The organism is Galbibacter kalidii (assembly GCF_026241135.1).
Lineage (GTDB): Bacteria > Bacteroidota > Bacteroidia > Flavobacteriales > Flavobacteriaceae > Galbibacter.
Map to the genome: position 1 here is coordinate 1 of NZ_JAPFGA010000014.1, position 115,343 is coordinate 115,343.

General features: G+C 38.2%; 103 protein-coding genes, 2 tRNA genes and 1 pseudogene (1 of these 106 running past the window's edge). 35 read left to right on the plus strand and 71 right to left on the minus strand.

Annotated elements, in window-relative coordinates:
• The 22 genes from OOZ15_RS13930 to OOZ15_RS14030 form a co-directional block, all read right to left on the minus strand.
• The coding region (locus OOZ15_RS13930; RefSeq protein ID WP_265957037.1) for an IgGFc-binding protein at positions 1–1,885 on the minus strand (1,885 nt) is incomplete at its 3' end.
• Between the two features lie 1,347 nt (positions 1,886–3,232).
• A complete protein-coding gene (locus OOZ15_RS13935) occupies positions 3,233–3,718 on the minus strand; it encodes a porin family protein (protein WP_265957038.1) in 486 nt (161 codons plus the stop codon).
• An 865-nt stretch (positions 3,719–4,583) separates the two neighbouring features.
• The gene (locus OOZ15_RS13940) at positions 4,584–5,039 is read right to left on the minus strand and encodes a hypothetical protein (RefSeq protein ID WP_265957039.1); all 456 of its coding nucleotides are present in this window, start codon (positions 5,037–5,039) and stop codon (positions 4,584–4,586) included.
• A gap of 1,207 nt (positions 5,040–6,246) precedes the next feature.
• The gene (locus tag OOZ15_RS13945) at positions 6,247–8,289 is read right to left on the minus strand and encodes a glycoside hydrolase family 172 protein (protein ID WP_265957040.1); all 2,043 of its coding nucleotides are present in this window, start codon (positions 8,287–8,289) and stop codon (positions 6,247–6,249) included.
• A gap of 686 nt (positions 8,290–8,975) precedes the next feature.
• Positions 8,976–9,836, minus strand: coding sequence for a nucleotidyl transferase AbiEii/AbiGii toxin family protein (locus tag OOZ15_RS13950; RefSeq protein WP_265957041.1), 861 nt, complete (start codon positions 9,834–9,836; stop codon positions 8,976–8,978).
• A complete protein-coding gene (locus OOZ15_RS13955; protein WP_265957042.1) occupies positions 9,837–10,640 on the minus strand; it encodes a type IV toxin-antitoxin system AbiEi family antitoxin domain-containing protein in 804 nt (267 codons plus the stop codon). It abuts the gene before it with no gap.
• A gap of 263 nt (positions 10,641–10,903) precedes the next feature.
• Positions 10,904–11,626, minus strand: coding sequence for a glycosyltransferase family protein (locus OOZ15_RS13960; RefSeq protein WP_265957043.1), 723 nt, complete (start codon positions 11,624–11,626; stop codon positions 10,904–10,906).
• Positions 11,627–11,843: 217 nt separating this feature from the next.
• The gene (locus OOZ15_RS13965) at positions 11,844–13,124 is read right to left on the minus strand and encodes a hypothetical protein (protein WP_265957044.1); all 1,281 of its coding nucleotides are present in this window, start codon (positions 13,122–13,124) and stop codon (positions 11,844–11,846) included.
• Positions 13,125–13,163: 39 nt separating this feature from the next.
• Positions 13,164–14,252, minus strand: coding sequence for an FRG domain-containing protein (locus OOZ15_RS13970; protein WP_265957045.1), 1,089 nt, complete (start codon positions 14,250–14,252; stop codon positions 13,164–13,166).
• 210 nt (positions 14,253–14,462) lie between these two features.
• Positions 14,463–14,876 (minus strand): hypothetical protein, encoded by a 414-nt coding sequence (locus tag OOZ15_RS13975; RefSeq protein ID WP_265957046.1) that lies wholly within the window; start codon positions 14,874–14,876, stop codon positions 14,463–14,465.
• Between the two features lie 88 nt (positions 14,877–14,964).
• Complete coding sequence (locus OOZ15_RS13980) at positions 14,965–15,762, minus strand: hypothetical protein (RefSeq protein ID WP_265957047.1); 798 nt, start codon at positions 15,760–15,762, stop codon at positions 14,965–14,967.
• 15 nt (positions 15,763–15,777) lie between these two features.
• On the minus strand, positions 15,778–16,299 hold the full coding sequence (locus OOZ15_RS13985; protein WP_265957048.1) for a hypothetical protein: 522 nt from the start codon (positions 16,297–16,299) through the stop codon (positions 15,778–15,780).
• 142 nt (positions 16,300–16,441) lie between these two features.
• The gene (locus OOZ15_RS13990) at positions 16,442–16,585 is read right to left on the minus strand and encodes a hypothetical protein (protein ID WP_265957049.1); all 144 of its coding nucleotides are present in this window, start codon (positions 16,583–16,585) and stop codon (positions 16,442–16,444) included.
• Positions 16,586–16,708: 123 nt separating this feature from the next.
• Positions 16,709–17,146, minus strand: coding sequence for a hypothetical protein (locus OOZ15_RS13995; RefSeq protein WP_265957050.1), 438 nt, complete (start codon positions 17,144–17,146; stop codon positions 16,709–16,711).
• Positions 17,147–17,522: 376 nt separating this feature from the next.
• A complete protein-coding gene (locus tag OOZ15_RS14000; protein ID WP_265957051.1) occupies positions 17,523–18,632 on the minus strand; it encodes a DUF4236 domain-containing protein in 1,110 nt (369 codons plus the stop codon).
• A gap of 549 nt (positions 18,633–19,181) precedes the next feature.
• Entirely contained in the window at positions 19,182–20,924 is a 1,743-nt protein-coding gene (locus tag OOZ15_RS14005; RefSeq protein WP_265957052.1) for a hypothetical protein, read from the minus strand.
• Between the two features lie 156 nt (positions 20,925–21,080).
• The gene (locus OOZ15_RS14010; RefSeq protein WP_265957053.1) at positions 21,081–22,373 is read right to left on the minus strand and encodes an SEC-C metal-binding domain-containing protein; all 1,293 of its coding nucleotides are present in this window, start codon (positions 22,371–22,373) and stop codon (positions 21,081–21,083) included.
• Positions 22,374–22,569: 196 nt separating this feature from the next.
• Positions 22,570–22,872: an HNH endonuclease gene (locus OOZ15_RS20455; protein ID WP_416337323.1), complete on the minus strand. Its 303-nt coding sequence runs from the start codon at positions 22,870–22,872 to the stop codon at positions 22,570–22,572.
• Between the two features lie 29 nt (positions 22,873–22,901).
• Positions 22,902–23,279: a substrate-binding domain-containing protein gene (locus OOZ15_RS14015; protein WP_265957054.1), complete on the minus strand. Its 378-nt coding sequence runs from the start codon at positions 23,277–23,279 to the stop codon at positions 22,902–22,904.
• 519 nt (positions 23,280–23,798) lie between these two features.
• Complete coding sequence (locus tag OOZ15_RS14020) at positions 23,799–24,452, minus strand: hypothetical protein (RefSeq protein ID WP_265957055.1); 654 nt, start codon at positions 24,450–24,452, stop codon at positions 23,799–23,801.
• Between the two features lie 150 nt (positions 24,453–24,602).
• Positions 24,603–25,430, minus strand: coding sequence for a hypothetical protein (locus tag OOZ15_RS14025; protein ID WP_265957056.1), 828 nt, complete (start codon positions 25,428–25,430; stop codon positions 24,603–24,605).
• Between the two features lie 372 nt (positions 25,431–25,802).
• Positions 25,803–26,120, minus strand: a complete 318-nt coding sequence (locus tag OOZ15_RS14030) for a transcriptional regulator (RefSeq protein ID WP_265957057.1) — start codon at positions 26,118–26,120, stop codon at positions 25,803–25,805.
• A gap of 362 nt (positions 26,121–26,482) precedes the next feature.
• On the opposite strand from OOZ15_RS14030, the gene OOZ15_RS14035 reads away from it, so the two are divergent.
• The 5 genes from OOZ15_RS14035 (at position 26,483) to OOZ15_RS14055 (ending at position 32,359) form a co-directional block, all read left to right on the plus strand.
• Positions 26,483–27,268, plus strand: a complete 786-nt coding sequence (locus tag OOZ15_RS14035) for an RNA polymerase sigma factor (RefSeq protein ID WP_265957058.1) — start codon at positions 26,483–26,485, stop codon at positions 27,266–27,268.
• 464 nt (positions 27,269–27,732) lie between these two features.
• Positions 27,733–28,830, plus strand: a complete 1,098-nt coding sequence (locus tag OOZ15_RS14040; RefSeq protein WP_265957059.1) for a transposase — start codon at positions 27,733–27,735, stop codon at positions 28,828–28,830.
• A gap of 1,474 nt (positions 28,831–30,304) precedes the next feature.
• Complete coding sequence (locus OOZ15_RS14045; protein ID WP_265957060.1) at positions 30,305–30,760, plus strand: helix-turn-helix domain-containing protein; 456 nt, start codon at positions 30,305–30,307, stop codon at positions 30,758–30,760.
• Positions 30,750–31,313 (plus strand): PIN domain-containing protein, encoded by a 564-nt coding sequence (locus tag OOZ15_RS14050; protein WP_265957061.1) that lies wholly within the window; start codon positions 30,750–30,752, stop codon positions 31,311–31,313. The genes OOZ15_RS14045 and OOZ15_RS14050 overlap by 11 nt, the downstream gene beginning before the upstream one ends.
• A gap of 776 nt (positions 31,314–32,089) precedes the next feature.
• Positions 32,090–32,359, plus strand: coding sequence for a hypothetical protein (locus OOZ15_RS14055; RefSeq protein ID WP_265957062.1), 270 nt, complete (start codon positions 32,090–32,092; stop codon positions 32,357–32,359).
• Positions 32,360–32,879: 520 nt separating this feature from the next.
• Here the strand turns inward: OOZ15_RS14055 and OOZ15_RS14060 are convergent.
• From OOZ15_RS14060 to OOZ15_RS14070, 3 genes are all read right to left on the minus strand, one after another.
• Positions 32,880–33,629 carry a hypothetical protein gene (locus tag OOZ15_RS14060; protein WP_265957063.1) on the minus strand — a complete coding sequence of 250 codons (750 nt, stop codon included), beginning with the start codon at positions 33,627–33,629 and terminating at the stop codon, positions 32,880–32,882.
• A 1,093-nt stretch (positions 33,630–34,722) separates the two neighbouring features.
• Positions 34,723–34,796 (minus strand) — tRNA-Asp (locus OOZ15_RS14065).
• Positions 34,797–34,881: 85 nt separating this feature from the next.
• On the minus strand, positions 34,882–35,811 hold the full coding sequence (locus tag OOZ15_RS14070; protein WP_265957064.1) for a DUF58 domain-containing protein: 930 nt from the start codon (positions 35,809–35,811) through the stop codon (positions 34,882–34,884).
• Positions 35,812–36,233: 422 nt separating this feature from the next.
• On the opposite strand from OOZ15_RS14070, the gene OOZ15_RS14075 reads away from it, so the two are divergent.
• The 6 genes from OOZ15_RS14075 (at position 36,234) to OOZ15_RS14100 (ending at position 40,481) form a co-directional block, all read left to right on the plus strand.
• Positions 36,234–37,112 carry a cell division protein FtsX gene (locus OOZ15_RS14075; protein ID WP_265957065.1) on the plus strand — a complete coding sequence of 293 codons (879 nt, stop codon included), beginning with the start codon at positions 36,234–36,236 and terminating at the stop codon, positions 37,110–37,112.
• Positions 37,113–37,122: 10 nt separating this feature from the next.
• Positions 37,123–37,395, plus strand: a complete 273-nt coding sequence (locus OOZ15_RS14080; protein WP_265957066.1) for a DUF3098 domain-containing protein — start codon at positions 37,123–37,125, stop codon at positions 37,393–37,395.
• A gap of 17 nt (positions 37,396–37,412) precedes the next feature.
• Positions 37,413–38,207 (plus strand): undecaprenyl-diphosphate phosphatase, encoded by a 795-nt coding sequence (locus OOZ15_RS14085; protein ID WP_265957067.1) that lies wholly within the window; start codon positions 37,413–37,415, stop codon positions 38,205–38,207.
• Between the two features lie 23 nt (positions 38,208–38,230).
• Positions 38,231–38,920 carry a tRNA pseudouridine(55) synthase TruB gene (truB, locus tag OOZ15_RS14090; RefSeq protein ID WP_265957068.1) on the plus strand — a complete coding sequence of 230 codons (690 nt, stop codon included), beginning with the start codon at positions 38,231–38,233 and terminating at the stop codon, positions 38,918–38,920.
• 49 nt (positions 38,921–38,969) lie between these two features.
• Complete coding sequence (locus tag OOZ15_RS14095; RefSeq protein ID WP_265957069.1) at positions 38,970–39,743, plus strand: hypothetical protein; 774 nt, start codon at positions 38,970–38,972, stop codon at positions 39,741–39,743.
• A 180-nt stretch (positions 39,744–39,923) separates the two neighbouring features.
• Positions 39,924–40,481, plus strand: a complete 558-nt coding sequence (locus tag OOZ15_RS14100) for a DNA-3-methyladenine glycosylase I (protein WP_265957070.1) — start codon at positions 39,924–39,926, stop codon at positions 40,479–40,481.
• A 244-nt stretch (positions 40,482–40,725) separates the two neighbouring features.
• Here OOZ15_RS14100 and OOZ15_RS14105 read toward each other — a convergent pair whose 3' ends face one another.
• The 4 genes from OOZ15_RS14105 to OOZ15_RS14120 form a co-directional block, all read right to left on the minus strand.
• Positions 40,726–43,005 carry a S9 family peptidase gene (locus OOZ15_RS14105; RefSeq protein ID WP_265957071.1) on the minus strand — a complete coding sequence of 760 codons (2,280 nt, stop codon included), beginning with the start codon at positions 43,003–43,005 and terminating at the stop codon, positions 40,726–40,728.
• A gap of 261 nt (positions 43,006–43,266) precedes the next feature.
• Positions 43,267–43,908, minus strand: coding sequence for a leucyl/phenylalanyl-tRNA--protein transferase (aat, locus tag OOZ15_RS14110; protein ID WP_265957072.1), 642 nt, complete (start codon positions 43,906–43,908; stop codon positions 43,267–43,269).
• A gap of 304 nt (positions 43,909–44,212) precedes the next feature.
• Positions 44,213–44,590, minus strand: a complete 378-nt coding sequence (locus OOZ15_RS14115; protein ID WP_265957073.1) for a DUF3127 domain-containing protein — start codon at positions 44,588–44,590, stop codon at positions 44,213–44,215.
• 29 nt (positions 44,591–44,619) lie between these two features.
• Positions 44,620–45,495: a flavin reductase family protein gene (locus OOZ15_RS14120; protein ID WP_265957074.1), complete on the minus strand. Its 876-nt coding sequence runs from the start codon at positions 45,493–45,495 to the stop codon at positions 44,620–44,622.
• A gap of 284 nt (positions 45,496–45,779) precedes the next feature.
• On the opposite strand from OOZ15_RS14120, the gene OOZ15_RS14125 reads away from it, so the two are divergent.
• Positions 45,780–46,925 carry a sensor histidine kinase gene (locus OOZ15_RS14125; protein WP_265957075.1) on the plus strand — a complete coding sequence of 382 codons (1,146 nt, stop codon included), beginning with the start codon at positions 45,780–45,782 and terminating at the stop codon, positions 46,923–46,925.
• Between the two features lie 286 nt (positions 46,926–47,211).
• Positions 47,212–47,577 carry a hypothetical protein gene (locus OOZ15_RS14130; protein WP_265957076.1) on the plus strand — a complete coding sequence of 122 codons (366 nt, stop codon included), beginning with the start codon at positions 47,212–47,214 and terminating at the stop codon, positions 47,575–47,577.
• Here OOZ15_RS14130 and OOZ15_RS14135 read toward each other — a convergent pair.
• Positions 47,561–47,950, minus strand: a complete 390-nt coding sequence (locus OOZ15_RS14135) for an HIT family protein (RefSeq protein ID WP_265957077.1) — start codon at positions 47,948–47,950, stop codon at positions 47,561–47,563. The genes OOZ15_RS14130 and OOZ15_RS14135 overlap by 17 nt on opposite strands.
• A 93-nt stretch (positions 47,951–48,043) precedes the next feature.
• Entirely contained in the window at positions 48,044–48,361 is a 318-nt protein-coding gene (gene trxA / locus OOZ15_RS14140; RefSeq protein ID WP_265957078.1) for a thioredoxin, read from the minus strand.
• A 183-nt stretch (positions 48,362–48,544) separates the two neighbouring features.
• Between trxA and OOZ15_RS14145 the strand changes: the two genes are divergently transcribed.
• A complete protein-coding gene (locus tag OOZ15_RS14145; protein ID WP_265957079.1) occupies positions 48,545–48,982 on the plus strand; it encodes a 3D domain-containing protein in 438 nt (145 codons plus the stop codon).
• 41 nt (positions 48,983–49,023) lie between these two features.
• Here OOZ15_RS14145 and dnaE read toward each other — a convergent pair whose 3' ends face one another.
• A complete protein-coding gene (gene dnaE / locus OOZ15_RS14150) occupies positions 49,024–53,406 on the minus strand; it encodes a DNA polymerase III subunit alpha (RefSeq protein WP_265957080.1) in 4,383 nt (1,460 codons plus the stop codon).
• 439 nt (positions 53,407–53,845) lie between these two features.
• Between dnaE and OOZ15_RS14155 the strand changes: the two genes are divergently transcribed.
• Together OOZ15_RS14155 and OOZ15_RS14160 are read left to right on the plus strand one after the other, a co-directional pair.
• A complete protein-coding gene (locus OOZ15_RS14155; RefSeq protein ID WP_265957081.1) occupies positions 53,846–54,277 on the plus strand; it encodes a tellurite resistance TerB family protein in 432 nt (143 codons plus the stop codon).
• A gap of 143 nt (positions 54,278–54,420) precedes the next feature.
• Positions 54,421–54,750: a zinc-ribbon domain-containing protein gene (locus OOZ15_RS14160; protein ID WP_265957082.1), complete on the plus strand. Its 330-nt coding sequence runs from the start codon at positions 54,421–54,423 to the stop codon at positions 54,748–54,750.
• A gap of 147 nt (positions 54,751–54,897) precedes the next feature.
• Here OOZ15_RS14160 and fbp read toward each other — a convergent pair whose 3' ends face one another.
• Positions 54,898–55,905 carry a class 1 fructose-bisphosphatase gene (gene fbp / locus OOZ15_RS14165; protein WP_265957083.1) on the minus strand — a complete coding sequence of 336 codons (1,008 nt, stop codon included), beginning with the start codon at positions 55,903–55,905 and terminating at the stop codon, positions 54,898–54,900.
• A 109-nt stretch (positions 55,906–56,014) separates the two neighbouring features.
• Here fbp and OOZ15_RS14170 point away from each other — a divergent pair, with 109 nt between their 5' ends.
• The 4 genes from OOZ15_RS14170 to OOZ15_RS14185 all read left to right on the plus strand — a co-directional run bounded on the left by OOZ15_RS14170 (position 56,015) and on the right by OOZ15_RS14185 (position 60,891).
• Positions 56,015–56,500: a GNAT family N-acetyltransferase gene (locus OOZ15_RS14170; protein WP_265957084.1), complete on the plus strand. Its 486-nt coding sequence runs from the start codon at positions 56,015–56,017 to the stop codon at positions 56,498–56,500.
• A gap of 3 nt (positions 56,501–56,503) precedes the next feature.
• A complete protein-coding gene (locus tag OOZ15_RS14175) occupies positions 56,504–57,754 on the plus strand; it encodes an aspartate kinase (RefSeq protein ID WP_265957163.1) in 1,251 nt (416 codons plus the stop codon).
• A 185-nt stretch (positions 57,755–57,939) separates the two neighbouring features.
• The gene (locus OOZ15_RS14180) at positions 57,940–59,763 is read left to right on the plus strand and encodes a GNAT family N-acyltransferase (RefSeq protein WP_265957085.1); all 1,824 of its coding nucleotides are present in this window, start codon (positions 57,940–57,942) and stop codon (positions 59,761–59,763) included.
• 159 nt (positions 59,764–59,922) lie between these two features.
• A complete protein-coding gene (locus OOZ15_RS14185; protein WP_265957086.1) occupies positions 59,923–60,891 on the plus strand; it encodes a DUF6807 domain-containing protein in 969 nt (322 codons plus the stop codon).
• A gap of 191 nt (positions 60,892–61,082) precedes the next feature.
• Here the strand turns inward: OOZ15_RS14185 and OOZ15_RS14190 are convergent, their stop codons facing one another.
• From OOZ15_RS14190 to OOZ15_RS14265, 16 genes are all read right to left on the minus strand, one after another.
• Entirely contained in the window at positions 61,083–63,524 is a 2,442-nt protein-coding gene (locus tag OOZ15_RS14190) for a TonB-dependent receptor (RefSeq protein WP_265957164.1), read from the minus strand.
• Positions 63,505–64,872 (minus strand): HTTM domain-containing protein, encoded by a 1,368-nt coding sequence (locus OOZ15_RS14195; protein WP_265957087.1) that lies wholly within the window; start codon positions 64,870–64,872, stop codon positions 63,505–63,507. Before OOZ15_RS14195 ends, OOZ15_RS14190 begins: the two co-directional genes overlap by 20 nt.
• Before the next feature lie 3 nt (positions 64,873–64,875).
• Positions 64,876–66,030, minus strand: a complete 1,155-nt coding sequence (locus OOZ15_RS14200) for an imelysin family protein (protein ID WP_265957088.1) — start codon at positions 66,028–66,030, stop codon at positions 64,876–64,878.
• A gap of 128 nt (positions 66,031–66,158) precedes the next feature.
• Positions 66,159–67,367, minus strand: a complete 1,209-nt coding sequence (locus OOZ15_RS14205; protein WP_265957089.1) for a DUF4856 domain-containing protein — start codon at positions 67,365–67,367, stop codon at positions 66,159–66,161.
• A gap of 346 nt (positions 67,368–67,713) precedes the next feature.
• Positions 67,714–68,130 carry an arsenate reductase ArsC gene (locus OOZ15_RS14210; protein ID WP_265957090.1) on the minus strand — a complete coding sequence of 139 codons (417 nt, stop codon included), beginning with the start codon at positions 68,128–68,130 and terminating at the stop codon, positions 67,714–67,716.
• Between the two features lie 289 nt (positions 68,131–68,419).
• Positions 68,420–68,731, minus strand: coding sequence for an ArsR/SmtB family transcription factor (locus OOZ15_RS14215; protein WP_265957091.1), 312 nt, complete (start codon positions 68,729–68,731; stop codon positions 68,420–68,422).
• A gap of 72 nt (positions 68,732–68,803) precedes the next feature.
• Positions 68,804–69,184 (minus strand): TM2 domain-containing protein, encoded by a 381-nt coding sequence (locus OOZ15_RS14220; protein ID WP_265957092.1) that lies wholly within the window; start codon positions 69,182–69,184, stop codon positions 68,804–68,806.
• An 81-nt stretch (positions 69,185–69,265) separates the two neighbouring features.
• Positions 69,266–70,207 (minus strand): 2-hydroxyacid dehydrogenase, encoded by a 942-nt coding sequence (locus tag OOZ15_RS14225; protein ID WP_265957093.1) that lies wholly within the window; start codon positions 70,205–70,207, stop codon positions 69,266–69,268.
• A gap of 232 nt (positions 70,208–70,439) precedes the next feature.
• Complete coding sequence (locus tag OOZ15_RS14230) at positions 70,440–70,895, minus strand: hypothetical protein (RefSeq protein WP_265957094.1); 456 nt, start codon at positions 70,893–70,895, stop codon at positions 70,440–70,442.
• 151 nt (positions 70,896–71,046) lie between these two features.
• Positions 71,047–72,402, minus strand: coding sequence for a magnesium transporter (mgtE, locus tag OOZ15_RS14235; protein WP_265957095.1), 1,356 nt, complete (start codon positions 72,400–72,402; stop codon positions 71,047–71,049).
• A 102-nt stretch (positions 72,403–72,504) separates the two neighbouring features.
• Positions 72,505–73,368, minus strand: coding sequence for a 16S rRNA (adenine(1518)-N(6)/adenine(1519)-N(6))-dimethyltransferase RsmA (gene rsmA, locus OOZ15_RS14240; protein WP_265957096.1), 864 nt, complete (start codon positions 73,366–73,368; stop codon positions 72,505–72,507).
• Positions 73,369–73,392: 24 nt separating this feature from the next.
• Positions 73,393–73,704, minus strand: coding sequence for a DUF4286 family protein (locus tag OOZ15_RS14245; protein WP_265957097.1), 312 nt, complete (start codon positions 73,702–73,704; stop codon positions 73,393–73,395).
• Positions 73,705–73,749: 45 nt separating this feature from the next.
• Positions 73,750–75,516 (minus strand): tetratricopeptide repeat protein, encoded by a 1,767-nt coding sequence (locus OOZ15_RS14250; protein ID WP_265957098.1) that lies wholly within the window; start codon positions 75,514–75,516, stop codon positions 73,750–73,752.
• Positions 75,517–75,787: 271 nt separating this feature from the next.
• The gene (serS, locus tag OOZ15_RS14255; protein WP_265957099.1) at positions 75,788–77,059 is read right to left on the minus strand and encodes a serine--tRNA ligase; all 1,272 of its coding nucleotides are present in this window, start codon (positions 77,057–77,059) and stop codon (positions 75,788–75,790) included.
• Between the two features lie 62 nt (positions 77,060–77,121).
• Positions 77,122–78,447: an HTTM domain-containing protein gene (locus OOZ15_RS14260; RefSeq protein ID WP_265957100.1), complete on the minus strand. Its 1,326-nt coding sequence runs from the start codon at positions 78,445–78,447 to the stop codon at positions 77,122–77,124.
• The gene (locus OOZ15_RS14265) at positions 78,437–79,375 is read right to left on the minus strand and encodes a bifunctional riboflavin kinase/FAD synthetase (RefSeq protein ID WP_265957101.1); all 939 of its coding nucleotides are present in this window, start codon (positions 79,373–79,375) and stop codon (positions 78,437–78,439) included. Before OOZ15_RS14265 ends, OOZ15_RS14260 begins: the two co-directional genes overlap by 11 nt.
• Before the next feature lie 382 nt (positions 79,376–79,757).
• Here OOZ15_RS14265 and OOZ15_RS14270 point away from each other — a divergent pair, with 382 nt between their 5' ends.
• Both OOZ15_RS14270 and OOZ15_RS14275 read left to right on the plus strand, forming a co-directional pair.
• Entirely contained in the window at positions 79,758–83,576 is a 3,819-nt protein-coding gene (locus OOZ15_RS14270) for a reprolysin-like metallopeptidase (protein WP_265957102.1), read from the plus strand.
• 2 nt (positions 83,577–83,578) lie between these two features.
• Entirely contained in the window at positions 83,579–84,292 is a 714-nt protein-coding gene (locus OOZ15_RS14275; protein ID WP_265957103.1) for a fibronectin type III domain-containing protein, read from the plus strand.
• A gap of 19 nt (positions 84,293–84,311) precedes the next feature.
• On the opposite strand, the gene pth is transcribed toward OOZ15_RS14275, so the two are convergent.
• From pth to OOZ15_RS14290, 3 genes are all read right to left on the minus strand, one after another.
• Positions 84,312–84,935 carry an aminoacyl-tRNA hydrolase gene (pth, locus tag OOZ15_RS14280; protein WP_265957104.1) on the minus strand — a complete coding sequence of 208 codons (624 nt, stop codon included), beginning with the start codon at positions 84,933–84,935 and terminating at the stop codon, positions 84,312–84,314.
• Between the two features lie 92 nt (positions 84,936–85,027).
• On the minus strand, positions 85,028–85,681 hold the full coding sequence (locus OOZ15_RS14285; RefSeq protein ID WP_265957105.1) for a 50S ribosomal protein L25/general stress protein Ctc: 654 nt from the start codon (positions 85,679–85,681) through the stop codon (positions 85,028–85,030).
• A 20-nt stretch (positions 85,682–85,701) separates the two neighbouring features.
• Complete coding sequence (locus tag OOZ15_RS14290) at positions 85,702–86,643, minus strand: ribose-phosphate pyrophosphokinase (RefSeq protein ID WP_265957106.1); 942 nt, start codon at positions 86,641–86,643, stop codon at positions 85,702–85,704.
• Positions 86,644–86,932: 289 nt separating this feature from the next.
• On the opposite strand from OOZ15_RS14290, the gene OOZ15_RS14295 reads away from it, so the two are divergent.
• Complete coding sequence (locus OOZ15_RS14295; RefSeq protein WP_265957107.1) at positions 86,933–87,127, plus strand: GIY-YIG nuclease family protein; 195 nt, start codon at positions 86,933–86,935, stop codon at positions 87,125–87,127.
• 11 nt (positions 87,128–87,138) lie between these two features.
• Positions 87,139–87,220 (plus strand) — tRNA-Leu (locus OOZ15_RS14300).
• A gap of 37 nt (positions 87,221–87,257) precedes the next feature.
• Here the strand turns inward: OOZ15_RS14300 and OOZ15_RS14305 are convergent.
• Complete coding sequence (locus OOZ15_RS14305; protein ID WP_265957108.1) at positions 87,258–87,929, minus strand: bifunctional 4-hydroxy-2-oxoglutarate aldolase/2-dehydro-3-deoxy-phosphogluconate aldolase; 672 nt, start codon at positions 87,927–87,929, stop codon at positions 87,258–87,260.
• Between the two features lie 22 nt (positions 87,930–87,951).
• Positions 87,952–88,956, minus strand: coding sequence for a sugar kinase (locus OOZ15_RS14310; RefSeq protein WP_265957109.1), 1,005 nt, complete (start codon positions 88,954–88,956; stop codon positions 87,952–87,954).
• Positions 88,957–89,272: 316 nt separating this feature from the next.
• Here OOZ15_RS14310 and OOZ15_RS20315 point away from each other — a divergent pair, with 316 nt between their 5' ends.
• Positions 89,273–89,464, plus strand: a complete 192-nt coding sequence (locus OOZ15_RS20315; RefSeq protein WP_265957110.1) for a hypothetical protein — start codon at positions 89,273–89,275, stop codon at positions 89,462–89,464.
• Between the two features lie 145 nt (positions 89,465–89,609).
• Here the strand turns inward: OOZ15_RS20315 and OOZ15_RS20320 are convergent, their stop codons facing one another.
• The 4 genes from OOZ15_RS20320 to OOZ15_RS14335 all read right to left on the minus strand — a co-directional run bounded on the left by OOZ15_RS20320 (position 89,610) and on the right by OOZ15_RS14335 (position 94,922).
• Positions 89,610–89,771 (minus strand): DUF1328 domain-containing protein, encoded by a 162-nt coding sequence (locus OOZ15_RS20320; protein WP_265957111.1) that lies wholly within the window; start codon positions 89,769–89,771, stop codon positions 89,610–89,612.
• A gap of 122 nt (positions 89,772–89,893) precedes the next feature.
• Positions 89,894–90,769: an ACP S-malonyltransferase gene (gene fabD / locus OOZ15_RS14325; protein ID WP_265957112.1), complete on the minus strand. Its 876-nt coding sequence runs from the start codon at positions 90,767–90,769 to the stop codon at positions 89,894–89,896.
• 158 nt (positions 90,770–90,927) lie between these two features.
• Positions 90,928–92,541 (minus strand): carboxylesterase/lipase family protein, encoded by a 1,614-nt coding sequence (locus OOZ15_RS14330; RefSeq protein WP_265957113.1) that lies wholly within the window; start codon positions 92,539–92,541, stop codon positions 90,928–90,930.
• A gap of 113 nt (positions 92,542–92,654) precedes the next feature.
• Positions 92,655–94,922: a TonB-dependent receptor gene (locus OOZ15_RS14335; protein ID WP_265957114.1), complete on the minus strand. Its 2,268-nt coding sequence runs from the start codon at positions 94,920–94,922 to the stop codon at positions 92,655–92,657.
• A 188-nt stretch (positions 94,923–95,110) separates the two neighbouring features.
• Here OOZ15_RS14335 and OOZ15_RS20525 point away from each other — a divergent pair.
• Positions 95,111–95,296 (plus strand): annotated as a pseudogene (locus OOZ15_RS20525) (IS1182 family transposase); the annotation flags it as partial.
• Positions 95,297–95,383: 87 nt separating this feature from the next.
• Here OOZ15_RS20525 and OOZ15_RS14340 read toward each other — a convergent pair.
• The 5 genes from OOZ15_RS14340 to OOZ15_RS14360 form a co-directional block, all read right to left on the minus strand.
• Complete coding sequence (locus tag OOZ15_RS14340; RefSeq protein WP_265957115.1) at positions 95,384–96,079, minus strand: NAD(P)-dependent oxidoreductase; 696 nt, start codon at positions 96,077–96,079, stop codon at positions 95,384–95,386.
• Between the two features lie 13 nt (positions 96,080–96,092).
• Complete coding sequence (locus OOZ15_RS14345) at positions 96,093–96,800, minus strand: DUF4386 domain-containing protein (protein WP_265957116.1); 708 nt, start codon at positions 96,798–96,800, stop codon at positions 96,093–96,095.
• A 23-nt stretch (positions 96,801–96,823) separates the two neighbouring features.
• Complete coding sequence (locus tag OOZ15_RS14350) at positions 96,824–97,567, minus strand: DUF3108 domain-containing protein (RefSeq protein WP_265957117.1); 744 nt, start codon at positions 97,565–97,567, stop codon at positions 96,824–96,826.
• 157 nt (positions 97,568–97,724) lie between these two features.
• The gene (locus tag OOZ15_RS14355) at positions 97,725–98,315 is read right to left on the minus strand and encodes a hypothetical protein (protein ID WP_265957118.1); all 591 of its coding nucleotides are present in this window, start codon (positions 98,313–98,315) and stop codon (positions 97,725–97,727) included.
• Positions 98,316–98,455: 140 nt separating this feature from the next.
• Positions 98,456–99,589 (minus strand): helix-turn-helix domain-containing protein, encoded by a 1,134-nt coding sequence (locus OOZ15_RS14360; RefSeq protein ID WP_265957119.1) that lies wholly within the window; start codon positions 99,587–99,589, stop codon positions 98,456–98,458.
• A 302-nt stretch (positions 99,590–99,891) separates the two neighbouring features.
• Between OOZ15_RS14360 and OOZ15_RS20460 the strand changes: the two genes are divergently transcribed.
• A complete protein-coding gene (locus tag OOZ15_RS20460; protein WP_416337324.1) occupies positions 99,892–100,152 on the plus strand; it encodes a DUF4386 family protein in 261 nt (86 codons plus the stop codon).
• A 452-nt stretch (positions 100,153–100,604) separates the two neighbouring features.
• On the opposite strand, the gene OOZ15_RS14365 is transcribed toward OOZ15_RS20460, so the two are convergent.
• From OOZ15_RS14365 to OOZ15_RS14380, 4 genes are all read right to left on the minus strand, one after another.
• Positions 100,605–100,811 carry a hypothetical protein gene (locus tag OOZ15_RS14365; protein WP_265957120.1) on the minus strand — a complete coding sequence of 69 codons (207 nt, stop codon included), beginning with the start codon at positions 100,809–100,811 and terminating at the stop codon, positions 100,605–100,607.
• A gap of 197 nt (positions 100,812–101,008) precedes the next feature.
• Entirely contained in the window at positions 101,009–102,262 is a 1,254-nt protein-coding gene (locus tag OOZ15_RS14370; RefSeq protein ID WP_323053912.1) for an RNA polymerase sigma factor, read from the minus strand.
• A 2-nt stretch (positions 102,263–102,264) separates the two neighbouring features.
• Positions 102,265–102,606 (minus strand): YciI family protein, encoded by a 342-nt coding sequence (locus tag OOZ15_RS14375; RefSeq protein ID WP_265957121.1) that lies wholly within the window; start codon positions 102,604–102,606, stop codon positions 102,265–102,267.
• A gap of 64 nt (positions 102,607–102,670) precedes the next feature.
• Positions 102,671–103,024, minus strand: coding sequence for an iron chaperone (locus OOZ15_RS14380; RefSeq protein WP_265957122.1), 354 nt, complete (start codon positions 103,022–103,024; stop codon positions 102,671–102,673).
• 156 nt (positions 103,025–103,180) lie between these two features.
• Here OOZ15_RS14380 and OOZ15_RS14385 point away from each other — a divergent pair, with 156 nt between their 5' ends.
• Both OOZ15_RS14385 and OOZ15_RS14390 read left to right on the plus strand, forming a co-directional pair.
• Positions 103,181–103,741 (plus strand): sigma-70 family RNA polymerase sigma factor, encoded by a 561-nt coding sequence (locus OOZ15_RS14385; RefSeq protein WP_265957123.1) that lies wholly within the window; start codon positions 103,181–103,183, stop codon positions 103,739–103,741.
• Entirely contained in the window at positions 103,738–103,995 is a 258-nt protein-coding gene (locus tag OOZ15_RS14390; protein WP_265957124.1) for a hypothetical protein, read from the plus strand. Before OOZ15_RS14385 ends, OOZ15_RS14390 begins: the two co-directional genes overlap by 4 nt.
• On the opposite strand, the gene OOZ15_RS14395 is transcribed toward OOZ15_RS14390, so the two are convergent.
• Positions 103,992–104,807 carry a UbiA prenyltransferase family protein gene (locus OOZ15_RS14395; protein WP_265957125.1) on the minus strand — a complete coding sequence of 272 codons (816 nt, stop codon included), beginning with the start codon at positions 104,805–104,807 and terminating at the stop codon, positions 103,992–103,994. The two genes, OOZ15_RS14390 and OOZ15_RS14395, sit on opposite strands and share 4 nt — an antisense overlap.
• A 227-nt stretch (positions 104,808–105,034) precedes the next feature.
• Between OOZ15_RS14395 and gcvP the strand changes: the two genes are divergently transcribed.
• The 4 genes from gcvP to OOZ15_RS14415 all read left to right on the plus strand — a co-directional run bounded on the left by gcvP (position 105,035) and on the right by OOZ15_RS14415 (position 110,620).
• Positions 105,035–107,884: an aminomethyl-transferring glycine dehydrogenase gene (gcvP, locus tag OOZ15_RS14400; protein ID WP_265957126.1), complete on the plus strand. Its 2,850-nt coding sequence runs from the start codon at positions 105,035–105,037 to the stop codon at positions 107,882–107,884.
• Positions 107,885–108,160: 276 nt separating this feature from the next.
• On the plus strand, positions 108,161–109,219 hold the full coding sequence (locus OOZ15_RS14405; protein ID WP_265957127.1) for a 3-oxoacyl-ACP synthase III family protein: 1,059 nt from the start codon (positions 108,161–108,163) through the stop codon (positions 109,217–109,219).
• 1 nt (position 109,220) lies between these two features.
• Complete coding sequence (locus OOZ15_RS14410) at positions 109,221–109,748, plus strand: methyltransferase domain-containing protein (protein ID WP_265957128.1); 528 nt, start codon at positions 109,221–109,223, stop codon at positions 109,746–109,748.
• A gap of 20 nt (positions 109,749–109,768) precedes the next feature.
• On the plus strand, positions 109,769–110,620 hold the full coding sequence (locus OOZ15_RS14415) for a glycosyltransferase family 2 protein (RefSeq protein ID WP_265957129.1): 852 nt from the start codon (positions 109,769–109,771) through the stop codon (positions 110,618–110,620).
• 56 nt (positions 110,621–110,676) lie between these two features.
• On the opposite strand, the gene pafA is transcribed toward OOZ15_RS14415, so the two are convergent.
• Entirely contained in the window at positions 110,677–112,326 is a 1,650-nt protein-coding gene (pafA, locus tag OOZ15_RS14420) for an alkaline phosphatase PafA (RefSeq protein WP_265957130.1), read from the minus strand.
• A 137-nt stretch (positions 112,327–112,463) separates the two neighbouring features.
• Between pafA and OOZ15_RS14425 the strand changes: the two genes are divergently transcribed.
• Together OOZ15_RS14425 and OOZ15_RS14430 are read left to right on the plus strand one after the other, a co-directional pair.
• Positions 112,464–113,201 carry an MlaE family ABC transporter permease gene (locus OOZ15_RS14425; protein WP_265957131.1) on the plus strand — a complete coding sequence of 246 codons (738 nt, stop codon included), beginning with the start codon at positions 112,464–112,466 and terminating at the stop codon, positions 113,199–113,201.
• Positions 113,201–113,968, plus strand: a complete 768-nt coding sequence (locus OOZ15_RS14430) for an ABC transporter ATP-binding protein (protein WP_265957132.1) — start codon at positions 113,201–113,203, stop codon at positions 113,966–113,968. The genes OOZ15_RS14425 and OOZ15_RS14430 overlap by 1 nt, the downstream gene beginning before the upstream one ends.
• 5 nt (positions 113,969–113,973) lie before the next feature.
• On the opposite strand, the gene OOZ15_RS14435 is transcribed toward OOZ15_RS14430, so the two are convergent.
• Together OOZ15_RS14435 and OOZ15_RS14440 are read right to left on the minus strand one after the other, a co-directional pair.
• Entirely contained in the window at positions 113,974–114,183 is a 210-nt protein-coding gene (locus tag OOZ15_RS14435) for a hypothetical protein (protein WP_265957133.1), read from the minus strand.
• Positions 114,180–115,343: the 3' portion of a radical SAM protein gene (locus OOZ15_RS14440; protein ID WP_265957134.1), read on the minus strand. The gene runs 231 nt beyond the window's last position; only the last 1,164 of its 1,395 coding nucleotides appear in the window; the start codon falls outside the window, past its right edge; its stop codon occupies positions 114,180–114,182. The genes OOZ15_RS14435 and OOZ15_RS14440 overlap by 4 nt, the downstream gene beginning before the upstream one ends.

Here is a 115,343-nt window from a genome sequence, read left to right on the forward strand (position 1 = left end):
CGTTGCCCCCGGAGTCCAGCTCCACATAGGCCCCGTAGTACCACGTGTCGTGCGCCAGGGCCGTCCCCGGCGCCAAACGGTTGCCAGGGTCCGGCAGTACGCTGTCCTCCTCCGTCTGGTGGTCGTACCACACCAGCTCGTAGTCCGCCCCGGGGGCGATCAGCTCCTCCACCGAAAGGTCCGAAAGCGTCGGGCCGTCCTCCGCACAGAAGTCCTGGCGGCCCTCCCCCTCCGGGACAGGCACCGCGTCCACCGTTACCGTGTTCGACTGGACCGACTCGCAGCCGCCGATGTCGCCGATCACGTAATAGTCGCCACCGTCCGTCACCGCATAGGTCGGGCCGTCCGCACCCTCGATCTGTACGTTGTTGCGGAACCAGCGGTAACCGTCGAAAAGGTCGTCACCGACGTCCAATACCTGCGGCAGACAGGCCGCATCGTCGATGCGAAGGTTGATCGTCGGGGTGAAGCCCGAATAAAAACCGCCATAGCTTCCACGAAAATTTTCCCAACCATTTATACCGCAATACAGGTCCCGGGTGGACTCTACCAAAATATCTCCCGTTATGGCAGTTCCCCTTAACTTATAAGTAACATAGTTTTCTGTTCCGTCTATATGATGCCCGTTGATATCGTTGGTACCATAATTGGTAATGGTTCCCGCCGTCAAATAATCCTGTAAAGGGGCGCCGTTGATAAATAACTCGGCATCAGAACGGGTTGTGATATGTAATGCTGCAGTAAAGGCGGAACCTCTAATCTCGTCCACATTAGGAATCAATACCTTTCTTGGTACCGTACAGAGAAACGGAGGAACAACCCACCATCCCATTTCCGGAGAAGCACTAGTATCGGATGAAACCTGATACACATATGCCGGATTAGTGGTACGGACATACATGTTGTCGCTTGACGTGAAGTTTGATTGGTCCAACTTAATATATTCCCCTGCTTCCAAATCGGCAATAGGAGACACCTCGCCGTTGACAAAAACAAAGGTGTTATTGGTATGGGCATAAATGTAAACATATTCCCCAGTTGTCCCTGTTGCTTCCGACTTGTTGATTACATGTTCTGTCCCTATTTGAGAAACCGGGATGGCCTGATCAGCAAAAAGATCGTAAGCAGTATCTGTATCAGTTGCACGACCATGGTTCACCCCTGTGGTCAATACTATATCCTGATCGGCTTCTACAAGCGCCCCAAGCATTCCAATATCACTTCCGGTAAGCCCCGTGGTAGTACCCGTGGTAAGCATAGTATATGTTTCCCCTCTATCCAACGTGATGGTCTCCACATGACCTACAGGGATCGTATTTCCTCCATTAACCCCGATAATGGTACGTCCTGTCGTAAATCCGGATACATTGATGGTAGTACCGTCAACCGTGGCCATAATAGAAGCAAAATCACTTCGGTTCTGCCCATCTCGCATCAGGTCATGGACAGCCACCCGGAAGCTTCCCCCCAAGGCATTTGCACCTTTAGATACCACTATGTCCATCCAGTTTCCAGAAAGGAAAAGTTGACGGTAATCTACTGAAACAGGAAGATCGGATACAAGATGGTATCCCCGATCAGCTGTTACATTTCCCAGAGAAGCATCCTCGGTAATCATATCATTATTACCTACTCCCCCAAGATCATGTGTAATCCTTTGTCCCGCAGGAACTGTAAGTGTAGTGATGGCGGTTAAATCGGTTCCTCTAAATATTTGTACCGTAGCGTCGGTTGTATTTAGGTTTGTGATATTTACCTCTCCCCGATCATCAGTAGTATCGGATCTGGAAATAGGCGCCAACCAATGTTCTAAACTTCCCTGGGCTTGCACAGAAGCAACCCAGCCCAACAATAACACAAACAGTAATAGTAATTTTTTTAACATAATTGATCGTTTTAGATTCGTAATGAACAGGCATTAAACCTGAAAAAACCAAAATCAGGGACCATAATAAAACTACATCAACTTTAGCTGTGTTTCATCCACTATGTAACAAACGGTATAAACAATGAAACAAACGGATGGATTTTTTAAATAATGGTTATTGGTTATTGGTTGTTGGTTGTTAGTTGTTGGTTGTTGGTTGTTGGTTGTTGGTTGTTGGTTGTTGGTTGTTGGTTGTTGGGTTTTGAGGTTGAGAGGTAGAAGTAAGTCTTCAATTAAGATTGTTCATTCTTCATTAAAATCATCTACTTCTACTCTTTCTGTGTGCCACCCGGAGCGTAAAGAGGGTGTCTAAAAAGACTTTTTTGCACATATTGTCAGTCTGAGCTCCTGTGCTGAACATAGCTTCAGTATGTCGAAGACGATTTGATTTTCGCATTACATTACACTTCGACAGAGCCTGTACTGAGTTTATCGAAGTACTCAGTGTGACAAAGGTTTTCAAGTCTTTTTAGACACCCTCTAGCGATGGAGCCAGCCGGTGCATAGAAGTTTTTCGCCTCAATCAAAAAAACTTAAACAGAAAACAAGGGTTGTTAATTGACAGACCGTCTATATCCGGATATCGGAGGTGGTATCATATGAATTGTAAGAATCCATGGAAAAGAGCAAGCCCCACTTACTAAAGACTTGATAATCAAAAGTGCAAGAAGATTGTATTTAAACTTTATTGATGCTTTAGATATCAGCCTACAGTTGAAAAAAGTTAGTCTTGAGAGAAATAATAAATGCATACCTCTCGCAAAGTCGTAAAGAAACTACTATTATCCATCTATAATTAACCATAAATTTTAAGTGTATAACCAATTCTGTCCTAAATAAATTTTTATCTGTTCATTTTTTCCATTGATGAAAAAACGAACCAAAAAAATCTAGGCTGACGATAAAAACATAAGAAAATACTACGGAATCCCCAGCCACAGATAAAAATAACTCATTCCGCCTTCGGGCGGAACTCAAACAGATTTTTATCTTTAACCCACCGCTGCTTCCTTGATTTTCAATATTTTTATCGTAGGCCCGAACCAAACCACAAACGTTGAAATTTCATCAAAACCTCAGCAGATTCAGTATGTTTAAAAAATTCAATAAAAACGTTTTGGACGCTATTAGTGTATATCCCAAAAATTTTAAAAGGGTTCAAGAAACCCTCCTACAGAGGGCATAATTTTTTCTTGAACCCTTAGACTGTCCACTTTAACATTAAGAAGTAATTTAAAGTGTTCTTAATTAGCTATAAAAAATCATATCATAATTTGATTAATATGATTCCTGTTTATAATATTTTTACAGAAAGCGGTAGCCTAAACCAATAGTAAAGGTGTTTATATTAACATTATCAATATCCCGGATAATCTCAAAGCCGTAACGTGCCTCGGCAAAGAACTGTTCTGTGATATTAAAGCCTGCTCCGGCGGCCAAATCTATCCCAAACTTCCCATCACCCTCACCATCTTCAACTATCCAGTTAACTTGTGGACCTGCCTGGATATTGAACTTTTCAGAAACTTTATACTTGCCCATCACAGGAATATATATCGCATTGAGGTCATCAACAAAACTATAAAGAAGGGACGGCTCAATATCAAATTTATCATCCAAAACAAAATTGTAACCGGCTCCAACAAATAACCCTCCTTCACTTTCCGACCCAAAACCATCCACGTCAATATTCACTGAGTTGTAACCTGCTTTTACACTAAACCCTTCCTGTGCCCTGGAAACAAATACAACTCCCATAAAGGCCATAATAATTAATAGTAATTTTCTCATCTTTATATAAATTTAAGGTTTCATAAAAAGGTTTTATGAATTGAAAACATGCCCATTTACAAATACATTAACTTCATAAATAGGTGATACAATTTGACCTAAGCCAAATAAAACAGGTCATATCACAATCCACAAAACTAGTCCTGAAATTACATATACCCGCTCTATGGTGAGAGTGTAAAGTAATATTTAGCCACAACTACGATATATTCGGGAACATTATGAGCATGCCTGTATATAAATGCACCTTCTCGATTAACTAAACTACTATGGATTTTAACATAGGAACTCAGGTTATTTTATAAAAACATAGCTGTAGGTTTTATAGACATCTTTTTTGTAAATAGGGTCTTCACCTATCGATTGTTACATAATCCCTTACGAATATTACGTTAGGATTGGATAGAAAATCCATTTTAACCATTTTGCATCTGAACAAGAGGTTCACTGCAGCCCTTCGATACTTCGTCAATCCTTCGACAAGCTCAGGATGACATTGCTAAGTACAGCCCTTCGGCATACTGAAGCCATGTTCAGCACAGGAGCTCAGGATGACATTGCTCAGGGTGACATATCAAATTCACCAAGGGCTTTTTAGACAGCCTCTTTTTCGACAACTACTTAAAAATAAATACTCAAAAAATCTTTATTATAAGAAATGGCCCCACTCCCAAACTTTACAGCACATGGGCACTATAAGTTCATGTGCTGTATTATTTTGCCCCACCCAGCTTAGGCGGAAGTGGTGAATTCGGATACGAGCAAAGCGAACTGGCGAAGCAAACCCCGAGGCAGAGCCTCGAAGAATTCTTTAGATTGAATAATAAATATGGTTTCAATAGCTTTAAGCACTATACGATCGTTGTCAAATAACGATACTGGTTAAGATATCTAACCAACCTATAGGTTTTTCTTCTGAAGGTGTTTTCTTTTTATAAAACTTTGTGTTGATCATACCCAAGTAACTATCCAGTTCCTCCATGGATTCTTGATTAATCAGCGTTGTCCGGATGTATAATTTTTCTTTAGCTGTTTTTAAAATATATCTTCCTCTTGATTTTTTGACCTCGATGATTTCATGAAGTGCAATCATTTTAGGGGACAGGATGGAATTTTTAATTAGAAGGCCATTTTCTATAGTCAAATACAAGGAAGTGCTCTCAAAAATAAAATTTATCTGAAAATAAAGACCGGCAAGTATACATCCATAAATCAAAAAAGTATTAAAATTTTCATAAATACCTACAATTCCCAATAATAATAAAGAATTTCCTATAAATATTTGGAAAATAAGTCTGTATGTTTTATACCGGATCAGCATAGGTTGGCCATTTAAAGCGAGTATCCATAGCTAAAGATACAACTATTTGTATAAAAAAGGAGTTTTAAAGTAAAAAAAATATCCTCAGTAGAAAATTTATAAAAGAGGAAACAAATAATTTTAATGTCTTTTGACTTTCGAAAAATTCCTGTTAAGTGTAATTTTACCCCTTCTCGTATGTGTCTATATATCTCTCTTTTATATATGGTATCTCATGTTTATTCATATTAATTAATACGTAAATACTGTCATATATGAAAAAATCAGCCACCATCTACTTTTCACCACTTGCTTATTGTGTTGATGGTTATTGTATTCCTTTCTCTGCTATAGATTCCTTTATGAATTCTTTTGGTTTCCCTGCTATCATAATTCAGTGGAGATTATAATATCATTGTTTATAAAAACCAATTTATGGCAATTCTGACAGTCAATAGCATGAAACTAAAATTGATAAATGAGTTTAATATTAGAAATCATATGTGACCATTTCTTGTATTCTGTGTCTAAAAAATAAAGGAGCACTAACTAAAGAATTTCAGAAGGTATGAACATATTGATTTTTCTTGAGGGTTTGATATCAGTCATTTTATTGGTAATACTTTGTATGATGTGGCTGGATTATAGAAAATCCAAAATGGAATATAAAGAGTTTGATAAGATTGAAAGGGTAGATAGAGAAGACTTCAGACCGTTTAATTAATCTATTAAAATTTCTTGAAACTGACTATCCTCGAGGCATCCAGATAGCTATCGGGGTCGAGGAACTCTTTAGATTAAACATGGGGGGGCAGCTCTAGTCCTTTAAATTCTTATGGTTTCTTTACGAAAATATCTTTAAACATATCAAATACATCTTAATTCGCATCGAATATTACTTTGCTGTTTGTTTGTAATAAATGAAAGGGTATCTTTAGTCTAAAGAATAACTCAAATAGCAATATGGATAAATAAAGGCTCCAGTGGGTTGGATTCTTTGATTTTGAGTTGACCAAATAGGCGAGGACATTGGAGCCTTTTACTCCGTTTGCATTTTTTTATCCTTGAACTCTTAGGCATTGAATAATGTTTCTATTATATAATGATGCGCTTTTAATTATCTAGTAGAGGTTGTGAAAAATCCCAGCCACTGCCAGTTTGTAACTAATGGAAACCCTAGCATTTCACTCATCCTCACAACTCCTTTAAAAGGATATAAAATGTTGCATTATTGTTTCACCAACTTTATATAATCCAATTTCATGTTTTTCCCTTCATCAGCCGTTCCTATCCATTCGATTTTTAGGTTTTGAAGGCCCGGACTTATTTCTACCACTCCTAAGGTTACTTTTTCTGTAATTCCGGGATCTTTATCTGCCTGGAAATTAAGTTTGCCCAGTTCCTTTTTGTTTAATATGAAATGGAACCTTCCTCCATTTTTCGATTTGATAATGTTGGCTTCCACCAGATAACTTCCCTCTTCCGGCCATTCAAATCCGAGGTTTAATTCGTTCTCTTTTTGAGGCTTGGCATTCCATACTAAAACCTTGTGTCCGCTAACTTCTTTAAAAAGGTCTTCATGGGCCCAGGTATTGGTAGAAGCCCAGCCTCCGGAGTTTTCTTTGATTTTTAGGCTCTCCCCCTCGACGACGTCCTCTTCACGATAAACTTCATAGGGGGTTTCGTAGCCATATCTTTCCTCCACAGGAACTATTCCAAGGGGATCGGTCCCACCGGGTTCCAGATACCAATATACCACAGTTGCATACTGGGTGGGCCAATGATTAGGGAAATATTTCTCCAAATATCCATCAAATGATTTTTGGAAAGGAATATTATCAATAATATGCCAGCGGTTTACAGGTTGATATCCCATATTATCATTGTCCTGGGTCTGACTGTGAAAAGCGTGTTCAAAAACAGATGGAATACACCAGGCATATCCAAAATAATCTTCCGTGCCGGTTCCAAAGGTTGAAGGGAAATCTTCCCCATCTATAAAGAATTTTTCATCACCTTCACCCCACCAGTAATGTCCCGGACCTCCTAATGTGCAGCTTCCACCTTTTGGACTCCAAACCAGTAAGTGGGTTCCCACATACCTTCCTTTTCCTTTTGTTTCCAGTAGAGTCCAGTCCGGCCAACGTTCTTTCTCTAAAGGTTCAAGGTCACGATGCCATTTGGCGTGGAACCTACCAAGGTTTTCGGTCTCCTCCAAAGCTTCATGTACAATTTCCATTTCTATATCCAGAGCTTCTTCATATTCATTGTGGATCAGGATCTCGGCGCCATCGGCAAAAGGCATATACCAGTAACTGTACATCCATTCAGCAGTCATTCCCATTGGCAAAGTTCTGTACTCATTCCACCCGGGGGATGTCCCAAAAAAATCACCTAATGGTGACCATACTGCGGCTTCCTCTTCTCCATCCCATTTTATTTGCAGGACAGCCTTTCTTAAAATCTCTTCCAGTTTTGTACTGTCATTAATATTCACCCTCACCTTTAGGGAAGAAATAGCTCCGGCACCATTACGTTTAAACATTTGCTTTTTCTCTCCGGCAGCAACGGTTTCCGAAATTCGGGTTGTTTCACCTTCAGTTTTATACGGTAATTCTCCCATGTTTTCAGCAAACATCTTATTTACTTTTTCCAAAGCTCCTTTATCGGCCTCATCGGGGTTTGGGTCAAATGATCCTACTTTAGTACCCTCGGGAAAACTGATATAATTAAAGTGATAGTACTGACCCCATCCCGGTTCGGCCACTATCTTACAAGATTTTTGATAGGTGATAGGGATATAATTATTAAAGCCCCTGGCATTGGTTTCGTATACCAGTTCTGGGAAATCGAAAGCGGAAATACTTGGTTTAAAATAATCTATAAAGGGCTGGTCTATTAATGGTTGTTCCTTACCATCAATATATATTTTCACTTTGCCATCCCGCGGACTTGCAGACCAAATCCGGACTATTGCTCCGGGGCCTTCCATTTCTGCCAGAACCTCATTGTCTCCTTCTTTTCGAATATATTGGGGTTGAAATCCGTCATTATTGGCTTCCCAATTCAAAAATTCCCCTGTTTTGGGATCAATTTTACTTTTGCGGTCATAACTGGACCACATAGCACTCTCTTCACCGGGCTCAGGTAGTGTAGCCAAGGTTTTGAGATCTGTCAATCGTTCTACTACTTCAGGATATGTTATTTCCTTATCTCCCTTTTGACAGGAAAACAAAATAAAAACAACAGCTAAAAGACTTAATTTCTTCATAAAACTCTGTATCTCATTAAAATTAATAAGAAAAAGAGGATTCCTGAAGGGATGATGGTTTTTATTTATGGGGAAGCACTGATTAAAAAACCGGATTGGAGTGGAAATGTTTTTTTTGATTTGAGGTATTTGCCCTCGCGCCGGCTGGCTCCTTCACTAAAACAGTCCACCGGACTGTTTCTTAACGCTCGGCCCTCCTCTTTAGACGAACCTGCCTGCCGGCAAAGGCAGGGAGGGGAATGAATCCGCCAACGGCGGAGAAAGGGGTGTTTTGATAGCCCATGCTTTTTGGTTTTAGTAGCAAATGTTTGCTTTTATCCCCGTGGCTTGGGTTTTCAGAACCCTGACGCTTCGGTCAGGACAGGCCCTCCGTCTTCATACAATTCTTACCTATTCGGAAATCTGCTTCAATTCGCCCGCCAGCCATCTGGCCCGTCGCTAAAATAACCCACCGGGTTATTTTTTTACGCTCCGTCCTATCTAAAGGGAGGAGCTGTGTTTTTTGCTTTATTGTTTATTTATAGATTGCTTTACCTCACACACCAGCTCGCCTGCCTCTGAATAATCATACCCTTTTAAACGGATGCTACGCCTGTTGTGGTTGTTTGGGGTGTATTTGTTCTTTTTCTTTTTTTATTAATTCCAAATCCACTCAAAGTTTTTATGGACTTTTATTTACAATAAAATTATTTGCCATTGGGTAAATATGTTTTAATCTGTTTTGCTACTGTTCCTATAATCTCATCTGCCTCTGGTTGATCACCTTCTGTAATTTGATGTGCTACACTGGTTTTCCACGCTCGTTTTACGTTTATTAATTTAGATTCATCTATTAAATCCTCTGGGGATTGATACGCCAGATTTTTACGTTCCATTTTTTTAAGGAAAATAGGAAGAACCGTTTGCCAGTCTTCTTTGGTAAACTTTTTTGTTAAATGGTAAAGGTCGTAAAAATCTCTTGGGGCTGTGTATGACCGTTGTTTTAATGCCCTTAATTTTTCTGCTACCACTTCGGTAATGCTATAACAATTCCCTTTTTGATTGCCTGTTAACTCATCAGAATACGGATGCATAATTGACAGCGCCTCTGTGTCCAGCAACAACATCTCATCAGTACTGACTTCGAGTTTTATTTTGGTATGCCAACGATCGGGTGGCAATGGGCGTTGGTTTTTTGAATGATTGGCTCCCCAATATTTTATGTAAACCTGAAACCCTTTGGGTTCATCCTGAAATGTTAAGGGTTTGATTTTATCTACACTAAATTGTATTCCCGTATTAGCTTCGGTAATTCTGGCTATGCTTTGCAGCGTCTTTTGGTCTAATACAAAATTTTTATCCAAAGCCGTAAAATCCAAGTCTTCTGAAAACCGATAGTTTTCCATATAGCATTTGCGTAGACACGTTCCGCCTTTAAACACCAAATCGTCTTTGTAATGTGCTACAAAAACCGATAGAAAATGCCCCAACACATAGTCTTTATCTACCGTATCCGGTGGCACTTTCCATTCTTGAGCTTTTTTTACAATCTCTTTTTGTAGAATCATCTAATATTCATTTTGTGCCATTTGTAATAGGTTTTCTTTACTTGTGTTTAAGCGTAATTTCCATTCGCTTACAAACTCACCTTTTTCTATACCCCCTGCATCTATTAAGTTGTATCGCTTATTTACCTGTGTTTTTGCATAATTAATAAAACTTTGTAGTTTTTCTTTATGAAATAAGGTTGCTAAATACCCCATCCGTTTTATCAGGGCTATATTATTATAGGATTTTGTGTATTCTATTAGTTTATTATTGGTTAGTTTGGATGTAGCGAAAGCCTTTATTAAGTCTGCAAAACCACCTGCATAACGAGGTTGGTCAAAACAATCTACCAAGGTCATTTCCATATCGGTTATGGAAAAGCTGTCGTCACCGTATCCTTCCTGAATAGCACCTATATTTTTAGTTGATTTTACACTTACAAATTTTATGGTAGAACCCAATATTTGTGTCTCCCTTTTGCGTTGTGTGGTTTTTACAAATATTGTATTAGGAAATCGTTCTGTTAGCCCGTGATAGTATAAAGCGGACCAATAGGCAATACTACTGTTCTGGCTTATAAAAGTTGCCAATACGTTTACATTGTTATAATTAGGTTTAGCATACACCCCTCGCTCTATACGTACTAATAATTCTTTTTGGTAAAGGTTTTCTACCAACTCATTAACGTTGTTGGCTAGCTTTTCAGGAAGCTGTGAAGCCAAGTCCTTTAAATTAAAGTATAAGATTTCATAATCTTCCAAATACTTTAATAGCCCAATTTGGTTTTCGTTTAAACTTTCTGATATGTAGGTGCTTTTTGCCATTACCTTTTATGTTTCAACAGACCCTAAAAAATGGGGTCTATTGTTACACGAATGGTAAAGGTAATTTATTTGTTTTAAAAATCTCCACTTTTTATTAAAAAAGTACGGACGAATTGCGATTGGCATAATGATGTATTCGTGTAGGGCAACAGCCTTCTCAATTTGCCCGCGCGCCAGCTGGCTCCCCTCTTCAGAGGAAGAGGGGTGGCTCAGCTCAGGAACTGAGGTGAGACGGGGTGTTTTGATAGCCCATGCTTTTGGTTTTAGCAGCAAATGTTTGCTTTTATCCCGGAGACTTTGGTATACTCCGGGGCGGTGGCGCCATAGACACTTTTGACGTATTTTTTTACATCCAAGGCGATGTCGTACAGGCCGGTGTCCTCGGCATACAACAACTCGTTTCGCTCTATAAGTGCGGCGTTGAGCTCGGCTTCGGTTTGGTCTACGGCTTTGGTGCTTTCCACCATGGCTGTTTGATAGTTTTTTACTTCTTCCAATTTTAGCTCTTCTATATTGGGATTGTAGTTGGGTATGTTTTCCAACAGTTGTATCAATTTTGAAAAATTGTCTGCTAATTGTGTAAAGGATTGACGGGAAGTCGAAATCGTGACGGTCTCCACCTCTATTTCCTCTTCGCTGTCCTTCTTTATCTGCCTTTTGCCCTGAATCAGGTTGTTTAAGGACTTGGCCTGGGCAAAATCTCCTTCGGAAAGGTTCAGGATGTCCAGTTGGTTGATGATCCTTGTGGTGGTTGGCCTTAGGTCTTCATAGGCGTCCTGTCTGGCGTGAATGGCTTTTTTGTTGGTAGCGCGTTTTTCCTCCACCTTGTTTAAGACTTCCGTTGCCTTGGTGTACAATTGTTTGAGGTTTTCCGTTTTTAACACCTCTACTGCGGGGTTGTACGCTCCAAATACAGAAATTTGTTCAATCATTTTCTGTAGGTTGGCCACATTTATGGCATGGCCGGTTTCATAAGTTTGACTCATAATATATTATATTTTATAGTTATAGGATATAAATATATAGTATATAATGTTAATTTTCTGTGAAGAAGTTATTTTATCTTGTTAAATAGTGATTATAATAAGAAAACAAAACCTCTTTAAGGTTTAAAATTAAAGATTGGAAATTTGTTTTATTGGGTTTGTTGGAATGTTGACCCGCAAAGTCGGGAGACTTTGCGGAGCGGGTGCTTAGTACTTTTTATGTTCTTGGCCTGGCAACTTGACACACTTTAAACGTTTTAATTAATTGACCAATTTTCAAAACAGAATTATAAATGTCAAGTGTTTTATTTAAAAAATCTATATACTTTATTTGGTATTCTTCATCAGGTCTACGAGTTATTGGGTAGTAACTGATAATCTGTGTATTACTATCTACTTTCGTTTTAAAATGATTAATTCCATTGCGCAGTTTATTATCAAATGAGTTAACATATAAATCTTTTGGAATAGGGTCACTAGAAAGAATTAAAATATCAAGTCTATTTCCGTGATTTAATGCTTGAAAAGTTGATGCATCAGTTACATTTCTCGGTGTTCCGGCAGGTATATTATTTTGATTACCTCTCTCAAATAAGTTTTGTAATCTGAAGATTATATGACTTGTTCTTCCAATAAATTCAAAGCAATCACAGTAAAAGCTTTTAATTTTATTGAATTCTTGTGTTCCAGCAAAACTATCACTAGTTGTCTCTTTATTATATGCATAATATAAATTATCTTTAATCTTTGAAAATTGAATATTTAATAAACTGATTTCACTTCTTAATTTATTTATTTCTTCTTCTGTTACTATGTCTAAGTAAATAGTTTTGAAGTCTGTATTATTGATGTATTCTTCATTAAAAACCTTATCGTTTAGCCATTCTACAAATTGTGTGTGATTTTCAAAATCTATCCAAGGATATACAAGAAAATTAAGAACAAGAAAATATAATTGTTGATAGTCTAAATCGTGTTTACAATCAAAGATTTTTGAAGGATGTGTTTTTCCAATAATTCTCTTTGATAATTTTACTATTAGCGGTTTGTTCCAATTAGCGTATGCCTTATTTAAATCTTGAAAATTTTCCCAATCTTCATCATTGTGGAATTTTCTTTGGTCTTTTACTTGTTTTAATTTTTCTAACTTTCTAGGTGGCATACGCATAGTAGCCATATGAGTTTTATGTGGTGTTGTACTTGGTTTTTCCGTTGGCAGAGTATCACTAAACTCATAAAAATAATCTCCTTTGTCAAATTCTCCGTTGATAAGATTTCCTTTAATTACTTTGAAATCCCACGATGCCTTTTTAAAGTCAACAGTCAGTTCTGAATTTAGTAAGGATGAGCAATTTGGACATTCAAAGCTAATAGGAAGCTTTTCTTTTTCGGGTATTTGGACTCTAAGGTTAGTAACCTTTTCACAATTATTACATTCAATATGAAATCTTGTCCACATTTTTTTGGTATTAAGCACAACGGTTTGTGTATGGTGCATATCCCGCAGGGTATACACTATACATCGTGTTATGGGCTTTTATTTTATTTCTTTATTTAATTGTTGCAAAATCTCAATATTTCTCATTAATTCTTGATTTGAAATAGTTGTTGGTTTATGAACAACACTATTTCTAAACATTCTCATATAGTCAAACTCTTTGAGTAATCCATATTGCTCCTCTTCATTTCTCATTAGTGCATTTATAGCATTTCTAACATTGTGAACTTCCCTTTTATGTTTACGTGCTTTTCTTAAAATCTCTTGTTCTAACTCAGTCCATAATTGCAAGAATGTGCCTAAATTGGCTGGAGCTATTTCTGAACGTAATTCTAATTCTATCTCTTTACAAATTTCCTCGATTCTGTCGTTTTTAGGATAAAGTGCATTTTCTGGTATCCTGTCAAAATCTTTACCCCAAAAACTATCATTGTTAGGAATTTCAATTTTTGCGATTAAGCGGCTATTTAAATCAAGCTCTCCTTTGTATTCGTATTCGTTTGTAATGTCGTCAGTACCTACTAAAAAACCTTCTTGAAAGTAAGGTCTTAATGCTTGCGGTGGCGTAATACTTAAAAGCCTAATATTAACTAAATCGTGTTCTGAATTAGTTGAGATTCTATTTGAGTAATATGGTAAACCAAGAACGTATACAAATGCAGTCTCCTGGTCGTTTTTGTATTGAGCAAAAGAGCAGGCCACACGCAATGATTGAGTAATATCAATCAACGGGGTCTCGGTTACCTCATAATGTTGTAAAACACTCCATTGAATGAGCTTTTTTCTTCGAAATTCTGCTAACCCATCAACTTTATGCTTCTTAAAAAGATCAACTAATATTTTACTTGCACTATATAATTTATCAAATCGATAATCTAATTCTTGCTGTGTTAAATGTTCCCCACGATATATAGTTGGATAAAAAGTAGATTTATTTGCTTTGTTCCTATAGTCATTTTTCTGACCTCGAAAGAAAAGTAAATGGTCTTTATTCAAATATGAGAGTTTTGCAACTTGTTCGACTAATTCTCGGTAATTATTTACTGGAAACCCTGCATCTTTACCAACATCTTTTGGAGTAGTATGCTTGTAAAGTTCACTTGTTAATCTACCGTAAATTTGTCTCACTTATTGTTCTTGTTTTAATTATTTTTATGTGTAATAACCCAACATACCCCTATTAAAAATCGAGATATAAACAGGCTTTATATCTTTTTATTCCTCCCCGAAAATAATCAAATTTATGGGAAGTATCCTTGTAAGGTCCCGTAAAATGGGATGTTTATTATTTTTAAAATTTACAGGCTTGTGCAACAACTACCATTATTGTAGCACGTTTTATTTTCTTCGCGTAATTGCAAACATTGATATTTTTAAAGGGCAGTCCATAAATTTTTCGGTATTCAGCGAAATATCACCTTCCGACAATACCTTGTTGATTTTCCCTTTTATGTCCTCTTTATCTATTAATTTAATTCCATTATTGTCTAGTTGACCTATGAAACCACGTACTACACTTCTAACAGTTGGCTCAATTATCATAGAGTTCAGTTCCTCTTTTGATTCTACCAAACAATCTTGATTTTCCACTTGTTCAAATTCCACTGTGTATCCAATATTAAAATCAACAGGATTTTCATTTACATTAAGAGCGGTTACTTCGATGGCTGAAAGAAACTGTCCTTCGAATTCATTTTTAGATTTGCAGTTAAACAAAATCAATAGGATGAATAAAGGTATAATTTTTTTCATTTCGTAAGTTTTAAATGTGCTACAATGGTCTCGTATACCCGGACTGCAAATCCGCATTATCGAGGGGTTTGTCATTATCTTTATTGTTTTACTTCTGTGTATTTGGTTGTTTAGCTATAACTTCCTTAAAATCTTTTATCGATTCATTATTTATTTCCCTCCAATTTTCCACACTTGCCATTACGATTAAAGCATTTTCATCTTGAATGTCTGAAATTATATCAAACTCTTTTGGGATTGATTGTTTATTTGTATAAGTGTAAACTATAAAATCAACCAAAAAGAGCCCGAATGCATTTTCACCTATTTGATAAGTTGAAAAAGGACCTCTTGAGAATTCGTTTTTAACCTTGCACTTAAAAAAATAAGAATCTAAACCTGTATCGTCTTGTATTTCATTAAAGTTATTTATTAACCCTGAATGCGAAATAAATAAATTTGCATCCAGTATCCCTCTTAATTTTTCTTCATAAGATTCTGGGAGTTTATATTTTTCAAACAGAAAATGATTTGATATGCTTGCCCTCCAAACCAATGAGTAATTAAATAGTTTTAACGCATTATAAGATACTTTGAAACACTCCAAAATACTGTTGACACCACCTGAGTGAACCTTGAATTTATCTTTCTCGTTAGTATAATTATGTATGCTTGTTAGTTTCCTGGCAAAATAGGTCTCAAGTCTTTCAAATCGTTTTTCACAGTTTGAACAAAAAATAAAATCTTCTTTTGGGATACTTTGTATTTTGCTTTGTTTCCCGGTGATGTCAATTTGAATACCATGCCTTGGCTTAGCCTCAAAAAGTCTTTCTCCCATGAATTTTGGTATGATATGGGAATTTTTTTTATCGGCTTCTGCTTTTAAACAAAGTTTACATTTTGGCATCACCTATTTTTTTAACTATTTCGATTTATCCAATTTGATTTTAACTTCCTTGTTGCTAGTGTTTTTATAAGTTAAAAACCATTTGGAATTATATATTCGTTCAATGTCTTTATCGAGTGAGACAGATAGAATAAAGCTTTTAATTTCCTTTGGGTTTAAATTTAAGACCCTAAGCTTTCCAGTTTGCGTAGCAAAATTGGTTATATCGTTCACTTCATTATTGTACATCTTAATCACTAATTCTTTCCCGTTCTCAAAAGGACGAAATTTGATGCCACGCATTATCTTTCTTGAATATTCTGATGAATTAAATATATCCAACTTAACTCTTATAGCTAACTTTTCAGTTTCATTTGTTATAGAGTTCATGGACTTGAAACCTCCGGACGAGTTTCTTTTTAAAAAAGAATAATCTACTTCGTTGACAAACACCTTTATTTTACCCAGCCTTGCTATCCTATTTAGTAAAGCCCCTAAGACTACCCCTAGTAAAGTACCGACGACTCCTATTAAAGCTGAAAAATTATCTTCTATCAATTTTGTTATAGTCTGTAGCATTATATTTCTATTATTCCACCGTTTCTTTTTTCTCCTCAACCCTAACCCGCGTCATTATAGCAATAAGCAAGTTTTTTAACGACTCTAATATTTGATTTTCAATAATATTGTCCATAATCATTTACTTCTTAGGCTTTGACTTTTCCGATGTAGGAGTTTTAGATGCTTGAAATTGAGTTGATGGATGTTTAGGGGGCTTTGAAATAGTTCTTCCAAGCCCCACTGCCTTTCCTTTTTTCCCTTTAGGTTTATTGCCCTTTGCCATTACTATTTTTTTGGAGGTGTTTGTGACGGTTTTGAAAGGGGTGGTTTTGGAACCGTTCGTCCTTTATTTGCTCCATCCCGTCCCGGATTTGATGGATTTGTTTTCGGTCTTGAATTGCCTTTTTTAGCCATGTTTACTTAAATTTAAAATCGAAAAAATTAGAATTAAAAGAATGCCTAGCCCCAATAAAATAATGGAAGCCAAGTTTAAAATTGATATTTTATTATTTCGTCTGTCTATGTTGCACGATAGTTTTTCATAGGAAATATTGCTATCTAAATCCTGAACTGTTTTTTCATTATATCGACTGGAAAGGTAATGAGACAAAAGATTAACAAATAAAGTAATGGCTAAAGCAATCCAACCGGTTGCTATTATCCATAAACTAATGGACTTTTCTAAAGGTGAAATTTTGTCAAAAAATGTCATGGTTAACCCCAAAGCTCCTGAAGAGATATAGGTTATGTACTTTTCAAAATCATCATCACTTTTGCTTTTTTCTTCAAGAATAGACCTTCTATATTCTTTCCACTCGTTAATTTCTTCTTCGGATTTTTCCATATTATCCAACTTCAAACACACCAATTGCTTTGGCAGTTTAAATCAGTTAAATTTAGTTAAATCATAAAAATACTACGTAACCAAAACAATACCACCCTGTTTTTCAAAAAGTTATTATCGTGTTTTTAACAAGTGTTTAGACAGATAAATTGGGGGTAGTGGAATTGAGAATGGTGGGCTTACAGACTTCTCACCTATTCATCTCTCTACGAGTTAAAAACTTGCGAGAGCGGGGGCAACGGTTGACAATATGGCCAGTAAGGGATTTCGGGATTTTTTCCTATCAGGGTACACGAATCTTTGAAGCGGGCTACAAACCTTTGTATACTGCTGAAACCCTTATTGGCTATATTGTGTGTTGCCACCATGTGCTTTTTTATTTGATTATTTCTCGATATTGAATCATTGCCTGTGCGAACTTTTTCGACTTTTCATAACTGCTCAAAGAGTAGGCTTCATTCAGTCCTGTCTTGCTTGTCAGCTCGATTTCTCCGTATTGGCAAATCGGTATTTCATAGTTGTCCTTGAACCTTTTGTCAGGAGTGCCATTCTTATTGACTTTTGCCCATGTTTTGTCAACAACAGCAGCGTCTTTTGGAACCCTTTCCTCCTCTATGAAACGCTGTCCATGAAAATTAAAGTCTAATTCTCTGATGTCAACAAGACCGAATTTCTTGTGAGCGTCAACAATGGCAACAAATGCAGGATAGATGTATAAGTCTCCACCGTTAGCGTTCTCAAAGTGTAAAGCGTCATACTTGGATTTAATGATATCTATGTTTCCAAATCCAAATTTTACTGGTCTGCGAGTAACTGCTGTTGAAGCGGCTGAACGTGTTGTTTTTTGGTCAACCGCAACGGAGGATGTTATATCCCATATTTTCTCACAGGACAGTAATGTTTTGTAGTTTTCAAGTAAAGCGAGATATTTCTTGTCAAACTGTTCGTCAACGTCCATGTCTATATTAACGAAACAGTTTTCAAGCTGCTTTTTCAAGTCCTCTAAATATTCCTTTTTGTCTTTTTTGTTCTCCTTGAACCACTTAATGAAAAAGCCAAATATGAGAATGTAAGAGAAGACCATTAAAACTGTTGCAAATGTCAGTTTGCTTTTCGCTTTGATTATCTCTTTTTTGAGGTCGTTCCTTTCTTGGTAGCAATCAAGTAGAGTTTTCTTAAGTTCTTGCAGTCCTGCCGTTGTTGTCGCTTCTGCATGGTCTGTCTTGATAGCTCCAATTTCTTCATTTGAATACGTTTCTACAGGTGTTCCTGAGTCGGTTAATGGAGTTGTCTGTTTACCTTTCTTTCCTCCACCGATTTTCTGTCGGTCATAAATTCCTGTCCCAGGAATACCTGTGTTTAAATATGCTCCCTGTTTTCCAAGATTGATACTTGCTCCGGGCACTCCTATTGTCGTACTGATACCTGATTTGCTGAAGTTCAGATATACTCCGGGAAATAGTTTGGCTTTTCTTCTAAATCTCATGGTTTCTTATTTTATGCATTGGTGGCAACTTGATTATATACGCACTCTAATACCGTATATCTATATAAAAAGTCGAGATATATGTAGACTTTATATCTTTTTGTTTCCCCTGCAAATAATAAAACTCATTTCAATATTCCATACGGGATTCCGTAAAACGGGACTATTTATTTCCTTCTAAAGTATATTTTTCTGCCTAAAAGGAGAGTTTTTGTTGAGGTTTGGGGTTTCTTACCCATGCGCCAGCTGGCTCCATCGCTAAAAAGGTACACTGGACATTTTCTTTACGCTCTGTCCTGTTGTGAAAAGGGGGAAATCCGAAGTCAGGTTAGAATTGAAAGTTTTATATAGAATTTATCTTGCTTGCCATATCGCCACAAGTTAAAAACTCGCGGGAGCGGGGATCTTATAAAATGGTTTTTAAGGCCGCTTAATTACTCCAAGATTCTATACTGTTAAAAAACAAAACTGCCTTAAAAGGCAGCTATGGACGGCAATATTTTATTAATTATAGGCTTGTGCAACGGTTACCATTGTTGGGCATAGTTTTTAGTTTATTTCTTTTATAATTTTCTTTATCGTGAGATTCTCAAGTTTGCCTGAAATAGCGTCATCATTATTCTTGTAGTGCATTCCATCGTTATAAATTATTCCTAAAAGATAATATGTTTCGGGAATATCAATCCCTTTACTTTCGGCATATTTAAGTTTTTCTGATGTTCTATGTGTGAGAAGAAATTCTTGCTTAAAATCGATATCACCTATTTGGTCGTAAGCATATCTTTCAACTTTTTTTCTGATGAAACAACAAACAGCAAATGGGTCATACTCTTTCTCATCATTGGTGTATTTTTCGAACTCTTCGCTTAAATATACATCAAAAACGGAAGAATCTCCCCAAGTAGGCTTTAAATTTAAAGCTTCAAATTCTGGTCGAATGTTAATTGAATTTGAGTGATAGTGTAAATGATATTTTGATAAATTATCTTCAATTGTAGAATCTTCTCGATTAAGTAAGATTTTTTTGAAATGGGGATTTATTTGGGCTTCTTTTTTATCAATAAAATGAACTTTTTGCTTACTAAACGTAAAGTTTTTGAAGAAAAGAGGATTAAGGTGAGTTAAAATTAAAGGATAAAACTTTTTTCCTTTGCTTTTCATTTTTTCAATTAATTGAGTTATATAATACTGAACTGCAATTAGGTTAGCATCATCCAAATAGTCGAAAACTTCATCGATAATCAGAATGCAATTTTCTTTTTCAAGACTTAGTTCTGCTTTTTTTAATAGTGCTATAAAGCACATAACGTCTCTTTGACCATTAGAAATGAAAACTGTTTTTGGTACAGATATAATAAGTTTCCCATCCTTTTCCACTGGTTTGAAATCTTGCCAACTTGAATTAAAATCCTTAAAAACTTTATTGTATTTTGATTTCTCTAACTCATATATTTTTCTCTTGCAAGCAGATTTAAATTGATTTTGGTCTCTGTTGAAATCTATAGAAAGTTGTATAGCTGTTAGATAGTTATCTGCTTCAGTATCATAACCTAAATCAAAAGTAGATATAAAATTTGCGAGATTAGATAGATTATTAGTTGCATTCAAAAAGTCAAGTTCATTGTTGTCAATCCATTCTCTTAATCTATCTGCTGTATCATTTTGGGCATTAACTCTTTCAATAAAAGCTGAAATTCTATTTTGGAAAGTTTGTCCATTAATCCTTTGCAATGTTAAAAAATGTGAACTAAGCTTTTTTATAAATTTCTTGTTTTGATATAAGGCAGAAATATTTCTTAAAACTTTACCATTTGCTCCAAATTCTGCTTTTTGATTGTTTACAGAATATTCAAAATTTATATTTTCGGGTATTGAGTTTATAAGAATTATAGGTGGTGTTTCAAGAGATGCAGAAGCAATTACATTTCCACCTATTCTATTCTTTTTTGCCTTTGCAAAAAGTTGGTTGTTTATTACAAACCAATCAAAAGTTGGTCTGAATTGATTTGAATTTTCATCAGCTACTAAAGTGGTTTGGTTAACACCATTGTCTGAAAATGTTAATTCAATAACTGGTTTATTATTTTCATCTTTTTGATAGAAATCGTTTTTTTCTAAAACAATTTTTGTCGGACGAAGTCTATTAAATGCTGTAGCCAATGAACTTTTTCCAAAACCATTTGGTGCTACTAAAATATTGGGTTTGTTTGGTCTTAATTCAAACTCATATGTCGAATTAGCAGTATTGTTGCCTATACCTTTAATATTAGTTATCTGAATTCTTTCAATCATTTAGTTTAAATTATGCCCAACGGTTTGAATATGGGGCGTTTGGCATGTCAAAGCTCCATTCTATCAAACTGCTATATATTTTATTAATTGTACTCATTCCAAGATTTAGCACTATCCGCCAAATGACTTATATTTTTTGTTGTGTTTAGTTCATTATCAGGACTCTTCAAATACATACCTTTCCGAGAATTCATGTAATTTTTTTCTATACTCATCTATCTCTTTTTGTTTATTCTCTACAATCGACAAAACGCCTGTTTTTCCACTTTCCAGTAATTCTTCATGCAGTATTCTATAATTTAAAAGAATCGTCAAAAGTTCATCATGTGTTTTTTTCTTTTGAACAGGAACAACAACACTTTTAATTTTTTCTTCTTTATCTTTTATATGGTTTATAAGACCTTGAAGATTTGTCACCGATTTTGTAAGCTTCAATTGCTGGTTTGTTTCGTTAAGCACCTCTGGATCAGAATATGGTAAGTCTGGTTTTGGAAGCATAATTTCTTTTAATTGTATTTTCCAGTTATCTATTAAGTAAGTCGGTATTATTCCTGGATATTTGTCAGTTATTCCAAGAAGCATAAACTCATATATTATTTTAAGCCTATCCAAATGAATTACAGAAACATCTCGATTGTGAGCTTCCTCTCTTCTAATCTCATTTAACTCACCAATAAAGTTTTCAAACTCAATCTTATTTGCAAATAAATCAGAAAAGTCTTTCCAGTTCGTGAAGATTATTTTCTTTAACTGTAGAATAAATGTATACTCTATCAGAACATTACCATTTTCAATTTCTTCACCAAATTGATTTTCATAAGTTCCTTTGATATTTTCAAAGAGCTTCTTGCCTAATGATAATTTAAACCAATCTGGACCGTGCTTTGATGACAATCTATCTATAATAACTTTCCTTAGTGCATTTTCAATATCAGAAATTTGTCGTTTAGCAATTGCTAATCTGTAATCTTCTGTATTTTCTTGAAATATTGTAGATTTCATCCAATCAATTGCTTTCCCATTCCCAATCAAAGCCGCAGATTCCTTTGATGAAATAGCGTACATTATTTCAATATCTGATTTATCGTATGCTCTAACAGCATAATAATCAAGTCGAATATTCTTGAATGAATCATCCTTAAAAAAACCATGAAGAGCTCCCATTACAGAACTAATCTCAGCTTTAATATCTATTGAATTCTCCGCTTCTGCATAAAATTGACATTCTAATGTTTTTCCATTAAGTAACTTAATTTGCTTTACAGAAATATTTGAAACCTCACTGTTAACGGAATTAATATTTTTAAAGCCCATTTCCAGAAATGATATGATTTCATCTACCGAGAATTCCTTTTGGGGAACATCTGATGTTGAATCATTTTTCATACAGCACTTTTTGTATTTTAATCCACTCCCACATGGGCAAATATCATTTCTTCCAATTTTCATTTAGCAGAATGTTTCTCTGGATTAAACACAACTTGTTTATATCCCCATATTATTACTGTTTATCCCAATAATTTGGCTGGATATGCACAGGTTTTATCTGTTTTACTTCTCTCCGCAAATAACCAAATCCATTTTAATATTTCATACGGGATTCCGTAAAGCAGGGACGTTCGGCATTATTAGTACTTTATCTTAGTTAACGATGTTTGGCGTCATGACAAGACTTGCAAACTGAAACAAGCCATTTTATTGGTTCCTTTCCAATGTTCTTTTTTGCATATCTTTTATGGTGAACTTGGGTTGCACGTGCTCCACAGTATACGCAACGCCAATTATCTCGTTTAAGCACTACGTATCGTTTACGCTTCCATTCGCCTGATTTAAGATATACATTCCTATAATATTCACGTCTGCGTTTACGTTTCGTCTCAAACAGCAAACGGTTAAACACAGGTATTGCTATTACAACAATTAGTAAAATTAAAATCTGAAAATTCATTTAATTCAACGGGGTTTAAAATCTTCTCGTCACTCACATAACATTGTATCAAAATCTATATGGAGTTGAGTTGCTCCATCATCATTTACAGTAATCCATTTGTAACTGGTAAGTACATATGCATTACCTCCATCTAATTCTACCCATTCATCTATTCCTTTAGCACCATTCTTTAAATCATCTTTTACAGTAAATCCAATAGGAGCAACATAATTCCTCCCTTTAGTCAAATATTTACACTTATTTGTTTTTACAAGTTCTTCTGCTTGTGCCTGCGAAATGAACTTTGATTTAGTTAGTGTCGGCAAGGTATTGTTTACTTGAACTGGCGACATTGAAGTTGCACAAGAGGTAAGAAATAAAAATACCCCAATAATCAAGCAAGAAACTAGTCCACTTTTTTTCATTTTTTATCTGTATTAAAGTTCCTCAATGTCAGTACTGTTTTTGTTTATGCTGATGCACAACTCGTTTATATACATAACTCTAATTCACCACCCCCATTTAACAAGTCAGGATATCTGTAAGTTTTATATCTTTTACTCCTCCCCGCAAATAATCAAATCCATTTTAATATTCCATACGGGATTCCGTAAAACGGGACTATTTATTTCCTTCTAAAGTATGTTTTTTTCTCTTAATAGCAGAATTAATGTTGTGAAGTATGATTATTTTGTTGTGAGGTTGGAATTTCTTGCCTGCGCGCCACCTGGCTCCATCGCTAAAAAAGTACACTGTACCTTTTTTTTAACACTCGGCCCTGTTGTGAAAAGGGGAAAGTCGGGAGTCAGGTTAGAATTGAAAGTTTTATATAGCATTTATCTTGCTTACTGATATCGCCACGAATTAAAAACTCGCAGGAGTGGGGTTCATGTTTGGCCGTTCCGACCACACGAACGCTTAGCTATTGGTAGCAGTTTTTTATTTTAATTCCACTTATTAACGTCTTTATTTGATTCGGTCAAATACTTAAGAAAATCTACTCCGAGGATTGTGATATTCAAAATATTATTGTCCTCCCTTAGAAGAGTGTAGCTGAAGAGAAAGTCGAGATATTGCTCATAGCTATAATTTTCATAAAACTTTGGATTGTTCTTTTTGGCATTCTCGTAGAAGAATTTGACTGATTCTCTTGTCTGTCCAGCGTGAGAATTGATATGTTCTAAAATCCTTATTTGGGAACCAAATATGTCATTATATACAATGTCAAAGTGCCTCATAATATATAGCAGGCAACCATAATTAGTCAACCTCTCTATTTTTTCTTCTTGTGTCTTTAATGACTGAACTTCAGTTTCATTAGCAACGGCATCTTTGAAAGTATCTATTGTTTCAGGTCGAAAAATTCCAACTACACGATCGATATGAGAAACTTCTTCTGTTTTCTTTTCAGTCGCTGTGGCTTGCTGTTTTGCTTCAAGTGATTTGTTTCCATAACCAACCTTTGTCACTCTATTTATTAAGTCAACAAGCGGTTTCCTGAAAATCAAAATCAAAATCACTATAACTAAGGGCCATTTCAGAGTGTCCGCTAGGCTGATATAATCGAATACTTGTTCTATATTTTCTTTTTCGTCCATGTGTTTTTTAATTGCTACCGTGTTTGTATAAGATTAGTTGCGTGTTCAAGCACCTAATTTAGCAAATACAAACCGAATAGAAAATCCGCGAGGATTTTCGTAAGTAGGCTTGCACTAGCAATTAATTTTATAGGGTGTTGGCAACTGTTTTTATTTCAAATAATTCTTTATAAATTGAAAAAGGCGATAAATAAATAATCCGAATATCAAGTTTAAAAACCCAACTATTCCCAATATCACTATTGGTTTTAAGGATTCAGGAAAATAATATGATAGTAGAATGGTGGTTAGGACAAAAATAATCAGTCCGTAAGTAATCATTCCTATGCCGAGTTTTTTGTCCTCATCATATTTGTCATTTTCTTTGATTAATTTCAGTCCTTTATGTTTTATGTCAATTCCAATATTTGGTTGTTGTGCGTTATCGTTTTCTGCTAGGATGTTAAATTTAATTTCAGATTTTCGATTAAATACAGGTAGGTAGAACTTAGAATTTGTTTGGAAATATTCAATGTCATTTTCAAGTTTTACTGGGGTAATATGAGTCGGGTCTTCTTTCTTTTTTTCAATGTTTTCAGTATTCTGCTTGAGTACTTCCACTAGTCCATTATAGTGGTTTTTTTCCAATGGAATTGATTTTCCTGAGTCTACATAAAATCCGTTTTGCCCTTTTATAAACGAATTTTTATCAACCCAAATGTCGATGAAAATATCTTGGTAGTCTTTATTACTATCATTTTCGAGAATGATGGTCATAAAATTCAAATGATTAGTTTTCAGTCCATTGTAATAGACTTCAATATTTCCCCAATATTCATTTTGATTTGAGGTTGCCAATGGTTGAAATAGAATATTGTATTTTATGAAAGTAAGTCTGTTTTTGAATTTTTCAAGATATATTCCGATAGCAAGACTAACCAAGCCTGTTATAACAAGTGAGATTGTAGTAGGTGCGATGTCTTGTAAAAATTCAGTCATAGTTTTCGTTTTTCAAATAGTTGCCAACTTGTTTATATCCCCATATTTTTACTGCTTATCCCGAAAATTTGGTTGTATATACACAGGTTTTATATATCTTATTTCTCCCCGCAAATAATCAAATCCATTTTAATATTCCTTACTGGATTCCGTAAAACGGAGCTATTTATTTCCTTCTAAAGTATATTTTTTTCGCCTAAAAGGAGAATTTTTGTTGTGAAGTATGATTATTTTGTTGTGAAGTTGGGATTTCTTGCCTGTGCGCCACCTGGCCCGTTCACTAAATTAGTCCACCGGACTAATTCTTTACGCTCTGTCCTGTTGTGAAAAGGAGGATGACCGGTGACGGGAATAAAACTAGTGGTTTTAGAATTATTTGTATTCGTAACCATCATTCAAAAACTTTCCGTACTTCTTTTCTACCAATTTAAAAAAATCAGAAAGAGATATATTTCTAGATTCGCAGATTTTGTGAAGTGTTTCGACAGGAATGCGATACTCTTTGGGGGTTTTTATTTTTCTTACAATGCTTTCTTCTACATTATGATGATCTGCAAAAGATCTTTGAGATTTTTTAGAATTAAGCCAAGGTGTTAGCCATTCTTTCGTTATAAATTCACATATAATTTTATTAACCCCTATCATATAACAAAAAAATAGAATACTTGAAGAATGATTGCGCACGTTCATACGCAATAAGAAAAATTTTATTATATTTGTTTTGTAATATTATATTTGCGAAACTTCTTAGAGTAAAATATTAGAAGCATTCGCTTTGAAGCCTGATCTAAAAACTGGTAATTTTTAAACGACAGGGTGATAAGTGTAAATGCTCACGACCCGGGCGTGGGCTTACTTGTTGTCGTGCGGTATACCAGTACCTTAGATCGATAAGTTGAGTATCCACGCCTTTTTATTTATAGAAAAAGTGCATTCTTCTCAACCCTTTTCAAAGTTATCTTCTCTTTATAAGCTGTAAGAACTCGCATCAGCTATTTTATCAATCCAATTTAATTCCGGTGGAAGCTACCGCCGCTTTAAATGAGTTCGTTATGTCACACCGTAATTTTAAATTATTAAAAAACAGTGACCCCACTGCTTTGGTACAAATCCACGCGCAATACAGCAGAAGTATCTTTTGGATGGGCAAGCAATGGCTTGATGATGAATTTGTGGTAAAATCTTTAGTTCAGGATGTTTTTTTAAAATTATGGGTGCATAGGGACAAAATAGAATCTCCTAAGCATATTTTCTTTTTTTTACGGTTTGTCATGAAAAGGGAATGTATTTCATATTACAGCAAACCCAAAAACAGGTTTTTTAGAACGGTCAACTCCTTAGAGAATTACGGCAATTACCAAGATTATATGCTAGGTTATGATCCGGTAAATGATGATGAAAGTTTACGGGATCAGGAGTCGAAACAAAAAGCCTTCGACCAAATCAAAAAGGTATTGCCCTTGTTAAGTGCAAAAAGGAGACACTTGATAGAGCTCTGTTTAAAATACGGCTTTCAATATAAAGCGATTGCCGAGGTTATGGGAAAGGGTATCACCGAAACCAGCAACGAGGTAAAACGGGCTATTGAGGACATAAAGAATATGGTCGATCAGGGAAACAGGCTTGGCAACGACCAAAAACGGCTTACCCGTATAAAAGTGCAGGGAACCATGACCGAAGAGCAGTCCACGGTATTAAAACTTAGGTGTGAAAAGAAGTTTTCTTTTGCGGCTATCGCCAGGGAACTCAACCTGTCTGAAAAGGAAGTGCATAAAGAATTTATGGCCGCGTATAAACTCATGCAGGAGAAACATACGGAACAATTAGAATCAGCTTAGACATGAAATGAGCATAAACAAATTTCATCATTATATACCAACTGATATGATTAAATTTTTTAAACATACTGAATTTGTTAAGGTTTTGATGAAATCTCAATGTTTGTGGTTTGGTTCCGGCCTACGATAGGACCAAGCGTTAAAAAAACATCCAGTGGATGTTTTTAGCGACGGGGCCAGCCGGCGCGAAGGAATAATGACTCAGGCGGAATGAGTTTTTTTTCATCTGTGGCTGGGGATTCCGTAGTATTTTCTTATGTTTTTATCGTCAGCCTAGACTTTTTTGGTTCTTTTTTGGGCAATGCAAAAAAGAACAGATGAAAATTTATTTAGGACGGAATTGATGCGAAACAGAAGGTTCACGAACACTATTTATATAATAAGAGTTAAGTGAGTAATTCCTGAATGTGCAGAAATTTTTAGTTTTTTCATCCGCCGTTGGCGGACTATAAAATTTTAAACAGATGAAAAATTCAACACTCAAACTCACCCGAAAGATCCAGCTTTTGGTCGATCTGCCCACTCAAGAGGAACGAAAGGAGGCGCTGGACAAGCTTTACCGGTGGCAAAACCGCTGTTACAGGGCGGCCAACCTTATTGTTTCCCATTTGTATGTACAGGAAATGATCAAAGACTTCTTTTATCTTTCTGAAGGAATCAGGTATAAACTGGCCGATGAAAAAAAAGATGAAGATGGCATTTTACAATGTTATCGTCTCAACGCAACCTATCGTGTTATATCGAATCGCTTTAAAGGTGAAATCCCAACCAATATTTTGTTAAGTTTAAACAAAACTTTAGTTTCTACTTTTTATAAAAAAAAGTCTGAATATTGGAAGGGTATGCGTTCACTGGATAACTTTAAAAGTGATATGGCATTTCCATTTTTACCGATAAACATAAGAAAATTACACTATGAGGAACAGAAAAAGGCATTTTGTTTTCGATTGTTTAAAATCCCATTTAAGACGTATTTAGGGAGGGATTTTAATGACAAACGAAAACTATTGGAACGTTTTGTAAATGGAGATATTAAGCTATGTGCTTCGCATATTAAACTAAAAGGCAAAAAAACCTTTTGGCTGGCGACCTTTGAAATTGAAAAGGAAAAGCATGACCTGAAGCCCGAGGTCGTAGCAGAGGCCTCACTCTCTCTTGAATATCCTATGATTGTAAAAATTGGAAGTACAAGGCTCAGTATCGGCACTAGGGAAGAGTTTCTGTATAGAAGGTTGGCGATACAGGCAGCCCGGAAAAGGACTCTTGAAGGTATTGCTTACTGTAAATCAGGTAAAGGACGTAAACGAAAACTTAAAGCAGTGGACAAGTTCCACAACACAGAAAGTAATTATGTAGACCACCGACTGCATGTATACAGTAGAAAACTCATTGATTTTTGTGTGAAACATCAGGCCGGAACGCTTATTTTATTAAACCAGGAGGACAAGATCGCGATTGCAAAAGAGGAAGAATTTGTACTTAGAAACTGGAGCTATTATGAACTGATGACTAAAATAAAATACAAGGCTGAAAAAGCGGGTATTGAACTTATTATAGGTTAAGGAATTTATCGAGGGTGCTTGTACACCCATAGGGTGAGGTTTAATAACGCTCACTAAATGCGGATAGCATATACAACCCCTCCAATCTTTAAAATCGATGAGGTTAATATCATTCATTAAATGCAAACTGAATATTAAATTAATGTCTATAAAAATACAAATCCCAAAGCTAGGTATTGATCTTATTACGGATTAATAGCTTGATTTTAAGGATGCTTGCACACCCGTAAGGTGAGGTTACTTACGAACGCTCACTAAATGTGAACAGCATATACAACGGCGTGGGTTCTCTTATTTTGACATCCCTTAATTAGAGGGGCAAGAAACAAAGTAATGTCACCCTGAAAGGCATTGTCCCCTTGAGGGGACTTTAGGGGTGTTATGACGGTATGCCAAAAGAATTTATCACACTCTCTTGGACAAGCAAAGAAATCGAAGATTCATGGACACCTATTAAAAAAACAGAAAGGTTCGTGAATAAATGAACAAAAGCCTATGAAAATGTCGGGAACAATGTCACCCTGAGTAATGTTGTCATGCTGAGCTTGTCGAAGCACAGTCGAAGGGCTGCACTGAGCAATGCCACCCTGAGCTCCTGTGCTGAACATGGTTTCAGTATGTCGAAGGATTGACGAAGTATCGAAGCACAATCAAAACACCAAAAGAGAACGTTCATTTTAAAACCAGCAGTAATCAAAACCCGCCCTAATTGTTTTTTTGTAGCAAATCAGGGACTATTTTGGCGATGGACGAAGCAGCAATGGTAATAGCATCCGACGCAGGAGGAGCGGCTACCATGCGGCGGATCAAAATAGTCACGTAGATTTCAAGAGGCATGAACGTTAAGAAAATTTCCGGTGGACATTTTTAGTGAACCTGCCTGTCGGCAGACAGGGGAGCCAGCCGGCGCAAGGGGAATTCAGGCTAGATTTTTTTGGCTTGGTTTATCCTGAGCGTAGCCGAAGGGTTTTTTCATCGATGGAAACCGACAACGGAGGTTCACGAACCCAAAATCAACTGCCTCGGGGCAAGCCCACGAGGTATTCAAACGAACAAACCTTAACCCATTTCGACGCAGAGCATCGGGGAATTAAAACCCATTTAATGGGATTAAAAATAGAAAAGGGCGTGAGCTAAAAAATGAACAAAAGCATGAAACAAAGACGAAATGACAAAACAATAACCAAAAGCCTATGAAAATGTCGGGAACAATGTCACCCTGAGTAATGTTGTCATGCTGAGCTTGTCGAAGCACAGTCGAAGGGCTGTACTGAGCAATGTCATCCTGAGCTCCTGTACTGAACATGGTTTCAGTATGTCGAAGGGCTGCACTGAGCAATGTCATCCTGAGCTTGTCGAAGGATTAACGAAGTATCGAAGCACAGTCGAAGGCTCATTGATTTTCAATTAACTTTCATATATTTCGTTTGTTTCGATTATTTCGATTAACTTTGCGATAAACCGTAAACTCAAAATGGAAGAATTAAAAGATATACGAAGACCTTCTAAGGAAGAGCAGACTACTGCCATTGCTTCTTATAATGCCCTGTCGGCTACTTTGGAGGAGCTAAAGGTTAAAAACCCTGAAATAGAAATAGAAGAAACTCAGGATAAAATTAAAATTCCTTTAAAGGCTTTAAGGTTATTGGCTACCATTCTAAAAGCTATGGGAGAAGGAAAGCCCATTTCCATAGTTCCGATGGCAACTGAAATGACTACTCAGTCGGCTGCAGAATTTTTAGGGTGCTCAAGGCCTCACCTTGTAAAGCTATTAGAGAAAGGTAAAATCCCTTTTACCAAAATAGGAAAGCACCGAAGGGTAAAGTTTGAAGATGTGGCCAATTATAAAGAGGCCATGAAAGAACAGCAAGAAGCATTACTCAAAAAAATGATGAAGTTGGACGAAGAATCCGGGTTGTATGATTCATAGTGTTCGTTTTACTTGTGTGTTAGACACTAATGTAATCTACCCGATTGATATCCGTGATTTGTTGTTTTGGTTTGCTGTTTATGAACTTTTTACACCTAAATGGAGTAAGCACATCTTTGATGAATGGGAATCGGTAATGAAGCGAAAAGGGGTTCCGGATGCTGAAATAAAAAAACGCATTAAAATGGCCAATGATGCATTTCCGGACGCTTTTGTCAATAATTATGAAGGCCTTATAGACGGTTTAACACTACCAGATGAAAAAGACAGGCATGTATTGGCAGCAGCTATTAAAACAAACGCCAATATCATTGTAACCAACAATCTCAAAGACTTTCCTAAAGAATATATAGTTACTTTTGGATTGAGCGCAAAAGGGGTCGATGATTTTTTAACCGATATTATTGATCTAAACCCGCAAAAAGCCATAGAAGCATTTCGTAAACTTGTTTTAAACAGAACAAATCCCGACCTGGATGAATTTGAAACGCTGGATAGATTTAGAAAATTAGGTTTAAACGATACAGCCAATTATTTGCATGCTCTTCTATAACTAAACTATTTGGAAATCCTGAACAGTTCAACAAGAAAGAAATCGAAGCCTGACTAGAAATAGACTTCGCTATAATCTTGATATGATAATATCTGTAGGCAGAGCCCTGACACTTCGAAGCGTCACCCCTGCCACCCTGAACTTAGCAATGTCATCCTGAGCTCCTGTGCTGAACATGGTTTCAGTATGTCGAAGCATCGAAATGCAAACAAAACGGTATGTCATGCTGAGCCTGTCGAAGCATCAAAAGAGAACGTTCATTTTAAAACCAGCAGTAATCAAAACCCGCCCTAATTGTTTTTTTGTAGCAAATCAGGGACTATTTTGGCGATGGACGAAGCAGCAATGGTAATAGCATCCGACGCAGGAGGAGCGGCTACCATGCGGCGGATCAAAATAGTCACGTAGATTTCAAAAAAAAAGAATTCAGGCTAGATTTTTTTGGTTCGTTTTTTCATCGATGGAAAAAATGAACAAAAGCATGAAACAAAGACGAAATGACAAAACAATAACCAAAAGCCTATGAAAATGTCGGGAACAATGTCACCCTAAGTAATGTTGTCATGCTGAGCTTGTCGAAGCACAGTCGAAGGGCTGCACTGAGCAATGCCACCCTGAGCTCCTGTGCTGAACACGGTTTCAGTATGTCGAAGGATTGACGAAGTATCGAAGCACAATCAAAACACCAAAAGAGAACGTTCATTTTAAAACCAGCAGTAATCAAAACCCGCCCTAATTGTTTTTTTAGGGCCGAGCGTTAAAAAAACATCCGGTGGATGTTTTTAGAGAACCTGCCTGTCGGCAGACAGGGGAGCCAGCCGGCGCAAGGGGAATTCAGGCTAGATTTTTTTGGCTTGGTTTATCCTGAGCGTAGCCGAAGGATTTTTTCATCGATGGAAACCGACAACGGAGGTTCACGAACCCAAATTAAAAATAGAAAAGGGCGTGAGCTAAAAAATGAACAAAAGCATAAAACAAAAACGTATGTCACCCTGAGCCTGCCGAAGGGCTGCACTGAGCAATGTCATCCTGAGCTCCTGTGCTGAACATGGTTTCAGTATGTCGAAGGATTGACGAAGTATCGAAGCACAATCAAAACACCAAAAGAGAACGTTCATTTTAAAACCAGCAGTAATCAAAACCCGCCCTAATTGTTTTTTTGTAGCAAATCAGGGACTATTTTGGCGATGGACGAAGCAGCAATGGTAATAGCATCCGACGCAGGAGGAGCGGCTACCATGCGGCGGATCAAAATAGTCACGTAGATTTCAAAAAAAAAGAATTCAGGCTAGATTTTTTTGGTTCGTTTTTTCATCGATGGAAAAAATGAACAAAAGCATGAAACAAAGTTGAAATGACAAAGCAATAACCAACATGCCTATGAAAGTGTCGAATACCACATTGGTAAATAAAACAAAATGTCACTCTGAGCTTAGCCTGCACTGAGCCTGCCGAAGTGTCGAAGGGCTATCGAAGCACAATAACTAAAAGGCTTTTTATCCTGACAGCCCTTCAAGGGTTTGAAACCCTTGAAGGGCTCTGGGACCAAGCAACATCTGGAATAATTTAAAAAACATCCAAAAGCTTTATCCCCGTAGCACCCTCAGCCTTTAAAATCTCTAGCGTCCCCGACACCTCCTGATAAAAACGGATACCCAAAAAGGCAAATTTCATACCACCATCTTTGGGGGTGTCTTCCGGTGCCAACACAATATGGTTATTGTCAAAATCCTTCCCTATGCTTACAGGAGCTGCCATATAGGTTGTCGAAGTCAAAACCTCAAAATCCATTCGCACAATGCCAAAGAGCAGTTCAAAATGGGTCGCATCCGGGTGAAACCTGAATTGCCCCATGTCAAAGCCAGATATATCGCACTTATAACTTTCCCTGTCAAAAGCAATGTCGGCCACAAGGGTGGTTTCCACATCCCTTTTGGGGGTAAAACTAAAATCCTTGAGCAATTGCCTCCCCCTATCGGTTTCCAAGCCCTTGCCCACTCTCCGTTTTCCTCTTTCGGATGCGGAGTCACAGGTCTTTATCTGCTGGAAAACCTTCATCATCCTGCCGTGCAATGTCGGATCTTTATGGTGTTGCAAAAAGGGGTACAGGCTATCCTTAAAAACTTTTTTTGTACGCGAACACAAGCCAAACTCACTGCTGTTCTCGCGCACCCGCTCCATCTTCGGGGATTTCTTGATCGCTTCCTTATTGAATCCACCACCGGCCTTTCGGGCCACGGGAACGCCCTTTCTATAATAAAAATTGACCCCGTCTATAGTCCCTGTAAACTTTACAATACTCTTTTGTTTTGCCATGGGTATTTAGAATAGGTGTTATTTGTTAATATTTATTGATTTTTATCGGTCAGATAATGCCCTGATTATCACGCTTGGTTTGATAAATCTTCTATGGGCATTCATAACTAAGATACAACAAAAACATAGATGACCCATATTTATAGCGTATATATAGCGTATATATGGCGTATATATAACGTGTTTATAGCGTATTTATAACGTATATAACATATATAAACAACATCCCACACCCATAGATTAACCAATAGGGTTAAGAGGGTGCTTGTACACCCGTAAGGTGAGGTCAATGACACTCACTAAATGCGAACAGCATATGCAACTAACTGACGACTACACTGACGTGGGTTCACTTATTTTGATAAACCTTAATTAGAGGGGGCAAGAAACAAAGGAATGTCACTCTGAAGGGGACGGAGCGTTTAAAAATAAAGGGGTTGTCTAAAAAGTAATTTAATCTGGATATGTCAGGTTGAGCGCAGTCGAAACCTCCTGATTTTCAACAGACGTTTAGTTCTCGACTGCGCCTGTCTGCCGACAAAGGCAGGCTCGAACTGACAAGAAACAATCTTTTTAGACAGCCTCGTTTTTCAATATTGTACATAATACTAAAAATCTTATTGATTGGATTTCTTTATCTTAGAGATAATCTTTTTACGGTACTCTTCTTTTTGCTCCATCATCTTTTTCAATGTAGCAACCGTCTTTTTATCTGGAGATATGTTAACTGTGACGAAGTGTCGAAGGGCTGCCGAAGCACAATAACTAAAAGACCTTCAAGGTTTTGAAAACCTTGAAGGTCTCACTAGAATAATTTAAAAAACACAGCTTCCAAGAGTTATGGGTGTTTTTTTAGTTGTGGGTTGGGGTTTGGTACTTGGAATTTGGGATTTATAGCCTGCCGGCTGGGCTATAAATCAAAAAAGCCTTCCATATTCCGATAAGAACCGGAAGGAAAGCCTTTCATTGGTTAAGTGCTCAACTTGGTTGGGCACCTCTACTAAACCTTCAGCAGTATTACTACCACTGAACAACACAACTATTTTTATGCCAAAAAAGCCCCAATTTATTGATTGAAGCTTTTTGCTTTTCGCGGTCTGGACGGGATTCGAACCCGCGACCCCATGCGTGACAGGCATGTATTCTAACCAGCTGAACTACCAGACCTTTCCTGATTGCGGATGCAAATATACGCCCCATTTTTAATTACACAAACGTTTTCCTTAAAAAAATTAAATAAAAAACCAACCGGCTAAATAAACTTTTGACGCTCAACAAGGTAAGTGGTTAAAATTTTGTTGATATCCTGCTGTACATCAGCTTCAACGTACTTTATTTTATACTGCATACACTGCAATTTCAAACTGTCGAGATATTTTTTCATTCGCTCTTCGTAGCCAAGTTGTACATTTTCAGCAAACAGGTTGATGGCTTCCCCGGTTTCGACATCGACAAATCGCTTTGGGGTGTTCTCAAAATTGAAATTGAATTCCTTTTCCTTGTCCATCACATGAAAAAGGATCACCTCGTGTTTGTTGTACTTTAAATGCTGAAGGGCCCGAAACAAAGCTTTATCATCGGTTTCGGTCTGGAACATATCGGTAAACAGAAAAATAAGGCTTCTACGGTGTATTTTTTCTGCTATTTGATGCAGATAGGTATAGGTTTTTGTGCCACTGGCTTTTACCGTTGTGTTTACCACTCCTTCCAAAGTATCCAACAAAAGGTGGCGATGGCGCTCACTCCCCTTTTCGGGTGCGTAAAAATCGTAGGCGTCTGAATAGATGCTCATCCCTACGGCATCCCTCTGTTTTTTCAATAGTTTCATCAGGGCTGCGGAGGCCAATACGGAAAATCCTATTTTGTTTAACCGGTCAACCGACTGTGTTTTTAGCGACGGATAGTGCATGGAAGCCGAGTTGTCAATAATAATATGACACCTCAAGTTGGTTTCTTCGTCGTATTTTTTGGTGTAGAGCTTGTCCGTTTTGGCAAAAAGTTTCCAATCGATATGCCGGGTGCTTTCGCCTTGATTGTAAATTTTATGTTCGGCAAATTCTGATGAGAACCCGTGAAACGGACTCTTGTGCATTCCACTGATAAAGCCTTCTACTACTTGTCCTGCCAATAGGTCCAGGTTATCGGATAGCTGTAATTTGTTTAATGTTTGCCTTAATTTCATTTTTTTTATTATTCAATGTCAGTTTTGTTCTAAATAAATTTCACCTGTTCTTTTTTGCATTGCCCAAAAAAGAACCAAAAAAGTCTAGGCTGATGATAAAAACATAAGAAAATACTACGGAATCCCCAGCCACAGATAAAAATAACTCATTCCGCCTTGAGGGCGGAACTCAAACAGATTTTTATCTTCTTGCCCCGCTGCTTCCTTGATTTTCAATGTTTTTATCATAGGCCGAAAAACCCAAACATTGAAAATTTCATCTAAACCTTAACAAGTTCAGTAAAATTCAATATAAATGTTTTGGACACTATTGATTTAATATCTTTTCAACACCTAAACAACAAACACAAAAGGTTCACCGTTATAAATTATCGTGATTAAATTTACTTTATTACTTTTACACATCCAATTATATTAACCGTATGAGCAAATCTTTTGAGCGCTATCAAAAACGCAAACTAATATCTTCTTACTTTTCTGTTGTATTAAGTATTGCGCTTGTTCTGTTTCTTCTCGGCGCGCTGGGTCTTTTGGTTATAAACACCAAAAAACTGGCCGATCATTTTAAAGAGCAGGTTGCCATTACCGTATTTTTAAAAGACACGGCAAAAGAGGTGGAGATAAATCAGTTGCAAAAAAGCCTTGCCATGGCCGAATATACCAAATCGGCCACCTATGTTTCAAAAGATGAAGCCGCAGAATCGCACAGTCAGGAAATTGGAGAGAATTTTTTGGAGTTTCTGGGGTATAATCCGCTGCAAAATTCTATAGATGTACATTTAAATGCAGGATATGTGGCTACGGACAGTATTCAAAAGATAGCTGATTATCTAGCCAAAAAAGAATATGTCGCCGATATCGCATACGACAAACCTCTTATTACCTTGCTGAATGAAAATGTAAAACGCATGAGCTTTTGGATCCTTATCGCCAGTGGGGTTTTTACGATTATTGCCGTGTTGCTCATCAACAGTTCTATCCGTCTTTCAGTATATTCAAAAAGATTTATCATAAAAACCATGCAAATGGTGGGGGCTACCAAACGTTTTATCCGCCGTCCTTTTATATGGAACAGTATAAAATTGGGCATGGTTGGTGCCTTGGTCGCCATGATTGCCATGGGGGGCGTACTTTATTATGTCAATGTGAAAATGCCCCAACTGAGCTTGTTTTCTGAACCGATAACACTAATTGGTCTTTTTCTGGGTATCTTTGTCATCGGAATTATTATCACATGGATAAGCACCTATATCGCGACACAACGCTTTTTAAACCTAAGGACAGACGATCTGTATTATTAAAATAACGCATATGTCAAAAAAGAAGAATCAAAATACAAAGACTGATCAAGAATTCATCTTTCAGAAGAAAAACTATATGTTCATGTTCATTGGTCTTGCCTTTATCGTGCTCGGGTTTATTCTGATGAGCGGCGGTGGTAGTGACGACCCCAATGTTTTCAATACGGATATTTTCAGTTTTAGAAGAATCCGTCTTGCTCCGACATTGATTCTTATCGGTTTTGGTATTGAAGTGTACGCTATTCTCCTGAATCCGAATAAAAAGAAATCCAACAACCCATAAACTCCATCACATAAATAATGGATGTAATTGATGCTATTATCCTGGGAATCATTCAAGGACTTACCGAATTTCTCCCGGTTTCCTCTAGTGGCCATTTAGAATTGGGGAAAGCTATTTTGGGTGATCATTCCTTGCCACAGGAAAGTTTACTGTTCACGGTTGTTTTACACTTCGCTACGGCACTAAGTACCATGGTGGTTTTCAGAAAAGACATTTATGACATTATAAAAGGAATCTTCCAATCGACATGGAACGAAGAAAAGGTATTCTCGTTAAAAATCATCCTTTCCATGGTTCCGGCGGCGCTTATCGGTTTCTTTTTTGAGGAACAACTCGAACTATTGTTCGGTGGTAATATCGTATTGGTCGGTTTTATGCTGATCGTCACTGCGCTTTTATTGTATCTGGCTGACAAAGCAAAAAACACCGGAAAGAAAGTGAGCTATTCCAATGCCTTTGTTATTGGTGTGTCACAGGCCATCGCCTTGCTTCCGGGGGTTTCCAGATCCGGAGCTACGATCTCCACTTCCGTATTACTTGGGAATGATAAAAGCAAGGCCGCCCGTTTTTCATTTTTGATGGTCGTCCCTTTAATCTTCGGGAAAATAGCAAAAGACATTCTAAGCGGTGCGCTTTCATATGATAGTGTTCATATACAATCCCTTTCTGTAGGGTTTATCGCTGCTTTTATATCGGGAATACTGGCCTGTACGTGGATGATCAAACTTGTAAAGAACAGCAAACTTATTTATTTTGCTATATATTGCTTTATTGTTGGATTGGTAGCTATTTTCCTTGGCTACTACTATTAAAGGTGGGTTCTAAAAATTGATTCATGGCTTATACTGAAGAGCAAATAAAAAACGGACAAATACTTCTTATTGACAAACCCCTTGAGTGGTCTTCTTTTCAGGCGGTAAACAAGATAAAATGGGCCATTAAGAAAAAGTTTGGGCTTAAAAAGATAAAAGTAGGTCATGCCGGTACTTTAGATCCACTTGCTACAGGCTTACTTATTATCTGCACCGGAAAATTCACTAAAAAGATCCCTGAACTGCAAGGTCAGGTTAAAGAATATACGGGAACCATCACTTTGGGAGCCACGCGACCGTCGTATGACATGGAAACCGAAATAGACAGCACCTACCCTACTGAACACATTACGGAAGAAAAAATCCGGGAAAACACCAAGCAATTTACCGGGGTTATCGAACAATATCCACCGGTTTTTTCCGCTTTAAAAAAAGGGGGAAAACGTTTGTATGAATATGCCCGCGAAGGGAAAGAGGTGGAAATAAAACCACGGAATGTTGAAATCACCGAATTTGAGATCACCCATATTCAACTTCCCGAAGTACAATTTAGGGTGGTTTGCAGCAAAGGTACCTACATCCGTTCGCTCGCCCATGATTTTGGAAAATCTTTGGAATCAGGAGCTTATCTTTCTGAACTCAGGAGAACCAAAATAGGTGATTTCAACGTAAATAAAGCCATAAGTCCGGACGCTTTTACAACTTTATTATAATCGTAGTTGGTGAAATTTTTTATCTTTAGCGTCCAAGTCGTTTTAAAATATGAACTTTAATACCATAATAGCAAAGCTTGACAAGGTTGGTGACAAGATCATTGACGGAATTAACGGGCTTAACAACAAACAGCTTTCTTTTATCATCACCAGCTGCTTGATGGGAATCATTATCCTTACCATCTTCAATATCCGAATGGCGGGCCAACAAGAAGAAGAATTCTTGTATGAGCTGAGTTTTGATGAAGAATTACTTGAAGAAGTTCCAATGGAAGAGGAAGTTGTGATGGAAGAGCTGGAAACCCATCAGGCCTATAACGAAGCCATGGAAAGTAAATATTCCCAAGAATTAGAGGATTTTAAAACTCTGGAAGAATTGGCGCAGGAAGCGCAGGAAGCTGCCAGTGAAAATCCGGAGAACTCCGAATTGAACGATCTTTCGCTTGATAATACTTATGCCAAAGAAATGGCCGAAAAACTAAGGGAACAACGCGAAAAAATAAAAAGCCTGAACAAAGAAGATGACGCTCCTAAGCCTAATATCAAAAGGAGAACTACCATTACCTATTCTTTGTTAGATCGTACTCACATCAAACTTGCCAATCCCGTTTATACCTGCCAGAGTTTTGGTAAAGTGGTGATCAACATCATAGTAGATTCCAATGGTTTTGTTACCGACGCCAGCCATAATAGGAATAGCTCTAATACCAGTAACGCTTGCTTGGTTGAAAATGCCATTAAATATGCATTACGGTCTCGATTTGCAGCAAAATCGACTGCAGAACAACGCGGAACGATTACCTATTTGTTTCAGGGGGAATAATACATTGTGGGTTCTTTTTCATAGCAAACCTTGCGTATTCCCTTACGCTCCCTACGTTTAGGTTTAACCGCAATGGACGCTAAGCAAAGCGCAAAGGGCGCAAAGAGGGTTCGCAAGGAAATTATATATGACTCCACTATTTTATTTTATACCTTTATTACCAATTAAACTCAAAAAACTATGAATCGATGTGGTTGGTGTGTGGGCGATCCGCTTTATGAAGCCTATCATGACACCGAATGGGGTGTCCCGGTATATGAGGACACTACTTTATTTGAATTTTTGATCTTGGAAACCTTTCAGGCCGGGTTGAGTTGGATCACCATCCTGCGAAAGCGGGAAAACTTCAGAAAGGCTTTTGACAACTTCGACTACAAAAAGATTGCCGCTTACGACGATGCCAAATACGAATCCTTGCTTGAGGACAAAGGTATTATCAGAAACAAGCTAAAAATAAAATCGGCTATTACCAATGCGCAAAATTTTATAAAAATACAGCAGGAATTTGGCAGTTTCAGCGATTATATCTGGGGCTTTGTGGATGGAAAGCCCATTCAAAACCATCTCAAATCATATAAAGATGCCCCGGCGAACACACCCCTTTCAGACGAGATCAGTAAAGACCTGAAAAAGCGCGGATTCAAATTTGTAGGCACCACCGTTGTCTACGCCCATATGCAAGCCACAGGTATGGTTAATGATCATGAAGTGGAATGTTTTAGGTATAAGGAAGTGTGACTTATTGCATAAAAAGAGGCTTTCTAAAAGCAACAGAAACTTAATTTGTCAGGTTGAGCGCAGTCGAAACCTACTTTTAGTTCTCGACTGCGCTCGAACTGACAGCAAACAATCTTAATTTTGTTTATTGAATTGGGTTTTCGTTCAAAAGCCTATTCTCGATACACCCCGTGGAATAAAATTGCTTCACAATATTCCACAGGGCACTCGAATTGACGGCTTTTGAAATCACATCAAACCCAGGTTATTTCAAATGCTTTGCAAAGAATCCCATCATGGCTTTATACATGGCTATTGAATTTTCTTCTTTTGCATATCCGTGTCCTTCATCATACTTAACCATGTAGGGCACATCATATCCTTTTTCACGTAAAGCACTTACGATCTGGTCTGACTCATCTATATTCACCCGTGGATCATTAGCTCCCTGTACCACAAACAAAGGCTTTTTAATCTTGTCTATCTGAAACACCGGTGATACTTCTTCCATTATTACTTTCTCTTCAGGAATATCTTCATCATACCATATTTCTTTAATTATCTTTAAATAGGGTTCCCAGTATGGAGGTATTGTTTCCATAAACGTAAACAGATTAGACACCCCAACATAATCTACTCCACAGGTATAAAGATCAGGTGTTTTTGTGAGTCCGCGCAACACCGCATACCCGCCATGGCTGCCACCATAAATAGCTACTTTATCTTTGTCTATCCATCCCTGGTCTATAGCATATTGAACACCGTCTTCTACATCGTCCATGGCTTTTCTTCCAATTTGTTTAAATCCGGATTCTAAAAACTTTCGTCCGTACCCTCCTGAAATCCTGAAATTCACTTGTAAGGTAGCATAGCCCCTACTAGCAAACAATTGAGCTTCCGGGTTAAAACCCCATGTGTCCCGGATTCCTTGTGGCCCACCATGCGGATTCACAACAAGTGGTACTTGTCCATTTGCAGCTTCTTTCGGCAGTGTAATATACCCGTGAAGGGTTAAACCGTCCCTGCTCTTAAAAGTGATCGGTTGCATTTCTGCCATGTCCTCTTCTTTTAATTGCGGCATCAGGTTGTAAAGCAATTTAAATTCGTCTTTGGCTACATCATAAGAATAGTAAGATCCGTAAAGTTTATCGCTTTGGATGAAGATCAGGTATTTACTTTCATCATCTGTAAAATCGGCAATGGAATATTGTTTTCCTTCAAACTCTTTTTCCAGTTTTGCATGTAACTTTTTGAAATAGTCACTCACAGGAATTACCACTTTTTTCACTCCTTGATATACTATATAATCAAGCTCATAATTTCTTTTTCTGGAAAGGCTTAAACTCGATACATCATAGTCTTCATTTGAAAAAACATTATCAATTATTTTGTCTTCTTTAAGGTCGTACAATAAAATTTCAGACTTGTCATTATCTAAATTGGACACCACGTAAGCATCATGAGGATTCTCTGTAGCATAATTGAATGTAATAATAGAGAAAGCATCTTTCCAGCTTAAACTTTTCATTTTTTCCGGCTCGCCCGCTTCATTAAAATAGTATAAGTCCTGTTCAACCCCATCGCGCATTTTGGTGAAGGCTTTTAAATTTCCCTTTCTGTCAAAATTATATCCGGCAACAGGATTGGCTATGTCATCATTTTTATATAGTTCTTCCATTTCCCCGGTCACGACATTTATTTTGTAGGGATCAAAAACCTGAGGATTATTTTTATTTAATGAAATTATGATATGGTCTTTATCTTCTTTTAATAATGCTAACATACTAGCTTTCACATCGTCAAAAGGGGTCAGGTCTTTAAGCTCTGAGCCATCTAAATTAACAGCATAGAGGTGATAGTTTTCATCTCCCCCTGTATCCATGGCATACACTAGGCGTTCATTGTTTAGCCAGCCATAGCCTCTAATGAGTTCTTCTTTCTCTTCAATAGCACGCGAAACTTTTCCGGTGCTTATTTCCTTGACATAAATATGACGCTTTCCATTCTCATCTTTTTCTTTATAGGAAAGGTATTTTCCGTCTGGGGAAAAATTAAAACTCGATGCTTTTGGTTTAGCAAAATAGTCTTCTACACTATATGAATAACTTCCCGAATCAAACGAGGCCAATTCCTCAAGCTCGGCATCAGACGTTACCAACTCAGGGTTGCCCGGCACTGTTTTTTCTGATCTTTCTAAATTTAAAGGTAATTCCATAGGTCCCTGATAAAACGTTCCTGATATTTTGTCTTTATTTAAATTCCCTACATATTTAATCCCCGCTTGTTTGAATGTTATTGTCAACTGATCATCAACAAACAAGGTTTCATCCATTGGGATTCCGGTAGCCCCTTGGGACGGACTGTCCATAGTTGAAGAATACCCATCGTTGGCTTTTTCTATATTAAAAACCAAAGGCATCTCATTTCCCTGAACATTTATTGTCCCTTTCCATGTTCCGGCTACTTCTTGAGCACAAAGCCCAAAACTACTGACTAAAAAAGCCAAAACAAAAACTTGCTTGATTTTAAAGATTTGTTTTTTCATCTGTTTTTAAATTTTTAGTCCGCCAACGGCGGATGAAGAAACTAAAAATTTCTTCACATTCAGGAATATACATAAACTTATTTTAACCATATTCAGTATGGTATACTTAAATAAGTTTATGTGTATTGCATAATAATTGATTAAAATGGTTAGTAATGCTCATGTAGTATCAACTCATTAGTATCGAAAAGAGCCGTTTTGTTACAGATTAAACATGACTTTTTTGTTTTTTAGAAAATCAACTATCTATGGCAACTGATCTCAATCTTTCTTTTTTAAAATCTCAATAAAATCTGTTCTGGGAATCTCCCGTGCACCGAGGGATTTCAAATGATCGGTATAAATTTGGCAGTCTATCAACTTATAATTTTCGGTCTTTAGTTTATTCGCCAAAAAGATAAAGGCTGCCTTGGAAGCATTGCTCATTTTGGAAAACATGCTCTCCCCACAAAAAACATGGCCGAGGTCAACCCCATACAAACCGCCCACCAATTTGCCTTCATGCCAAACCTCAACCGACTTCGCTATCCCCATTTTATGCAGTTTCGTATATGCCTCTTGCATATCATCGGTAATCCAGGTTCCATTTTGATCTTGGCGTTTGATTTTTGCACAATTTTCAATCACATCTTCAAAAGCCGTATTGAAAGTAATCTTAAAAATCTCCTTTTTCAATACCGATCGCATGCTTTTTGATATCTTCACCTCTTCAGGAAACAAAACCATTCGAGGATCCGGACTCCACCACAAGATCATCGACCCCTGATCAAACCATGGAAAAATCCCTTGGCGGTATGCTTCGATCAATCTTTCGACAGATAAATCGCCGCCCATCGCTACTACTCCATCCTCTGTGGCATTCTCTACAGGAGGAAATATTATTTCGTTTGTAAGAAAAAACAATTTACTACACTTATTAATAATTTTTTTTGCTTAAAAAAGTATTAAATATTAAGTTTTTCTTGGTAATCTGCAATTTTTATTAGATTTTTGATACTGTCGTTGCAACCAAATTATTTTCATCATTGCTTTTTGAGTTTAATGCAATGGCAGCCTAAAACCACAACATTAAGTCCCGAATATTTTTTGTTCGGGGCTTTTTTATTTAAAAAACTAATTGAGCCTCACCTACCTATGGGGACAAAAAAAGGAACTCGTATTTCGTTTACAAGTTCCTTTTTGATTTTTTCTGTTCTGTTGTTCTTTCTCAGAAAGGAAGATCGTCGTGATCATCCTCATTAAAATCCTTGGCAGGCTCAAAAGCATCTTCAGGTGGCATCGGAGGCATTTGTTGATTGTCCCCGGCAGTCTCCAAACTTTCGATACGCCATCCTTGAATGGAGTTAAAATATTTGGTTTCCCCTTGTGGATTTACCCATTCTCTTCCTCTTAAATTGATACTTATCTTAGCCTGTTGTCCCACTTGAAAGGCATCCAGCAACTCACATTTATCTTGAATGAATTCAACCATAATATGTTGTGGATACTGCTCTTCAGTAGTGATAACTATTTCTCTTTTCCTGAAACCGTTGTTTCCGTATGTTTTGGTTTCGTCAATCAATTTTATTCTTCCTTGTATTTCCATGTTTCAAAAATATTAAAATTCTTCTATTTCTACTTATTAGCCAATAATAATTTCCATGCGGCCATCACATCGTTTGTGGCAATCAATTCCTGCGCTTTTTTGTGTATTTGACTCACATCATCTGCACTCAAAATCCTTTTGACTTCGATGGAATGTGATACATAATCTTCCACTTCTTCTTTGGTTGGCAATCTTTCCACATTGCCCAAGATACCCAAGTCGTTTCCTGTAAGCACTTTACTATACCTAATGGCAGACGGGATCTTATCAACCCCAATCCCGATGCTCGACAAGGGTTTTGGCACTTCAAACATGCCCAGATTGGAACGGCAATACCAATTCCCTCCCATTCTACTCACCAAATCTATTTTATGTTGATCAATCTCTCCGTTTTCATCCAGTACAGCCTCATTAATGTGCATTTTTAGCACTTCACAAACGATTAAATTCCCGGCACCTCCTTCTTTTCCCAAGGAGATCACTTCATTGACCTTGCATTCAAATTGCACCGGGGATTCGGCTACCCGAAACGGTTTTACCATTTCTGATCTCAACATCGTTAGACCTGCTTTTTCAAATTCGTTGACATCCTTTGCATATTCGGTACTGCTCAAAGAAGCTTGTTGCACAATATCGTGATTCACCACATTGATAACCACCTCCTTGGTTTTCAACACATTTTCCAGGGTGTGTTTTGTGGTGTTGTCCCTCACCCTTCTGTTTGCCGAAAAAATCATAATGGGTGGTTTGGAGCTAAACACATTAAAAAAGCTGAAAGGCGACAGATTCACATTCCCCTTTTTGTCAATCGTACTTGCAAAAGCAATTGGCCTTGGAGCTACGGCCTTTAATAAATACCCGTGGAATTTACCCGTTGGAATGTTGTTGGGATCTATTGTTAACATCGAGACATTTTAAACAAAAATAGCCTAAATAAAAGAGCTGTAAAAATGTTTTCCTTTATATTCGGAGAATCAATGCTCAATTCCAACCCGATTACATCCCACAATCAAAATTAGTCTCCCCTTTACAATAAAATTAAAGGTTTTGCTTTATATTTATGCAATGAGCTCGGGTAAAAACCATCTTTTTCTTCAATTAAAATGAAACGTTTTTTTGGACATACAAGGACACGATCGCAGGCGTTCCCTATCGATAAATACCGGGATGACCATTAAGAAATAAACACATGAAAAAAACCACACGTTGGATCTTAATTGTTTCCTCATTTGTAATTGTTGTTTCCATACTTTGGAATACGTATGTCTTTTTTCAGAAATTCAAAGAAGAAGAACGCACCAAAATGAAGATATGGGCCGAAGCCATGGGGGAATTTCTTCAAACCACCAATTTAGAACGCGACTTGGGGAAACTTACACTGGAAGTACTAAAAAACAATACCAGTACCCCGATGATCTATGTAGGGAACGAAGGCGATATTACATCAAACAACCTTCCCGAGAGAAAGGCCGGGGATTCGATTTACCTTCAAAAAAAAATAAGGCAATTCAATGCTGAAAACGTTCCTATTGAAGTCACTTTCAAAAACGACAAATACGGAACCCTCTATTACGGCAATTCCGAGGTGTTGAACAATCTGAAGTATTATCCAATCGCACTGATCCTCATTATCGTTTTCTTCAGTGCTTCGGTTTACTTTTTTTACAGAACGGCAAAAATATCAGATCAAAACAAGCTCTGGGCAGGAATGGCCAAAGAAACAGCCCATCAAATAGGAACACCGCTTTCTTCCCTACTCGGCTGGGCGGAAATATTAAAAAGTGAGGATATAAACCCTGACATCACTACTGAAATAGAAAAGGACATCGACAGGCTTTCCACCATCACCGAACGCTTTTCAAAAATAGGTTCTATTCCGGCTCTGGAAAAGAGAAATATTGTAGCTGAAACCAAAGAAGCTTTTCAATATTTACAATCGAGAAGTTCGAAGATGGTCGATTTTCAATTTCAGGCTTCAAAAGAGGCTATCTATTGCAATATCAACGATCAACTGTACAGTTGGACCATCGAAAACCTCATCAAAAATGCCATAGATGCCATGAAAGGCAAAGGAAAACTCTCTATTGAAATTACTTCGGATAAGAAAACAGCAAAAATAAACGTTATAGATACCGGAAAAGGAATCCATAAAAGTAATTTTATAAAAATATTTGAACCGGGTTATACAACCAAAAAAAGAGGATGGGGTCTCGGATTATCTTTAGTCAAAAGAATCATAGAGGATTACCACAATGGAAAAGTAAAGGTTTTAAATTCGGTGATAAATAAGGGAACCACAATACAAATTGTACTGAAGGTGGTTTCTAAAAATTGATTTGCATTGAAATTTTCATAGTTTTTTAGAGACAATGAAAATTTTAGCAACGCTATCGCAGGATAACGTAAGAAAATTTGAAGCAGTATATGAAAAACTATGAAAACCCAAAGGGAACGAATATAACAAGCAATCTGACTGCGTTATATTTTTTTGCAATAGCTAAGGCTATTCCAAAAAAATATGCCTTGCACCTTATTTGTTATCTTCATTTTTCAAAAGAAAGCAATTTTTAGAACCCACCTTAAAGTTTTAGATTCATAAATTAGCACAAAAAACAAGCCCCGTGAAAACAAAACAGAAAGAAATAAAACAAGCTTCGTTAACCAATAATTGTCCTGAATGTTTTTCAAACGAAGGTCTCCTACTCACCTTTTATCAAAAACATATTGAAGGACTTTTATTTAAAAGAGCCACCAGCCAAATTTCAGATATTATTGTGTGTAATAACTGCAATACTACCATATACCCGGTAAGGTGGACCGATGATATAGAAAGGGTTCGAGAATTTTATCAGAAAACGGTAGAAAAGCCGAGAACTTATTTCAGGCTTACTGGATGGGGTGTTCTTGGCTTATTAATAATTTTCCTGATCGCTGTCAGTATTTTTATGTATTACTATTATCCTGAAGTTCTTAAAGAAATTCTCTAATCTTTTCAGCAACTTTTTCAAACTCCTCAGGGGAAAGGTTGACTTTGTGTTGAAAGGTCATTTCTTTCATACTATTCAGTGGAATCAAGTGGATGTGTACGTGAGGAACTTCCAATCCTACTACAGCTACTCCTACCCGCTGACAATCGATAGCTCTTTCCATTGCTATTGCCACTTTTCTTGAAAAAGCCATGAGCCCGGCATAAGTCTCTTCATCGAGATCAAAAAGTTTATCCACTTCTTTCTTAGGAATACAGAGCGTGTGTCCTAAAGCATTAGGGTTAATATCCAAAAAGGCATAAAAATTGTCATCTTCGGCAATTTTATAGCTCGGGATTTCTCCATTAACAATTTTGGTAAAAATGGACGCCATTATAAATTAGTTGGTTTTACTTGCAATATAATCTAAAATAAAAAAGGTTTGGTAATTACCAAACCTTTTTTATACAATAGATCGTTAATTTTCTTATAACAAAGAATCAATTGCTTCCGAATAAGAATTCTTAGGAGCTACGCCTACTTGTCTTCCAACAACTTCTCCATTTTGGAAAACCAATACCGTAGGAATGTTTCTCACTCCATATTTAGCTGCGAATTCCTGATTGGCATCCACATCTACTTTTCCCACTACAGCTTTTCCTTCGTATTCTTCACTCAACTGTTCGATAATCGGACCAACCATTCTACATGGACCACACCAAGCTGCCCAAAAATCTACTAAAACAGGTTTGTCGCTTTTCAAAACCACTTCGTCAAAAGTAGCATCTGTTATTTCTAAAGCCATTTTATTTATGTTTAAATGTTACTCAATTTTTTTACGCTACAAATTTAGTCAAATATTCTTCCAAACCTTACAGCGGTTGTATTTGTTTTGATTATCAGTGCATTTGATTTTTCGATAGTACGATATCGGTGCTTTTTTCGTTATCTATCTTAAGAACTCGTTTAAACGCTCAATTATAAGTCAATGCTATATTTCAGCAAAATAAATAAAATATACAGTTCTTTTATCTTTTTAGTCTTTCTTCTGAACGCGACTTTCGGTTGTGCACAGAAAAAAGAAATTCCGGACGATGATTTCAACTGGAAACCACTTACGGTAAAAGCCTCTGCCTATAACTCCATGCAGGGACAAACCGTTGGACATCCTACCATAGCCGCATGGGGAGACACACTGCGCCCCGGTATAAAAGCTGTTGCTATTTCCAGGGATCTTATAAAACTCGGCATCACCAAAAACACCCCTATTAAAATTGAAGGTTTTGACGGTATTTATCTCGTTAAAGATAAAATGAACGCTCGCTACAGCAAAAAAATCGATATCTATATGGGTACTGAACGCCAAAAAGCGATCAATTTTGGCATCAAAACCCTTAAAATCTGGTATGGAATTCCGGTGGATTAAAAATTCCAACAGAGAAATGAGAGAGGTCTTTATACTTATAATTAATTCAACTTATAAACCACATCTTCTTGTTTGAGCTGGTCGAGGAGTTCGTTGGAGATTTGTACTTTTTGTTTTCGGCTTGGCATGTTGAGTTTTATTTTTTCTTCAATTTCATGCACTACAAAATTCAGCGTACTATCGCCTTTGTGTAATGAAATCACCTGTTTCAATGTTTCAATACGTTGTTCTGCCAGTTCTTCCAACCGTAGATGAATGGTTAGTTTTCTGGCATATTTATCCATCACATCCTGAAGTTGTTCCATCGAGTTGTATTGCAGTCTCGGGTCACCTTTCTTTCCGGTTTCCCTATTGGTCCATCCCTCTTTTATATACACTTTGATATAGATAAAGGAGTTAATCATCAGAAAATGGCGAAACTTCAGATATTCTTCCCCAAAAATCTTAAACTCGTATGTATCTGTGTAGTCTTCCACCGAAAAAATGGCCCAGCCTTTACCGTTTTTTGAAGTGCGGTGTTGCACATCAGTAATCACCCCGGCAAAAGAGACTTCCCTGTTCAGTAACTGCTCAGGATCATTAAAAGCCCCTACATTGCTATTGCAGAACACCTTTATTTCCGTTTTAAAATCATCCAAGGGGTGTCCGGAAATATAGATCCCCACCACTTCTTTTTCCCGTCTTAATTTCTCCATAGTCCCCCACGAATCACATGGTGGCACCTGTGGTTCGGGAATTTGGACTTCACTCGCTTCTCCAAAGAGACTCACCTGGGAAGAATTTGCATTTTCCTGAAACTTTGCTCCATATTTTATGGCCTTTTCCAAGAAGGTAATCCCATCGCCTTCATCGTGAAAATATTGTGCTCTGTGTGTATCCCCAAAAGAATCAAAACCACCGGCCAAAGCCAAGTTTTCAAATGCTTTTTTATTGGCCGCCCTTAGGTCGACCCGCTTGGCCAAATCGAAAACTGATTTGTATTTTTCTTCATCCCTGCATTCAACTATGGTTTTTACAGCACCTCGTCCAACACCTTTTATCGCCCCCATTCCAAAACGGATTGCATTGTCTTTGTTTACCGTAAATTTATAGTAGGATTCGTTTACGTCAGGACCGAGCACTGTAATTCCCATCCGTTTACATTCTTCAAGGAAGAAAGTCACCTGCTTGATGTCATTCATATTGTTCGACAACACTGCCGCCATATATTCCGCCGGGTAATTCGCTTTTAAATAAGCCGTTTGATAACCAATCCACGCATAACAGGTAGAATGTGATTTATTGAACGCATAACTCGCAAAGGCCTCCCAGTCTTTCCATATTTTTTCCAAGGTTTCCCGCGAATGTCCGTTTTCCTCACCACCATCCAAGAACTTCGGCTTCAATTGTTCCAGCAAGGAAAATATCTTTTTCCCCATGGCCTTACGAAGTACATCGGCTTCACCTTTGGAGAATCCGGCCAGTTTTTGGGAAAGCAACATCACCTGCTCCTGGTAGACCGTGATCCCATAGGTTTCCTTAAGGTATTCCTCCATGGCTTCGAGATCATATTTGATCTCTTCCTCCCCATGTTTTCTTCGGATAAAACTCGGGATATATTCCAACGGCCCCGGACGATACAAGGCATTCATGGCAATAAGATCGGCAAACACAGTAGGTTTCAGATCTTTCATGTGTTTCTGCATCCCGGCAGATTCGTATTGGAATATCCCTACGGTTTCCCCTCTTTGAAAGAGTTCGTATGTTTTTTGATCGTCCAACGGAAATTCATCCGGATTCAGATCGATCCCGTGTTTGTATTTCACCAATTTGACCGTGTCTTTGATCAAGGTCAATGTCTTCAATCCCAAGAAGTCCATTTTTAACAGTCCGGCGTTTTCCACGACGGAGTTATCAAATTGGGTTACATACAGATCGGAATCTTTTGCGATGGAAACAGGAACGAATTTTGTAATATCATCCGGTGTGATGATCACCCCGCAGGCATGAATTCCCGTGTTACGTACCGAACCTTCGAGCACCCTTGCTTGATTTACAGTTTGTGCTTCCAAATCATTCCCTTCGGATATATTTTTAAGTTCGTTGACCTTCAGCAATTCATCTGCACGCAAACTCGATTTCAATTTTGCATCATCAAAACCAAAGATTTTGGCCAGTTTCATATTGGGAATCAACTTGGCAATCCTATCTGCATCGTGTAACGGAAGATCAAGCACCCTGGCCGTATCCCTGATGGACGATTTTGCTGCCATCGTTCCGTAGGTGACGATCTGTGCCACCTGATTGGCTCCGTATTTCTCGATCACATAATCCATCACCCTACTTCGCCCTTCATCATCAAAATCAATATCAATATCGGGAAGTGACACCCTATCGGGATTCAAGAAACGCTCAAAAAGTAGGTCGTATTCAATGGGATCCAAATTGGTAATCCCCAAACAATATGCCACGGCAGAACCTGCCGCAGACCCCCTTCCGGGTCCGACGGACACGTCCATTTCCCGAGCAGCAGCTATAAAATCCTGAACAATCAGGAAATATCCCGGATATCCGGTATTCTCGATAACGCTCAACTCAAAATCCAGGCGTTCGCGTATCTCCTCTGTAATTTCAGGATAGCGATGCTTCGCCCCTTCATAAGTGAGGTGTCTTAAATATTTGTTTTCCCCACGTTTGCCACCGTCTTCCCTGTCTTCTTCCATCTGAAATTCCTCCGGAATGGTAAATGCCGGAAGGAGTACATCCCTTGCCAGTTCAAAAGGCTCCACTTTGTCGACAACCTCCTGGATGTTGATAATGGCTTCCGGAAGGTCTTTAAAAAGCGCTTTCATTTCGTCAGCACTTTTAAAGTAATATTCACTATTTGGCAAACCGTAACGATAACCTCGACCCCGGCCTATGGGCGTATCTTTTTTCTCGCCGTCTTTTACACACAATAGAATATCGTGTGCATTAGCATTATCTTTATTAATATAGTAGGTGTTGTTGGTCGCTACCAGTTTTACATTGTGTTTGTTCGCCAATCTGATCAGTTCAACATTCAACCTGTTCTCATCCTCTTGATCGTGACGCATTATCTCAGCGTACAAATCGTCCCCAAACTGCTCTTTCCACCACAGTAAGGCCTCTTCTGCCTGGGTTTCCCCTACATTCAAGAGCTTGCTAGGCACTTCCCCATAGAGGTTTCCTGTGAGGACAATAATATCTTCTTTATATTTTTCTACAACGGTTTTATCGATCCGGGGTACATAATAGAACCCTTCGGTATAGGCGATGGATGACATTTTTGCCAGATTGTGATATCCCTTTTTATTTTTGGCCAGCATCACAATCTGATACCCGTTATCTTTAACTTTTTTGTTTAAATGATCTTCACATACATTGAGTGTACACCCGACAATAGGTTTTATTTCCAACTCTTCAGGCTCTTCCCCATTGGCAATGGCTTCTTCATTTTTCGCCTTGGCCGCTTTGTTGTGGTTCCCTACTTCTTTCACAAAATGGAAGGCTCCCATCATATTCCCCATATCGGTCATGGCTACAGCGGGCATTTTTGCTTTGGCCGTTGCCGATACTAAATCCGGGATACTGGAAGTGGCTTGTAGGATTGAAAACTGGGTATGGTTATGAAGGTGAACAAAATCGACTTCAGCCAACTCCCTAATGTTTTGCTTCAGCTCTTCTTTTGACAGCTCTTCAGAAGGTTCTTTTTGCGCCAGCTGTTCCCTGATCTTTTTCGAAGCTTTTTTCAGGTTGATATGCTTCAATCCTATAAGTCCGATTGGTTGCGGATTGGCTTCAGAAAAGTTTTTAAAATAATCTGGGCTTACATCCAATTCTTCCCTGGTGAAGACTTCTTTTCTAATCAGTTCCAGAAAACAACGCGTAGTCGCTTCTACGTCGGCGGTTGCATTATGCGCTTCAGCAAAAGGCTCTCCAAAAAGATATTCGTGAAGTTCTGTAAGGGTAGGCAATTTAAATTTTCCGCCTCGCCCACCGGGAATACGGCACAATTCAGCCGTGGTTTCGGTACAAGTGTCCAATACCGGGAGTTCGAGCAAGCTACTATCTATGCTTTCCCTATGGAATTCAGCTCCCATGATATTGACATCAAAACCTACATTTTGACCTACGACGAACTTGGTTTTAGAAAGTGCCTCTTTGAATTTATCTAACACCTCACCCAAAGGAATTCCCTCTTCCTGAGCCAATTCGGTTGAAATTCCGTGAATTTTTTCAGCATCAAAAGGAATATTGAATCCTTCCGGTTTTATCAAATAATCCTGATGCTCGATTACATTTCCCATCTCGTCATGCAACTGCCATGCGATCTGTATGGCACGTGGCCAATTGTCAACATCGGTAACAGGGGCATCCCAGCGTTTCGGCAATCCGGTGGTTTCAGTATCAAAAATCAGGTACATAAAAAATGTTATCTCTTTAAAGTTGAAGTTTTGAACTCATTTAAGCTTTTTTGATTGAAGCGAAAAGCCCATGCGCCAGCTGGCTCATTCGCTAAAATAACCCACTGGGTTATTTTTATACGCTCAGCCCTGTGCTCGGTTGAAGACTTTTTTGAGTTACATAGCAGCGCTACGTAAGGAAACAAAGACGAAAAGCAAGTGCAAAAGGACGATTTTTTAGCCAATTGGAAAAAGTTTAAATGAGTTCATTAAGTCGTGACACAACCCAAAAGCTAAAATAAGAATATTTAAACGGAGATAAAAGGATAAGTTTTTAAGAGTTATTAACCAAAATATATCCTTTTTAGACTTCAAACGGGGATTTTCAAAAAACCAAAAAAATTCCCTGAAAAATATGCGGGTTTATTTATCTTTGCCCCACAATAAAAATTCAATATCGATGTCGATTTCAGATTTATATTCAAGTGGTTTCAGGGAGCGTAACCGTGATCATTTTGCTTCTATAGTAAGGGTTGCGTTGACCGATGGGGAAATCAATGACGAAGAAAAAGCATTTTTAGATCGTTTGGCCAACAACCTAGATATCTCGAAAGAAGATTACGAAGCTGTTTTGGAGAACCCAACAGCATATAAGATCAATCCACCTGTTTTATACGATGCCCGTTTAGAGCGTTTGTACGATATCGGACGTATGGTGTATGCAGATCATATTGCAGATGATCATGAAATGCGTATTATGATCCGTATGGCTATAGGTCTTGGTTTTACTTCTGCCAATGCCGAGTTTATCGTAAAAAAAGCCATGTACCTGTTGAATATTGGCGTGGATTTGGAAACTTTTATAGAAGAGATCAAACACATGAACCGATAATTTCGGTTTACATAAAAACTCAAAAAAGGGATGCTGGAAAGTGTCCCTTTTTTTATGTCATTAACAACCTTTTTATTTTAAGCCGAAACTATTATATTTGTTTTCGATATCCCCCCTGAATTTTAATTTAAAAACCTACAAATATGATTATTTTTGGTAGTAGGGCTGCTCATATCAAGTCAGTTCGTTCCAGCACAGGCTTCTGCCCAAGTTGTCACTCCCAAGGGGAGTTACAGTTTAATATCTTCAGGCATCATGTCCACATTTTTTGGATCCCTCTTTTCCCTTTTATGAAAACTGTTACCGTACAGTGCGGACACTGTAAGTATGCCATGGGTAAAAAAGAAATCCCTGAGAATCTGAAAAACGAGAGCAGACGTATTAAAAAAGAAACAAAAGGACCTATTTGGCAATTTGCGGGATTGATTCTTTTTGGGCTGCTTATTGCGATGCTTTTTATACTGAAAAGCTGAAAAAACTGCTCTTCGTAGATATAAACTAATATTGTTCCCGCAAAGTCAGGAGGCATTTCTGGACCAATTTTTTGTTCAACAAATACATTTCGAAGAGCAGATTTCCTACCCACTAAAGATGCATCCCTACCGGTTCAATTTCTGTTCCTACCCATAAATCTTCATATATTCCTCAATTTTTTCCACCATGTTTTTACTTCCGCAGAAAAAAGGCACCCGCTGATGCAATTCTTTGGGTTCGATATCCAAAATAGGATGAAATCCGTCACTGGCCTTCCCACCGGACTGCTCCGCTAAAAAAGCCATAGGATTGCATTCGTATAACAAACGCAACTTCCCTTCTTTTGCCCTACTGCTTTTCGGATACAAAAACACCCCACCTTTAATCATATTCCTGTGGAAATCGGAAACCAGTGAACCGATATAGCGCGAAGTATATGGCCTGTCTTCCTCCTCCATCTGGCAATATTTAATATATTTTTTTACCCCTTCAGAAAAATGGATGTAATTCCCTTCATTGACCGAGTAAATTTGACCGTCTTCGGGGTATTTCATATCGGGATGTGACAAATAGAAGGTACCAATTGCCGGATTAAGGGTAAAACCGTTTACACCATGTCCGGTAGTGTAGACCAGCATGGTTGAAGTCCCGTAAACAATATAACCCGCAGCCACTTGTTTTCTTCCCGGCTGTAAAAAATCTTCCATGGTCACGGGACCTCCTATAGGGGTTACCCGCCTGTAGATCGAAAAAATCGTCCCCACGGAAACATTCACATCAATATTGCTCGAACCGTCCAACGGATCAAAGAGTACTACATATTTATTCTGATGTTTTTTGTCCAGACTGTTGATCGCTACAAAATCGTCTTCTTCCTCAGATGCTATTCCGCAGACAATCTCCCTGTTGGACAGGGTTTGAATAAACTTATTGTTTGCCAACACATCAAGTTTTTGTTGGTCTTCGCCTTGCACGTTAACATCGCCACTCGTACCCAAAATATCTATCAAACCTGCTTTATTTACCTCATGATTAACAACCTTTGCAGCCAAACGGATGGCGTTGATCAATTTTGAAAGCTCCCCAGTGGAATACAGAAAGGCATTTTGGTTCTCAATAATAAACTCTCCTAGTGTCTGGTTTCTTTTAGCCATTTTTTTGTGTTTTCATGCTCACAAATATCGTTATTTTTGTGAAACTACAACGTTTTCGTTAAAATTCATTTTTAAATATATATAACTCTGTGTTATATTTGTAACAGTTATGAAGTACACAATCAGAACCGCCGTAAAAGAAGACATGAATCAAGTGCTGGAGCTTATCCGTGAACTGGCTATCTTCGAAAAAGAACCGGATGCTGTTGAAGTGACCGTAGCTGATTTGCAACGGGATGGCTTTGGCGATAAACCGGCTTTTCATTGTTTTGTGGCAGAAGCAGATAATAAGATTGAAGGCATTGCTCTTGTTTATGACAGGTATTCTACTTGGAAAGGAAAAACCATACACCTAGAAGACCTGATCGTAAGGGAGAGCAGGCGTGGTACCGGATTGGGAAGCGCACTTTTTGCCCAGGTGATTCAATACGGGCATGAACAAGGCGTAAAACGCATTGAATGGGCGGTACTTGATTGGAACGATCCGGCCATCAACTTTTATGAAAAGAACGGTGCCAACGTCATGAGGGATTGGGATACGGTTCAATTGGATGAAGAAGGAATCAAAAATTTTATAGCAAAGAATAATTTATAAATGATGAGAATATTTAAGTTCGGAGGAGCATCGGTAAAGGATGCTGAGGGAGTGAGAAATGTGGTCAATGTGTTGAAAACCGTTGGACATGAAAACACATTGTTGGTAGTTTCTGCTATGGGAAAAATCACAAACGCCATGGAAACGGTAGTCAAAAGCTATTTTGAAAACAAAAACGAACTCAATACCGCTTTTGAAGAAGTTATCAACTATCACAACGATATACTTTCAGATCTTTTCCCCAACGACCAACATCCTGTATATGGAAAAGTAAAAGATTTGGTCGAGCAAGTGAAAGGTTTTTTGGCTTGGAATAAATCGCCTAAATACAACTTTGTGTACGATCAAGTTGTTGGTTACGGTGAGCTAATCTCAACCACCATTATCAGCTCCTATTTTGAAGAGGTAGGTCTTAAAAACCAATGGCTGGATGTGAGGGATTATATCAAAACCGATGACAATTACAGGGAAGCGATCGTTAATTGGGATCTCACACAGAAAAACATCACCGAAAACATAGACCGTAGCAGCCTGAACATCACCCAAGGTTTTCTTAGTAGTGATGACAATAATTTTACTACCACATTGGGCAGGGAAGGTTCCGACTATACAGCCGCCATTTTTGCTTATTGCCTAAATGCCGAATCAGTTACTATCTGGAAAGATGTGCCGGGGGTGTTGAATGCCGATCCCCGTTATTTTGAAAAGGCAGAACTGCTTAATAGGATATCATACAGAGAGGCTATCGAGCTCGCTTTTTACGGAGCTTCAGTAATCCATCCAAAAACACTGCAACCCTTGCAAAGGAAGGAGATCCCTCTTCATGTTAAGTCTTTTGTTAATCCAACAGAAAATGGTACTACCGTAGTGAAAGGCAAAGGAATTTCGCCGAACGTCCCATGTTTCATTGTGAAAAAGAATCAAACCTTGATGAAATTATCTTCCTTGGATTTTTCATTCATTGTCGAAGACAGTATCAGCGAATTGTTCAAACTTTTACACGACAACAGGATGAAAGTGGACCTTATCCAAAACTCCGCCATTAGTTTTTCTGTTTGTGTGGACAACAAATTCAATAATCTTGACAATTTGCTGAAAACACTGAAATCGAAATTCAAGGTGACCCATTATGAAGATGTTTCGCTTTACACCATAAGACACTTTAACGAAGAAGCGATAGCATCGCTACAAAATGGAAGGGAAGTACTCGTGGAACAGCGCACACAAGAAACAGTTCAACTGGTTGTACGTTAATCTTTGGTCATTCTTTTTCAGAAACATCCCATTTAACCCGAATAGCATTTTAGCTTAATAAAATCCTATTTGGTTTTTTTTCCTATATTTCCTCTGTACAAATTAAATTTTGTAGCCAAAAAGTACAAATTTTCAATGAGAAATTTTAATGTACTTTTGTTTTGATTTGATTAATATCATTATAAATGGGATTAGTAACTGCTAAAGAGGTTGCACAAGTAATCAAGGCGGACAAATACGGTTTTTTAGGAACCTTTGTCGGTTGGGGACTCATGAAAGTGCTCAACATCTCCACTCTTAATAAAATTTATACTAAACACCAAGATAAAACCGACCTCGATTTTATGAATTCGATCTTGGGTGAGTTTGAGATCAATTTTGAAATCCCAAAAGAAGACCTAAAAAGATTGCCCAAAGACGGAGCGTATATTACCATTTCCAATCATCCCCTGGGTGGAATAGACGGCATTCTCCTCTTAAAATTATTATTGGAGCAACGACCAGATTATAAAATCATAGCCAATTTCCTGTTACACCGCATAAAACCACTTGTCCCCTACATCATGCCAGTAAATCCGTTTGAAGACCACAAAGATGCCAAAAGCAGCATTATGGGCTTTAAACAATCTTTACAACATATCAGGGATGGGCATCCTTTGGGAATTTTCCCTGCCGGAGAAGTTTCTACTTATCAGGATGGCAAACTTATAGTAGACAGGCCTTGGGAAGAAGCCGCTATGAAGCTCATAAAAAAAGCAGAGGTTCCGGTGGTTCCTATTTATTTTCATGCAAAAAATAGCCGTTTGTTCTATCGGCTGTCAAAAATCAGTGACACTTTGCGTACTGCCAAATTGCCTTCAGAATTGTTGACCCAGCGAAACCGTGTTATCCGGGTACGAATTGGGCGCCCCATCAGTGTAAAAGCCCAGCAGGAGTTTGACAATCTGGATGAATTCACCGAATTCCTACGCAGAAAAACATACATGCTCTCTAATGCGTATGACAAGAGCCGTTTATTTGACAAAGTCCCTACAAGCTTTAAATTTCCCCGCTCACCAAAAGAAATTATAACTCCTGTGAGCAAAGATCTTATGAGCAGGGAGGTGGAAGGCCTAAGGGAAAATGATCTTCGTCTGCTTCAAAGTAAGAATTTTGAAGTCTTCCTTTCTAAAGCCAAAAAGATGCCATATATACTTCGGGAGATAGGCAGGCTTCGGGAAATTACATTTAGAGAAGTTGGTGAAGGCACCAATCAAGCCACCGATATTGATGAATTTGACGAATATTACCACCACCTTTTCTTGTGGGATAACAAAGAAAAAGCTATCGTTGGCGCCTACAGAATGGGATTGGGTGCCGAAATTTTCAAAACAAAAGGCATTAATGGTTTTTACCTGCAAGACCTCTTCAGATTTGAGCCAGAACTCTATAAAATGATGAGCGAATCCATAGAAATGGGCAGGGCTTTTATCGTGAGTGAATATCAGCAAAAACCCATGCCTTTGTTCTTGCTTTGGAAAGGGATCGTGCACACGACACTTCGCCATCCCGAACACAAATACTTGATTGGCGGAGTAAGCATCAGCAATCAATTTTCGAAATTTTCTAAATCGCTGATGATCGAATTTATGAAATCACATTACTGGGATCCGTATGTGGCTCAATATATCAGTCCGAAAAAAGAATTCAAGGTCAAATTGAAGGATGCCGACAAGGAATTTGTCTTTGATGAAACTGAAGCCGACCTCAATAAATTCGACCGCATGATCGATGAAGTAGAACCCGGAAGTCTACGATTACCGGTGTTGATCAAAAAATACATCAAACAAAATGCAAAAGTAGTCGCTTTTAATGTTGATCCACTGTTCAACAATTCGGTAGACGGACTTATGTATATCAAAATAGCCGATTTACCCGAAAGTACTGTAAAGCCTGTTATGGAAGAATTTCAAGCCGAATTGGAACGGAAATTTATGAACGGAAATGGGGAGCAGAAAGAGGATTCATAAACAACGTGAATTCGGCATATAAGATTAATCTTTGGAAAGCTTACAGGAAACAAAAACGTGTTAACTAACAAATATCAAATAATTTCAAACTATAATAAATCGAACTCATGTTAAGCATGAAAAGATTCCTGCCTGCGCAGGAATTTAAATAACCAACCAATGAAAAAAATAACACTACTTTTTGCCTTTATTGGATTTCTTGTTTCCTGTAAAGGTCAAATAAATAAGGAGGAAGAAACTCCCGTTAACCTGATAAAGGAGAATGGGGTCTTAACCATAGAAATAAACAAAAAACCGCTTGTTTCTTATCATTACGGAGTCAAATACCCTCCAAAAGGGGTTGATTCTGTTTATCAACGTAGTGGATTTATCCATCCGTTGAAAACCATCGGCGGACATACATTAACACGTATTCAGCCCGAAGATCATTATCATCATTATGGAATATGGAATCCGTGGACACATGTTCTTTTTGAAACCGATACGCTCGATTTCTGGAATTTGGCAAAAAAGGAAGGCACAGTGCGTTTTGTCAACTTTAAATCAATCTCAACTGATCATGATACTGCAACATATCAAACTATGCACGAACATGTGGTTTTAAAAAATGGCCAAGAAAAAACAGCCTTGAATGAATTACAGACTGTTCGCGTTTTTCAGCCCGAAGCCAATTACTATATAGTTGACTTTAAAATAGATTACAGCTGTGCCACCGATGAACCTTTTAAAATTTTAAAATACAGATATGGAGGTTTTGGATTCAGAGCTACCGAAGCATGGGGCAAAAATAACAGTAAAATACTGTCTTCTGAAGGAAAAACAAGATTGAATGTAGACAGTACTACGGCAAAATGGTGCATGATACAGGGGGAATTGGGCAATGATTACGGCGGAATAATCATGATGTCACACCCAAACAATTACAATCATCCGGAACCCCTCAGGGTATGGCCCGTTAGTGATGAAGAATCTGGTGATGTCTTTGTCAATTACTCTCCTACTAAAACCAAAAATTGGCTTCTGGAACCTGGTAAAACCTATACGTTAAACTATCGATTAGTGGTTTTTGACGGTACATTTTCTGCTGAAAGAGCTGAAAAACTATGGAGTGGGTATGTAAATCGGTAGATTTTAAAATTCAATTCACAAATAACAAAATTTAATTTACCAGTACGCCAGCTGATTATATATGCCCTCCTGTATCAGTTGGTGGTCTCGTTTGCCTGCGCGCCGGCTGGCCCCATCGCTAAAAACATCCACCGGATGTTTTTTTAACGCTCGGTCCCCTACCTAATCTCGGCAGGCAAGTTCGCAAGAATTTAGAACTTAAACTGGAGGGTTGCATAATATGTTCTCGGTGCAGACGGAATGATTCCCGGACCGGGATAACCTGTTGCCCTTCGGGTGAAATAGCTGTTATTAGTCAAATTATTAATTCCTGTTTCTATCCTAAACTTTGAGAATGCGTATGAGAATGACAAATCCATAATATGATAGGCGGGAATCTCCCCTTCTATACCTCGCACATTTTCGGTTCTATCAATTGGTGCATTGGAAGCATCAGTATATTGATCGGACAAATAGGAGTACTGAAGTGAAGCCAAAAAGTTTTTATAACCAAAGGTAGTTCCTGTTTTAAAATTGACATTCGGTACGAACTCCACTTTATTTCCTTCAACTCCAGGCACTTCAGATTCCAAGTATTCCGAATCGGTGAAAGCCGTATTTACAAAAAGGTTCCATCGGTATTCAGGACTTCCATTGAAAAAGGTTTTGTAAATATTCCAATCGGCAAAAGTTTCCAATCCATAGATAAAAGCTTTTCCAATATTTCCTCTTTTTCGTATCACCCTATTATCTTCAGCCACTAACACCTCTCCTATCCTGCCGTTATACATCAAGCCAAATACATTTGCATCATAAGACACTTTATTGGAAAGCTGTCCGCGAAGTCCCAAGTCTGCCGTAAAACCTTTTTCATCGTTAATATTTTCATCGACCTGAAAAGAAGGATTGGCTATACGAATATCATTAAAAGTAACCGATCTGTAATTCTGTGAAAAATTACCATATACTTCCAATCCGTCCACCGGTTTATAGCTTAGTCCCAATCCCAGTAATGCCAGTGAACGCTCAAAGTTATCGTTCTCTTCAATCGTTTCATTCTGAATTACATTCCCTGCATTATCCTGATTGATATTTCTATAGAAACCGTCTGCTTTGGTATTGATAAACTCTACCCGAAAGCCCGGTGTAACTGAAAATGTTTCAGAGAATTTGAATATATTCTCCCCGAAAAACGCCAGATTAAGGTTAGGAAAATCATAATCCGATTGATTGGGGTAATTTGGATATTCATCAGTGTAAAAGTTAAAATCAGCATCACTACCAGCGCTCCCAGGTCCTTGAATAGCACTGTTATCTGACTGATAATATTTCACCCCTAACAATAAAGCATTCTGATGGTCTTTAAAATTGTATTTGGTCAGTATACGGGCTTCTGCCCCCCAGTTTACAAAATTCCCTGTAATCAGGTCGCGTTCCCCGCCTTCATCGGTTTGGGACACCCTATTCACTCTAAATCCAAGTGCTTTTCTGGAAGCATCGAGTCCGAAGAGATTCAAGGTAAACATGGTATTTTCTGAAAACCCATGCTTAAATTTTAGGGCAAACAAATTCCAATCTACCGAAAACCAGTTCCTTTCCCTGATACTTTGTGAAGGGTCTTCCAAAAACATGACATCTGTCAACCCACCGGCCTGCTGTGCCAGATAATAAAAATAAGTATAATCGAAACTCAAGCTCGTTCTTTCAGAAAACCGATAATTCAGGTTGGCAAAAAAATTTCTCGAATCAAACTCTGAATTATCCTGATAACCATCACCTTGTTTGTAATTGTAATAGGTATAATAACTAAACTTGCCCATCGTACCGCTCAAACTATTAAAACTCGTGAAAAGACTGTTTGATCCCAATGTTTGTCTGCTCACCAACGCTATCTTTTTATCGGCTACAGGTTCTTTTATTTTAAAATTCACCAATCCGCCAAACTGTGTTCCGTATTGAAGCGAGGCCGCCCCCCTTACTATTTGGATTTCCTGAAGGGCTTCTGTCGGGGGTGTATAATAACTTTCCGGATATCCTAAAACATCGGCACTTATATCATATCCGTTTTGTCTTATGTTGAAATTTGCCGAACGGTTGGGGTCGAGTCCCCTCCCTCCTATGTTCAGTTGGAGTCCGCCATCATTGCTTTCATATATATTCAACCCTACTACTTGTGAAAATACCTGTCTGGCATTATTAATCGCCATATTTCCCATTTGCTCACCTACCAGTACCACTTCACTCTTTTTTCCTGCGTAAATGGCTGTTTCGTCAACATCTTTTAATCGTTTTAAGGCAAAAAGTTCTTTCCGCTTCTGCGAAATGACTACTTCTGATAATTCAACAGCTAAAGGATAGAGCTCCACGTCCAACTTCGTGATCTTATCTCCATTGACTTCAACATCCTTCTTCAAGGTGGTATACTGGTAACTGAAAAATGTTATTTTATGGATTCCCTCATCAACATCAGCAAGCTCATAGCTACCATCATCATTAGTCTCAACAAGTTTGCCTATTGCTTCATCATACACTTCAACAAAAGGCACCGGAAGACCTGTTTCTTGATCAACAACTACTCCCTTTATACTATTTTGGGAAAAAACAAATCCTGAAAGCATCAGGAAACACATTAAATTACAAGCCTTTAATTTCATCTTCAAATGGTAATATCCATGTTTTATGAGCAAACGATTCTTTTTCGTCCGCCAAATTTACTGTACTGTCTATAAATGGTCGACTACGGCGCCCGTTAAGGGTTACATAGCTGTTTACATATATCTCGGGGTTTGTTATACCCTGTTTTTTATAATGATCGTGTAAAAAATGTGCGTATTCCAGAATAAAATCAGGTTGAAACGACATTTGTTTTTCCTGGAAAGGTGTTAAAAATTCGCTGTTATCCACATGAAAAGATTGTTTCGTAACCGCATCTTTCACTTTAAAATCGGCATGTCCGGCTTTTTCCATCAGCATTACCCGCCACGAAAATCGATAGCCTTCTTCGGTCCAAAAAAGTTCCCCGGGGTACAACAAATACCTGAAGGGGAATAGCAATTGCACTGCAAAAAATAAAAGAATTATTATCCGCTTAAACCCAGAAAATGTTGTGTTGATAGTCGGGAAGGTTTTTCCATTATCAAAATAGGCTTTGTTTATTTTTAAAGTTGCTGAAAGCATCCCCAGGAATTTGTGATGCCATGCTGCACTAAAAAAGATCAACGCCGAAAAAATCATCACATAGGGGAACATCCCTATGGGGAACATGATCCGCGTAAACACATGAAAAACCACCACGAGTATGAATGCGAACATCCGGGTTCGTCTAAATAACAACAAAAACGGAATGGATAGGTCGTATGCCACACCTATCCAGCTAAAAGCGTAATGCGTCCACTCTTGTTGAAACAAGTCTCCCAACAGCGGAATATCGTATTTTGAAGGCAGCCATATTTTTAAGGGCATGGCATTAAAAAGCCAATCTGAATTCAGTTTTGCGAGTCCGGCATAAAAATATACGATGGTAATAAGCAGCATTACGGCATCGATACTCCATTTCGGGATTTTTTGAAACACTTTATCCTTATTTCTTTTTGCATCCACGGAAAAATAAACATTTGCAGGCAAAAAGATCATCAAAAAAGCTGTGATACTGATGAAGTAGTAATGATTCAAATAGGTCGTTTTGTCCATCAGCTCTATATAGGTGAAACTCAAAAAAAAGCAGATAATGGCCATGCGATATTTATATCCAACAGCTACGGCGAAAGCTGAAAGTCCGCAAAAAATAAAAACGAGGTAGGTATAAACCCCTATGGGTTTTACCCATTCAAAACCGTAATATGAGAAAAAGAATTCGGGTTGAATGTATAATTTATCGACCCAACCCAAAGCCATAAACCTGATGATGCTCACACACATAAGTACCCCAAACAAAACACGAAAGACTGCCAATGGTGCAGCCTCCGTAACTTTGTCGAAATATTTGATATGTGTTGAACTCATCTGTTAATCGCCATCAGCATCAACATAATCTACACTAATACTCAAAGTAGAAAGCATATCCACTTTAAAATATACCACGTTGCGTTGCAGTTCGTCGTACAAGCTTATCATAAGTGAATTGTCGGTTTCTATTTGAGCGCTAAAACTATTGGATAATGCTGTCGACTTATTTTTAATTGTAGTAAATTGAGAGTTAATCAAGTCACTTAGCTTATCCCCTGCAATTTCATTGATCTCGTGCATATAATCGAGGTAGCTCTTTAATGATTCTCCGGTTGAACTCCCATCAAATGCTTTTCCGTTGAAGAAATCCTGGGAAGCATTCACCGCTTCCAAATACAATTCTTTTGAGACATCGTTATTATAATAAGCTTCCACCTTATCGGGGAAAACCGTACCGCTTGAAAATACGCCTGCAGGAATCCCCACTTTACCTGCGCGTACGTTCTTTTCGTAATTAAAAATAAAATCGTTGACCAGTTTATTGATTGAACTGGTACTACTGCTTCCTGAATTATTTATGAAAGTATTTCGGTAATTCCCTTGCCAATCTGCTGTGACCTGATCTGTTAACGACTTTAAACGGCTCACCACATCGGTTAAATATTGTTTGTAATTATCAGCTGATGCATCAGTAGTGTAAAGCAACAAAATATCAGCATCGCTTTCAGCTAAACCAAATAACAAGTAATCGAGTGCCGGAAAACCCTGCTCGTCTATAGAAGACAGTGTAGTTAAATCGTATGATCCAGACTGAATATTTTGATTGATCCCCTCACTATCATTATCATTAGCATCAGTCTGAGCCGGATAAATATTGGTGAAATCATGTAATTTCAGCTCTTCAGCCTTACCAATTTCAAACATAGAAACATGCTGAAATGCCTTGTAAGCCTCTAACCAAGCGCTTCTGAGTTCGCTTAGCCCTGTTTCATCTGTACCGGTAGAAACAAGCACTTCTGTTTTTGTACTTAAAACTTCGAGTTTTGCTTGGTAATCCACATAGGCAGGAATTATAATATTATCTGCCCAGTTTGTCAACATCGCCTCGCGGTCAAACGGATCCACTCCTTTAGGCTGTTCTCCTCCCGAGTCGTCACTACCACCACTACAAGCTAAGAAAGCCACACAACTGAAAAACAAAAGTATCTTCTTCATCGGTTAATTATTTATTTAAATATTTAAATATTTAAAGAAGTTGTCTAAAAAACTGCAAATTCAGATATCATGCTGACAAGTTAAATTCACCAAGGGCTTTTTAGACAATCAATCTCCCTCTTTTTATATTATTCAGCACTATTTGCCGCCCCAGCAACCGTAAATCCAAAGGCAGTTGCAATTTCTTCAGAACGTGTATCAAGTATTGCATTCAAATGATCAACATCCCAAAGACCGTTCTCTCCAGCGATTAAATCATCTAAAATAGCGTCCACATCTTCTTTTGAGATATAAGGCTCTCCTGTAGTCGGGTTTTGTGTAAAACGCAAGCTTAAGATAAATCCGTAAGCCTCAGATAATGCATGGAATGATGCTGTAACATCAGGAGTTAGATTTGACTCCCCGCTTTTAAGGTAATAAACAGCTCTTACGGCAGCAACCAAGGATAAATTTTCACGGATGATAGCTACTTGCTCATCTCTTGTTCCATAATCTTTATTAACAATAGCGGCTCTACCGGTAATAAATGCTTCATCGATAGCGGCTCTTACTCCTGCAAAATCAGGATCCGCATCTACCTCATCAATGTAGCCATCCCAGTATTTTCCGCCTCCGGCACCGTAGATATATCCATAAGCTTCATCCCACTTATGCTCCATAACGGTGTGATTTTTACCTTCATCCAGAACGTCTTCATCGTTATTGGTTATGTTGTTAGCTTCATCCAACACCGCTGTACTTAAATAGTTGTTCAATATCTGATCCATTAAACAAGCACCCATTAAGCCTTTGGCCATGAGTTGTTCAAATTCGAGTCCGTTGGCTCCTACCAAGCGTCCACCTTCAATTATACCGGCAACACCAGCAGATGCTTGTGTTTCTGAGCTTCCATTTACAGAAGCATCAGCAGCTCCGGACAACCAAGCTTCAAAATCAGCTCTTACTGCTAGCTGCTCTTCAGTGGAGCCACCTCCGTTAAGGTTTACAAAATAATCCGCTGAAGCAGCAGTTTTACTTTTTAATTGTTTTGAAGTCGCTTCGTTAAGTGCTACATCATCAAAAGGAGCATCGGTATTACTATACATGTTTAACAAGTGTTGCTCCTCCAATGGCCAATTTTCTGAAGTCTTTATCTCTGCTCTCACTTCATCCAACATTAACAGTCTGGTGTCTTGACCTCCATGACTCACTGAGCTTTCTCCGTTACGTTCAAATGTATATGAAGCGGGTATTGTATATCCTCCTTCATTCTCATTAATGTTATCATCGTCTGATGAACATGAGGTAAAAACCATGGCAGATACAGACAGTACCATAAGTAGATTTCTGAATTTCATTTTTTCTTTTTTTTATTTAGACTTATTATTAATAAGTGGACAAACTTATAAATGAAATTCAAATTGACCAACTTTTTCGCAAAAAAAATTAAGGTTTATTTAACAAAAGAGCCTTTTTTTGAACACTAAACCACTATGGATTTGAAATCCATAGGTTTATAGCAGACTGAAAGTCTGTTTTGCCACGGATACACGAATAATTTTCAAATAACTATTAGTATATCCGTGTATTCATAGTCAAAGTTTATAGAAACTAAAGTAACTGCAATAGAATTGCAGGGTTTTTAACCTTCAACTTGATAATAAATGGATCAGCTTTGAGCAGGATTTTTAAAAGTTGATTGTGCTACCACTTATTTTCTTTTATAATCTGCTTGCAAAATAGCTTGATTTCGTTTCGGGTTTTTTCAAAAGCTCTGTGAACGGCCTCTTCAGAACCTCTTAACCTTACCGGGTCTTTGAATTCCTTATAAATAAACTTTAGCGAATCTTTAAAATTTGCCGCGATCACATCGACAAAACCACATACCGAAATTACACAGTCAAACTTTTCAAGCTTATATTCGTCTATGGTATTACTCGTTATTCCTGTTATATCAACTCCGTCTTCCTGCATGATCGCAATAGCCCGCGGATTGATCCCATTCTTATTAAAACCTGCACTATAAATTAAGAGTTTATACCCCAAAAAATGGTTTAAATAACCATGTGCCATAATGCTTCTACAAGAGTTTTCATTCCCTATTACCAAAATTTTCTTCATTACCTATTTAAATAAATTGATAAAAGAACTCGTTTATACTTTTTTCAATTGGCTAAAAATGATTGCCAACGCATAAACCGGCCTTAATTTATCCATGTGCCTTCTGGTTTTATGCCCATGCGGCAAGCCGGTGGTTCCATTTGCCCGCGCGCCGGCTGGCTCCATCGCTAAAAACATCCACCGGATGTTTTTTTAACGCTCGGTCCTATTATACAAGATAGACATTGAATATTGAATGAATATTTCTTAACTGTTATGAAAAAGTTGTAAAGATCTAAAGCATATCTTTCTACTGCACCTTATTGAAAAAGGTACTAATCAAATGTTTTACTTCGTAAAGCTTATCAACATTTATACGATAACACATCTTTTTCCCTTCCTGATGACCGCTTATCAAGCCTACTTTTTTCAATTCAGTTAAATGTTGGGAAATAGTAGCCTGTGCCAGATCGATATCGTTGACGATATCGTTGCATATACAATTAGGCTGTTCACTTATGTGTTGAAGAATAGCAACACGAGCAGGATGAGCCAGTGCTTTGAATATAGCTGAAAGTTCATTCTGCTCTATGGTATGCGCTAATATTTTAGTATAACCCATAGCTAATCATCTATTATTGCATAATTGCGATAATAAAGGTATTAAAAAAATTCCAAGTTGATTTGGTTTTGTTTAAAACCAAGGTTTTTTACCTACTTGGTATGTATTATAAAACTCTTCATCAGATTTGGTGAGGTAGATAATCCCTTCAATAAGGCCTATTACCCATACTACCCAACCGAGCATCCCACAGGTAAGTCCTCCTAATATCAAGGTTGCCACCAACATGATGATCCCTTCTTTGTTATAACCCAATATAAATTTATGGATACCAAAACCACCTACGACAATGGCCAATATCCCAACCAATATTTTTTTATTGTCATTGCTATCAAAGGTATCCTTGACCCCCTCTTTGAATTCATCAGCAGTTTTCTTGGCCTCTTTGGAGGTTTTGTCAGCAAAGTCTTTAGCCTTATCTCCTAAATCTTTTTCGTTTTCGTTTTCGCTCATTTTCAATTTTTTAAATTGGTTAGCGTCACTAATTTAAGAAAAAAAATCCATTCGTCATTTTTAATTAAGTTGAAAAAATGGTCATGAAAATTTTTCCTTAATCTTATCCACAATAGTTTGAGCAAGTTTTTCTTTACTTTCTACTGTCCAACCAGCTACATGGGGTGTGAGCAGTACATTATCAGCATTGACAAGATATTCGAACGCTTCCGGCATTCCACCGGTAAACAAATTTTCAAAAGAAGCTTTTTCATATTCCAACACATCCAGTCCGGCACCCAAGACCTTACCGGATTTTAAAGCGTCAACAAGATCTTTCGTCACCACACTTTTCCCTCTTGCCGTGTTTAAAAACCAAAAAGGCTTGTGGAACGCTTCTATAAACTCTTTGTTTATCATCCCCACGGTCTCCGGGGTTTGCGGTGTGTGCAAACTAACAACATCTACATTCTTTTGAAACTCCATAATACCTACTTGGCGAGCATTTTTATCATCAACACCACCTACAATATCATAACAGATCACCTCAGCGTCAAAACCTGAAAGTTTTTTGGCAAACGCCTTTCCCATATTGCCATAACCTATAATCCCGATGATTTTTCCATCAACTTCAAAGCCTCTGTTTTCTTCCCTTCGCCACATTCCTGACCTTACCTCACGGTTTGCACTATTAAGTTTATTGAATAGGGACAACAGCATCCCCAGCACGTGTTCTCCAACCGCATTTCTGTTTCCTTCCGGAGCATTGAATAGCGATATCCCCAGTTCTTTGGCCATGCCGACATCGATGTTTTCTAATCCTGCTCCTACCCTACCTATAAACTTCAGGCGGGTGGCTGCTTTTAAAAATTGTGCGTCAATAGGAATTCTACTTCTGATTATAAGTCCGTCATAAGCATGGACCTTAGCTTCAATTTCCGTTTTGGGAGAGGTATAATCTGTATCGTTCCGGAAACCCAGTTCGGCAAGCTGTTCTATCAATAATGGATGGTTGGTATCGAGATGAAGTACTTTTAAAGACATAAACAATAGCATTATGTATTACAAAACACAAATGTACATTTTAAACTGTCTAGTGATATAACAAATATGAATTAAACTACCTTCTCCTAAAGAGTTCTCCCTAACCCCTCCAAAGGAAGGGAACCTCCCATCCCTCCCCTTCAGGGAGGTTAGGTGGGGATAAACTCTGTACATTCAAACCAAAGTTTTCGCCTAAAAGCCATAGATTTCCACCCATTCCTCGAGTGGGATATTAATGACTCCTAAGCGTGTTTTTGATCATCCGCATACGATCTCCTTGATGTTCATAATAACTTCCCAGTATATCAAAACGTTGTATGACCTCATCTTCAACGACCAAACCTTGTAAAATACCAAAATTCTTTTTCTCTAAAGAAATGGCCCTATTAAACAAAAAACGAAATTTATTCTTGACAAAATACAAACGCAGGGTAAGAACACTGATATAACATATCGATCTTATCTTTGAAAAAAAGAGTCCCCATTTATTGGTTTCCTTCAGGTGATGATATAAATTATCACATATACTATTAATGGAAAAAAAATTTTCTTCATAAAATTTTTTTAACTCATCATGAGACATGTAGAATTGACATTCGTAATAAGTTTCCTTTAATTTCGAATTGACAACATACAACTTGGTTAGCTTTCTCTTAACGCTACTACGAATTTTTCCTTCTTTTTCCATAACAATTCAGCATAAGTCAGCAACATGAATGAGGGCAACAATGTTCCTAAATGTACTAAAAATAGTATTAAGTAGGAAAAATCAACTGTATTTTAACACTGTATTAGGGACTATTTCTCTTTAAACAACGTCATAACACCTAATAAAAGTATTAAAACCCTAAAATAAATTTTGCAATAGTGAAGTAAATGAGAATTCCGAAAACGTCGTTACTTGTTGTGATAAAAGGTCCGGTTGCCACAGCAGGATCGACACCTCTCTTGTCTAAAAAAATTGGAATAAAAGTACCTATAATAGCCGCAATAATAATAACTGTGACCAAAGCTATCCCAATGGTTATTGAAACCATATAGGTAGTATTAAACAAAAAATGGCTGATGAGTAAAACCACAAATGCGATGGCGACCCCATTTATCAATCCGAGTATAAACTCCTTCCCCAATTGTTTGATCATTTCTCCGCGGATGGTGTCATTGGCCAAGCCCTGTACCACAATCGCCGATGATTGCACCCCTACATTTCCCGCCGTAGCCTGAATCAAAGGGACAAAAAACATCAAAATAGGATAAGTGATCATTGCTGTTTCAAAACCCTTGATAATACTAGCCCCACCAACGCCTCCCAGCATTCCGATAAGCAACCAGGGCAAACGTGCTTTGGTGAGTTTCCAAATACTGTCATCGGCCTCAACATCCTGGGTAATACCCGCAGCTAACTGATAGTCTTTTTCAGCCTCTTCACGAATCACATCCACGATATCGTCGATCGTAATCCGTCCTACCAATCTCCCCAGCTCATCGATAACAGGAATAGCTTCCAAGTCGTATTTCGACATCAACCTGGCCACTTCTTCTGCTTTATCATTGACCGTTACATAATCTACTTTGGGGATATAAACACTGCTTATCTGTGCCTTGGTCGAAGTGGTCAACAAGTCTTTGAGTGATAAGCGTCCTTTCAGCTTACCGTCATTATCCACCACATAAATGGAGTGCACACGGGTTACATTTTCAGCCTGTCTGCGCATTTCCTTCACACAGGTGAGCACATTCCAGTTTTCGTTTACCTTCACCAACTCTTTTGCCATCAATCCCCCAGCAGAATTCTCATCATAACGCAAAAGATCAACAATATCCCGGGCATGTTCCCTATCATCTATCTGAGAAATGATCTCATTTACCCTCTTATCGGGCAATTCGTTAATGATATCGGCCGCATCATCGGTATCAAGTTCACTCAGCTCATCAGCAATCTCCTTGGCCGACAAGTTTCCAAGGATCTGTTCCCGGATATCCTCATCCAGTTCCGTTAAAACATCCGATGTTTTCTCACTATCGAGCAGCTTGATGATATAGGTCGCCTCCTCCAGCGTCAGTTCGTCGATGATCTCGGCTATATCCGCATAGTGGAATTCTCCCATCATCTTCAGCAAAGTAGCATCCCCATTGGCTTCAATGAGCTGCTCTATCTCTTCGATAAGTTCATCGCTAAGTTTAAATGGAACCATTCCTCACAATTTTTTTGGGCGCACGAGCGGGCTATCCACTATATCTGCTAGCTCTTGTTTCACAATCGCTTGCAGGATGCCGTTCCTATCCCTTGCGCAAAATTACGTTACATCCTTTTCTATACTGACTGTAAGTGTGATGAAGTCCTGAACACTCATTTGTTCCGGTCTCCGGTCAAATATAGCATCTTCTTTTAAATTATCGGTCAGATTGAATGTTTTTAAACTGTTACGCAAAGTTTTTCTTCGCTGTTGAAACGCGGCTTTCACCACCCTAAAAAACATCCTTTCATCACAAGGCAGGGAAAAATCCTTCTTCCGGGTCAACCGTAACACCCCAGATTGTACTTTAGGCGGCGGATTGAAAACTTCGGGAGGAACAGTAAACAGATATTCCGCATCGTAAAAAGCTTGTGTCAAAACCGAAAGGATCCCATAGGTTTTACTTCCTTCCTTCTCACAGATACGCTCGGCTACTTCTTTTTGGAACATCCCTGAAAATTCCGGGATTTGCGAACGATGTTCCAAAGCCTTGAATACAATTTGTGAAGAGATATTATATGGGAAATTCCCTGTGATAGCAAACGGTTCATCTCCAAACAATTGGGTTATATCATACTTCAAAAAGTCGGCTTCAATGACTTCAAAGCTATTTTTGGCATTAGCCGGTTGGTGCTCCAACAAAAAGGTGGTCTGTAAATATTCGATCGACTCGCTATCCAAATCCATTGCAAAAACATCCACTTCCTTCTGAAGCAAATATTTGGTCAGCACTCCCATTCCCGGACCAATCTCCAACACTTTGGAATACGTATTCAAACTAAGGGTGTCACCAATCTGTCGGGCTATATTTTCATCTTTCAAAAAATGCTGTCCGAGGTGTTTTTTGGCCCTTACCTCTCCGTTTTGAACATTCGAACGACTCTTGTGATAGGACTTTCCGTGTTTTTTCTTCTTTTTAGCCATTTTTGTTTTTCAAGGCGATAAGCATCAATATTCGCTTATAATTTCCAATTCCGTTCTAAAAGCCACAAATTTATCAGCAAACTTTTTCATCGCCTTGCCTCGCATGTCATCAGCATCTTCGTCATAATAACGCTGTAAAGTGTCTTTGTCTTTGGTGTGGTATTGTACCGAGTAGGTGATCCCTCCCATAGGTTCTTCCGTCAATACTTTTACCATCCTTGCATTGGTGAATTTTCCTGTTTCCAGCATTTCGGGGATATGGATTTCCTTCATCCATTCCAACCATTGGTCGTGTACCCCTTCATCAATATTGATCGTTACGTTGTATATGTACATGCTTAGTTATTTTTTAACAAATTGTGACAAAACCTGCTTATAAGGCTAATTGATGGCATCACCGCGGAGCATCCTGTATTTTTTCCGGGCATCTACAAAAAACACACTGTCCTCGTGTTCAAAAATAATCCGCTCCAACAAACTTTTTGCCTCCTCCGGCTTTTCCAACACATCGGTATAGAGCAAAGCCAAATGATACAAAGCATCATCCATTAAAATATCTGTTGGGTAAAATTCGATGACCTTTTGATAATTGTATGCCGCTTTTTCATAGTTCCCCTCTTTTTCATACAGTAAAGCTTGCCTCAACAAAGCCTCGTCTTCTATCGGCTCATATCTATGTTTTGTCAAAATAGTGTCTAAAAGCTGAATAGCTTCTTCATTTTTTTCCTGATAGGCCAAAAGATCTGCTTTTGCATAAATCTTCAAGGCGGTATGGGTAGAATCCTGCAATCTATTATCTGATATGAGGAGCTTCAATTCTAAGGCATCATTGGCAATCAATTGTGATGTTGATGATTTCAATACTTTGAGTTGGGTTTCTGCCCAATCAAAATCGCCTTTATAAAAACTGGTTTGTGCTACCTTGAACCGGGCTTGCTGCCCTATAACATCATTTTTAAGACTTTTTTGAACCTGGGAATAAAAAATCAACGCCTGATTGAACTGCTCTTTATACACCAAAATATCACCCAAATTCATTCTTATTTGTGCTTTCGAAAACCGATTCAATGGAAGTATCAATGCCTCTTTCAGCATATCGATTCCAGCTTCGCTCCTGTCCATATCAAAAGCCAAGAATTTAGCATAGGCAATTTGAATCGGTACGGTTTGGGCTGTCATTCCGTATTCTTCCAAAAGCGCTTCAAACTGTGTGTTGATCGCTTTGTACTCCCTCTTCTTGGCATTGGACAAGCTGAACGTAATCAGTTTTAACTTGGAAAACATGATAAGTTGTTGGTCGGCTGTGTTTTCTATGACAAAGCCATATATATCTTTTGCCGTTTCATGATCTCCGGCTTCAGAAGCCATTCCACCCAGGTCGACAATGCTGTTTATAGACGACTCCGGGGAGCGGTTATAGATCGCTTTTTCCTGTGCAAAGGCATTTTTATATTCCTTTTGCTGAATAAAAAGCCAACTCAGCAGTTCATTCCATAAAATATTGGGATTGGCTTGTGCTCTTTTTAGCAACAATTTTTTGAATAACAAATTATTCGATCCGTCAGTATCACTCCCTATAAATCTGCTTAAACTTCTCTTGATATTGTTCGTCAAATTGGTCCGTTCCAACATAAGATCGAGATACATATCATACATGTTCTCTATATCGCCCATTTCACCATAGATGTAAGCCAGATCGTAATTAAAGTTGAATTTAGGGTCAAGTTTCATCCCTTTTTTATACGCTTTTATGGCATATTCCAACAGGGATTTGGATTTAAAAGCTTTACCTATGCCATAGGTAAAATTCGGATTGTCATCAATGGCATTCAAGGCTTTGTTGTAGTATTCTTCAGCTTTACTCTTTTTTTTCATCAACTGATAATTATATCCGGTCTCTATAAACAATATCGGATTCACCCTTTTGTTCTCAAGCGCTTTAAGCAAAACACCTTCGGCATTTTCAAATTGTCCTGTCTGCTGATATGATTCTACTAACGCAAGCAGGTAGTTTCGATGATTCGGATTCTTTTTATGCAGTTTTTCGTAATAAACAATGGCCTTTTCATAATCCCCTTTCTCAAAATACTGACGTGCAATAGCTTCATTTTGGGCATAAACCCCAAAACCCATCAGCAGAAAAGTCATTATTATAAAAATTTGTTTTGCCATCAGCGTTTATCAAATACAAACCATTGTGCATTAGAAATACACAATTAGGTCAAATATACTGTATAAAAACGAGTTTTCAGGGGTAGAAATAAAGCCCAAACCATAGGCTCGGGCTTTCAATGATAATGCTATTAATCAATTTGCATGAGATTGATTTCTCTATAAACGATTATTTATCATTACTATAAATATATTAAATTTCTGATTAAAATTAAGGGGTTTCTCCCATTTATTTACGGAATTCCGTTCATGAAATCATATCAAACCCAGTGTAAGACACCAATACTTCTGGGATTTTAATTCCCTTCGGGGTCTGATAATTCTCAAGGATTCCCGCAATTACCCGTGGCAAGGCCAGTGAACTTCCGTTCAATGTGTGTGCCAAGACATTTTTTCCGTTTTCGTCCTTATAACGCAATTTCAATCTGTTGGCCTGATAGGTTTCAAAATTGGAAACCGAACTAATTTCCAACCAGCGTTCCTGAGCTGTGGAATAGACTTCAAAGTCATAGGTCAAAGCAGAAGTAAAAGTCAGATCCCCTCCACAAAGCCTTAAAATCCTGTACGGAAGTTTCAATTCGCGTAAAATATTTTTTATGTGTTCCACCATACCATCCAAAGCTTCATACGATTTTTCCGGATGTTCCACACGAACGATCTCTACCTTGTCAAATTGGTGTAATCTGTTTAATCCTCTCACATGTGCGCCATAACTCCCCGCTTCTCTTCGGAAACAGGGGGTATAAGCCGTACAGCAAATAGGAAAATCGGATTCCTTTATAATTTCATCCCTAAAAAAATTGGTCACCGGTACTTCCGCAGTGGGAATTAAATATAAATCATCCATCCCCACATGATACATCTGCCCTTCTTTATCGGGCAACTGCCCCGTTCCATATCCGGAAGCTTCATTGATCATGTGCGGCACTTGGTATTCCTCGTATCCGGCTTCGGTGTTCTTATCCAGGAAATAAGCAATCAAAGCACGTTGTAATCGGGCTCCTTTTCCTTTGTACACCGGAAAACCGGCACCCGTTATTTTTGCGCCAAGGTCAAAATCTATGATATCATATTTTTTGGACAATTCCCAATGTGGCAAAGCTCCTTCCGCCAAAGTTGGCACATCGCCTTCTTTGAAAATCTCCTCATTGTCCTCATCAGATTTTCCTTCTGGAACAGACGGATGGGGTACATTTGGTATTTTATAGAGTAATTCGGTTAATTCTTCTGCTTTTTCGTTTAGCTTTTCATTCAGGGTTTTTGAAGTTTCTTTCAGAGCCCCTGTTTTGGCTTTCAGCTCGTTTGCTTTTTCAACTTCACCATTCTTGAAACACACTCCTATTTCCTTCGACAATTTATTGGATTCTGCCAAGGTGGCATCCAACTCTGTTTGCAACGATCTACGTTCTTCGTCCAAGGAAATAACTTCTTCGATCATGGAAGTCGCATCGATATCCCTAACGCGCAACTTTTTGATAACTTCCTCCTTGTGCTCTCTAATAAACTGTACTTGAAGCATGGTTTTATTTTTTCTACTGAAATTAAGCCACAAATTTAAATCTTTACTAATGATTAGGAAACCTATTTTGTTTCTTTTTTAAACGGATAGATCCACTCCTCATGTTTGAAAATATGCCAGGGTTCTGCAGCTAAATCCACATCGGGTTTAATCAATGGCATCCCTTCCCTGTTGTTTACCCATACTTTACTATTGGTGACATAAACACTTACCTCTTCTCCCTTGGCAGCATATTCTTTTTTCAAATGTTGTGCGAACTGCCATATTACATCGGGTTTGGTTCCAATCATCCTAAGTTGCTTGGTCGATAGATATTCCCGATGATTTATCTTCACCCTCTCTCCTGTAGCTTTCTTTTCCACTACAAAAGTAATATATCCCGACTTCGACCGGAGCATCATCCGCCAACTGAGTCGGTGTCCTTCTTCAGTCCATAGTACATTGTCTTTTATAAACCAATGCCGAAGTGGTAAGGCTAACTGCAATGCAAAATACAACCCTCCAATGATTAGAAATGCTTTTTTATAAGATGAAATTACAATTTCATCAGCGGTATATGGTGTTTTCTTCTTTAAAAAAAGTCTTCTGATGGCCTCCGGTTCAAAGAAAAACAAACAAAATGCCAGAGACATGTAGGGAAAAATTCCTATTTGAAAAACAACCGAATTGAACAAATGAAAGAAAATCGAAGCAAAAAACGCCCATTTTCGGGTAGGTTTATACAAAAGCAAAGGGACTATCAGAAAATCGAATGCAATTCCGCTATAAGCGATAAAAAAATGCACCCATTTTTGTTGTAACAGTTCGCCAATCAGCATATACTCTTTCTTGGATATCATCAGCAATTCCACAACTGAAAGATCGAGCCAATCGGGATACAGTTTTGCGATGGCAGCATAGGTATAAACGATCCAAACCTGCATGATGATCAACCACGAGCACCATCGGGGCATGGATAGCTTTTTTATGGAGGGTTTAAAATGAACATCAGCAGAAAGATAACGATTTGCCGGCAAGGTCATCATTAACAAACACAGTAAAAGAAGGAGGTAATAATGATTGTTGTAGGACGCTTTTTGCATAAAATAAACCCCAGCCCACATCAAGGTAAAAGCTCCAAGGCTGTATTTATATTTATACCCGATCATAACCATCAAGGAAAAAACACCCATTAGGGCAAAATAAAAATACATCCCATTACTGGGGAGGGGTTGCAAAAAATCAAATCCGATAAAATTGAAGGTGAAATCCGGTTCGATCAAGGTCTTTTTGACCCATCCCGTAAAAATAGCTCCAACAGCTTCCAAAAAAATCAACAAACCGAATATCATCCGGAAAACCACTAAAGGCGCATTGTCAATTCTCTTGAAAAGGAATTTATTGAACATAGTTTTTTGAAATATAGGCCAGCGAGGTTTTTTTGTCTTCCCCAAGTTGCTTTTTCAGTTCTTCGATCGAGTCGAAGCGCTTTTCATCCCTCAAGCGCTCCAGTAATTCTACACGGATCTCCTTGTCATACAGGTCTTCATCAAAGTTGAAAAAGTGTACTTCTATGGTTTTTTTCTCCCCATTCACCGTAGGGTTGTACCCAATGTTCATCATTCCGAAAATGGTTTTCCCTTCATACTCACTTTTCACCACATACACCCCTTTCATCGGAATTAATTTATAACGCTCTTTGATCTGGATATTGGCCGTTGGAAAATCCATTTGCTTCCCAAGCCCTTTTCCGGTAGCAACCGTTCCCGTAAGCATATAATTGTATCCCAAAAAAGTATTGGCCGTTTTGATATCACCCTGATTCAACGCTTTCCTTATTTTGGTCGAACTTACCGACACTTCGTTGACTTCTTCCGCAGAAATTTGTTCAACTTCAAAATCATAACGCTGTCCGAATTTGATAAGATCGTCTATAGTTGCTGTACGGTTCCTTCCAAAACGGTGGTCATAACCTATGATCACTTTTTTTGCATTAATACTTTCTGCCAAGATATCGCGAACGTATTCCTCAGCCGTTAGTCTGGAAAATTCTTTTGTAAAAGGATGGATAATCAACTGGTCGAGTCCGGTTTTTTCAAGAATGGCAATTTTTTCATCCAGCGTATTCAACAACTTCAAACTTGAATCCTGCTGCAACACCATTCTGGGATGAGGAAAAAAAGTGAGTATCGTCGATTTCAGATCGTTTGCCTTTGCATTGGCGACCAGTTTATCTATAATTTTTTTATGTCCAATATGAACGCCATCAAACGTCCCAACAGTTACTACAGTATAATGACCTTCTTCTTTGCTAAAAAGATTGCGCTTTATAATCACTTAAAAGCATTTAGTGTTAAACTTTGTATCTACAAAATAACGAATTTATAAGTGAACTCGTCTAAACTTTTTTCAATTAGCTAAAAATTCACTACTTTTTATATCCCTTTTGTGTTTTTTCCTTTCTTAGCCTTGTTACACAACCAAAAAAACCATTAATAAAACTCTGGGCGGAACCATGTAAAAATAACCTGTTGGGTTATTTTAATGAACGAGCCAGCCGGCGCAAGGATTAATTTTACCTGTCCGCAGACAAAGTTTTCCTTAACCAAAAAACAAAACAAGTTCAGTGAATATTAAATAAAATAATAGTAGGTATTCCATATTTTTTTAGATATTACCGCACATTTTTGATTATTTTTATTCCATACTTTTCAAAAAAATGAAAAAACCGATCATCTTTGTCTTTTGTTTTTGCATACTATTATGCGCTTCCACATTGTATTCTCAAACGCGAGTTTGGACACCTACACAAGCCCAATCAAAAAATCCGCAATTGAAAGCAGGAAGTAAAGCTCCCGTTTTTAAACTTAATATGATCGGATTTAAATCAGATTTAAAAAATGCGGAAAAACGAAACAAAGGAACTGTTGCAAAATCATCGAATGTCATTATAGAATTTCCAACTTCAGCTGAAAAGACGGCCGGCTTTAGGGTATATGAAAACCAAGTCTTTTCTGAAGGTTTGGCAGAAAAATATCCGAATATCAAATCCTACATCGGTATTTCAACAACAAATCCGCTTCAAAAGATTTATTTTTCAGTTGATGCTATGGGTTTCCACGGAATGATTTGGGATGAACATGCGGTGAGTTATATCAATCCGACAAAAGAGGAAGAAGACACCTATTATCTCGTATCAAAAAACGACCTCGAAAAAGACAATTTCATGTGTAGGACAATGGATTCAAAGCTTTATGGATCTGCCGGATCTGCCAAAGACGAAACCTTATTTGAAGAACGCCCTGTTGATGACAGTCAGTTAAGGACTTACCGATTGGCCTTGGCCTGTACCGGGGAATATGCTGAATATCATATTAATGCGGCAGGCGTCTCCACCGGGACTGATACTGAGAAAAAAGAAGCCGTACTTTCTGCTATGAACACCAGCATTACCCGTGTTAACGGTATTTTTGAAAACAATCTTGCCATCACATTTGAAATCATTGATAACAACGACTCTATTATTTTCCTCGATCCGGAAACAGACGACATGACCAACGATAATGGTAGTGCACTTATCAATGAAATTCAAGATATTATCGATGGAAATATTGGCTTTTCCAATTATGATATCGGACATGTTTTTAGTACCGGTGGTGGCGGAATTGCGCAATTAGCTTCTGTTTGCACTTCGCGAAAAGCACAAGGCGTGACCGGATCATCGTCTCCCGAAGGTGATTTTTTTGATATCGATTTTGTTGCCCATGAAATTGGGCACCAGTTTGGGGCAACACATACATTCAACAATTCCTGCGAGTCAAACAGGACCAATGCTACAGCCGTAGAACCGGGAAGTGGCTCTACCATTATGGCCTATGCCGGAATCTGTCCTGACAATGTTCAAGGGAGCAGCGACGCCTATTTTCACGCTATCAGCATTTCACAAATATGGGATAATGTCACTCAAGGGAACAGTACGTGTGCAACGACCACTGCCATTAGCAATCAAGCTCCTGTTATTACCGGGTCACCAAATTATACCATCCCAGCCGGAACGGCCTTTGTTTTGGAAGGTACTGCGACTGATGCTGATGGCGATGCTATGACCTATGCCTGGGAACAACAGGACAATGAGGTTTCCGTACAACCCCCGGTTTCGGATGCCAATGGCGGACCTTTGTTCAGATCCAGAGCTCCTAAATCATCTCCAAAAAGATATTTTCCCCAGGAAAGCGATATCCTCACCAATAACCTCACCCCTATCTGGGAGGTAATACCCTCGGTTTCAAGAAGCCTTAATTTTTCGTTATTGGTAAGGGATAACAACGAACTTGGAGGACAAATCGCACGGGATGATATTACAATAAACACTCATGATACCGGAACTCCGTTTTCCGTTACTTCACAAACCACCGCTGAAACCCTCAACGGAGGATCGGCATACGACATCACGTGGGAAGTGGGCGGAACAAACGAATATCCCATTAGCACTAATTTTGTCGATATTTATCTGATTGTAGACAACGATTTTGAAAACCTTATCCCGCTTACGGAAAACACAGATAACGACGGTTCACAGCAAACTGTGATTCCCGGAGACATCGAAACTACAAATGCCAGAATCATGGTAAAAGGAACCGACAATATCTTTTTTGCCATTAACGAAGCCGTGCTGTCAATAACGTCGTCTTCCAATTTTGCGTTGATATTTGATTCCTTAGAACACGACGTTTGCCAGCCCAACAACCTAACAATCCCTTTTGTTTACAATACTTATCAGGGATTCAATGAAACAACTACATTTAGTGCCGAGAATGTTCCTGCAGGTTTAAACGTCAATTTTAGTCAAAACAACGCTACAAATAATAATACAAGTGTTGATATTACTGTTAGCGGAACAGGAAGTCAGACTGTTGGTAATATCGGGTTTACCGTTTTGGCCACTGCCTCCGGAGGGGAAATACTGGAATATCCCATAGAATTATCCATCTATTCTGATACTTTTCAAGATGTTCAGTTAAGTTCGCCTGCTGATGGTGCAACCGACGTGCCTTTAAGTACATTATTATCGTGGGAACCCTATGAAAATGCTCAGGAATATCAGATTGAGATCTCTGATCTATCAGACTTCAGTAATATTTTAGAAACTGCGACAACCTTTTCCAACGAATACAAACCTTCTATTGCTTTAGAAGAAACATCAACCTATTACTGGCGTGTAAAACCAATCAATCAATGTGGAGAAGGTACTTTTGGTACAGCTTTTTCATTTACCACCATCAGTATTGCTTGTAATACTTATACGAACAGTTCGAGTGTTACTATCCCAAGTTCGGGAACACCAACGGTGACTTCGGTTATCGATGTTTTGGAAGACGGTATCCTGAACAATATTTCCGTTTCTGTCGATATTACCCATACCTGGATAGAAGATCTCAGTTTAAGCTTGATCTCCCCGTCAGGAACCATCATTACCCTCATAAGCAATCAATGTGGAAGAAATGACGATATGAACGTTATTTTTACCGACGAAGGAAATACGATCACATGCTTATCAAGTGCTCCTACTTTATCAGGAGATATTCAACCTCAACAACTTTTGGCTGCGCTTCAAGGAGAAAACATTAAAGGAAGGTGGACGCTTAAAGTGGATGATGGGGGCGATGAAGATGGTGGTTTCATAAACGCTTTCGGTATAGATCTTTGTGTGGATGGAGATTTTGCCCCGGACACTGACCAAGACGGGGTTTTGGACAGCGATGATCTGTGTCCCAACACTCCTTTAGGAGCCAAAGTAGATGTAAATGGCTGTGAACTCTTTACCATTGCTCCCAACAATTACCTCCTTCAAACTACAGCTGAATCTTGTATAAATAGCAATAACGGTAGTATTTCCATTACTACTGAAGAAACCTATAATTATACGGCGACACTAAGTGGAACAAGTACAAACACCTCTGAAACATTTAGCAACACTATCAATTTTACAAATCTTTCCGCAGGAAACTATGAGCTGTGCTTCACTGTAACAGAAGACAGCAGCTACGAACAATGTTTTACTGTTTCCATCGGTGAGCCGGAACCGCTAAGTGTTTTTTCCAGACTCAACAGAGAAGACAATACTGTCTCATTGGAATTGAATGGCGGAACGCTCTATACCATAGAACTGAACGGAACGACAACACAAACCGATAAAGACAATATCGTCCTGGAGTTAAAAGATGATGTCAATTTCATAAAAGTCTATACCGATAAAAACTGTCAAGGGGTTTATGAAGAACGGATACTCTCTGCTGATGCTGTTCAGGTGTACCCGAATCCGTTTAGCAGCTATTTGAATATCTATACCGGAATGCCCGAAACAGAAACAAATATTGAATTATACAATATGATGGGGCAGTTGGCAAAACAAGTTCGAGCGGTCAGCGACGCACAGGGGAAAATCGAAATTCCGCTTGGCGGACTTCTTCCAGGTTTATATATTGTAAATGTTGAGAATAATGAAGCCCATAAAACGTTTAAAGTAATAAAAAGGTGAAAATGAAAGATGTTTTAATCCATACAAGATACTGTTTCGCTATAAGTTTGTTCATTTTCATTGTTGGATGTAGCCGAAACGACGATAATCCACCTCCCGGCCCACCGGAGGCTGCTATCCTTATTTTTCCTGAACAAAATTCTGAATGTACCACAGGCATTGTTTCTACAACCGACCCAAATAAGAGTACCATCACCTTTGAATGGTCTGAAGCAAAAAATGCTGATTCTTATCGCATTACGATCAGGAATCTTGAAACTAACGCCACACAAACCTATACCGCCAACACAACGACACAAGAAGCTGTCTTAGATAGGGCTACGCCCTATGCCTGGCAGATCACTTCATTGAAAACAACCATGATCGAAACTACCGATAGTGAGGAATGGAAATTTTACAATGCCGGTGAAGGTTCCACCTCGTATGCGCCATTTCCGGCCGATCTTATCTTCCCAACATCAGGTGGAACCATATATGCTTCCAGCACAGTAGAATTTAGCTGGGAAGCCAGTGATGTTGATAATGACATTTCGGATTATGAATTATTGTTGGATACTGCCAATCCCCCAACGAGTAGTATTGCTTCAGGTATTACCGATCAGAGTTACACGCATACATCGCTTTCGGCAGGAAATATCTATTACTGGCAAGTATTGACCACAGATGAACAGGGAAATGTTTCCACCTCGGAAGTTTCGCAGTTTAAAGTGGAATAACAGGGGCTGTTAATATGCTCTAGGTATTGTTAAACGTATTCATGGTGATGCTTACTCCGGCTGTTCCGAAGGACTTTATCAATTCCTTAGCCTTTTCCAGCCTCTCAGGAAGTTTAGCACTTTCTTCCTCTTCCCATTCTCCCAAGACATAATCTACTTGACGACCTTTGGTAAACTCACCTCCTACACCAAAACGAAACCTGTTGTATTTAGTGGTTCCCAGTTGTTGCTGAATGTCTTTAAGTCCGTTATGTCCACCGTCACTACCTTTTGTCTTTAAGCGGATCGTTCCAAAAGGCAAATTGATATCATCGGTAATGACCAACAGGTTTTCCATGGCTATTTTTTCCTTGGTCATCCAATATCTTACTGCTTTCCCACTTAAATTCATATAGGTGGCAGGCTTTAAAAAAATAAAGGTTCTTCCCTTAAATTTATAGCTCGTAGTAGCTCCCAGCCTATTGGATTCGAAAGTAACCGATTCCTTTTCAGCAAAAAAATCAAGAATCTTAAAACCTATATTATGTCTTGTATTTTCATATTCGGCGCCAATATTTCCAAGTCCGACTACTAAAAATTTCTTCATAGGGTCTATTTCTTCGCTTTGTTCCTTTTTGAACAATTTTTTAAAAAATGATATCATACTTAAAGATATGATATTAAGAACTTGTTTAAAAATAAAAAAGCACCCCGAAAAAGAGGTGCTTCTTGTGTTATTATTAAACCGACTGTGATTTATTCTTTAGTATCACCTCCGTTATCTCCGCCTTCAGCTGCTCCTTCTTCACCTTCAGCTCCTTCTACCGCTTCGTCTTCAAGCTCATCTTCTGGCAAGGCCATAGCAGCACGTGAAACTCTTACTTGACATACAACGGTATTATCCGGATGCATGATCTTGTAATCTTCATTTTCTAAGGCAGTAACATATAGTTTGTTACCGATTTTCAAACGTGATATATCTGCATCGATAAAATCAGGTAGGTTCCCAGGTACAGCTTTTACTTTCAGCTTACGCTTGTTCATACGCAAAACACCCCCGTTGATAACCCCCGGAGAATCACCAATTTTTCTTACAGGAATATTCATAGTCACCTCTTTATCATCAAATAATTGATAAAAATCGATGTGTAAAATAGCATCACTTACCGGATGAAACTGAATGTCCTGTAGAATAGCGCTATACTTATCGCCATTATCTAATGAAATAACAACTGTATGCGCATTTGGAGTGTATACCAAATCTTTAAACGCTATTTCATTCGCTGAAAAATGTAATGGCTTGTCTCCTCCGTATAATACGCAAGGAACCTTTCCAGCATTACGTAAGGCTTTCGTCGCAATTTTGCCCACGCTTTCTCTTTGAGATCCTTCAATTGTAATTGACTTCATTATATAAAAATTAAATTAATTTACATTAAAAATTTAGAGCTGATAGATGTATTGTGGTGTACACGATGCATAACATCGGCAAACAAATTGGCACAACTCAATACTTTTATTTTATCGCTCTGTTGTCTAATCGGAATTGAATCGGTTACGATCAATTCTGTAAGCTTCGACTTTTCTATTTTTTCATACGCATTTCCCGAAAGCAATGCGTGTGTTGTTATGGCTCTTACACTCTTAGCCCCTTTTTCGATCATAAGGTCGGCTGCTTTTGTAAGTGTTCCGGCAGTATCGACCATATCGTCTACCAGAACCACATTTTTATTGGTTACTTCACCAATAAGCTCCATATGACCGATTATATTGGCGGCTTTTCGTTGTTTGTAACAAATCACCACATCAGACTCTAAAAACTTAGAGTATGCATAAGCTCTTTTTGAACCTCCCATATCCGGTGAAGCCATGGTTAGGTTATCCAGATTTAAACTTTCCAAATATGGCAAAAAGATGGTCGACGCAAATAAATGGTCAACCGGCTTTTCAAAGAACCCTTGTATTTGGTCTGCGTGGAGATCCATGGTAATGATCCTGGTGGCTCCGGCAGCTTCCAACAATTTTGCAACGAGTTTAGCTCCTATCGGCACTCTGGGTTTATCCTTTCTGTCTTGCCTGGCCCAACCAAAATAGGGCATTACAGCTGTTATGTGTCTGGCTGATGCTCTTTTTGCCGCATCTAGCATCAGCAACATTTCCATCAAGTTTTCAGAACTTGGATTGGTAGAGCCGATAATAAAAACCCTAGCTCCCCTTATCGATTCTTCAAACGACGGTTGGAATTCCCCGTCGCTATATCTGGTAAATGCTACTTCTCCTAATTCTGCTCCAAAAGCTTTTGCTATTTCAGTTGCCAAAACTTGACTCTGAGTACAAGCAAAAATCTTTGGATCCGGTACCGAATAAGACATTTAATATCTTGTTTAGTAGTTATTTATCGTTGTGTGTTGCAAAATGAGGTGCAAATTTAGAAATTTATTCCAACTGTTAAAGTATAATTGTTACTATTTTTTTGTTGGTTGATTAAAAATATTTTTTAGTTTTGCAGTCCAATTGCTCAACATGCTTTTTGAGATGGTTGGATTAACAATGCTCGAGTGGCGGAACTGGTAGACCTGTCTGCCGACAGGCAGGCGCGCTAGTATTATGATTACAGTATATGCAATATCAAGTATAGAACACAATTACATATACGTTGGAATGACCAATAATCTTGAAGAAAGAATTAAAAGACATAATTCAGGAAGAGAAAAAACAACAAAGCCATATCTTCCATATAAATTAATTTTTTCTGAAATTTGTATCGACAGAAAAGAAGCTCGTACCAGAGAAAAATATTGGAAATCTGGAATAGGCAAAGAAAAGCTAAGAGTCATCAGAGACTCTATGACATAAAAAATGACAATGCTCGAGTGGCGGAACTGGTAGACGCGCTGGATTCAAAATCCAGTTCTTTCGGGAGTGTGGGTTCGATTCCCACCTCGAGTACAAAAAAGCCGGAATAAAATCCCGGCTTTTTATTTTTTTATCCTCTTTGTTTCTTCACAAACTCAATCGCTTCTTTCAGTTTCAGCTCAATTTGTTTATAGTCAAAAGTGCCGTCTTGTTTTTTGGTAAACACCTGTGAGCCTACCCCAACGCAGTGCACTCCGGCATCAAACCAAGGTTTCAAGCCTTCTTCACTGGCCTGTACACCGCCTGTAGGCATAATATTTGTCCACGGCATTGGTCCCTTTACAGCCTTTACAAAACCAGGGCCACCTACTTGTGTTCCAGGGAAAATCTTTACGACCTCAGCGCCAAGCTCTTCAGCATAAGAAATTTCAGTTACCGTACCACAACCCGGCATCCAGGCTACTTTTCTACGATTACATGCCTTCGCAACTTCTTCATTGATAAGCGGAGCTACAATAAAATTCGCCCCCAACTGCATATAGATGGAAGCTGTACCAGCTTCAACTACAGAACCTACGCCCATGATCATCCCAGGCAGATTTTCTACGACATATTTATTCACTTCAGCAAAAACTTCGTGAGCAAAATCACCTCTATTGGTAAATTCAAACACTCGAACTCCAGCCTCATAACAGGTTTGGACTACTTTTTTACACACTTCGGAATCGCTATGATAAAAAACCGGAATAATTCCCGTTTGATACATTTCTTGAACTACTTGTATTCGTGAATGACTAGCCATTTTTTATATTGAGTTTACAATTTTATCTTTTTATACGTCCGGTTAGGTTTCCTTGTTCTATTTCCAAAACCTCATCTACGGAAACCAAATTCACATCCCCCGGAATAGTATGTTTCATTGCACATGCAGCATTGGCAAAACGCAAAGCCTTATGATCGTCAAAATGCTTAAGTCCGTAGATCAATCCGGCTGCAAAAGCATCTCCCGTCCCTATTCTGTCGACCACATGTGTAATCTCTATTTTCGAGGTTTCAACATATTCATCGTTCACCCATGCTCTTCCATAGACACTTTGCCATGAAGCGTTTCCTCCGGATCTTATCTTATCAAATATTTTGGTAATGCTCGGGCATGTAGCCTTCAATTTTATACAAGCATCTTCAAACCCTCTTTGATCGTTACTGAAGTCTTCACCTAAGATCTCATTGATCTCATTCACGCCCCCGATAAACACTGTTGAATAAGAAACAAGTTCGGCAAGGATTTCTTTTCCTTCCTTACCGTAATTCCACAGATTTTTTCGGTAAGCAGGATCGGCTGTGACCTCAATTCCTCTTTCCTTCGCGGCAATAAGTCCTTCTTTCAAAGTTTCATAAGCCCCTTCTGAAATCCCCGGAGAAATACCGGTCCAATGTAACAGCTCACAGTTATCCAACACCGCATTCCAATCCACCACATTAGGAGTGATTTTTGAAAAAGCACCATGAGAACGGTTGTAGGCTATCCTACTGGAACGAATAGACGAGCCCACCTCAAGGAAATATAATCCCATAGGGTGATCCACAACATTAATGGCGGACACATCGATTCCGTATTGCCTCATTTTCTTTAACGCGGCGTCCCCTACCAAATCATTTGACACATTGGAAACTTGCTTCACTTCCATTCCGAAATTGGCCAGTGATGCAGCCACATTCATTTCTGTTCCTCCGAAGAAATATTCAAGTTGTTCTGATTGTTGAAATTTCTTATTTCCCAAAGGCGACAACCTCATGATCACTTCCCCAAAGGTAACTACTTTCCCCATCTTTTCTTATTCTATTTTTTTAGTATGATTGATTCTGATTCCTCACTTTATCGTTTGCGTAATACACTCAAAAAGCATTTCGCCTTCAATATTAATGAATACTTGATTATTAACATAAAAATCTCGCATTATTTAACGCAATCCATCAAAAATAACATATTAAAAACAGTTGTGATTTTAACGAAGTTATACAATCAAAATCTACCCAAAAATAGATCGTACTATAAGTTTTTCCTTTCGTACCATCAATGATATAGAATATAACTATTTGACATTAAGGTATATATTCACGTTCTTTGTTCTGTAAACAACTATTATGGCGTTTGTAAAAATTAAAAGAAAAACAAGATTAGAAAGAAGGTACAGTAAAAAAATGGGGAACATCAACGTGAAGGTTACTTATATAAAAAAGCAACTGCTTGGCATTCCCTTTAAAACGATTCACAAGTACAGAGAAACCTATTATGGCACTGTAAAAGATTGTGAAGACTGTGTCTTAACAGCATGATTATTAAACTTTAAACATAAAAAAATCCGCGTAAAACGCGGGTTTTTTGTTTCATCAAAGTTCATTATTTTTCTCCTTTGTCGAAATATCATTTTTTTACAGCGGAGTTCTCCACAGTTCCAACAGTGTAGGAAAGATTTAATCTTTAGCGTTTTGCTATTTTACTAATCAATGATATGACAAACAAAACAATGAAGACAAAGAACAGAATTTTAGCGATTCCCGTAGCTGCTCCTGCAATGCCTCCAAAACCGAAAATTGCAGCAATTATTGCTACAATTAAAAAAATGATTGTCCAACGTAACATAATTAAAAGTTTTTTGGTTATGCTCTAAGATACACAAAGTTTAACTCTTCTTATGTCCGGGTTAGCATTTTTAACACTTAAACCTTTGATTATTAACCCGAAATACTCCATTTCAGTAAACTTTACGCTGATTGCACCTCAGCTTCACGATGGATTTTCTTCACCAAGCCTTGCAACACTTTTCCCGGACCAACTTCGGTAAACAAAGTCCCACCGTCTTTTATCATATTTTGTACACTTTGTGTCCATTTTACCGGTGCCGTAAGCTGGGCGATCAAATTCTTTTTGATCTCTTCAGGGTCGGTTACTGCCGTAGTACTCACATTTTGATATACCGGACATGTAGGTGTATTGAATTGGGTTTGCTCGATAGCCGCTGCCAGTTCTTCTCCCGCAGGCTCCATCAATGGGGAATGGAAAGCACCTCCAACCGGTAGTACCAAAGCCCTTCTCGCCCCTTTTTCTTTTAAGGTCTCACAGGCTTTGTTAATCGCTTCCACTGCTCCGGAAATCACAAGCTGTCCCGGACAGTTATAGTTGGCCGCTACCACGATACCTTCTGTTTCTTGGCATACTTGTTCCGCCACACTGTCTTCCAAACCTAAAACAGCCGCCATAGTTCCCGGTGTGATCTCACAAGCCTTTTGCATGGCCATGGCCCTACGGGACACCAATTTCAATCCGTCTTCAAAACTCAAGACTCCGTTGGCTACCAAAGCCGAAAGTTCCCCCAACGAATGTCCGGCCACCATATCGGGTTTAAAATTATCTCCCAACACCTTGCTCAATATTACCGAATGTAAAAAGATAGCCGGTTGGGTCACCTTGGTCTGTTTTAAATCTTCAGCAGTACCTTCAAACATGATATTGGTAATGCGAAATCCTAAAATATCATTGGCTTTTTCAAAGAGTTCTTTGGCGAGATCAGACTTTTCGTATAGATCCAAGCCCATTCCTACAAACTGCGCTCCTTGTCCCGGAAAAATATATGCGTTCATTGTGTTTTAATTTTGAGCAAAAGTACATAAAATTTTTTGTTGGGATTAAGGTGTTTTGCTTCGTTCTTCCGCAAAGTTGGGAGACGTTTGCTGAGCGGGGTAGCACCTACTTTGGGAAATAATTTCATTGTTTAGTTTTTTATGTGAGGTAGTTTGTTTTACATATCGGCCATCAAAGCCAAGAACTCTTTGTCATGCTGTGGTTTCACCTCACAGGTGTTATCGAAGAACATGGTGGCTGTATTCTCTGGATTGTATTGAGGCCATTGTGGCAACCCATCGTGATTGGGGTTTCCTGTCTTTGCAAAATTGATCCAGGCCCTGCTCATCTTATCGGCAAGTACATTGGCCTCTTCTCCTCCACCTGTCATCTGTCTGGCACGTTCCACATTGTCGAACACAAATGGGAGCTCCATGCAATGAAGGGCTTTGTACTTCCCATCAAAAACTGGGGATTGCCAAGTAAACATAAACATGTAAACAGCTGCTCCGTTCTCCAATTGCGACTTTTGGTTTGCCTGAAACACAGCCCCGGGCCTAAATGCGGTATCTATATTCAATAAATCAGATGGCCTGGTATCGTTAGGATATGCTTTCTTAACGGCAGCTATATAATCATCCGCCTTATCTTTATAGGTTTCTTTGATATGTGCTATCACCTCTTCTTCCGATGCTTTGAAAAAGCGTCCGTTCATAAATGGCGTGAATTCATTTTTGGTAGTACCCAACATCAATGGGATATCTTTGGAAAGTTCGAATGCTTCCGAGGACATTAAATCGTACGGGAGCACAGACCCGTCCATACTGGGACCCCAGTTAAGGCCAAAACCAACAGGGACAATTCCTTCTTCCTTCATTTTTTCAGCTACCACGTTTAGAGCCGCTGATCCTGCTGCACTCAATTTATCAAACGGAATTGATTGAAGACTATCCACTTGGTTCTTAGATAGGGAAAGTTGATTTAAAACCTCTGCGGCAATAGCTTGGGTTGTTTCTTTTTTGGACAAATTGCCCCTGAACGAACCACTTTGGTTGATTGCTTTATGGAACAATCCTTTTGCTCTCGGCATCGCCATTAAGGTATTTACCTTGGCACCACCTCCTGACTGACCAAAAATGGTGATGTTGTTCGGGTCTCCACCAAAGTTGGAAATATTTGTTTTTACCCAATCCAAGGCAGTAACAATGTCCAACATACTATTGTTGGCAGATTCCTTGTATTTTTCGCCATAGGCAGATAGATCCAAAAAGCCTAAAATGTTTAGTCTGTGGTTGATAGAAACTACTACTACATCACCTTTAGCACTTAAGTTTTCTCCATGGTAAGATGGTAATTCTTGGCTGGAACCTGCGGTATAACCACCACCGTGAATCCAAAAAAGGACCGGTCTTTTTTTACTGTCGTCAATGCTTGGGGTCCAAACGTTTAGTCGAAGACAATCTTCGCTGGTATAACCCCAATCGTGATCAAAAACAAATTCGGATTCATCTTGAACTTGTGTGGTAGGTATCATTAAAGGAGCCACGGGACCATACATTGTGGAACTTCTCACCCCTTCCCAGGGTTCTACTTTTGTCGCTGGCATAAAGCGTTCAGCTCTTGCGTAGGGTATTCCTTTGTACGTATAAATTCCGTTTTGGATAAATCCACGGACTTTTCCAGATTCAGTATCAGTAACCGCTACATCTTCTCCGGTAATGACTTCAGTTTGTGCATTTGCCATAAATCCTGAAAGGAAAACAACAAATAGAAACAGTATTCTTATTTTCATTGTATTGGTGGTTATGTTATTATTGAACTCATTTTGTATGCACTAAAATACAATTTTAACCCTTACGGATATTTTTACCGGAATTAAGCTGTTTTGCTTTATTCACCCACTAACTACAAACTGACTTTGATACCGATGTTTGCCGTAGCACCTCGACCTTTTACATAATATCTCCCCTCGAAATTGGCTCCCCGGACTTCGGAATGTACAGGAAAGTAGTCTTGGTTGAACAAATTATTGACAGAAAAAGTAATTAGCATATTTTTGAGCTGGTAGGAAACATACATATCAAACAAGGTATACCCGGAGATAGGATATCTTCCATAATTATATTCTTCCGGAGGAAAAACATCCCGCGAACCAATATTCACCATTTGTAAAAGAAAGTTAAAATCCTTCGTGATCTTAAAATCTGCATTGGCTGTGATTTTCCGGGGAGATAAATTGCTATTATCTATTTCTCCCTTAAAATCACCATCGTTATCTACATCTTCTTTCCCATCCATATATCCTAATGTCCCTCCTATATGGAGCCAGCTTGTTGGTTGAGCACCCAATACAATTTCCAGACCATATATTCTTTGTGGTAGTTGAGTAGCATCATATACCCCTGGACTTACCTCACTAAAACGGGTTCCTCTTTCTGAATAGCTATAGTAGCCTGCAAGCTGGTAGTTAAAAATCTGACACCTTCCGCTGATACCAAGTTCATAGTTGTCCACCACCACAGGTTTAGCATTGATCGCACTAAGCGGCACCCCGTTACGCAAAATAAGCCCTACATCGCCTATGGAATAGCCTTGAGAAAAACTAATAAAGGGTTGTAGAAAAGAAAGCCTGTTGTATCTGGCTCCCGCATTAAATACTATGGCATTATACCGATCAGATTCTCCTTCTACTACTTCGCCTTCACTGGTGGTGAGGTCACCAACTTCGAATTTAATATTTTCGAACCGTAGTCCGGCCTTGAAAATCCAGTCATTATTAAATGTAAATTTTGATTGTAGATAAGGAGCAATACTCGACATATCCATATCCGGTGTCACAAAACTTTCCTCAAGTGTTTTCTGAGCCGTATAGTCCTTCAGTACATCCAAGCCATAAATCAGGGAAAGGCTTTTGTCCTCCCCAAGGCTAAAGGGTGTATTAAAATTCAGGCGTACTCCCTTATTGGTAGAGTAAATCTGATTCCAGCCTTCAAAAATGGTTTTAAAATCGTTGTAATAAGCACTTAGAACGGCCTCTGTCCTTTTAAACTGGCCTTCATATTTTAAGCTATAGGTGTTATTATAAGGTGTTCCCCCGCGGATATCAGAATCTCCAAGAACCCCAATGGAAGGAGACACACCAAATTCGCCCGGAGTGCCCACATATTTACTATCTTGGACGCTCTTATAATAATTCGCCATGAATTCGATTCGATGTTCATCAGAAAAATCATATCCAAGTTTTGCCAGCGCATTATAGGTATCGGTTTCCCCTATGCCATAAAAAGGACTGATTATTTCTCCATCTGCCGAACGGCTGACCCCGGTTTCTCCTATCTTTCCTGATACCAGATAATCAAATGACCCAATATCGCCTGCAAAAGTCTGGGAAAGATTGTATCCGGCGGTTTGAGCCCCATCGACCAAGTTGATAGATCCATTCAGGTTTGTAGTCGAACTAAAAGCATCATTCCGGGGAGCTTTTTTGGTTACATAATTAATAATTCCGCCTGCTCCACCATTACCATACATAGCCGAAGCACCGTTCACCACTTCAATCCGTTCAATAGCAGTAATATCAATAGATTTCAAGTCCCGACCTCCATTCCGCAAGGGGGTACTTTGCGGAACACCGTCTATCAACACCAAGAAATCCCGACCTCTTATTTTACCAATAAAATTGTTCTGGCTTTCTTCGCTAGGCGAAATGCTGGGAATCTTTTGCATAAGGAGAGCCGGAAGATTCGTACTGATCTCACTCTGGCGCTCCACTTCCTTTTCGGAAATCATTGTTAAGGTTGAAGGAACCTCATTGGCCTTTTCAGATATTCTGCTTGCAGTCCCAAAAACTTCTACCATTCCAAGTTCGTCGACTGACTCCTCCAGAATAATATTCAGGGTTGTCGTCTCGTCACTCTTTACCTGCACGTGTTTCTCCAGGGTTTTGAATCCTATAGAACTAAAAACAATAGTTTGATCTCCCGCAGGAATATCAGAAAGAAAAAAAGCACCACCTTTATCGGTAACACCTGCTATGTCGCTATCTTTAATGACAATATTAACAAATTGAGCAGGTTTTTGATCGGATGTTTTGACTGTACCGGCAATAGAACCGGTTTGAGCAGCACTATAAAAGCTATAGGTCATTAACACCAAGAGTAGCAATTTTTTCATAAAGTTGATTCGTTTTATCACTGATTAATTTAGACTGATTATAAATTAGTGCAAAGAAAGTATTTCTCCTCTAAAACTGCAATAACTCTAAGCAAATATTTTGATACTGATTTTATAATACTAGTAAAGAGCTAGTTATATGGAAAGCTGTTTATAAAGTGTTTATCATGACTTAAATGTGAATAATCTTTAGCAGCGGGGAGAACTATGCCTTTCTGGAAAAGAAACGGATCAAAAGTTTTATCCCACCCCATGGCACATATAAAGGCGGCCCGGAAGGTTTTATTTATGTTGAGGCAGGAACTACTGGTTATGCCCGCAAGGCAAGAAAGTAACCTACCGCAAACAAAAAGTTGGAGAAAGGCACCTTAAAAGGACTCTTATGTATCTTGTTTTTATAAAACTAGTTACTTGTGCAATGGTTACCGCTGTTATGTACCTAGACTATTATAAAATATTTGCTAAACTTTAATATTGGATTTGTGAGCAAGTGCCGAAGGACTTTGACAACCAACAATTGCAGGTGCTTTATGAATTAGTTCATCATTTTCGAGCGCTTCTACCATAAAAAGGGCAAAATCGATTCGCCGTACAAGGTTGCTTTTCAAGATAGAATCCCCCACATGCTCACTCCATACAGGTAGTCCCTCACTTTCCCCCTCCTCGAGATTGCTGCCTCGCACAACAGTCCAGTTTTTATCACTGGCAAATACCAGATCACAGGCCCTAACCTGATCCTGAATATCAACGAGTCGCAACATTTTAGCAATCCAACCGGCAACTTTTACAAGCGTTTTCATCATCCACGTATATTCATCCTTCCCGTCTTTAGTAATATGCCACCCGCAGGAAAAAATCAGACGTGCATGGGGCTCGGCAAAATCCAGTACCGCTTGTGCCGTTCCTGATGAGTAATTGTTAACTCCCCACGGTGCCAACACGGTGAGCACTCCATCACATCCTTCTACGGCTTTTTTAATCACCTGCCGGCCATTTGTCATTCCCGGGACAATGGTTATCCGATCTTTAAACTGATCCAGTTTTTCGACACTTTTTTTCCTGCAAACACCGACAACCTCGTAATTTCGATCCAGTGCATGCTGAACCATATATTTGCCAAGTTTCCCTGATGCTCCTATAATGCAAACTTTTTTCAATTGCTTATAAATTTTAAATGTTAGTGCTCACTGAATAAGTAGATGTTTCTTTTGCTCCTTTAATCAAAAGCCAAAATATAATTGAAAATTCACCCATCACTAAAAAAGGTATCAAAATATAAGTGAACACGTCCATAAGTTGAATTTCCATAAGACTGACGAAAGCCGTAATTAAATAGGCAAAACAATTCATCACTAACAAAATGCCAAATATTTTTGGAATAAATTCTGATTTAATAACCAGAATCCCAAATGGCAAAAGCCAAAGTCCCCAGAAAATTTTCACGAATAAGATGCCCTGATCAAATAAATTCACAGCCCACAAGGCCATTGCATTTTGTTCACTGATGTCAAAAACACTCAGATAATTGGTTCCACTTGCAATCATTTCAGCAGGCACCAATGCTAGAGTACTAAGAAAAGTTATAGGCACAGAAACAGACACCAACGTTACCAGAAGTCTCGCCTGCTTCGAATCCACATCTTTAAATAAACGGTAGAGTGTTAATGCCAGAAAGATGAAAAATACATTGCCGGCTAAGCTACTTACTATACTTAATTGGTATATCCATCCTGAATCGACGATGTTTTGAACTGTTGCAGAGGCATCTCCGGAAACTGTAATGTTGAGGGGTACATACATTGTTCCAAAACCCCCCGCTATTGCTAATAGCAGGTACCATAGCCCCGCAGTTCGTGCAGTTTTTTTTCTTGAATTCATATTTGGTTGCTTAGTCTGATTTTTTAAAAAGTTTCATTTAATTCCATTGACATTTTCCTACCGTTAAAATCGATATTCTGTTTAAGGATTTTTCGAGTTTTGTCATCTATATAATAGGTACTGATTGCGGTGTTCTTTGAAATATCATCGGTGGATTGGACTTTCCATACGGAATGTTCTTGTTCGTTTAAACGCATCGATGTTTTTTCCACACTTTTTACCGTTGCAGTAATGACCCCGGTTTTAGCCTTAGGGTTATAATCAAAAATTGAAATCACAGTGGAATAGTCCTCTTCCAAGGGAAGACATCTTATGAGCTGTGGATAAAAATTACTGTCGAAATATGACTTTTCGGTTTTTTCTGAAATAGTTGTTTTTGTTCCTGTTTTTTTATCCAGATAGTAACCTGTTACCGCTTTTCCAAAATTTAACACCATATCCCTTTGTTGATTATAAGATGAATGGTAAACCGGCTTGAAATTTGCGGTTTCAACAACGGTAGTGTCCGTCCATTTTGAAGCAGTTTGTTTCATATCAACTGTGGTGATGACAACTATTTCCTTTTTATTCTTCTCAATTTTAGTAAATACTTTTCCAATTTCGATCTTGACAGTATCCTGTAACATAAACCAGGTCATTTCTGAACTTTCGTCCGCAACAAATTTTTTATCAGCTGGATTATTATCAGGATTTAGTACGGCTTTTTGACTAAACGCTTGTATTGAAACACATACTACAATTAATAAAATAAAGTTTTTAATCCTCATGTTTTTTCATTTAAACATTATTGTTATACAGCTTGTTAGTATACTAACCTGAAAAATTGTTACACTTTTAATCCTTAAAATTCGGATTAAAAGCTTTGCAAAAGTTAAAGAACCAAACACAGTAGTGGGGGTTCTATGAAACAAAGCAACCTTACTTTTAGAACTGATATCCGATATAAAACCAAATATTATTAACATATTTATGCTGCTCTATCTTTGTATCTCCCCATTGTGTTTCTGGTATGCTATTAAAGTAATAGCGAAATGGAATGGATGCATTGATATACAAATGCTTCACACCAAACAGATTTATTTTTTTATAACCTATAGCAAACCCGATAGTGGCTGTTTCATTATCTATCCTTCTGTCTGATATCAAGTGATTATATTTATCGCGGACATAAGCCATACTTCCGCTTGCATACCAGTTTTTTCTCTTGAAGAAAAATCGGTCATAATACAATTCATATATTCTAAAATAACCATCTACATTTTTTCCATCTACGGCATATGCTTGCCATTTGCTACTTAAATGTTGCTCAGTAAGTTTTACTTCACCAGCCATCATCCTTATTTGATGTTTCGGGTTGATACGGTAACCAACCTCTCCGGCAAAGTTTTGGAATCGGTTCATACTCATTTCTAATGTTTCATAGCCAATAAACCATTTTTGTGTTTTTAAGCTGTCCTGACCAAAAGCATTGTGCTGAAAAATTAACACCAATGCAAACAGGGATAATAATTTCATCTGTTTTACCATTTCATATTTTTTTAATTTAAAACAAAGATGAATTACACGCTAATAAAAATCGCCCCAATATGTAAGGTGGGACTTCATTTCGCTCTCAGGCATACCAACCCATAAGTAAATCTAGAAAAGTTGCATTATTAACTGGAGCCTAAATGAGACTTAACCTGCTTTAAATATTGAGTAGGTGAAAGACCGGTGACCTTTTTAAAGTTACGGTTGAATGTGGTCTTTGAGTTAAAACCACAATCATATGCGATGGAAAGTATTGTGAATTTTTGATTGTCAGGACGTGATATCTCATGTTTGAATTGCTCTATCCGATGTCTGTTGATATAGTCGAAAAAGTTTCGTTGTTCCTTAGTGTTGATGATTTGGGAAAGTGTATTGGGATGAACTTGCAATTTTTCAGCCAGATCATTTAAACCAAGGTAAGGATTTAGAAAGGGTTTCTCCTCTTGCATTATTTGTGTCAAATTCTCATATATTGCGTCTGCCTGTGAGTACGATAGATTTGATTTTTCGTATTTGTTTTTTTTAGATGTACTGATTCTCTCTTCAATATTATTTTGAATTGATTGAATGATGGGCTTATCTCTAACAAATTTGGTGGGATTGGTAAAAATCCCCACTTGCTTTATCCCAAAAAAACCGATAAAAAATACATAAACGACAATAGCCCCAAATATGACCTCGTCTGTTCCAAAAATAACCAACAACCAAATAATGCCAGATCCTAATATCAGATAACGAAGCCAAGACAAATTGATTTTTTCAGTGTTTGAAAAGAGATTTGTAATGTTTTTCTTGTGTCGATATAATTTTTGTAATGACACAAGGGTATATCCAATCCCTGAAATAATGATTGCGACAAACAAAATGATCAACAATACTTCAAAACCGGCTCCTTTGTTATCATATGTGTTTATTTTGTCATGATAAGGTAATATGAAAAAAGGGTGTAAAGTACATAGTCCTACAAAATAGGGAACAAAGTGCAACGCCATTTTTGCTTTTAGCCTTTCTTTTTGAGTTAGGGCTGTAACATATAAAAATATAAATGACCCATGCAGTAAAGGCATGGGAAGATCAAACCCTAAAAGGTAAGGAAATTGACGGTATTGCTTGGTGATATATAGGTTGAACATAAACAAATGAACCCCTGAAATAAGGAGCCATAAAGCCAGTATTTTATCCGCTTGACTTTTGTCCTTTTTTGTCAAAAGGATAACACATAAAAATAAGGAAATGATAACTCCAACAGTATACAACATATTGTTTATTGTGCTTTTCTAAAGATATCAGTAGAGCTATTTTTATCATAAACTCCTGTACCAAACTTGTCCAGATAACACTATCCTAGATTGTATGTTTTGTTAGTATCCCAACTCGGGGATTTGTTACACACTTTTAATCCTTAAAATTCGGATTAAAAGCCTATTGAAGTTAAATGACTACGTAAAAACCCAGATGTTTCAAAAGCTCAGTAGCAATTATCATATTTTCTTAACAATCGTCAATTTTCACATGATTTCTTTTATCTATTTTTGAAAGACAAAAAATAAAAATTACAAAAATGTCAAACACTTATCTCGCTCGACTATCCGGCTTAGTGTATTTAATATTTATTCTAACCGGTATCTATGGTCTTGTCTACGTGCCTTCGACACTTTTTGATTGGGAAAACCCTGCTTTAATAGCAAACAACATACTTGATAATGAATTGACTTTCAGGCTTGCTGTCACAGCTGAAATTGTTTGCCTTATCTGCTTTATTTTTTTGCCCTACTACTATACAAACTGTTATCACCTGTCAATAAAAATATGGCGGTATTGATGATCGCTCTTTCCATTTCAAGTATTCCGATGACGCTAACGCATGTGGCAAAGCATGTCGATGTATTAAAAACCAGGAATACTTGAACGCCTCAACTACAGAATTTATTCAGGCTAATGTTATGCTCAAACTTGCTTTTTTTAATAATGGCGTTTTGGTATCAAATATATTTTGAGGTTTATGGTTATTACCTTTTGGTTTTTGACTGTTGGTGCCAGGCCAAGTATTTTAAAGAGAAAGAATTAATCCCCTGAAGGTTTCATCTTAGTGTCTATCCTTTTCTTGATTCTACTAAGTGATTCAGATGTATATCCTAAAAAACTCGCCAAATGTTGTTGAGAAACACGTTGAACCAAATCAGGTCGCTTTTCGAGTAGCATTTGGTATCGCTCTAATGGATTACAATGTATATAAGCTAAAAGTCTCATGGGTTTGTTTAAAAATGTCTTCGGTTAAAATTCTGCATAGGGATTCAAATCGAGGATATTTTTGGATAAATTCGGCATCATCGGGTCTGAAATATGCAACATAAATTGTTGAATCTTCAAGACATTCCAGATAATATGCAGATTTTGGGTCTTCAACATAGAATAAAACAGATTTTTCTTTTCCGTCATTGGAAAAATCTTTACTATTCTGGAAATTAATTCATTTTGCATATCTTTTTCATTTTTCTTCTTGTCATTACACGAAAACATCCCGATAAATTACCGGGAACACTCCATCTATATTTTATAATCTGTTAGTATCCTGACCTATGAATTTGTTACATTGTTTATTCCTTAAAATATACGGGGTAAAAGCTTAGGAGGAGTAAGAGACCACGCGAGAAGACTCGCGCGGTAGCGGAGGATCCTTATTGCATATTGCCTTTTGCTTTCAATTGCTCAATTTCCCTTTTGATGGTTTGTTTTTCAGTTTTGGATTTTGTCAATTGAATAGCTTGCTCATAATGGTCAATCGCTTTGTCAATAACTAATTCTGCATACAAATACCCCAATAATTTATGATAATAATTGCTTTCGGTCAGGTTCAACTTTTCAGCTTCGATAATGGCTTTTTCACATCCGTAAACTTTGGCAAAAGCAAATGTTCTATTCAATGCAATCACAGGCGAATATTCTATTTGGATCAGTTGATTGTACAATTGCAAAATGTGCTGCCATTTGTTTTTATCAACAGGCGTTGTATGCCAATAGGCTATCCCTGCCTCGAGGTGAAATTTGGAAATGTCATTCCCTGTACAAGCATTCACTAAATAATAATTGCCTTTTTCAATCAGTGATTTGTCCCATAGGTTTTTATCCTGTTCATCAAAAAGAATGGTTTCTCCTTTGTCGTTTGTCCTCGCTTCAAGCCGTGAACTTTGGAAGCACATTAAAGCAAGTAAGGCATTTGTCTGTGGTGTATTGGTTAATGGATTTTCTGTAAGTATCAAAGTAAGTCGGACAGCTTCCGAACAGAGTTCTTTCCTGATTAACTGATTATTAGTTTTTGAAAAGTAACCTTCATTAAACAGCAAGTACAATGTTCTTAAAACCGTATCTGATCTTGATTTTATTTCTGTTTCACTTAATGATTTGATTTTAAAATTGTCGTTGCAAAGATTATTCCTGGCCCTTAGCAGGCGTTTTTTTATGGTTTCGGTTTTGGATAGGAAAGCATTGGCGATTTCCTCTACACTGAAACCACATAAAACCTTAAGCGCCAAAGCAATCTGACTCTCGGTAGAATTAGCAGGATTGCAAACCGCAAAAATCATTGCCAATTGACTATCCGCAATGTTTTGATTGCTAAATTCGAAGTCCTTTTCTTTCTCAAGTTCTTTCGGTTTTAAGACATCTTTGATTTTCGTTTCAAAAACAGAAATGTGTTTGAAATAATCTTTGGTTTTGTTCTTTGCTACCGTATAAAGCCAAGCCGTTGGATGATCAGGAACACCATTAATTGCCCAATTTTCAGAAGCTTTCAGAAATGTGTCGCTTGCGATATCTTCGGCAATTTCAATGTGTTTTAAACCAAAATGACGGCATAAAACAGCCGTCATTTTTGCATATTCCTGTCGGAATAAATGTGGTAAAAGTTCCTTATGTAATTGTTTATTTCCCAATACTAATCACGTTTCATAACTTCCCGAACTTCAATATTGCCACCGATTTTGAAAATCGGGTTTTCTTGTGCCATTTCAACTGCTTCATCAATCGTTTCGGCTTTTACCACAATATAACCACTGATAAATTCCTTGATTTCGGTGTAAGGACCGTCCGTTACCACATTGTCGGGTTTTACGGTTTTGGCACTTCCCGGAACGGGCAAAAGGGTATTTCCCTTGTCCACCAACTTGTTTTGTGCTGCAATGCTTCCCAGCCAGTTCATCCGTTCCTGCATTTGTTCAGGCGATGGTTTAAAGTCGGTAATGTCTTTTAGTCTGAAGATTAATGCAAATTCTTTCATTTTGATTGTTTTTTAAATTCACCCTAATGACGATCGGCATATACAAATGGGGACAACTTTTGCTTTATTTCTTATTATTAGTGTTGTTTTCTGTCACTCTATATTTCACAATTCTTTCAATTAGTTCGTAGGGCATTGGTTTGTCAAGTGGAAATTGGACTGAACCTTTGCCATGTTTATATTTTGAAAGTTCGTCTTTAAATTCACTGTGCCCAGTCGGTGTGGCATAAAATCCTATATGATTTTTATATGCAGCAAAGTAGACCAGTGGTTTCCCGTGAATCTTATAACCGGGCATGCCATAAGAAATTTTTTCTTCGGCTTCCGGGGCGTTGTCCTTTATCAACTTTCGCATGTTTCGTAAAATGCCTTGAACATTTTCTGGAAATTGCTCAATGTATTTTTCTATTTCATCCATTTTGTCGTTTTTTAAGCTAACACACAACTCGTTACACAAACACTAAAATTACAGATTTTCATTCGACTTCAGAAAAACTTATTGTTAGCCGATTAACATTTCTCTATAATTTCCAATGAAAAAAATAATGTACATTTGATATAAAATAAATTGCTTGTGCCCAAAAACAAACTAAATCCTTCCAATTGGGTAGATCTGTATGCAGACTACCTTTTTAACTATACCATCACTAGAGTAAACGATTCCGTTGTCGCTGAAGATTTGGTACAGGAGACCTTTTTGGCAGGATTGAAATCGGCCGCTAACTATAAAGGGGATGCCGCAGAACGCACCTGGTTGATCTCTATCCTGAAAAGAAAAATAATTGATTATTACCGCAAGATCAATTCAAAAAAAGGAAAAGCCGAAATAAAAATGGGCTATTCCAACAAGGAAGATGGGGAAGGCGATTGGCTTGAAGACCATATAGCCGATCCTTTTGATATTAATGCGGAAGACGCCATGCAAAATGAAGAACTGGGCTTAGCAATTCAGGAATGTGTTATGAAACTTCCCGAAAAACAAGCCAAAGTATTCACTATGAAAACGGTACAAGGTATAGATACCGAAGATATTTGTAAAGAATTGAATATCACTCCGTCTAATTTATGGGTGATCGTTCATCGCGCCAGAACTGCTTTGATGGACTGTTTAGAAAATAATTGGTTTAAAAAATGAGTAGCATAAAAAAGTACTTCTTAATCTCTTGTGAGGAAGCAAAACAGATTTGTGACAAAATGCAGTATGGAGAAGCTACATTTTGGGAAAAGATGAAGTTAAAATTCCGACTGATGTGGTGCGACACCACCAAATCGTATTCCGAAAAAAACGGAAAGCTCACAAAATTGTGTAACGAAGCCAAGCTGAAATCATTGGACGCACAAAAAAAGGAGGAGATGAAAAAGAAAATAAGTACAGGTACAGAAGTTTAAACAAAAAGTAAGAGAAGTCCCCACCAAAGCAAAGGAATACTTTCCACAAAAAAACTAGAATAATAATCCGATTGCTCTTTTCGAGCAAACCCAATCAACAACAGACTCACAAGCCCTACACCCCACTCCACTAACTTTTCATTCAGGGTTAAATCATTTTTAAAAAACGTAAGCAAACAGAACAGGGTCACTAAAAAAGCCCCTAAGAATTTTACATTTTTGACCCCCATCACCTGCGGAAGTGTTAGTAGCCATTTTTCATCGGTTTTCAGGTCTCTTATTTCAAACGGGATCATTATGGCGACAATAAAAATAAAACGCTGTAATAATTCCAAATAGACTTCTCTACCTATCGATATTTCAGCATTTAGCGCCGGCAGTAAAACCGTAGAGATCGACCAGGTCAACCCGACGATATAGATTTTCATTCCTTTTAGACTTCGGAAATTTCTCTTACTGCTTATTGCAGGAACCACATAAAAAAAGGCCAATAAGACAAGTACGCCCACAGCTATTAAGGTAGCCTTATTCAGTTGGAACATATAATAAACCGCAATAATGAAACAGGCACCACTAAAAAATTGAATTGCCCTATAATATTTATTCGAGACAAAGATGTAATACTTGGCATGCGGACTGTATTTTATAAAACCGTACTCAACTATGGTTCCAAAAAACAAGGCATAACTAATGGCTTCGTCATAAGGCAGATCAAAATTGGACAAGCTCACCCTCACTAGCGCATAAACAGCCAAGGCTACTTGAACACTTGAATCCAAATAAAAATCGAAAAGCCACTTCAACTGTTTCATATCAATAAAATAATCAGTGAAAATCTAATTCGTTCACAGACTGTGTAAAACTTTAGTTAAAACCCTTTCAAAAGTACTTTTTTAAACAAAACGATATCAATTTTTCATTGCAAATACATACAAGTACGATTAAAAAGGGATTCCCTCTCACCGATTTAACAAATTGTTTTTTTAGAGAGGAATAATATGTACTTTTGCGCAAATTATAACATTTTTAGACGCTTACAATGAGAACAGATTCTTTTGTTACAAGGCATATTGGCCCTCAACAAGATGATTTAGGCACCATGTTCAAAACCATCGGTGTTAAAAATATGGATGAACTTCTATACGAAACATTCCCTGACGGAATTCGTTTAAGATCAGACCTTGATCTTCCGGAAGCAATGACTGAGCACGAATATTTGATTCATTTAAAGCAACTGGCCAGTAAGAACAAAATTTATAAAACATATATAGGTTTAGGTTATCACGAATCCATCACACCATCGGTGATACAAAGAAACATCTTGGAAAATCCGGGATGGTATACCGCCTATACACCTTATCAAGCTGAAATTGCACAAGGGAGGCTGGAAGCACTTTTGAACTTCCAAACCATGATCTCCGATCTTACCGGGATGGAACTCGCCAACGCTTCCTTGTTGGATGAAAGTACCGCTGCTGCTGAGGCCATGACCATGCTCTATAGCGTTAGAAGCCGTGATCAGAAAAAGAACAACATCAATAAATTTTTCGTTTCCGAAGAAGTATTACCGCAAACCCTTTCTGTCTTAAAATCACACGCAGAACCGCATGGTATCGAATTGGTAGTTGGTGATCATACTTCATTCAATTTTTCAACAGACTTCTACGGAGTATTTTTACAATATCCGGGGAAATACGGAGCTGTTTTCAACTATGCTGAATTTGTTTCAGAAGCCAATAAAAACAACATCAAAGTTGCAGTTGCGGCAGACATCCTGAGTTTAGTCAACTTAACCCCTCCGGGAGAATTTGGTGCTGAAGTGGTTGTAGGTACTACGCAACGTTTTGGTATTCCTTTAGGATATGGTGGACCACACGCTGCTTATTTTGCCACAAAAGCAGCTTACAAGCGTAATATTCCGGGTAGGATTATTGGAATCACCAAGGATATGGATGGTAACCAAGCCTTAAGAATGGCATTGCAAACCCGGGAGCAACACATTAAGAGAGACAGAGCTACATCAAACATCTGTACCGCTCAGGTATTATTGGCCGTTATGGCAGGGATGTATGCCGTTTACCACGGACCTAAAGGCTTAAAATACATTGCGGACAAAGTACATCATTCTACTGTTGCTTTGGCCAATGCTTTAGCTGAATTGGGTTATGAACAATTAAACGAATCTTATTTTGACACTCTTTTGGTCAAGGCAGATGCCCAACAAGTGAAAAACATCGCTGAGCTTCAGGAAGTCAATTTCTTATATATTGAAGACGACAAAGTAGCTATCTCACTCAACGAAGCTACTACTTTGGAAGACCTCAACACCATTGTTCAAATTTTTGCTGATGCCGCCGGAAAAGATACTGTAAAAATCGACCGTCTGGCAGAAAACAAAGCTATTTTGAACGGAACTACCCGTGTTTCCCCATTTTTGGAACACGAGGTTTTCAACGCATACCATTCTGAAACAGCTTTGATGCGATACATCAAGAAACTGGAACGCAAAGACCTCTCTTTAAACCACTCTATGATCTCATTGGGTTCTTGTACGATGAAATTGAATGCCGCTTCAGAAATGCTGCCGATCAGCTGGCCTGAATGGGGAAATATCCACCCTTTTGCTCCGGTTGAACAAGCTGCCGGTTATCACGAGGTCTTGAAAACACTTGAAGAACAATTAAACGTTATTACCGGTTTCACCGGAACTTCACTACAGCCTAACTCGGGAGCACAGGGAGAATACAGCGGACTAATGGCCATAAGGGCTTATCACAAAGCCAACGGACAAGGACATAGAAACATCTGTTTGATCCCTGCTTCTGCACACGGAACCAATCCGGCTTCAGCGGTATTGGCAGGTATGAAAGTAGTGGTAACCAAAACCGATGAAAGAGGAAATATCGATGTTGACGATCTCCGCGAAAAAGCTGAATTGCACAAAGAAAATCTTTCCTCATTGATGGTTACTTATCCATCCACGCACGGAGTTTTTGAATCCTCTATCAAAGAAATTACGCAGATTATCCACGACAATGGCGGACAAGTATATATGGATGGTGCCAATATGAACGCACAGGTTGGATTGACCAATCCGGCAACGATTGGAGCCGATGTTTGTCATTTGAACTTGCACAAAACCTTTGCCATTCCACACGGTGGTGGTGGACCGGGAGTTGGACCCATCTGTGTTGCTGAACATCTGGTAAAATTCTTACCGTCTAATCCAGTGATAGAAACAGGAGGTAGCGAAGCTATTGAAGCTATTTCTGCCGCTCCATGGGGAAGTGCTTTGGTCTGTGTTATCTCTTACGGATATATTAAAATGTTGGGGGCTGCCGGTTTAAAACAAGTAACCAGCACAGCCATTTTAAACGCAAACTACATTAAAAGCAGGCTTAATGGTTCGTTTGAAGTTTTATATACCGGAGAAAAAGGAAGGGCTGCCCACGAAATGATCATTGACTGTAGACCGTTTAAAGCCAAAGGCATTGAAGTAACCGACATCGCCAAGCGATTGATCGACTACGGATTCCACGCACCTACGGTTTCTTTCCCAGTTGCAGGTACTTTGATGATCGAGCCTACGGAAAGTGAAAGTCTTGCTGAATTGGATCGTTTTTGTGACGCCTTGATCGCGATCAAAAATGAAATTGACGAATTACCGGAAGACAGCACCAACAACGTACTGAAAAATGCTCCGCATACATTAAAAATGCTTACCGCAACAGATTGGCCGTTCTCTTATTCCAGAGAAAAAGCGGCTTATCCACTTGAACATATCGCTGAAAACAAATTCTGGCCTACCGTAAGACGTGTAGATGAAGCCTATGGCGATCGTAATTTAATGTGTACCTGTGCTCCTATCGAGGATTATATAGAAGCATAAACTTAGCAAACTCTATAACATCAGAACTAAGGGGTTGTCTAAAAAGTATAAAACCATTGTCATACTGAGCTTGTCGAAGTATAATTCATTGCAATACAAAAAAATGTCTTCGACAGGCTCAGACTGACATATCAATCCGTTAAATACTTTTCAGACAACCTCTTTCTATTTTTCACAAGGAAATATGTAACAATCAGCATTTGGACATCGTAAAATAATTCCTGAATTCCTTCAGCAAACAATTAATATCCATATATTTAGTAAAATTAGAACACGATGCACATCAAGATTACCGGGACGGGATGTTATATCCCTTCCCAAATAACAAAGAACAGTGATTTTTCACAGCACGAATTTCTCAATACAGACGGAAGTTCTTTTTCACATCCCAATCAAGTCATTATTGAAAAATTCAAAGCCATTACCGGAATTCAAAAAAGACGGTATGTGGAAGATAAATACACTACCTCCGACATCGCTTTCTTTGCTGCAGAAAAAGCCATTGAAGACGCTCAAATAGACAAAGAAATCCTTGATTATGTTATCGTCGCCCACAATTTTGGCGATATTAAAAAAGGAACTGTTCAAAGTGACGCCGTTCCCAGTATTGCATCCAGAGTAAAACACGCTTTAAAGATCAAAAATCCGAAATGTGTGGCCTACGACCTGCTTTTTGGTTGCCCGGGATGGATAGAAGGAATGATTCAAGCTCAGGCATTTATCAAGGCCGGTATTGCCAAAAAATGTTTGGTTGTTGGCGCTGAAACCCTTTCGCGGGTTGTCGACGAACACGATCGGGATTCCATGATCTATTCTGATGGTGCGGGAGCAGCGATTATCGAATCTACTACTGATAAAGGAGGTATTCTGTCCCATCTTTCAACTACCTATGCCTATGATGAGGCCTACTATCTTTTCTTCGGAAAATCTTATTGTCAATCGTTAGACTGCAACACCAAATACATCAAAATGTACGGCAGGAGAATCTATGAATTTGCCGTGACCTATGTGCCCAACGCTATGAAAGAATGTTTGGAAAAAAGTGGTGTTGACATCGAAGATGTAAAAAAAGTGTTCATCCATCAGGCTAATGAAAAAATGGACGATGCTATCATCCAACGTTTCTACAAACTGTACGGAAAAGAAATGCCCGAAGGTATTATGCCTATGAATATCCACGAACTTGGGAACAGTTCCGTAGCCACCATTCCTACCCTATTTGATTCCGTTAAAAAAGGAATGATCGAGAATCAGGAAATACATAAAGGAGATGTTGTTATATTTGCAAGTGTCGGCGCCGGAATGAACATCAACGCGCTGGTTTATAAATGTTGATATGTACGAAAACAGCTTTCCAAGCAAACGCTATAAAAAAACAATAGAATTCCTCGAATCCAGCCTCCCTCAACCTGCCAAAATATTGGATCTGGGAGTGGAAAACCCTTTCAGCAAAATCATGAAAGAGCGAGGTTATGAGGTGACAAACACACAAGGCGAAGACCTTGACCTTGACACTACAGCCGTTGCACAAACAGATGCTGATGTCGTGACCGCTTTTGAAATCTTCGAACACCTCATCGCACCCTACAACACCCTCAAAGCTATTAAATCTGACAAACTGATTGCCTCTGTGCCATTACGATTATGGTTTTCGCGGGCGTACAGAAGTAAAACTGATATATGGGACAGACATTATCACGAATTTGAAGACTGGCAATTCGATTGGTTATTGGAAAAAGCAGGCTGGGAGATCAAAAAAAGAGACAAGTGGACCAATCCGGTTAAAAAAATAGGGATTCGGCCTTTGCTACGCTATTTTACGCCGAGATACTACATTGTCTATGCTGAACGCAAAAAATCCTAACAAGTCATCATTTTTTGAACATGGATTATTACATCGTCATTCCCGCCCATAACGAAGAAGCTTTTATAAAACTGACGCTGGATTCTATTGTCAAACAGACTTTGCTACCCAAAAAGGTGGTTGTTGTCAACGATAACTCCACCGACAACACAGAAACAATTATCGATTCTTTTGTTGCTGAATACAATTTCATTCAAAAACTGAACGCCGTATCCACTTCAGAACACATGCCCGGCAGTAAGGTGGTTAACGCTTTCAACAAAGGCTTAGCAATTTTGGACGAACACTATGATTTTATCGTAAAACTGGATTCTGATCTGATTTTACCCCTTGATTATTTTGAAAAAATCGCTGTAATCTTCAGTAAAAGCGAAAAAATAGGCCTGGCCGGAGGTTTTGTTTATGAAGAAAATGAAAAAAAGGAATGGATGCTGAACCATCCCATGAACAAAGACCATGTGAGAGGAGCTTTTAAAGCCTATAGAAAACCCTGTTTTAAAGCCATTGGCGGACTTAAAAGTGCGATGGGTTGGGACACTGTCGATGAATTACTCACAAGGTTTCACGGTTATGAAATCCACACCGACGATTCCCTAAAAGTAAAACACTTGCGCCCTACTGGAAAAAACTACAACAAAAAAGCAAAATTCTTACAGGGAAAAGCCATGTACACCCTACGCTACGGATTTTTCATTACGCTCATCGCTTCAGCTAAAATGGCGTGGAAACAACGAAAGCTACAAACGCTTATCGATAACCTCCGAGGTTATTTTTCAGCTAAAAAAGAAAAAACGCCCTTTCTTGTATCGCAAGAAGAAGGCGCTTTTATTCGTTCGTATCGGTGGAAAGGGATTTTGGGAAAATTATTCTGAAATCCTCCCCCAACCCCTCCAAAGGAAGGGAGTATAGTCCCTCCCTTTTAAGGAAGTTACTCTATCACCTCACTGATAGGCTCCCCGGTTTTTCCATCGGGATAAGCGATTCCCAATAGCGCACAAATAGTATTGGCTATATCGGGAATTTCCGTACGTTTTAAGGTTTCACCCTGTTTGATTCCTTTTCCAAAGAACAACAAAGGCGAATGTGTATCGTAGGCATAACCGGAACCATGTGTTGTTCCTGTTTTTGATGAAGACGGGATATAACTAGGATCCAGTATATACAAAACATCACCAGAACGCTTAAAATTATATCCCATTTGCAAGTTATGTGTAACTCCATGTACAAACTCACCATTTCTCATCGCCGTTCCCGTGTAGGCCTCTGCAACATTTTTATAGTTCTTGATCTCGTTTACAATGGCTGTTTCCACATCCTCAGAAGCGATATTTATTTTTTTCAACAAGGCTTGATCTAAGAAAATTTGTTCGTTAGAAATATTCTTGACAAGCTTATCACTTCCAAATTTCTCGGTTAGAAAAGTATTCAACTGGTCGTGAAGTTCCTTTGTGCTGAAATTCCCTCCGGGCATATTCAAGCTTTCCAGATAAGACGGTACTTCTACTGCTCCGTGATCGGCTGTTAAGAATACCGTATATTCTCCCTTGCCCACTTTTTGATCCAAAAAGCTTAAGAAACGCCCCAAATCTTTATCCAAACGCAAATAGGTATCCTCGGTTTCCACAGCACTCACTCCATAACGATGTCCTACATAATCCGGGGAAGAAAAACTCACTGCAAGAAAATCGGTTATATTGTCTTTTCCTAAATCTTCACCAGCTACAGCTGCTTCGGCAAAATCTACAGTTAACGAATTTCCATAAGCCACTCCTTTCAATATGTCAAATCCTCCATTATCGTCCCAAAGCTTTGGTAAATCGTGAGGAAATACTGCAGCTTTTTCGCCTTCAAAAGCACCTTCAAAATTGTTTTCGTCAGCAATACTCTCTGTGTAGTCATCTATGTCATAAAGTGTATTCCACACCTTTTTGTATTTCTCTGCCGCATCAGATTTGTTGAATTTAGTTACCCATTTTGGCAATTCATCCATATAAAATGTACTACTGATCCAGTGCCCTTCATCTTTCCCATGAAACCAATAGGCAGCATCGGCAGCATGTCCGGCAGGGAGAATAGCTCCTCTGTCCTTAATCGATATTCCAATCACCTTCCCTTTAGAAACCGTAGCCAATTTCAGTTGGTCCGTCACTGTAGAAGCAATCATTCTTCGAGGAGACATCTTTCCGGCATCAGTATCTGTTCCCAAAGATTCTACCGTAGCATCTTCCGTACAATAAACCATTCTGTCTTCTACTTTGTCATACCAATCATTTCCTATGATCCCATGTACTTTTGGAGTTGCCCCTGTGTAAACAGTTGCATGTCCGGCTGCCGTTTTTGTCGGAACGTAATTAAAGTGGTTATTCCTGCAGTTGAAGCCTTCACTTATCATTCTTTTAAATCCATCATCTCCATATTTATCCCAATAACGGGTCAAATAGTCATAACGCATTTGATCAACAACAATCCCTACAACCAATTTTGGCTTGGCAAAAGGAGCCTCCTGCGTATTTTTTTGAGCTTGCAGTGTGATTATTCCGCACAACATCACGCCCAACAAAAAGGTAATGTTCTTCATGTTTAATTTTTTATGGTTTCTTCTCTTTAGATATATTAACATCACAAAACTACTATTTTAAAATAATCGAAACTTTAAATCTTGGTTAAAAGAGAAGTAATTTTATTTTTTTACTTTAGCTATTCTATTTTTGCTACATGATTTACCTTGAAAATATTGGCAGGTACTTTTTAATGCTCAAAGGGGTTTTTAGTAAACCCACCAAATGGCCTATCCTAAAAGATCTTATCTTCAAAGAGATCGACGATTTGATATATGGTTCGTTGGGTATTATTGTTTTCATTTCTTTCTTTATAGGTGGAGTTGTAGCCATACAAACGGCTTTGAATATTGACAATCCTTTGATTCCTAAATATCTGATTGGTTTTACCACAAGGCAATCGGTTATTTTAGAATTTGCCCCTACTTTTACTTCCATCATCATGGCGGGTAAAGTGGGTTCATATATCACCTCCAGCATTGGTACCATGAGGGTTACTGAACAAATTGATGCCCTGGAAGTCATGGGAGTCAATTCGTTGAACTATTTGGTGCTTCCAAAGATCGTTGCCCTTATGCTCTATCCTTTTGTTATAGCCATTGCCATGTATATGGGTATTCTTGGAGGATGGATAGCCGTTGTTGTTGGGGGATACAGTACAAGTGCCGAATTTATAAGGGGGCTACAAGAAGATTTTGATACTTTTCACGTGTTTTATGCCTTTACAAAAACTATTGTATTTGCTTTTATTCTGGCGACCATCCCTTCTTTTTACGGATATTACATGAAAGGTGGCGCACTGGAAGTTGGAAAAGCCAGTACTTCTTCTTTTGTCTGGACCAGTGTAGCTATTATTATTGCCAATTATTTACTCACTCAAATGCTTTTAGGTTAATGATCAAGGTTGAAGACATACACAAATCTTTTGGTGATACTGAAGTATTGAAGGGCATCACGACCAATTTTCACAAGGGAAAGACCAATTTGATCATCGGGCAAAGTGGATCGGGGAAAACCGTTTTCCTTAAATGTCTGTTGGGATTGCATCATCCGGATAGTGGAAAGATTACCTACAACGATCGGGTATATTCTGATCTGAATGATGACCAAAAGCGAAACCTGAGGCAAGAAATGGGCATGGTTTTTCAGGGAAGTGCACTTTTTGACTCTATGACCGTTGAAGAAAACGTGATGTTCCCGCTCAGGATGTTCTCTAAACTATCTAAAAACGAAATGCAGGAACGTGTTGATATGGTTTTGGACAGGGTTAATCTGGTTGACGCCCATAAAAAATTACCTTCAGAAATATCCGGAGGTATGCAAAAACGTGTGGCCATAGCCCGGGCTATTGTCAACAAACCAAAATACTTGTTTTGTGACGAACCCAATTCAGGGTTAGATCCAAGGACAGCCATTGTTATAGACAACCTTATTCAGGAAATCACCCGGGATTTTGATATCACGACCATTATTAACACCCACGATATGAACTCAGTGATGGAAATTGGAGAGAAAATCATTTTCCTAAAAGATGGTTTTAAAGAATGGGAAGGCACCAATAAAGAAATTTTCAAGACCGATAACGAGGCGGTGACCAATTTTGTGTATTCATCAAATTTGTTTAAAAGAATACGACAGACTTATTTAGAGGAAGACAATTAATTATATCAATAACCCCCGGACATTAACGCACCACATATACCAAGTGACACTATTAAATAAAGAACGGCTAGAATAAAAAATACTTTCGCTGCTTTTCGTTTTTTGTTGTAAGACAATATTCCCCCGATAATTGCAAGTAATGCCGCTGGGCCAACCATGATGACTATAAGAAGGATAATCAATCCATTTAAATTCCCTATTTCTAAAAACATCATACCATTTCTTTTTTAAGTTGATTTAAATACGCAACCTTATCATCTCTATAAAACAAGTTCATTGTTTCAAAAGGGATTATTTTATAATCTTTATTCACAATATGCACACATGATTTTTTTACTGCCCTCACATCAAAATTATACGCATCAATAAATTGCATAATAATAACTCTGAATAAATTATCATAGCCCAAATTTGGCGCATCAATATTTGGCAAGCAACACATAATCGATTTTAGGTTTTCTTCAGCCACTTCAACAGAATTCCCAGTACTAAAGAGATCAATCATTTTCCCATGTAATACTTCATCTTGTTCATAAACAATGGTGTTTTTACTATTGTCCAGCAAATCATTCGGATTTATATAGCGGGTTAATGGAAACACTTCTCCATTCAATTTTAATGCATACCCCATCACCAATGCATCGGGATTGCATGGAACCGGCAATAAATCGTCCTGATTAAAAAAAGTTGTTTGTTCTAAAATCTTTCTTCTTACTTCAGTAAGTGTAATTCTATCTTTTTCAGGATTAAAATGTTCTAACCTCCCCGCAATTTGCGTAGGTTGAAAAGTAACACCCCGCACACATTTTTGTTTCAACGCATAATTAATGATCTTTCCTATTTCGTCATCATTTAACCCTTTTTGCAATGTCACCACCAATGTAGTAGAAAGATTTACCTCATTTAAGTTTTCCAAAGCCTGTTGTCTGATGCTACTCAATGTAGCGCCACGCATTTCTTTCAAAACTTCGTCATCAAACGAATCAAATTGAAGGTATATTTCAAAATCCGGAGTGTATTCTTTTAATCGTTTTACAAACTCTTTTTCTTTTGCTATTCGCAAACCATTTGTATTCAACATTAAATGTCTAATAGGTAATGATTTTGCATAATCCATAATCTCGAAAAAATCCGGGTGAATCGTTGGTTCTCCTCCACTTAGCTGAACAACATCCGGTTCTTTCTCATTTTCAACTACTGCATCCAGCATTTTTTTTATCTCATCTAACGTCCTATGTCTACCATATGTAGGTGAAGAGCCGGCATAACAAGTAGGACATGTTAAATTACAACGGTCTGTTACTTCTACTATTGTTAGACATGAATGCTGTTCGTGATCGGGACAAAGGCCACAATCGTAAGGACACCCATAATG

Coding starts and splice junctions, on each gene's coding strand:
- OOZ15_RS13935 (WP_265957038.1), bottom strand. CDS start 3,718: ATGAGAAAATTACTATTAATTATTATGGCCTTTATGGGAGTTGTATTT.
- OOZ15_RS13940 (WP_265957039.1), bottom strand. CDS start 5,039: ATGCTGATCCGGTATAAAACATACAGACTTATTTTCCAAATATTTATA.
- OOZ15_RS13945 (WP_265957040.1), bottom strand. CDS start 8,289: ATGAAGAAATTAAGTCTTTTAGCTGTTGTTTTTATTTTGTTTTCCTGT.
- OOZ15_RS13950 (WP_265957041.1), bottom strand. CDS start 9,836: ATGATTCTACAAAAAGAGATTGTAAAAAAAGCTCAAGAATGGAAAGTG.
- OOZ15_RS13955 (WP_265957042.1), bottom strand. CDS start 10,640: ATGGCAAAAAGCACCTACATATCAGAAAGTTTAAACGAAAACCAAATT.
- OOZ15_RS13960 (WP_265957043.1), bottom strand. CDS start 11,626: ATGAGTCAAACTTATGAAACCGGCCATGCCATAAATGTGGCCAACCTA.
- OOZ15_RS13965 (WP_265957044.1), bottom strand. CDS start 13,124: ATGCACCATACACAAACCGTTGTGCTTAATACCAAAAAAATGTGGACA.
- OOZ15_RS13975 (WP_265957046.1), bottom strand. CDS start 14,876: ATGAAAAAAATTATACCTTTATTCATCCTATTGATTTTGTTTAACTGC.
- OOZ15_RS13980 (WP_265957047.1), bottom strand. CDS start 15,762: ATGCCAAAATGTAAACTTTGTTTAAAAGCAGAAGCCGATAAAAAAAAT.
- OOZ15_RS13990 (WP_265957049.1), bottom strand. CDS start 16,585: ATGGCAAAGGGCAATAAACCTAAAGGGAAAAAAGGAAAGGCAGTGGGG.
- OOZ15_RS13995 (WP_265957050.1), bottom strand. CDS start 17,146: ATGGAAAAATCCGAAGAAGAAATTAACGAGTGGAAAGAATATAGAAGG.
- OOZ15_RS14000 (WP_265957051.1), bottom strand. CDS start 18,632: ATGAGATTTAGAAGAAAAGCCAAACTATTTCCCGGAGTATATCTGAAC.
- OOZ15_RS14005 (WP_265957052.1), bottom strand. CDS start 20,924: ATGATTGAAAGAATTCAGATAACTAATATTAAAGGTATAGGCAACAAT.
- OOZ15_RS14010 (WP_265957053.1), bottom strand. CDS start 22,373: ATGAAAATTGGAAGAAATGATATTTGCCCATGTGGGAGTGGATTAAAA.
- OOZ15_RS20455 (WP_416337323.1), bottom strand. CDS start 22,872: ATGAATTTTCAGATTTTAATTTTACTAATTGTTGTAATAGCAATACCT.
- OOZ15_RS14015 (WP_265957054.1), bottom strand. CDS start 23,279: ATGAAAAAAAGTGGACTAGTTTCTTGCTTGATTATTGGGGTATTTTTA.
- OOZ15_RS14020 (WP_265957055.1), bottom strand. CDS start 24,452: ATGGACGAAAAAGAAAATATAGAACAAGTATTCGATTATATCAGCCTA.
- OOZ15_RS14025 (WP_265957056.1), bottom strand. CDS start 25,430: ATGACTGAATTTTTACAAGACATCGCACCTACTACAATCTCACTTGTT.
- OOZ15_RS14030 (WP_265957057.1), bottom strand. CDS start 26,120: ATGAACGTGCGCAATCATTCTTCAAGTATTCTATTTTTTTGTTATATG.
- OOZ15_RS14035 (WP_265957058.1), top strand. CDS start 26,483: ATGTCACACCGTAATTTTAAATTATTAAAAAACAGTGACCCCACTGCT.
- OOZ15_RS14040 (WP_265957059.1), top strand. CDS start 27,733: ATGAAAAATTCAACACTCAAACTCACCCGAAAGATCCAGCTTTTGGTC.
- OOZ15_RS14045 (WP_265957060.1), top strand. CDS start 30,305: ATGGAAGAATTAAAAGATATACGAAGACCTTCTAAGGAAGAGCAGACT.
- OOZ15_RS14050 (WP_265957061.1), top strand. CDS start 30,750: ATGATTCATAGTGTTCGTTTTACTTGTGTGTTAGACACTAATGTAATC.
- OOZ15_RS14055 (WP_265957062.1), top strand. CDS start 32,090: ATGTTTTTAGAGAACCTGCCTGTCGGCAGACAGGGGAGCCAGCCGGCG.
- OOZ15_RS14060 (WP_265957063.1), bottom strand. CDS start 33,629: ATGGCAAAACAAAAGAGTATTGTAAAGTTTACAGGGACTATAGACGGG.
- OOZ15_RS14070 (WP_265957064.1), bottom strand. CDS start 35,811: ATGAAATTAAGGCAAACATTAAACAAATTACAGCTATCCGATAACCTG.
- OOZ15_RS14075 (WP_265957065.1), top strand. CDS start 36,234: ATGAGCAAATCTTTTGAGCGCTATCAAAAACGCAAACTAATATCTTCT.
- OOZ15_RS14080 (WP_265957066.1), top strand. CDS start 37,123: ATGTCAAAAAAGAAGAATCAAAATACAAAGACTGATCAAGAATTCATC.
- OOZ15_RS14085 (WP_265957067.1), top strand. CDS start 37,413: ATGGATGTAATTGATGCTATTATCCTGGGAATCATTCAAGGACTTACC.
- truB (WP_265957068.1), top strand. CDS start 38,231: ATGGCTTATACTGAAGAGCAAATAAAAAACGGACAAATACTTCTTATT.
- OOZ15_RS14095 (WP_265957069.1), top strand. CDS start 38,970: ATGAACTTTAATACCATAATAGCAAAGCTTGACAAGGTTGGTGACAAG.
- OOZ15_RS14100 (WP_265957070.1), top strand. CDS start 39,924: ATGAATCGATGTGGTTGGTGTGTGGGCGATCCGCTTTATGAAGCCTAT.
- OOZ15_RS14105 (WP_265957071.1), bottom strand. CDS start 43,005: ATGAAAAAACAAATCTTTAAAATCAAGCAAGTTTTTGTTTTGGCTTTT.
- OOZ15_RS14115 (WP_265957073.1), bottom strand. CDS start 44,590: ATGGAAATACAAGGAAGAATAAAATTGATTGACGAAACCAAAACATAC.
- OOZ15_RS14120 (WP_265957074.1), bottom strand. CDS start 45,495: ATGTTAACAATAGATCCCAACAACATTCCAACGGGTAAATTCCACGGG.
- OOZ15_RS14125 (WP_265957075.1), top strand. CDS start 45,780: ATGAAAAAAACCACACGTTGGATCTTAATTGTTTCCTCATTTGTAATT.
- OOZ15_RS14135 (WP_265957077.1), bottom strand. CDS start 47,950: ATGGCGTCCATTTTTACCAAAATTGTTAATGGAGAAATCCCGAGCTAT.
- trxA (WP_265957078.1), bottom strand. CDS start 48,361: ATGGCTTTAGAAATAACAGATGCTACTTTTGACGAAGTGGTTTTGAAA.
- OOZ15_RS14145 (WP_265957079.1), top strand. CDS start 48,545: ATGCTATATTTCAGCAAAATAAATAAAATATACAGTTCTTTTATCTTT.
- dnaE (WP_265957080.1), bottom strand. CDS start 53,406: ATGTACCTGATTTTTGATACTGAAACCACCGGATTGCCGAAACGCTGG.
- OOZ15_RS14155 (WP_265957081.1), top strand. CDS start 53,846: ATGTCGATTTCAGATTTATATTCAAGTGGTTTCAGGGAGCGTAACCGT.
- OOZ15_RS14160 (WP_265957082.1), top strand. CDS start 54,421: ATGATTATTTTTGGTAGTAGGGCTGCTCATATCAAGTCAGTTCGTTCC.
- fbp (WP_265957083.1), bottom strand. CDS start 55,905: ATGGCTAAAAGAAACCAGACACTAGGAGAGTTTATTATTGAGAACCAA.
- OOZ15_RS14170 (WP_265957084.1), top strand. CDS start 56,015: ATGAAGTACACAATCAGAACCGCCGTAAAAGAAGACATGAATCAAGTG.
- OOZ15_RS14175 (WP_265957163.1), top strand. CDS start 56,504: ATGAGAATATTTAAGTTCGGAGGAGCATCGGTAAAGGATGCTGAGGGA.
- OOZ15_RS14180 (WP_265957085.1), top strand. CDS start 57,940: ATGGGATTAGTAACTGCTAAAGAGGTTGCACAAGTAATCAAGGCGGAC.
- OOZ15_RS14185 (WP_265957086.1), top strand. CDS start 59,923: ATGAAAAAAATAACACTACTTTTTGCCTTTATTGGATTTCTTGTTTCC.
- OOZ15_RS14190 (WP_265957164.1), bottom strand. CDS start 63,524: ATGAAATTAAAGGCTTGTAATTTAATGTGTTTCCTGATGCTTTCAGGA.
- OOZ15_RS14195 (WP_265957087.1), bottom strand. CDS start 64,872: ATGAGTTCAACACATATCAAATATTTCGACAAAGTTACGGAGGCTGCA.
- OOZ15_RS14200 (WP_265957088.1), bottom strand. CDS start 66,030: ATGAAGAAGATACTTTTGTTTTTCAGTTGTGTGGCTTTCTTAGCTTGT.
- OOZ15_RS14205 (WP_265957089.1), bottom strand. CDS start 67,367: ATGAAATTCAGAAATCTACTTATGGTACTGTCTGTATCTGCCATGGTT.
- OOZ15_RS14210 (WP_265957090.1), bottom strand. CDS start 68,130: ATGAAGAAAATTTTGGTAATAGGGAATGAAAACTCTTGTAGAAGCATT.
- OOZ15_RS14215 (WP_265957091.1), bottom strand. CDS start 68,731: ATGGGTTATACTAAAATATTAGCGCATACCATAGAGCAGAATGAACTT.
- OOZ15_RS14220 (WP_265957092.1), bottom strand. CDS start 69,184: ATGAGCGAAAACGAAAACGAAAAAGATTTAGGAGATAAGGCTAAAGAC.
- OOZ15_RS14225 (WP_265957093.1), bottom strand. CDS start 70,207: ATGTCTTTAAAAGTACTTCATCTCGATACCAACCATCCATTATTGATA.
- OOZ15_RS14230 (WP_265957094.1), bottom strand. CDS start 70,895: ATGGAAAAAGAAGGAAAAATTCGTAGTAGCGTTAAGAGAAAGCTAACC.
- mgtE (WP_265957095.1), bottom strand. CDS start 72,402: ATGGTTCCATTTAAACTTAGCGATGAACTTATCGAAGAGATAGAGCAG.
- rsmA (WP_265957096.1), bottom strand. CDS start 73,368: ATGGCTAAAAAGAAGAAAAAACACGGAAAGTCCTATCACAAGAGTCGT.
- OOZ15_RS14245 (WP_265957097.1), bottom strand. CDS start 73,704: ATGTACATATACAACGTAACGATCAATATTGATGAAGGGGTACACGAC.
- OOZ15_RS14250 (WP_265957098.1), bottom strand. CDS start 75,516: ATGACTTTTCTGCTGATGGGTTTTGGGGTTTATGCCCAAAATGAAGCT.
- serS (WP_265957099.1), bottom strand. CDS start 77,059: ATGCTTCAAGTACAGTTTATTAGAGAGCACAAGGAGGAAGTTATCAAA.
- OOZ15_RS14260 (WP_265957100.1), bottom strand. CDS start 78,447: ATGTTCAATAAATTCCTTTTCAAGAGAATTGACAATGCGCCTTTAGTG.
- OOZ15_RS14270 (WP_265957102.1), top strand. CDS start 79,758: ATGAAAAAACCGATCATCTTTGTCTTTTGTTTTTGCATACTATTATGC.
- OOZ15_RS14275 (WP_265957103.1), top strand. CDS start 83,579: ATGAAAGATGTTTTAATCCATACAAGATACTGTTTCGCTATAAGTTTG.
- pth (WP_265957104.1), bottom strand. CDS start 84,935: ATGATATCATTTTTTAAAAAATTGTTCAAAAAGGAACAAAGCGAAGAA.
- OOZ15_RS14285 (WP_265957105.1), bottom strand. CDS start 85,681: ATGAAGTCAATTACAATTGAAGGATCTCAAAGAGAAAGCGTGGGCAAA.
- OOZ15_RS14290 (WP_265957106.1), bottom strand. CDS start 86,643: ATGTCTTATTCGGTACCGGATCCAAAGATTTTTGCTTGTACTCAGAGT.
- OOZ15_RS14295 (WP_265957107.1), top strand. CDS start 86,933: ATGACCAATAATCTTGAAGAAAGAATTAAAAGACATAATTCAGGAAGA.
- OOZ15_RS14305 (WP_265957108.1), bottom strand. CDS start 87,929: ATGGCTAGTCATTCACGAATACAAGTAGTTCAAGAAATGTATCAAACG.
- OOZ15_RS14310 (WP_265957109.1), bottom strand. CDS start 88,956: ATGGGGAAAGTAGTTACCTTTGGGGAAGTGATCATGAGGTTGTCGCCT.
- OOZ15_RS20315 (WP_265957110.1), top strand. CDS start 89,273: ATGGCGTTTGTAAAAATTAAAAGAAAAACAAGATTAGAAAGAAGGTAC.
- OOZ15_RS20320 (WP_265957111.1), bottom strand. CDS start 89,771: ATGTTACGTTGGACAATCATTTTTTTAATTGTAGCAATAATTGCTGCA.
- fabD (WP_265957112.1), bottom strand. CDS start 90,769: ATGAACGCATATATTTTTCCGGGACAAGGAGCGCAGTTTGTAGGAATG.
- OOZ15_RS14330 (WP_265957113.1), bottom strand. CDS start 92,541: ATGAAAATAAGAATACTGTTTCTATTTGTTGTTTTCCTTTCAGGATTT.
- OOZ15_RS14335 (WP_265957114.1), bottom strand. CDS start 94,922: ATGAAAAAATTGCTACTCTTGGTGTTAATGACCTATAGCTTTTATAGT.
- OOZ15_RS14345 (WP_265957116.1), bottom strand. CDS start 96,800: ATGAATTCAAGAAAAAAAACTGCACGAACTGCGGGGCTATGGTACCTG.
- OOZ15_RS14350 (WP_265957117.1), bottom strand. CDS start 97,567: ATGAGGATTAAAAACTTTATTTTATTAATTGTAGTATGTGTTTCAATA.
- OOZ15_RS14355 (WP_265957118.1), bottom strand. CDS start 98,315: ATGAAATTATTATCCCTGTTTGCATTGGTGTTAATTTTTCAGCACAAT.
- OOZ15_RS14360 (WP_265957119.1), bottom strand. CDS start 99,589: ATGTTGTATACTGTTGGAGTTATCATTTCCTTATTTTTATGTGTTATC.
- OOZ15_RS20460 (WP_416337324.1), top strand. CDS start 99,892: ATGTCAAACACTTATCTCGCTCGACTATCCGGCTTAGTGTATTTAATA.
- OOZ15_RS14365 (WP_265957120.1), bottom strand. CDS start 100,811: ATGCAAAATGAATTAATTTCCAGAATAGTAAAGATTTTTCCAATGACG.
- OOZ15_RS14375 (WP_265957121.1), bottom strand. CDS start 102,606: ATGAAAGAATTTGCATTAATCTTCAGACTAAAAGACATTACCGACTTT.
- OOZ15_RS14380 (WP_265957122.1), bottom strand. CDS start 103,024: ATGGATGAAATAGAAAAATACATTGAGCAATTTCCAGAAAATGTTCAA.
- OOZ15_RS14390 (WP_265957124.1), top strand. CDS start 103,738: ATGAGTAGCATAAAAAAGTACTTCTTAATCTCTTGTGAGGAAGCAAAA.
- OOZ15_RS14395 (WP_265957125.1), bottom strand. CDS start 104,807: ATGAAACAGTTGAAGTGGCTTTTCGATTTTTATTTGGATTCAAGTGTT.
- gcvP (WP_265957126.1), top strand. CDS start 105,035: ATGAGAACAGATTCTTTTGTTACAAGGCATATTGGCCCTCAACAAGAT.
- OOZ15_RS14405 (WP_265957127.1), top strand. CDS start 108,161: ATGCACATCAAGATTACCGGGACGGGATGTTATATCCCTTCCCAAATA.
- OOZ15_RS14410 (WP_265957128.1), top strand. CDS start 109,221: ATGTACGAAAACAGCTTTCCAAGCAAACGCTATAAAAAAACAATAGAA.
- OOZ15_RS14415 (WP_265957129.1), top strand. CDS start 109,769: ATGGATTATTACATCGTCATTCCCGCCCATAACGAAGAAGCTTTTATA.
- pafA (WP_265957130.1), bottom strand. CDS start 112,326: ATGAAGAACATTACCTTTTTGTTGGGCGTGATGTTGTGCGGAATAATC.
- OOZ15_RS14425 (WP_265957131.1), top strand. CDS start 112,464: ATGATTTACCTTGAAAATATTGGCAGGTACTTTTTAATGCTCAAAGGG.
- OOZ15_RS14430 (WP_265957132.1), top strand. CDS start 113,201: ATGATCAAGGTTGAAGACATACACAAATCTTTTGGTGATACTGAAGTA.
- OOZ15_RS14435 (WP_265957133.1), bottom strand. CDS start 114,183: ATGATGTTTTTAGAAATAGGGAATTTAAATGGATTGATTATCCTTCTT.